Consider the following 110,835-nt stretch of genomic DNA (forward strand, 5'->3'; position numbering starts at 1 on the left):
CTTGACGACCATAGAGCATTGGAACCACCTGATCCCATCCCGAACTCAGTAGTGAAACGATGCATCGCCGATGGTAGTGTGGGGTTTCCCCATGTGAGAGTAGGTCATCGTCAAGATTCATTTCGCAAAACCCCTATCTGCACATGCAGGTAGGGGTTTTGTCTTTCTGGCTCCATGGCAGGCGTTAGTCGTCTCCCACATTTCCAGCTGGGAACACTAGAATAGAGCCGACGTACCTATTCAGAATCCCGAGATGCCCGATCCCGTCGAAACCCAAGCCCTAGAGCAGTTGCCGCTGGACGAACTGGTCGCCTGCCACGAGTGCGACCTGCTGATGCGCAAGCCGGTGCTGCAGCATGACGAAAAAGCCCAATGTCCACGTTGTGGCTACGAGCTGTACGCTCACCGGCACAATGTCGTCAACCGTAGCCTGGCCTTGGTGCTGACAGCCTTGTTGTTGTTCGTGCCGGCCAACTTCCTGCCTATCATGCAGTTGCACCTGCTTGGCCAGACTTCGGACGATACCGTCTGGAGTGGTGTGCTAGGCCTGTACAACTCGGAAATGCGCGGCGTTGCCGTGGTGGTGTTCCTGTGCAGCATGGCCATCCCCTTGCTCAAGCTGCTGTGCCAGTTGGCCGTGCTGTTGAGCATCCGCCTGAATGTGGGGCGTGATTACGGGCTGGTGTTCTACCGCTTCTATCACCACCTGCGTGACTGGGGCATGCTCGAGGTCTACTTCATGGGCGTGCTGGTGGCGATCGTCAAACTTGTGGACCTGGCCGAACTGACCGTTGGCCTGGGCCTGTTCTGTTTCATCAGCCTGTTGCTGGTTCAGGTCTGGCTCGAAGTGGTGATGTCCCCACACCAGATCTGGAGCGCGTTGTCGGGGGAGGATCTCCATGCGGGCGATTGATGCAGGCATCCTGGTCTGCAATGAATGTCATGAACTTAACCGTCAGGATGCCGAGCGCGATTCGCAGACCTGCACGCGCTGCGGCGCCATCGTGCACGCGCGGCGCCCAAACAGCATCATCCGTACCTGGGCGCTGCTGATCACTGCCTCGATTCTGTATATCCCGGCCAACCTGTTGCCCATCATGACTGTCAGCACCTTGGGGCAGGGTAGCGGCGACACCATCATGTCTGGCGTCATTACCTTGCTCAAGCACGGCATGGTGCCGATCGCCGCCGTGGTGTTCATTGCCAGCATCCTGGTGCCTACCTTCAAGCTGGTGGGCATCGGCCTGTTGCTGTATTCGGTCCAGCGCCGCCAGCCACTGTCGGCAAGGCAGCGGATCCTGATGTACCGCTTCATCGAATTCATAGGGCGCTGGTCCATGCTGGACATTTTCGTCATCGCCATTCTGGTGGCAGTGGTGAATTTCGGCCGTATCGCCAGTGTCGAAGCCAACCTGGGCGCTGTCGCCTTTGCAACTGTGGTGATCCTCACGATGCTTGCTGCTTTAACTTTCGATCCCCGACTGATCTGGGATAACACGGAGTCGGATGACGACCATGAGTGACATGCCAACGGCTAAAACCCGCCCTGCCTCGAACTGGTCGGCCATCTGGATCCTGCCGCTGATCGCGCTGATGATCGGCGGCTGGCTGGCTTGGCAGGCCTATCGCGATGCCGGCGTGGAGATCGAAGTGCGTTTCGAGACCGGCGAAGGCATCGTCGCCAACAAGACCGAGGTGATCTACAAAGGCATGTCGGTGGGCAAGGTCACGAAGCTGGTGCTCGACGCAAAGGGTGAGAACCAGGGGGTGATCGCCACCATCGAGATGAACAAGGCTGCCGAGCCGCACCTGACCAAGGGCACGCGCTTCTGGCTGGTCAAGCCCAGTGTAAGCCTGGCCGGCATCTCGGGCCTGGAAACACTGGTATCCGGCAACTACATCGCTGTCAGCCCGGGGGAGGGCGAGCGGACCAAGCGCTTTAACGCGCTGAAGGTCGCGCCACCGCTGTCCGACACCGAGCCGGGTCTGCACCTTACCCTCAAGGCCGAGCGCCTGGGTTCGCTCAATCGGGACAGCCCGGTGTTCTACAAGCAGATCCAGGTCGGCCGGGTGAAAAGCTATCGCCTTTCCGAAGACCAGAGCACGGTCGAGGTCAAGGTATTCATCGAGCCGGCCTACGCCAGCCTGGTGCGCAAGCACACGCGCTTCTGGAATGCCAGTGGCATCAGCATCGATGCTGATCTGTCGGGTGTGAAGGTGCGCAGCGAGTCGCTGTCGAGCATCGTCGCCGGCGGCATCGCCTTCGCCACGCCGGAGTATCGCAAGGACAGCCCTCCAACCGACCCAAGCCTGCCGTTCCGCCTGTATGAAGACTTCGATGCGGCCCAGGCGGGTATCCGCGTCAAAGTGAAACTCACTGACTATGAGGGCCTCCAGGCCGGTCGTACGCCAGTCATGTACAAGGGTATTCAGGTTGGCTCGTTGAAAGCCCTGAAAATGGAAGACAACCTGGCCAGCGCCTCTGCCGAGCTGACGCTGGATCCGTTGACCGAAGACTATCTGGTCGAAGGTACACAGTTCTGGGTGGTCAAACCGTCCATCTCCCTGGCGGGTATTACCGGCCTGGAGGCGTTGGTCAAAGGTAACTACATCGCCATTCGCCCAGGCGAGAAGGGCGCCAAGCCGCAGCGTGAATTCGAGGCCCGGCCCAAGGCGCCGCCGTTGGACCTGAAGGCCCCAGGCCTGCACCTGGTGCTGTTCGCCGATACGCTGGGCTCGCTGGAGGTCGGCAGCCCGGTGATGTATCGCCAGGTCAAGGTCGGTAGCGTGCAGAGCTACCAGTTTGCCCGCAACAGCAACCGTATCCTGATTGGTGTGCACATCGAGAAAGAATACGAAAACCTGGTCAACGGCTCCTCGCGCTTCTGGAACGTCAGCGGTATTACCCTGACCGGGGGCCTGTCGGGTATCAAGATCAAGAGTGAGTCGCTGCAGACCCTGATGGCCGGCGGTATCGCCTTCGACACGCCTAGGCCCAATGTTGCACTCAAGCGCCATATCCCGCGCTTCCGCCTGCTGGAGAGCCAAGAGGCGGTGAACCGCACCGGTACCCTGGTCACTATTCGGGTAGACCGTGCCGACGGCCTCAAGCCTGGTACGCCAATTCGCTTCCGTGGCCTGGATGTGGGTAGCGTTGAGAGCGTCGACCTGACAAAAGACTTGCAGGCGGTACTGCTGCGCGCACGCATTACCGAGGCGGCAGACCGCATTGCCCGGGCAGGTACGCAGTTCTGGGTGGTCAAGCCGGCACTTGGGCTGGTGCGTACGGAGAACCTCGATACCTTGATTGGTGGGCAGTACATCGAAGTGCAGCCGGCGGTGAAGGACAAGGGGCCGCAGCGTGATTTCATTGCGCTGGGCGAAGCGCCTGAAATCGCAGGTGAGGAAGTGGGCCTGCCGTTGACCCTGAGTGCTCCGCGTCGTGGTTCGATCAAGCCGGGCGTGCCTGTTACCTATCGCGAGGTGGCGGTAGGCAAGGTGACCGGTTTCGAGCTTGGCCAGACCGCAGATCGTGTGTTGATCCACATTCTGATCGAGCCACGTTATGCCGCCCTGGTGCGCGGTGGCAGCCGGTTCTGGAACAGCAGTGGTTTTGGCTTCGACTGGGGGCTGTTCAAAGGGGCCACGGTGCGTACCGAGTCACTTGAGACACTGATCGATGGTGGCATTGCCTTTGCCACGCCTGAGGGCGAGCAGATGGGCAATCCGGCGCGGCCGCAGCAGACCTTCGCCTTGTTTGACAAGCCTGAGGATGCCTGGCTGCAGTGGGCCCCGAAGATCCAGATCGCCAAGTAACTAGCCAGCAATGTGGGAGCGGGCAAGCCGCTCCCACAGGGATCGCGCAGGGCCTAAATCGCAGGCATAAAAAAACCGGCCCTGGGGCCGGTTTTTTCGACAAGAACGTCGCTTAGGCAGCTGCAGCTTCTTTCAGTGCCTTGATGTGGCCATTCAGACGGCCTTTGTGGCGAGCAGCTTTGTTCTTGTGGATGATGCCTTTGTCGGCCATACGGTCGATTACAGGCACAGCCAGAACGTAAGCGGCTTGCGCTTTTTCGGCGTCTTTTGCGTCGATGGCTTTAACTACATTCTTGATGTAGGTGCGGACCATGGAACGCAGGCTGGCGTTGTGGCTGCGACGCTTCTCAGCCTGTTTTGCACGTTTCTTGGCGGAAGGTGTGTTGGCCACCGTCGAGCTCCTCGAAAGACTTTAGGTAAATAGCAAACAAAATAGGCCGCGAATCATGCCGATGAGTCGACCGGATGTCAAGGCCACCTGCAGGGTTCCGCCGAGTGGTGCAGCAACAGGCGGGAAATATTCCTTTCTGCCGTGCTACCTGTAAACTCGGGAATTTTTGGCTCCCCTGCGAAGGCGCGGGAGTATCGCACATTCGGACGCTGTCTGGCAGCGCCCTCTGTCCCTGGCGTGAATCTTTTCGATGAATCTGCTCAAATCCCTGGCTGCAGTCAGCTCCATCACCATGATTTCGCGGGTGCTGGGCTTCGTGCGCGACACCATCCTGGCCCGTGTTTTCGGTGCCGGTATCGCCACCGACGCCTTCTTCATCGCCTTCAAGCTGCCCAACCTGCTGCGGCGGATCTTTGCCGAGGGGGCATTTTCCCAGGCGTTCGTGCCGATTCTGGCCGAATACAAGACCCAGCAGGGCGAGGAAGCGACGCGCACCTTCATTGCCTATGTCAGCGGCCTGCTGACCCTGGTGCTGGCCCTGGTCACGGCCGTCGGCATCCTCGCCGCGCCCTGGGTGGTCTGGGCCACCGCCCCGGGCTTTGTCGACAGTGCCGAGAAGTACGCGCTGACCACTGACCTGCTGCGGGTGACGTTCCCTTATATATTGCTGATTTCGCTGTCGTCCCTCGCCGGCGCGATTCTCAATACCTGGAACCGCTTTTCCGTTCCGGCGTTCACCCCGACTCTGCTCAACGTGGCGATGATCATCTTCGCCGTGCTGCTCACGCCGTACTTCAATCCACCGATCATGGCCCTGGCCTGGGGCGTACTGGCCGGTGGCCTGGCGCAGTTGCTGTACCAGCTGCCAGCGCTGAAGAAGATCGGCATGCTCGTGCTGCCGCGCCTCAACCTGCGCGACGCTGGTGTCTGGCGGGTGCTCAAGCAGATGCTGCCGGCGATCCTCGGGGTGTCGGTGAGCCAGATCTCGCTGATCATCAACACCATCTTCGCCTCCTTCCTGGCAGCCGGTTCGGTGTCGTGGATGTACTACGCCGACCGCCTCATGGAACTGCCGTCCGGCGTGCTGGGCGTGGCCCTGGGCACCATCCTGCTGCCGACGCTGGCCAAGACCTACGCCAACAAGGACCGTGAGGAATATTCGCGGATCATGGATTGGGGCTTGCGCCTGTGCTTCCTGCTGGTGCTCCCGTGCACCCTGGCCCTGGCGGTCCTGGCCGAACCGTTGACGGTGGCGTTGTTCCAGTACGGCAAATTCACCGCCACCGACGCGGCGATGACCCAGCGTGCGCTGATCGCCTACTCGATAGGCCTGCTGGCGATCATTCTGGTCAAGGTACTGGCACCGGGCTTCTATGCGCAGCAGAATATCCGCACGCCAGTGAAGATTGCGATCTTCACCCTGGTCTGCACGCAGTTGTTCAACCTGGCGCTGATCGGCCCCTTGCAGCACGCCGGCCTGGCACTGGCGATCAGCCTGGGTGCCTGCCTGAACGCCAGCCTGCTGTTCTGGAAGCTACGCAGCCAGCAGTTGTTCAAGCCGCAACCGGGCTGGACGGTGTTCCTGCTTAAGCTGGTGCTTGCAGTTACCTTGATGACCGCAGTGCTACTGGCGGGCATGCACTACCTGCCGGCCTGGGAGCAGGGCAACATGCTTGAACGGTTGCTGCGCCTTGGCGCGTTGATCGCGGCGGGTGTGGTGACCTATTTCGGTTGTCTGTACCTGTGTGGTTTCCGACCCCGGCATTTCGCCCGCAAGGCCCTGCATTGAGCTGGAAGGCGGGTCAGGCGTCGGTTTTTCGCATTCCACGCCACCCCTTGGCGCTGCTGCCTGTCACCGGCGCCCGGGTGTGGTTATAATCGGCCACTTTATGAGCAAGAAGCGCGTTATGCAGCTGGTTCGAGGTCTTCACAACCTGCGCCCCGAGCACCGGGGCTGTGTCGCCACCATTGGCAACTTCGACGGGGTTCACCGCGGCCACCAGGCAATCCTGGCGCGCCTGCGCGAGCGCGGCCAGGCCTTGGGCCTGCCGACCTGCGTGGTGATCTTCGAGCCGCAGCCGCGCGAGTACTTCGCCCCGGACACCGCACCCGCCCGCCTGGCGCGCCTGCGCGACAAGGTCGAGCTGCTGGCCGCCGAAGGCATCGACCGAGTCCTGTGCCTGGCGTTCAACCAGCGCCTGAGCAAGCTCAGCGCCGATGACTTCGTCAAGGCGATCCTGGTCGATGGCCTGGGCGTGCGCCACCTCGAAGTGGGCGACGACTTCCGCTTTGGCTGCGACCGTGCCGGCGACTTCGCCTTCCTGGTCGCTGCTGGCCAGAAGTACGGGTTTACCGTCGAAGCGGCCAACACGGTGATCCAGGACGGCCTTCGAGTCAGCAGCACCGAGGTGCGCAACGCGCTGTCTGCAGGCAACTTCGAGCTGGCCGAGCATCTGCTGGGCCGCCCATACCGTATTACCGGCCGCGTGTTGCATGGCCAGAAGCTGGCCCGCCAGCTCGGCACGCCGACCGCCAACATCCAGCTCAAGCGCCGCCGAGTGCCGCTGTCCGGGGTCTACCTGGCCAGCATCGAGATCGACGGCAAGGCCTGGCCGGGTGTCGGCAACATCGGCGTGCGCCCGACGGTGGCCGGAGACGGCCGCCCGCACCTCGAGATTCATCTACTGGATTATGCCGGCGATCTGTATGGCCGGCGCCTGACGGTGGAATTCCACCACAAGCTGCGTGAAGAGCAGCGATTCGCCTCCCTGGAGGCGCTGAAGTCGGCGATCGATGCGGATATCGCCGCCGCACGTGCACATTGGCACGCTCAACCGCTAACGAAGAGCCCGAAATGACCGACTACAAAGCCACGCTAAACCTTCCGGACACCGCCTTCCCCATGAAGGCCGGCCTGCCTCAGCGCGAACCGCAGATACTGCAGCGCTGGGACAGCATTGGCCTGTACCAGAAGCTGCGCGAAATTGGCAAGGATCGTCCGAAGTTCGTCCTGCACGACGGCCCGCCCTATGCCAACGGCAAGATTCACATCGGTCATGCGCTGAACAAGATCCTCAAGGACATGATCGTCCGTTCCAAGACCCTGGCCGGCTTCGACGCACCGTACGTACCGGGCTGGGACTGCCACGGCCTGCCGATCGAGCACAAGGTCGAGGTCACCCACGGCAAGCACCTGACTGCCGACCGCACCCGCGAGCTGTGCCGCGAGTATGCCGCCGAGCAGATCGAAGGGCAGAAGACCGAGTTCATCCGCCTGGGTGTGCTGGGTGACTGGGACAACCCGTACAAGACCATGAACTTCGCCAACGAGGCCGGTGAAATCCGCGCCCTGGCCGAAATGGTCAAGCAAGGCTTCGTGTTCAAGGGCCTCAAGCCGGTGAACTGGTGCTTCGATTGCGGTTCGGCCCTGGCTGAAGCCGAAGTCGAATACGCCGACAAGAAGTCCCAGACCATCGACGTGGCCTTCCCGGTCGCCGATGAGGCCAAGCTGGCCGCCGCTTTCGGCCTGGCTTCGCTGGCCAAGCCCGCTGCCATCGTGATCTGGACCACCACCCCGTGGACCATCCCGGCCAACCAGGCGCTGAACATCCACCCGGAGTTCAAGTACGCCCTGGTCGATACCGGCGAGCGCCTGCTGGTGCTGGCTGAAGAGCTGGTCGAGTCGTGCCTCAAGCGTTACAACCTGGAAGGCTCGGTAATCGCCACCGCCCCGGGCTCGGCCTTGGAACTGGTCAACTTCCGTCACCCGTTCTACGACCGTCTGTCGCCGGTTTACCTGGCTGACTATGTCGAGCTGGGCGCCGGTACCGGCGTGGTGCACTCGGCACCTGCCTACGGTGAAGACGACTTCGTCACCTGCAAGCGCTACGGCATGGTCAACGACGACATCCTCACCCCGGTGCAGAGCAACGGCGTGTATGTCGAGTCGCTGCCTTTCTTCGGCGGCCAGTTCATCTGGAAGGCCAACCCGGCCATCGTCGACAAGCTGAGCGAAGTCGGCGCGCTGATGCACACCGAAACCATCAGCCACAGCTACATGCACTGCTGGCGCCACAAGACTCCGCTGATCTACCGCGCCACCGCGCAGTGGTTCGTCGGCATGGACAAGCAGCCGAGCACCGGCGAGCCGCTGCGTGAACGTGCGCTGAAAGCCATCGAAGAAACCAAGTTCGTCCCGGCCTGGGGCCAGGCGCGCCTGCACTCGATGATCGCCAACCGCCCGGACTGGTGCATCTCGCGTCAGCGCAACTGGGGCGTGCCGATTCCGTTCTTCCTGCACAAGCAGACCGGCGAGCTGCACCCGCGCACCGTCGAGCTGATGGAAGCCGTGGCCAAGCGCGTCGAGCAAGAGGGCATCGAAGCCTGGTTCAAGCTGGACGCTGCCGAACTGCTGGGTGACGAAGCCGGCCAGTACGACAAGATCGCCGATACCCTGGACGTCTGGTTCGACTCCGGTACCACCCACTGGCACGTGCTGCGTGGCTCGCACGACATCGGCCACGCTACCGGCCCGCGCGCCGACCTGTACCTGGAAGGTTCCGACCAGCACCGCGGCTGGTTCCACTCGTCGTTGCTGACCGGTTGCGCCATCGACGGCCACGCGCCGTACCGCGAGCTGCTGACCCACGGCTTCACCGTGGACGAAAGCGGCCGCAAGATGTCCAAGTCGCTGGGCAACACCATCGAGCCAGAGAAGGTCAACAACACTCTGGGTGCCGACATCCTGCGCCTGTGGGTTTCCGCGACCGACTACTCGGGCGAGATGGCGGTTTCCGAGCAGATCCTGCAGCGCAGCGCCGATGCCTACCGCCGTATCCGCAACACCGCGCGCTTCCTGCTTTCCAACCTGTCCGGCTTCAACCCGGCCAGCGACCTGCTCAAGCCTGAAGAGATGATCGCCCTGGACCGCTGGGCGGTGGACCGCACCCTGCTGCTGCAGCGCGAGCTGGAAGAGCACTACGGCGAATACCGCTTCTGGAACGTCTACTCGAAGATCCACAACTTCTGCGTGCAGGAGCTGGGTGGCTTCTACCTCGACATCATCAAGGACCGCCAGTACACCACCGGCGCCAACAGTGTCGCCCGCCGTTCCTGCCAGACCGCGCTGTACCACATCAGCGAGGCGCTGGTGCGCTGGATCGCGCCGATCCTGGCGTTCACCGCCGATGAAATCTGGCAGTACCTGCCGGGTGAGCGCAACGAGTCGGTGATGCTCAACGGCTGGTACCAAGGCCTCAGCGAACTGCCGGAAGGCACCGAGCTGGACCGCGCCTACTGGGACCGCGTAATGGCTGTCAAAGCCGCGGTCAACAAGGAACTGGAAAACCAGCGTACCGCCAAGGTCATCGGCGGCAACCTGCAAGCCGAAGTCACCCTGTTCGCCGAAGAAAGCCTGAGCGCCGACCTGAACAAGCTGGGCGATGAACTGCGCTTCGTGCTGATCACCTCGGCCGCCAGCGTGGTGCCGTTCGCCCAGGCGCCGGCCGAAGCCGTGGCCACCGAAGTCGAAGGCCTCAAGCTGCAGGTGGTCAAGTCCGGCCACGTGAAGTGCGGCCGTTGCTGGCACTTCCGCGCCGACGTCGGCAGCCACCCGGAGCACCCGGAAATCTGCGGCCGTTGCGTCGACAACCTGACCGGCGAAGGCGAGGTGCGTCACTATGCCTAACCCTGCGGCGGGGCGCTTCGGGCGCCTTGCATGGCTTTGGCTGAGCTTGCTGGTCCTGGTCCTCGACCAGGCCACCAAGCTGTATTTCAACAACGCGTTGACCATGTACCAGCAGATCGTCGTCATTCCTGACTACTTCAGCTGGACCCTGGCCTACAACACTGGCGCTGCCTTCAGCTTCCTCGCCGATGGCGCCGGCTGGCAGCGCTGGCTGTTCGCCCTGATCGCCGTGGTGGTCAGTGCGGTGCTGGTGGTCTGGCTCAAGCGCCTGGGGCGCGGCGAGACCTGGTTGGCGGTAGCGCTGGCGCTGGTGCTGGGTGGTGCGATCGGCAACCTGTACGACCGCATCGTGCTTGGCCATGTGGTCGACTTCATCCTGGTGCACTGGCAGAACCGTCATTACTTCCCGGCCTTCAACCTGGCCGACAGCGCCATCACCGTTGGTGCGGTGATGCTGGCGCTGGATATGTTCAAGAGCAAGAAGTCCGAGGATCCGGTCCATGACTGACACCCGTATCGGCCAGAACACCGAAGTCACCCTGCACTTCGCGCTGCACCTGGAAAACGGCGACACCGTCGACAGCACCTTCGACAAGGCCCCGGCCACGTTCAAGGTCGGTGACGGCAACCTGCTGCCAGGCTTCGAGAACGCGCTGTTCGGCTTCAAGGCCGGTGACAAGCGCAACGTGGTGGTGGCGCCGGAGAATGCCTTCGGTCAGCCCAACCCACAGAACGTGCAGGTCATGCCACGCTCCAACTTCGAAGGCATGGAGCTGTCCGAAGGGCTGCTGATCATCTTCAACGACGCCGCCAACACCGAGCTGCCGGGTGTGGTCAAAGCGTTCGACGACGACCAGGTGACCATCGACTTCAATCACCCACTGGCTGGCAAGACCCTGACCTTCGAGGTGGAAATCCTCGAGGTGAAGGCCCTGTAAGCCTGGAGCCGAGCATGCAAATCAAACTCGCCAACCCGCGCGGCTTCTGCGCGGGGGTCGACCGGGCGATCGAGATCGTCAACCGTGCGCTGGAAGTCTTCGGCCCGCCGATCTACGTGCGTCACGAAGTGGTGCACAACAAGTTCGTGGTGGAAGACCTGCGCAACCGTGGCGCCATCTTCGTCGAGGAACTGGACCAGGTGCCGGACGATGTCATCGTCATCTTCAGCGCCCATGGCGTTTCCCAGGCCGTGCGCCAGGAAGCGGCAGGCCGCGGCCTGAAGGTATTCGATGCGACCTGCCCGCTGGTGACCAAGGTGCACATCGAAGTGGCCAAGTACAGCCGCGATGGCCGTGAGTGCATTCTCATCGGCCACGAAGGCCACCCGGAAGTCGAAGGCACCATGGGGCAATATGACGCCAGCAACGGCGGCGCCATCTACCTCGTCGAAGACGAAGACGATGTTGCCCAGCTGCAGGTGAACGACCCGGATCACCTGGCCTTCGTCACCCAGACCACGCTGTCGATGGACGACACCAGCCGCGTCATCGATGCCCTGCGCGCACGCTTCCCGAACATCGGCGGCCCGCGCAAGGACGATATCTGCTACGCCACGCAAAACCGCCAGGATGCAGTCAAGCAGCTGGCCGGCGAGAGTGATGTATTGCTGGTGGTCGGCAGCCCTAACAGCTCCAACTCCAACCGCCTGCGCGAGCTGGCCGAGCGCATGGGCACCCCGGCCTATCTGATCGATGGCGCCGAGGACATGCAGCGCGTCTGGTTTGAAAAGGCGCAACGGGTCGGTATCACTGCCGGTGCTTCGGCTCCCGAAGTATTGGTACAGGGCGTGATTGAACAGCTCAAGGCCTGGGGCGCTACCGGCGCCGAAGAGCTGGATGGGCGGCCGGAGAACATCACGTTCTCCATGCCCAAAGAGCTGCGGGTTCGCTCGCTGATCTGAGTCAGCGGCCTGCGCACAGCGAGTCTGCTCCCTTGACTGTGCGCAGGTCGACCCTGCCAGCGCTTGATATCACCACCTGATATTTGTCGCTTGCAGGGGAGTTCTCACAAACCTCCAGCGTTGCGCCGAACTGGCCCACTGGCATTCCCAGAGCACTGAATTTCACCTGTCCCTTGGTGTTTTCGACGATCCTCATCGGGCGCGTTAGCCGGTGTTCGCGCAGCACTTGCTGATTGTGCACTAGCTGCACACGCCAGCCCTTGCCCCAATCGCTTTCCAGAGGCCGCACCAGCACAGGCTGGCTTTGCAGCAAGGCGTGGCTGCGCGCGCTGCGCAGAGCCTGGGCCAGATCCCGGGCCGCCGCCGCTCTGTGCAGGTCATCGCTAAACCTGGCGTAGGCCGGCATGCCGAGTTGTGTCAGCACGGCGGCCATGGCCAGTGCAAACATCATTTGAATCAGTGTTACGCCACGTTGCTTCACCGTGCATTCCTCCCTGGAACTGCTTGGCTATAGCTTCACGGTCGGTGGGCATGAGGTCCAGACGACCAAGTTCAAGTTGATTGCGGGAAAAGTCGCAGGAGGTGCAAGGATGCACAAGAAACAGCGAGGCATGACGCTTCTGGAAGTGCTGTTGGCGGTAGTGGTGGTGGCAGTGGGCATATTCGCCTCGGCCGCCCTGCAGCTTAAGGCATTGCAAGCCACCGACAGTGCGCGGCGGGAAGGGCAGGCAGCGTTGGCGGAGCACAGCGAACACGAACGGAACCGGCCATGAAGCGCATGCAAGTCGGCTTCGGGTTGCTGGAGGTGATGCTGGCGCTGGCGATTGGGCTGATGGTGTTGGTGGCTGCCAGTCAGCTTGTCGTTTCCGCTCATCAAACATGGCGGCTTCAGGGCGCGGCGTTGCGCCTCCAGGATGACGCACGCCTGGCCTTGCTGCGCATGGCCCAAGATATTCGAATGGCTGGCATGTTCGGTTGCCTGCGACTGAGGCCCAGTGACTTCGAGGACCCGCTTGCCCGGCAGGCATTCGCCCAGCCGCTGGCGATTGGGTCGTCCAGCCTGGAGTTGGTGGTCGCTGAGTCATCAGGGTACGCAGGAAAATCGGAATGGACACTGCTGATGGACTGCCGTGAAGAAGCCATCGTGTACAAAGATCCTCCATCTCAAAAGGGCACGGTCATGGCCGTGCGAATAAGCCGTCATCGGTACGAGTTGCGCGATTCAATCCTCTATTTCACTCGGGGCCAGAACTCTCAGCCGCTTGCCAACCATGTGCGTGAGATGCAGGTGACGCGGGTCGATGCGCCCGAAGGGGGAAGGGTAGACCTGCAACTGACGTTGTATGAACCGACATTGCAACTTGAGCAGCGCCATGAGCTAAGCGTGGCGCTGCGCAATCCGGTTTTCAGGCCATGAGCCGCCAACGTGGAATGGTTCTGCTGCTGTCGCTAATACTCAGCCTGCTGTTGGCTTTGCTTGCCGCTTCAGCCTTGCGCGACGCGCTGATCGAAACACGCATGACCGGTGCCATGACTGATGGCCTGCAGGCTTTTGAAGACGCGGAAGTCGTGCTGCTCGCTGGCGTCGAGGAACTTCAGCGCTCGCCGCCTGATCGGTGCAGCGACTGCCAACCACCTCCGCGTCCGCACGACCTGCAAGGTCAATGGCAGAAGGTCAAGGGCGGCTACTTTCACCTGCAGAACCTGGGTGAAACCGACCGAGCTGCACACATGCCCGAGGGCGAGCGGTTCACCTTGTACCGGATAACAGCCGTCAGCCAGCAACTGGCGGCCCGCCAGGTCCTTGAGGCCGTCTACGCCGTACCAACCGCTCAAGCACAGGCACCCCAGCGCATTCTCTGGCGGCAGAGATTGAGAGGAGACTGACATGCAGCAAGGCATGACCCTGATCGAGTTATTGATTGTCGTGGCCGTCACCGGCATTCTGGCAGCCATTGCCTACCCCAGTTACAGCGACCAGCTCAGGCGAGCCGCACGCAGCGAAGTGGTTGGCCTGCTGCATGACGCTGCCCTGCGCCTGGAGCTCCATCGCGTGCGCACCGGCGGTTACGCCGAAGGCGACCCGCAATTGCCCGCCGCCAACCGTCATTATCGCCTGCAGGCCCAACGCGACAGCGACACCTTCACGCTGATCGCCCGGCGGCTGCCCGATGGCCTGATGGCCGATGATCGCTGTGGCGATTTCCAGCTCGACCAGGCCGGCGTGCAGAGCAATCCGGGTGCCGCGCAAGGCAGCGAGCGCTGCTGGGGAAGCTGAAGGTTGAATGATGCCCAGGCATCGCGGAATTACTTCAGGTGTTGGATCGACAGATGAGCAAGCAAGTAGTGGTGGTCGGCGGCGGGGTGATCGGCCTGCTGACCGCGTTCAACCTGGCGGCCAAGGTCGGCCAGGTGGTGGTGTGTGACCAGGGTGAAGTTGGCCGCGAGTCTTCCTGGGCGGGCGGCGGTATCGTCTCGCCATTGTACCCCTGGCGCTACAGCCCGGCGGTGACCGCCTTGGCGCATTGGTCGCAGGATTTTTATCCACAGCTGGGCGAGCGTCTGTTTGCCACGACCGGTGTCGACCCAGAGGTGCACACCACTGGTCTTTACTGGCTTGATCTGGACGACGAGGCCGAGGCGCTGGCTTGGGCCGAGCGCGAGCGTAGACCCCTCAGCGCTGTGGATATCTCGGCCGCCTACGATGCGGTGCCGGTGCTTGGCCCGGGCTTCAAGCACGCGATCTTCATGGCCGGTGTGGCCAACGTGCGCAATCCGCGGCTGGTGAAGTCGCTCAAGGCAGCATTGCAGGCACTGCCCAACGTGACCTTGCGTGAGCACTGCCAGATCAGCGGCTTTGTTCATGAGAACGGGCGCGTGACTGGCGTACAGACGGCTGACGGTGTGCTCACGGCGGATGAAGTGGTGCTCAGCGCTGGCGCCTGGAGTGGTGACCTGCTGCGCACCCTGGGGCTCGAGCTGCCGGTCGAGCCGGTGAAGGGCCAGATGATCCTGTTCAAGTGCGCCGAGGACTTCTTGCCGAGCATGGTGCTGGCCAAGGGGCGCTATGCGATCCCGCGTCGGGACGGGCACATTCTGGTGGGCAGTACGCTGGAGCATGCCGGGTACGACAAGACCCCGACCGAAAACGCGCTGGCCAGCCTCAAGGCGTCCGCCATCGAGCTGCTGCCTGAGCTCAAGGATGCCACGGTGGTGGGGCACTGGGCTGGACTGCGGCCAGGCTCGCCGGAAGGCATTCCCTACATCGGGCCGGTGCCTGGGCATGACGGTTTGTGGCTGAACTGCGGGCATTACCGCAACGGGCTGGTGCTGGCGCCAGCTTCGTGCCAGCTGTTCAGCGACCTGCTGACCGGGGCCGAGCCCATCATCGATCCGGCGCCGTATGCGCCAGCGGGGCGCTTGGGCTGAGATTGCCGGGCCCGCTGTACGGGCCTTTCGCGGCACAAGGCCGCTCCTACAGGGATCGAGGTCTCTTGTAGGAGCGGCCTTGCCGGGGCGCCGGACCGGTCGGAAAGGGCTGCACAGCAGCCCCACTTTCACCAAGCTAACAGATCACTGCGATTGGCCGGGCCCCTGCTGCAAGTGCGCCTGGCTGCAATACCAGTCATTGCCCTGCTGCAGCGCCCGGTCGTCGGGCAGGTGCACGCCGCAGTGGGCGCAACGCACCATCTTCAATGGCGCATCGAGCTTCGGCTCGGAGTGCGACTGCTGGCTGACTTTGAACTTGCGCCACAGCCAGAACGCGGCGGCGATCAGGGCGATCCAGAAAAGTAGGCGAACCATGGTGTCCAGCTTGTTGGTTATGGAAGCCGACAGTCTAGGACGCGGCCATAAAAAAAGGGAGGCCTCAGGCCTCCCTTTCTCATCGCGCTTGGAGTCAGTCGAACAGACCAAAGGTCATGTAGCTGAACCACGAGCGGTCTTTTTCGGCTTCTTTTGGGCCTGCCGGCACGATCGGGTCGCCGTTCTCGTCCTTCGGCAGCAGCTCTTGCGGCATCTCGTCGCGTGCGTCCTGGAACTGCTTGACCACGTCCTGGTTGGCGCGGGTTTCGCCCGGTGGCAGCGGGGTGTCGGTTTCGATCAGCCCCAGGGTGGCCTTGGACAGCCAGCTGCGGCCGTCAGACTCGGTCTGCTTGGGCTGGAACTGGCCATCGACCAGGCTTGGGTGGTCCGGGTAGTTGAGCTTGAGGGTTTCCAGGCTGGTGGCCGCGAGCTCGTCCAGGTGCATTTTCTGGTACGACTCGACCATGATCGCCAGGCCGTCGCCGACCGATGGGGTTTCCTGGAAGTTCTCGACCACGTAGCGGCCACGGTTGGCAGCGGCCACGTAAGCCTGGCGGCCCAGGTAGTAGTCGGCCACGTGGATTTCGTAGGCGGCCAGCAGGTTGCGCAGGTAGATCATGCGCTGCTTGGCGTCCGGCGCGTAGCGGCTGTTGGGGAAGCGGCTGGTCAGCTGGGCGAACTCGTTGTACGAGTCACGGGCGGCGCCCGGGTCACGCTTGGTCATGTCCAGCGGCAGGAAGCGCGCCAGCAGGCCACGGTCCTGGTCGAACGAGGTCAGGCCCTTGAGGTAGTAGGCGTAGTCGACGTTCGGGTGCTGCGGGTGCAGGCGAATGAAGCGCTCGGCGGCCGATTTGGCTGCTTCAGGCTCGGAGTTCTTGTAGTTGGCGTAGATCAGCTCGAGCTGCGCCTGGTCGGCGTAGCGGCCGAACGGGTAGCGTGACTCCAGGGCCTTGAGCTTGTTCACGGCGCTGGTGTAGCTGGAGTTGTCCAGGTCAGCCTGAGCCTGTTGATACAGCTCGGCCTCGCTGAGGTTCTCGTCAATGACTTCCTTATTGGAGGAACAGGCCGCGGTGAGCCCGAGGATGGCGATCAGCAGCAGGTGTTTCACTTGCATGGCGGCTTGCGTCCCTTTGACGGCCGCTGTCTTGGGCGGTGCCGTCCTGTTATGATGAGCGCCCCGGCCAACCCCGGGACAAAAGAAGCCGTATTTAACCACAAGCTCGCAGCCGAAACCAAAGGCTGTGCGCCCGCCGAATCGAGCATGTCCGAGATCATTCAACTTAGCGCAGAGGTCCCGTCCGAACTGGGCGGTCAACGCCTCGACCAAGTCGCCGCCCAATTGTTCGCCGAGTATTCGCGTTCGCGGCTTACTTCGTGGATCAAAGAAGGCCGCCTGACGGTCGATGGCGCGGTCGTGCGCCCTCGGGACCCGGTCCATGGTGGTTCGCAACTCATCCTGGAGGCCGAGCAAGAGGCCCAGGGTGAGTGGATCGCAGAAGATATCGAACTGGATATCGTCTACGAAGACGACCACATCATGGTGATCAACAAGCCTGCCGGGCTGGTTGTTCACCCGGCCGCCGGGCATGCCAGCGGTACGCTGCTCAATGCGCTGCTGCACCACGTGCCGGACATCGTCAACGTGCCGCGCGCCGGTATCGTGCATCGCCTGGACAAGGACACCACCGGTCTGATGGTGGTGGCCAAGACCTTGCAGGCGCAGACCAAGCTGGTCGAGCAGATGCAGGCCCGTAAAGTCAGCCGCATCTACGAATGCATCGTCATCGGCGTGGTCACCGCCGGTGGCAAGATCGATGCGCCGATCGGCCGTCACGGCGGCATGCGCCAGCGCATGGCGGTCACCGACGGCGGCAAGCCGGCGGTCAGCCACTACCGTGTGCTCAAGCGCTTCCGCTCGCACACCCACGTGCGCGTGAAGCTGGAAACCGGCCGTACCCACCAGATTCGTGTGCACATGGCCCATGTCGGTTTCCCGCTGGTCGGCGACCAGACCTATGGCGGGCGCTTCCGCATTCCGCCAGCGGCCAGCCCGACCATGGTCGAGGCGGTCAAGACCTTCCCACGCCAGGCGCTGCATGCGCGTTTCCTTGCGTTGGCTCACCCGATCACCGGTGAAATCATGAAGTGGGAATCGCCGTTGCCGGACGACTTCGTCTGGTTGCTGTCGCTGCTCAACCAGGACCGCGAGAGCTTTATCGGATGAACGGCCTGACGCAGACGCTGCTGTTCCCCGACTGGCCAGCCCCGGCCTCGGTCCGCGCCTGTGTCACTAGCCGCGAGGGCGGCGTCAGCCTGTCGCCCTATGATTCCTTCAATCTCGGTGATCACGTCGGCGATGACCCGGTCGCCGTCGCCGTGAACCGCCGTCGCCTGAGCGACACATTCGCCATCCAGCCCGCCTGGCTCAAGCAGGTGCATGGCCTGGTGGTGGCGGATGCCGACCCAGCCGTGGTGGCCGAGGCCGATGCCAGCTGGACCGACCAGCCGGGCGTTGCCTGCACCGTGATGACTGCCGATTGCCTGCCGGCGTTGTTCTGCGACCGCGCCGGTACGCGCGTGGCCGCAGCGCATGCTGGCTGGCGCGGGCTGGCTGGCGGTGTGCTCGAGGCTACCCTCGATCGCCTGGCGCTGGCGCCTGAAGAGGTGCTGGTGTGGCTCGGGCCGGCGATTGGCCCCAAGGCGTTCGAAGTCGGGCTGGAGGTGCGCGATGCCTTCACCGCCGTGCATCCTGAAGCGGCCAGGGCGTTTGTCGACGGTGAGCGGCCGGGCAAGCTGATGGCCGACATCTACGAGCTGGCACGCATTCGCCTGGCGGCGCGTGGGGTGACGGCTGTTTATGGGGGCGGTTTCTGCACGGTCAGTGACGAGCGGTTCTTCTCCTATCGCCGTACCCCGCAGGGCGGGCGTTTCGCCTCCTTGGTCTGGCTGGCTGCGCGCTAGCCTGTACTGGCTTCTTCGCGGGCAAGCCCGCTCCCACAGGTAACTCACCGGCCTTGAAAGCGGTGCTGTACTTGTGGGAGCGGGTTTACCCGCGATTGCCCCATCGCTAATCCATCAGGTTGACGCCGGTCAACCCCGCTAAGCTTGAATCTTCCAGAATCACCCTTATCTATTAAGGCATCTCAGGCAGGTTTCTTCATAAACAGGCGCTGTCCATCGCTCCGACCTGCCCTTTAAAGGAAGGTACCCCCATGCGAATAGACCGTTTGACCAGCAAGCTGCAGCTTGCGATATCCGATGCCCAATCCCTGGCCGTTGGCATGGACCACCCAGCCATCGAGCCCGTGCACCTGTTGCAGGCACTGCTCGAACAGCAGGGCGGTTCGATCAAGCCGCTGCTGATGCAGGTCGGCTTCGATATCAACAGCCTGCGCCAGGCGTTGGTGAAAGAACTCGACCAGTTACCGAAAATCCAGAACCCCACCGGCGACGTGAACATGTCGCAGGACCTGGCACGCCTGCTCAACCAGGCCGACCGCCTGGCCCAGCAGAAGGGCGACCAGTTCATTTCCAGCGAACTGGTGCTGCTCGCTGCCATGGACGAGAACAGCAAGCTCGGCAAGCTGCTGCTCGGCCAGGGCGTGAGCAAGAAGGCTCTGGAAAACGCCATCAACAACCTGCGCGGCGGCGCGGCGGTGAATGACGCCAACGCCGAAGAGTCGCGCCAGGCCCTGGACAAGTACACCGTCGACCTGACCAAGCGCGCCGAAGAGGGCAAGCTCGACCCGGTGATCGGCCGTGACGACGAAATCCGCCGCACCGTGCAGGTGCTGCAGCGCCGTACCAAGAACAACCCGGTGCTGATTGGTGAGCCTGGCGTGGGCAAGACTGCCATCGCCGAGGGCCTGGCCCAGCGCATCATCAATGGTGAAGTGCCCGATGGCCTGAAAGGCAAGCGCCTGCTGGCGCTGGACATGGGCGCGCTGATCGCCGGTGCCAAGTACCGCGGTGAGTTCGAAGAGCGCCTCAAAGGCCTGCTCAACGAGCTGTCCAAGCAGGAAGGCCAGATCATCCTGTTCATCGACGAACTGCACACCATGGTCGGCGCCGGCAAAGGCGAGGGCGCCATGGACGCGGGCAACATGCTCAAGCCGGCCCTGGCCCGTGGCGAGTTGCACTGCGTTGGCGCCACCACGCTCAACGAATACCGCCAGTTCATCGAGAAGGACGCGGCGCTGGAGCGGCGCTTCCAGAAAGTGCTGGTGGAAGAGCCGAGCGAGGAAGACACCATCGCCATCCTGCGTGGCCTGAAAGAGCGCTATGAAGTGCACCACAAGGTGGCCATCACCGATGGTGCGATCATCGCCGCCGCCAAGCTCAGTCACCGCTACATCACCGACCGCCAGCTGCCGGACAAGGCCATCGACCTGATCGACGAAGCGGCCAGCCGCATCCGCATGGAGATCGACTCCAAACCGGAAGTGCTCGACCGCCTCGACCGTCGCCTGATCCAGCTGAAGGTGGAATCCCAGGCGCTGAAGAAAGAAGAAGACGAGGCAGCCAAGAAGCGCCTCGAGAAGCTCACCGAGGAAATCGAGCGGCTGGAGCGCGAGTATTCCGACCTGGAAGAGATCTGGGCGTCGGAGAAGGCTGAAGTGCAAGGCTCGGCGCAGATCCAGCAAAAGATCGAGCAGGCCCGCCAGGAGCTGGAGACCGCCCGTCGCAAAGGCGACCTGAGCCGCATGGCCGAGCTGCAGTACGGGGTGATCCCGGACCTGGAGCGCAGCCTGCAGATGGTCGACCAGCACGGCAAGACCGAGAACCAGTTGCTGCGCAACAAGGTGACCGAGGAAGAGATTGCCGAAGTGGTGTCCAAGTGGACCGGCATCCCGGTGGCCAAGATGCTCGAAGGCGAGCGCGAGAAGCTGCTGAAGATGGAAGAACTGCTGCACCAGCGGGTGATTGGTCAGGGCGAGGCGGTGACTGCGGTTGCCAACGCCGTGCGCCGTTCGCGTGCCGGGTTGTCCGACCCGAACCGGCCGAGTGGTTCGTTCATGTTCCTCGGCCCGACCGGCGTGGGCAAGACCGAGCTGTGCAAGGCGCTGGCCGAGTTCCTGTTCGACACCGAAGAGGCCATGGTGCGCATCGACATGTCCGAGTTCATGGAGAAACACTCGGTGGCTCGCCTGATCGGTGCCCCGCCAGGGTACGTGGGGTATGAAGAGGGCGGGTACCTGACCGAAGCCGTGCGCCGCAAGCCATACTCGGTGGTGCTGCTGGACGAAGTGGAAAAGGCTCACCCGGATGTGTTCAACGTGCTGCTGCAGGTGCTGGAAGACGGCCGCCTGACTGACAGCCATGGCCGTACCGTGGACTTCCGCAACACGGTGATCGTGATGACCTCCAACCTGGGCTCGGCGCAGATCCAGGAGCTGGTGGGGGATCGCGAGGCGCAGCGTGCGGCGGTGATGGATGCGGTGGGTTCGCACTTCCGTCCGGAGTTCATCAACCGCATCGACGAAGTGGTGGTGTTCGAGCCCCTGGGCCGCGAGCAGATCGCCGGTATCACCGAGATCCAGCTTGGCCGCCTGCGCAGCCGCCTGCTCGAGCGCGAACTGTCGCTGAGCCTGAGCCCGGAGGCCTTGGACAAGCTGATCGCCGTGGGTTACGACCCGGTGTATGGCGCACGGCCACTGAAGCGGGCAATCCAGCGCTGGATCGAAAACCCGCTGGCGCAGCTGATCCTGGCTGGCAAGTTCCTCCCAGGGACGGCGATTACCGCCAAGGTCGAAGGCGACGAAATCGTCTTTGCCTGATCACTGCAGTAACCAAGCCCCGCTTCGGCGGGGCTTTTTTGTGTCTGCCTGTGCCGGCCTCTTCGCGGGCAAGCCCCTTCACACAGGAAATAGTGCCGTCTCCCAGGCCTGCGCAGAACCTGTGGGAGCGGGCTTGCCCGCGAAGAGGCCGGTACAGGCCCAGTAAAATCGGGGCTTTCCGGGCGGGCAGGTTAACTTGCTGAAAATTTTGAAATTTTTGCTTGCATCAAAATTCGAGTGCCCCTAATATACGCCGCGTTGTCAGGCACTAAGCGAATCACCAGCAACATCGGTGACCGCAAAACAACTTACAAATCAGTAAGTTGAATGAAAAAAAGTGGTTGACAAGCAAAACGAAGAATGTAGAATAGCCGGCCTCAGCAGCGACAACGCGAAAGCGGATCGCCAAAGAGACCGAAGCTAACACAAGCTTCGAAGCTGTAAAGATGTACCGAAGTTCAGTTCCGCGATAGCTCAGTCGGTAGAGCAAATGACTGTTAATCATTGGGTCCCTGGTTCGAGTCCAGGTCGCGGAGCCAATCTCGGGGTGTAGCGCAGTCCGGTAGCGCGCCTGCTTTGGGAGCAGGATGTCAGGAGTTCGAATCCCCTCACCCCGACCATTTTCCGGGTCGTTAGCTCAGTTGGTAGAGCAGTTGGCTTTTAACCAATTGGTCGTAGGTTCGAATCCTACACGACCCACCATGTAGAAAAGGGCATCTCCAATGAGATGCCCTTTTTTTTGAAACACTCGGGGTGTAGCGCAGTCCGGTAGCGCGCCTGCTTTGGGAGCAGGATGTCAGGAGTTCGAATCCCCTCACCCCGACCATTTTTGGGTCGTTAGCTCAGTTGGTAGAGCAGTTGGCTTTTAACCAATTGGTCGTAGGTTCGAATCCTACACGACCCACCATGTAAAAAGGGCATCTCGAAAGAGATGCCCTTTTTCTTTGCCTCAAGAAAACCGCCCTTCGCCGCAGGTTGCGCGTATCTGACTGCCAAACAGTCACCTCCCTGTGGGAGCGGGCTTGCCCGCGAAGAAGGCGGCGCGGCGCGGTGCATGGCACGGGCTTCGCCCGTGTTCGCGGCGGTTCGGCGCCCCGACAAGCCCGCGCCCACAGCTGAAGCCCTTTGGGCCTGTCAGTGCAGCTTCAGGCGTGGCTCGGTGCCCCGGCCAATCTTGCTACCCAACATCATCAACGCCGTGCGGAAGAACCCGTACAGCGCCATCTGGTGCATGCGGTACAGCGACACGTAGAACATCCGCGCCAGCCAGCCCTCCAGCTTCACGCTGCCCATCAGGTTACCCATCAGGTTGCCCACCGCCGAGAAGCGCGACAGCGACACCAGCGAGCCGTAGTCCTTGTATTCGTAAGTCGGCAGCGCCTTGTTCTCCAGGCGTGCCTTCAGGCTCTGCGCCAGCATCGAGGCTTGCTGGTGCGCGGCCTGGGCCCGTGGCGGCACGTTGCGGTCGCTACCCGGTTGCGGGCAGGCGGCGCAGTCACCGAAGGCGAAGATGTTGTCGTCGCGGGTGGTCTGCAGGGTAGGGCGCACCACCAGCTGGTTGATGCGGTTGGTTTCCAGGCCGTCGATGTCCTTGAGGAAGCCCGGCGCACGGATACCCGCCGCCCACACTTTGAGGCTGGCCTGGATCACTTCACCGTCTTTGGTTTTCAGGCCATCTTCGGTCACTTCACTGACGGCAGCATTGGTCATCACCTTCACCCCGAGTTTTTCCAGGGTCTTGTGCACCGGCACGCTGATGCGCTCCGGCAGCGCAGGCAGCACGCGCGGGCCTGCCTCGATCAGGGTGATGTGCATGTCCTTCGGCTGGATGCGGTCCAGGCCGTAGGCCGCCAGTTCGTGGGCCGCGTGGTGCAGTTCGGCCGCCAGTTCCACACCGGTGGCACCGGCGCCGACAATGGCCACGCTGATCTGCTCGCTGGCCACGTCACCGGCGTGGGCACGCAGGTAGTGGTTCAGCAGCTGCTGGTGGAAGCGCTCGGCCTGCTTGCGGGTGTCGAGGAACAGGCAGTGCTGCGCCGCGCCCAGGGTGCCGAAGTCGTTGGTGTTGGAGCCGACGGCGATCACCAGGGTGTCGTAGCCCAGGGTGCGCGCAGGCAGCAGCTCGCGCCCCTCTTCATCGAGGGTCGCGGCCAGTTGGATCTGCTTGCCTTCACGGTCCAGGCCACTCATGCGCCCCAGCTGGAAGTTGAAGTTGTTCCACTTGGCCTGGGCCACGTAGTTCAGTTCGTCTTCCGAAGAGTTCAGCGAGCCGGCGGCCACTTCGTGCAGCAGGGGTTTCCAGATGTGCGTGAGGTTGGCGTCGACCAGGGTAATCTCGGCCTGCTTGCGCTTGCCCAGGCTTTTACCCAGGCGGGTCGCCAGTTCCAGGCCGCCGGCGCCGCCGCCGACAATCACGATGCGATGAGTCATGGGGATATCTCATAAGGTTTACGGAATTCGTGGCCCCAGGGGCCGGCCGCAAACTGCGCGAGGGGAGGGCGAGCGCGAAGCAGCTCATAGCACCAGTCCACTCAGCAGGCGGCTGATGAGACCCAACCCGATGGTCACGGCCAGTACCAGCACAAGGAGCAGCCAGGGCCGGAAAGGCCGGCGCTCGACTTGGTGCTGGGGGGCTCGCAGATACTCATCGACACGACGCTGATCTTCCGGGTTCAGGCGGCTGGTCATGGTGGGCCTCGTCAGGTAGACGTTTGTGACTGCAGGAACGCCACAGCGTTCATGCAAGCGCATTCAAACAAATGATAATGCTTTCTATCCCTGGCGCCGAGTCTACGCCATCGCAAAGACTCTCGGCAGTGGATCAAAGACTGATGCCCACGTCGAAGACGATGCTGCGCCCCAGGTTACCGCGCAGAAAGTCCGGCGCATCGGGGTGGGCGAACAGCACCCGGGCGAAGGTCGGCCCCACCAGCGACAGCGAGCGCCAGCCCTGGCGCAGGTATTCGGTGGGCGGCGGGAAATGGGTGTTGAGGTCGAGCACTTCGCGCTTGAGGCTGGCAAAGGCGATGATGTCCAGCTCACTCAGGTCCAGCCCGCGCTCGCGGTAGTTGTGCGCCTTCTTGCGCAGGGTCGGCGCCAGGCGCCCGAGCAGCTCGGCGGCGGCGATGCGCCGCGGGCGGGCTTCGCGGCGCACCAGCTGGGCCAGGGAAAAGGCACTGCGCCGGCGCTGCAGCTCTTCACGCCACTCGTCGTTCAGGCGGCGGCCTTCGTCGAGTACGAAAAACACTTCAAAGGCTGCATCGCGGAACAGCACATCCGGGGGCTCCTGGCCGGCCGGGGTGAAGTCCTCGCTGCGGTAAGGGATGTTCAGCCCTTGCAACAGGCGCTGGCACACCCACCGCTCCCGCTCCCACTTGCGGGCGTTGGAGAGAAAGGCATTGGCTTGTTCGGCCTGGATGGTAAGCAGGCGCAGGTAATCTGAGTCATCCATGGGAACAAGCTTAGTCGGCAATTGTGAACGTAAGGCCCTGTTTGACCGTGGGAATCGGCATCAGGGTGTAGACTCGGGCTATCCGTGCCAGGAGCGATTTGCCAGTGATCAGCGCCCACGTCCTGTCCTCTGCCAGCCTGACCGTCGGTTGGTTGGGCTACATCCCGTTGTTGATCTGGGCTGCATCGCGTACGCGGTGGGTAGAGTTGTGCACCGACCGGCGCCGCCAGCACCTGCTGTTTGGCACGGTGTTCTGCCTGTTTGCCCTGTGGCTGGTCAGGCGCGATTTCGATACCGGCGTGTCCTACCACTTCATCGGCATGACGGCGGTGACCTTGTTGCTGGACTGGCCGCTGGCGATTCTGGGTGGTTTCCTCGCGCAACTCGGCTTGCTGGCGCTGGGCCGGCAGGATCTTGCGGCGCTCGGGGTCAACGGGTTGTTGCTGGTGGGGTTGCCCGTGCTGATCACCGAAGTGTGCGCGATCCTGGTCGAACGGGCGCAGCCGCGAAACCTGTTCGTTTATATCTTCTGTTCGGGTTTTTTCCCTGCGGCGCTGACGGTTCTGATTTGCGTGCCGGTGGCGTTGGGGGTGCTGTGGCTGGATGGGCGCTTTGCGATGCCGGAGTGGCTCAGTGACTTTATCGGCTACCTGTGGCTGATGATGTTCCCGGAGGCGTTCATCAACGGCATGGTGATCAGTGCCCTGGTGGTGTTTTGCCCGGAGTGGCTGGAAACCTTCAATCGCACCCGGTATCTGCAGGCGCCGTGGAAGGATGATGAGCGCTGATAATGGTATCGACTGTGCCGGCCTCTTCGCGGGTAAACCCGCTCCCACAGGGATTTCACCGCTTTCAGATCCTGTGAAGGGCCTGTGGGAGCGGGTTTACCCGCGAAAGGGCCGGCGCAGGCAGCCGAAGAGTCCGCTCAGTGCCGCGGCTCCAGCTCCCCCGAGAACAGCTCATCTTCGGCATCCGGCGCCACCGGAATCTTGTGCTCCTCGGCCGCCCAGGCGCCCAAGTCAATCAGCTTGCAGCGGTCGGAACAGAACGGCCGGAACGCGTTCTTCTCGTTCCATTCCACAGGTGCGCCACAGGTCGGGCAATCGACGGTCAATGGCTGGCTCATGGCTGGCCTCCTCGTAAAGTCAGGTAAAAGTGGTGCAGGCGGTCAATCTGCTTGTGCAGTGCGGCCAGGTCGCCGTCATTGACCAGCACATCGTCGGCATGGCCCAGGCGCTCTTCACGGGCCAGCTGGGCCTTGAGAATGGCCTGCACCTGCTCGGCGCTGGTGTTGTCACGCGCCAGTGTACGCGCCACCTGCAGCTCCTGCGGCACATCGATGACCAGCACCCGCTGGACCTTCTGGTGCTGGCCCGACTCGATCAGCAACGGCGACACGTACACCGCATAGGGGGACTCGGCCTTGGCCAGGTAACTGAAGATCTCCTGCCCGATCAACGGGTGCAGCAGTTGCTCCAGCCACTTGCGCTGAGCCGGGTCGGCGAAGATCAGCTGGCGCAAGGCCGCACGATCAAGCTGGCCATCGTCCAGCAGCACGCCGGGGCCGAAGCGTTCGACGATGCTGGCCAGCGCCGGCCGGCCGGGCTCGACCACCCAGCGCGCCGCCTGGTCGGCATCGACCAGGTGCACGCCAAGTTCGACGAAGCGCTCGGCGGCGGCGCTCTTGCCGCTGCCGATGCCGCCGGTCAGCCCGAGAATCCAGGGGGTGAAGGCCTTGGTGGTCATCACATTCCAAATAGTTGCAGGTAGAAGGCGTACATTTCATCACCCCAGAGCACAGCAATCCACCCCGCAATGGCCAGATAAGGGCCAAAGGGTATGGCAGTGCCGACGGATTGCCTGCGCACACGCAGCAGGCACAGGCCCGCTACCACACCGATCACCGACGACAGCATCAAGGTGAGCGGCAATACCTGCCAGCCACCCCAGGCGCCGATCAGCGCCAGCAGCTTGAAGTCGCCATAGCCCATGCCTTCCTTGCCGGTGATCAGCTTGAACACCCAGTACACCAGCCACAGGCTCAGGTACCCGGCCACCGCGCCCCACAGCGCATCGGGCAGTGGCACCACCGTGTCGAAGGCATTGACGATCAAGCCAAGCCATAGCGTCGGCAGCACCAGCACATCGGGCAATATCTGTTGGTCATGGTCGATCAGGCTCAGTGCCAGCAGGCTCCAGGTCAGCAACATCAGGGCCAAGGCCCCGATGCCAGCACCGGAATGCCAGGCCACCGCCATCGACAACAGTGCACAGACCACCTCGACCAGTGGATAACGCACACTGATCGGTTGCTTGCATGCCGAACAGCGCCCGCGCAATGCCAGGTAGCTCAGCACGGGGATGTTCTCCCAGGCGCGGATCGCGTGGTGGCAATGCGGGCAGTGGGAGGCGGGGAGGGACAGATTGAAGCGCTCGTGCTCGGTGGTCGGCAGGCCCAGCACTTCCTGCGCCTCGCGCTGCCACTGGCGCTCGAGCATGATCGGCAGGCGATGCACCACCACGTTGAGGAAGCTGCCCACCAGCAGGCCGAGCACGGTCGCCAGGGTGATGAAGTACGCCGGCTGTTCGGCCAGCAAAGTCCAGAAAGTCATGTTCAGATCAAGCTACCCAGCTGGAAGATCGGCAGGTACATCGCCACCACCAGGCCACCGACCAGCAGGCCCAGGATCAGTACGATGGCCGGCTCCAGCAGGCTGGTCAATTGGTCCAGTGTCTGGCTGACCTGTTCCTCGTAATGGCTGGCAGACTTCGCCAGCATCTGGTCCAGCGTGCCGCTGGATTCACCAATGGCGGTGAGTTGGACCAATAATGGCGGGAACAGCGGTTCATTGGCCATCGCCTGATTCAGCGCCTGCCCGTTGGCCATGCCCTGGCGCAAGCGCTGCACCGCCTGTTCATGCAGCTCGTTGCCGCAGGCCTTGGCCACGGTGACCAGCGCATCCAGCAGCGGGACCCCGGCAGCATAGGACGTGGCCAGGGTACGGGCAAAGCGCGCCAGGGCCGCCTGGCTCAACAACCTGCCGAATACAGGAAGGCGCAAGGCTTGTGCAGTTATCCACAGGCGCGCTGGCGCATACTTCAGGTACAGCCGGGTAACGGCGAAGCCCAGGCCCAGCGCGGTTATCAACAGTAGCGGCGCATAGCGCCCCAGCCCTGTGGACAAGTTGATCACCCACTGTGTGAAGGCTGGTAACGCCGCATCGAAACCGGCAAACAGGCTTTCGAAGCGCGGAATCACCTCCAGCAACAACACCGCCGAAACTCCCAACCCGGTCAGCAACAGCAGCACCGGATAGAGCATCGCCTTGCGCACCCTTTTAAGTAGCACCTGCCGCTGCTCCAGCATCCCCGCCAATTGCTCCAGCTGCCGATCGAGCGTGCCGGATTGCTCGCCCACGCGAATCAGGTTGCAGTACAACCCATCGAACCACGCCGGATGGCGTTGCAGCGCATCCGCCAGCCCCAGGCCCGAGGCCACATCCCGTTTCAATTTATCCAGCAAGGCTGCCTGCCCCGCACTGCAGCCACTGCGGCCCATCACCTCGAAGGCCTGCAACAGCGGCACCCCGGCCTTGAGCAAGGTCGCCAGCTGCCGGCTGAAACCCGCCGGGTCGGCCTTTTCCCGAGCCTTCGGCAGCCGCCATTCAAACCCGCCGGCCGCCCGCAGGCTGACCACGCGAATGCCCTGGCGCTGCAGGCCGGCCCGTGCATAAGCCGCGCTGCGCCCGCTGACCTGGCCGCTGACAGTAGCGCCACTGGCATCGGTGCCGCGCCACGCATAGAGCTGTGTCGATGAGTTCATGCAAAGGTCCTTTTCTGCCCGTGCGACAAGCCTGGAAACAGCTTGCCGCGTCCCTGAGCGGGCGTGCGTCCGTGATGCTCACTAGAGTAGTTCAGCGAAGATGACGCCCTGGCGGGCAGGGGTGACAAAAGGTGTCTGTTCAGGCCTACTGCGCCGCTGCCAGCTGGGGGCGAGCCTGACCTCCACGAGTACACGTATCAAAAAGGAAATCGTTCATGAAAGGGCAACGCGGTATCACCCTGATCGAACTGATGATCGTCGTCGCGATCATCGGCATTCTGGCGACCATCGCCATCCCGATGTACACCAACCACCAGTCCCGCACCAAGGCTGCCGCGGGGTTGCTGGAGATCAGCGCGCTGAAGACGGCGATGGAGCTGCGGTTGAATGAAGGCAAGGATGTGAACAACGTGGCCGAGCTGGGCGGCCAGCCGGCGACGGCGAACTGTGCGATTGCGGTGAGCAGCAAGGCGGCTGACGGGATTGGCACGATTGCATGCGCCCTGGTTGATGTGCCGGCCAATGTGGTTGGCAAGAGCCTTGCCCTGACGCGCTCGCCAACTGGCTGGACCTGCACGACCGATATCGATGAAGACCTCGCGCCGAAGGGTTGCAAAGCGCCCTGAGGGGAGGGGAATAAGGCCGGGGAAACAGGGGTTTACGCGGCAGGTGCGGCAGTGGTACGTTGCGCTACACGCCGGTGTAGCTCAGTCGGTAGAGCAGCGCACTCGTAACGCGAAGGTCGCAGGTTCGATTCCTGTCTCCGGCACCATTCAAATGACCTGATTGCAATCCCCCGCAATCAGGCTTCAAGCAATACACACCCCGCACTCCCAGAATATCGCAGCCCCCCAGCACTACTCGGTCCCCACTGTGGGAGCTGCGCTTGCCGGCGATGGGCTGCGAAGCAGCCCCAATTCCACAGACTGACAGGCCCCCACACCCTGTCACGCTCAGCTCTGTCCTATTCGACTTATCGATGTGCCCTTTTCAACTTAAGGTTGCGCGGCATTCGAGATAATGCTTTTCTTCGATAAGGCTAGAGCCCAATGATTACGGGCTACTAATCAAAAAATTAGAGATAATCTGACCGCCGCTTAGAGATAATTCCCAGATGCCGCAGTTTTCTCACCACGATCTCCAGCTGTTGAACCCGTCCTTCGACTCGCCCTTGGTCGACGTGCTGAGCGAGCTTGAATTCCTGCGCCGGCTAAGGCTGGAAGGCGATACCCCGGCACCGGTTTTCTTCCAGCTCAAGGATATCTTCCATACCCTGGAGAGCTTGGGGTCTGCCCGAATCGAGGGTAATCACACCACCCTGGCGGACTACATCGACAGCAAGGTCGAAGGCACAGCCGAAAGTACCGATCAGTTGCTGGAGGTTGCCAACATCGAGAAGGCGATGGATTACATCGAACAGGTGATGCAACCCGGTGTGGACCTGACCGAGCACATGATCCGCGAGCTGCACGCCATGACCGTGGTCGGTCTGCGGCGCGAAGGCGACCGCACACCGGGAGCCTACCGTGAAGGGCCGGTGCGAATTTCGCAGTCGGATCACCTTCCGCCCGAGGGGCTGCTGGTGCCCCAGTACATGCAGGAGCTGGTCAGTTTCATCAACCGCGATGATTCGCCTAAGTACGCATTGATGAAGGTTGCCCTGGCGCACCATCGCTTCGGCTGGATTCACCCATTCGGCAATGGCAACGGGCGAGTGGTGAGACTGCTCACGTACGCGCTGTTGATGAAGTACGGCTTCAACGTGAATGTGGGCGGCAGGGTGCTGAACCCCACTGCCGTGTTCTGCAATGACCGCGAGAAGTATTACTCGATGTTGGGGATGGCCGACACCGGCACTGCGGCCGGGCTGGAGGCATGGTGCGTTTATGTGCTCGAGGGCATTCGGGATGAGCTGGAAAAGGTCGATAGGCTCACCCAGTATGGCTACCTGACAAAATCGATCTTGTCCCCTGCCGTGAGCTATGCGCGCAGCCGGGAATGGATCACCGCAGTCGAAGAGCAGATCCTGGACTGTGCGATAAGCATGAAAGTGGTGAAGTCTGGCGACATAGCTCAGGCGGTTCCCAAGCTCACTGCGGGCCAGCGGACCTACCAGATCAAGAACCTGGTAGAGCAGGGGATGCTGGTACCGGTTAGCCCGGGCTCCAGGCAGTATACGATCGGCTTCTCGAACAATTATTTGATACGGGGTGTGATCAAAGCGTTGAGAGGGCAAGGTTTCATTCCAGAGCCACTCGATAAACCTTGAGATGTGCCACCCGCTTCTATCCCCAGGGCAATCAGGTCACCCGCAGAAACATTCTGCCGAAGCGGATGGTTTGACCCTTCAAGGCAAATCTCCGAGGATGAACCCCGAGGACTGCAATTGCGCGTTTTCGGGCATGGCTTGCCAGTAATCGGCCCCCCGAATTTGGCAGCAGTGAAGCTGGCGCTCACTGACATAGGGACAGTCGATAGGCCCCACCATACGGCCGATGATTCGACTGGGTTCTGACCTGATGGATCGTTAATCCGGAAACTAAAGAATCGCTGCGACTACAGCCTCAGTAACATCCGAAGGCGACCCCGAAAAGGTCGCCATTTCTTTTGCCCATTTGATCATGGTTTCGCCGACTGAGTGGCCTCGTGGAGCCGGTTGAGGCGCCCATTTCGCCACCGCGTTACGCGATTCAGTCAATTTCCAGAGGCTGGCCAATGCCGCTGATAGCAACTTCCTTGAACAATTTCTAAAGGCCCGCACGACCTCCGTGGGAGATCACCCAGCCCTTTAGGCTGCGCTGTCGCGTGGAGAACAAAGCCTCAGCAAGCGCCGCTTTACCCTGTAGGAGCGGGCGTGCCCGCGAACACGGGCGCAGCCCGTGCCATCAAACGCATTTTTCAGCCCAAGGGTACTCTCGGTCAGGCAGACGCTGTCGTTGAATAGCACCCTTGTGGCCCGAGTCTTCAAGGTCACGCCGCTCTTGCAGTGGTTCTCTCCCCAAATGGCGATTCGCGTCCGGTAGCTCACCCGGTCACCTCCACGGTGATGGATGCCTACTTCAGATCATGGCCCTTGTGCGCCAGATAGCACCTCTTACTTCGCTGCCCTGCAGCAACCTATCCGCTTGGCCAACTATTGCGCCAACCTGCGCCCGTCTCTTTTTCCAGAAAAGAGACGGGCGCTTCTAGCACTGCTGCAGCGCTCATCGCTGTTGGCTTTGCGGCAACTCCTCTCATGACAATCGGCGTGACAAACGCCGATGTCACCAGCAACAGCGCTGTAGATGATGGTGCCGCAGGCCAAGGAATGGACTGCACTTGACTGACAGTCAGGCATGCCCCGGTCATCGCATCGCAGTGTTCACCCGACTCAAGATCTCCAGGCGCTGGTCTCGTTAGCCAGTGCTGCCTCCACCCGCCCACCGGTAACGGTGCTCAGGAGGCCAGATCATGAGATGCCCTTGCTCCCGGACGTAAGGAGTCGCCAGTCCCGCGTAGAGGACATTCCCCACAGGTCGCAGGGGCCTTGATCCCTGATAACACTCAGCATTCTTGGCGGGATGACGTGGGGCGAGGAGCGGAGAGCGAACGATGAGGTGACCGATATGGCATTGGTGGGTAGACGCAATGGCCGCAATTTCGGCTACGGCAGGCAATTGAGTTACGCAGGACCGCAGGCTCTGAAAGACATGTTCGGCGGTGGCCACTACGGCACGGTTAAGGCGCACAGTGATCGGTGGCAAGCATTCGCGAAGTGGTGCCGCTCCGAAAAAGGGCCAGGTATCAATGATGCGAGGCGGATTGATCGGAAAGTGTTGGCCGACTACGCGGCATATCTGCGCGACGTGGTTGGGCGCGGTGACCTCGCCGTCAGCACTGCACAAAATCGGCTATCCAGCGCTAACAGGACCATGGCAGCGCTTCGCGGTGATCAGTGCGTGAAATTTCTCAGCCCGAGCAAGGCATTGGGTATGCAGCGCACCGGGGTTCGACAATCAGTGCCGCAAGGCCAGGATCGCGAGCAAGTTAAGCAGATCGTTGATGCGCTTTGTAGTCGTGATCAGCTTCGAGCCGCCGCGATTGCTCTGTTGGCACGAGCTACCGGCATGCGCTTACGTGAGGCTATCTTGGCTGATCTGCCAAGGCTAAGTCGTGAGGCTGAAGTCTTCGACAAGATCAATATCCAAGACGGCACGAAAGGTGGCCGCGCCGGCGCCTCAGCACCACGTTGGATTGCGGTGGATGACTATGTGCGTGATGCCCTTATATTGGCGGAGTAGGCGTCGCCGGCCGGTAGCCGCAATCTGATTGCTCCGAACGAAAATTATCTGATCGTTCTGCACGAAGTCGTCCGACCTGCGCGGGACATTCTCCATACCCACAACCTCAAAGGATTTCATGAGCTACGAGCGGCGTTCGCATGTGAACGCTATGAGCAGATCACCCAGCACCGCTCGCCTATCAACAGCGGTGACTGTCGCCAGATGGATTGGTGCCTTGATCGTGAGGCCCGAAGGCAAATCAGCTACGAGCTTGGGCACGGTCGGATCGACGTGGTCGCGGCTTACATTGGAGGACGGACATGAGCAAGCCATTCGATATGGAGTTGTTCTTGGGTGGCGTGCTAACCGGGTCGCATGCCACGCGGCAACGCCATGTGCGGCAGGCGACGCTTATCCAAGCTGAAATTGCAGAGCGCTGGCAGCGAGAGACACCTTGGGCCTGGCAGAGAAAGCATTTGGTTTGGTTTCTTGAGTATCGCCTAGATAGACGCAGCGATATGACGCGGTATTACTATTTTCTAACCGTGCGGCTGCTCGCTCGTCGTTTACAAAAAACATGGGTGTTCAGCCTCTGAGCGAGGATCTGATTTTGATGGTCACGTCTGAAAGCAATCGATGCACAGCTACTATTCGTGGAGGTCAACTAAGGACTCTCCTAACCAGTCCGCAGATGTGCTGAAACACACCTGACCACCTGATCCGAGCTGCCAATGAACCAGATGAGCCAGATGACCAACTTCGTCGCGAGTATCTGACTGGAAGCCTCGTGTGCAGCACGCCATTAACGGCTTCAAATACGAGCCCAGTGATCAGCCCCACGCCGAAGGACCAAGGTCTGTCTAGAGGTAGTCGAGGAAGATTGATCCATCGTGCTCGGTGCGCACAAAGGAAATGTCTTCGGGGTATCCGTCGACGCCCATCAGCTTGATCACACCGTCCTCATGCTCGTGCATGCACACCAGGGTGCACGTAGCGACGTCCGGTGCGACGACAGCCTCATGGAGGGTGTAGCGCTCGATGCGGTAAGTATCACCAATTTGAAGGCAGCGTCGCTCCGTTTCAGTCACCGTTTCTCGTACGCGTGTTCTACGCAGGGTGTTCGCCGTTTTCCTGTCGTAACGATTCCCCTCGTAGTTCACCTCATACACCGGATGACCTGTAGCTGAACCATCGGTAACTGGCGTGCTGACGTACTGAATGTTCGTCAAGGTGCCGGCCAGAATACGGCTGCTTACGTGCGTGTCGTGCAGGTGGATGCGCGCAGGCATTCCACTTATCTGGCGTTCGCCGTCTGGCCAGAGGTGCAGGCGCCATTGTTCATCGTCCGTGCGGTTGAGCAGCATGACGTAGAAACCATGGGGATGCTTGAGGCATCGGGGCTTTTTCACAGTGATCCAGGCTCGCAACGCTTCCTTTATGGACGGTGTCGAGGTGTTGCCGAAGTGCTCCAGGTTCAGGAAGGGCAGCGCATCAAGCATACGGGGAGCTCCCGCCTACCGCGTTTTCGGCTGCCGTGATCACCTCCCCAGGAAGCGTACCGAGTCCGAACATCATCTGCAGCACCTCGGTGTGCGCCGCATTGAGCGGAATCTGAACCTGCGACGCTTCATTGCGGATCAGCCCGAGCTCATGGGCGTAGGCCGCGTAGTCGCGGTGAGAGCGGTGGTACCGGTAGGCGAAGTCTTTCGGATCCTCCCGCGTGATGATCAGCTCCTGGGACGAGCCTTCGATTCGGAAGGTGGACAAGCGCTTGCTCAGGTACAGATGCACATCGAGTAGCAGCGGGTACTCGATGTGCGCGCGTGCGATAGCCAGGATGGTTGCCAGAACTTCTGACTGAACGTATTTGACGTCCCATAGGTGGCTGTCGAACGTGGCGCTTTGCCGAAACCTCGCATATTGCTCACAGAGGGTCGTGTCCCTGAAGTCCAGCAGGATCACATCAAGGCGAATCGGCTGCCGATGCTTTTTAGCCTGATCGAGCAGTCGAGGGAGTGTGTCGGCGCGAAAGTGTCGACCGGTTCGTACGTTGATCTGGTAGTCGGTGGAGTCGGCCACGATCCGCTCCAGGTTCTGCGTAATGTCCTGAGGCAAAACGACAGCAGCTTTCTGCACCTCGTTAGGGTCGACAAAAAACGAGATGTACAGCGTCGAGATGATGGCAAATGCACCACTGGCGACGACCGAGGTTAGAAAGCTGTTGAAGGCAACCAGCGAAGGCGTTTGCTGTGGGATGTTCGCAATCCACAGGATGGCCAGGAAGCACAGCAGCAGCAGGCCACCGGTGGCAAGCAGAAAGCTTCTGCGCTGATAGGCAGAGCTGAAAATCCCTGATAGAGACACGCTTTACTCCTTCCGACATCCAATTTCGACGGCGGATTTTGCGTGGCGTGATAGCGTAATGCAACCACGCGTGGTCAGATGAGCGATCCGTTGGCTTCATCGTGATGAATCCGCAATGCAAATCTGAAGGCTTGAGCTAGGCTCACACCGAAGCAATTTGGGTGAGGAGCGAAGCGGTTTGAAGACCCAATCGGTGCTTGATTCGCTGTTTGTAAAAGCATTCGCAATCGTGTGACATGTCACAAAGCCCTATGGATTTGGATGATTCCGTTATGCCATACTGAATTCAGAGCCAGTTCTTAGCCTGGTCGATCCCGCGAAAAGCGGCTGCGTAGGCAGCGCAGAATCAAGATCGAAATGAATTCGCTAAGGCAGAAGCGTACAGCGTCTGCGACCCGCATCAGTGCAGCAAGGACACCTGGCAGGGCATTAGGGTGTTCGGTTGGATGAACATTTGAACAAGCGTTTTGTCGAAGTGTGAAGGATGCCGTCCGTCGGGCACCTGCGAGGGGTACTGACGTTGATCCTGGTGGATTCGTATAATCCGCCGCCTTCGCGAATCGTCACCGGTAGCGCATGCTTTGGCACCGTGAGCGTCCAAACCAGTAAGACCGCTAGTCAGTAAGACCGCACCAGCTGTGCAGTAAGACCATACCGTACCAGACACGTACCGTAGTAAGACCGCGACCACTAGGAATGTGGGAAAGAGGGAAAGAAAAATGAGCGTTGAGCTTTTGTATGAGAAGGCCAGGAAACACATGGGCGCTACGGAAGAGGAGCGTCTACGAAAGGCGCGAGCCCGTACCTTCGTGATGACCAGGATCCTTGCCAAACAGGCCAAAGCCCAAGCCGTGACTGATGAGATGCTTGCTCGTACCTGCAGCCTCTGATTTTTTTCTGACCTAAAAGCAGCCCTTCGTGGCTGCTTTTTTTTGCGCATAGAACAATGACTCCATACCTCGTTACGGAATTTCAGGCCGAAACGCTGAGCGCCCTGATTCGCGAATGCTTTGGCTACGAATACCTGCAGATCTTTGACAAAGAGCAGGTCAAGTACCTCTACAATTACCTCTGCCACATCGGCGCCAAGTCGATTCTGCTTGAGCCTCGGTACACCGATCGCGACTTCCTAGAAGACTATTCGCGCTACTACCTAAAGCGTTTCCGTAACGATGGTCAGATTTGTGGGCGGCTACATTTCTTCGGCTGCAAGCTCGACCATAAGTCGCTTGATCGCATGATGATCGACAGCGCTCGCCAAGACCTATCCCGTGCTTCGCTGCAAGACAATTACCTTGGCTTTGTCGTGATAAAGCCACTCGAAAAGACCTTCATTGGGAAGACATGCCTACGCATCGCCGGTGATCACGGCACCGGGCCAGGTACCAAGAAGAAAATTGCCAAGCGCTATGACGTCAATCTGTTTGGCATCAAGCTGCATGTGAATTCGATTGCCTTCCAAGAGCAGGACAAGGTAGTCGCCGCCTGCGCGACTACTGCGATCTGGGCTGCTCTGCACGCCCTTCCAGGGCGCGATGTAAAATCTGTCCCATCGTGCAGTGAGATCACCACCGCTGCACTCAATTTTGTGGATGGCTCACACAACGGATTCCCGAACAAGCATCTCACGCACAAACAGATCCAGCGTTCGCTCGACGTTCAGGGGCTTCGTTATCACTCCACCACACTCACGACTGAAAACCAGGGCTGGTTCCACAGCTACGCCTCTTCCCATATCGACAGTGACTTGCCGATCATCCTGGCAGGCGTTGTTTACGGGCCGGAAAGCACCTCCGCTGCAGACAAGGAAATGAAAGAAGCTGAGGCTCTGGAGGTATTGGGAGAATTCGATGAGCTTGACGAAGCTGAGCGCGAAGAACTGAAGCTCGAAATGACGACTTCCACTGGCCAACCGATGTGCCTGAAAGGTGGCCATGCGGTAACGCTGGTGGGATACGACTTCCGAGATGATAAAGAATGGCTCTACGTTCACGACGATCGTCTAGGCCCTTACGCACGGGCGAAAATTGTGCCTGCGCAAGCATTCATCCAAGCTCAAGAAGACATTGGATCTGTAGCCTCCAACGAGGTAAGGGCGCTGCTCCACGACCGCTGGGCTTTGGAGTTTAGTCAGTGGAGTGAAAAAGCCCAAGACTGGCTGCCCCCCCACGAAATCCTTGTGCCCGACCTCGGCATCGTTCCAGCTGACAAGAAAGCCCGCCTCGATTTCAAGTATGCGTACGGGACTGCAGAAACCATTCTGAGCCATCTGGAACGTTGGATGGAGGGCATTTGCAAGAACTCCACGCTCAAGCCTGAAAAGTGCTCGCACTCGATCAAACTCGCGTCCATTTCGCAGATTCGCGATGAGATTACCGGGCGACCCATTGGCTACGTCGAAGGGGATACGCTTGATGCCGGCGCCGAGACCCCTGTTGCAACCCCCGAAGCCATCGAGCGCTGGAACGCTCACAAGTTGAGCGTCCTCACCACCCCAATGGCTCGTCTCCAGTGGAGCATCGACCTGTACTGGGGGGAGCGAAAGGTGTTGAAGGTGTTGCTCGATGCTACGGATACGCCTTTGGGGGATGCTGTATCAGCGATTTATGAACACGACTTGTTGTTCGGTGCTCTGTTCCTCAGATGGTTCAGGGATCAGAAGGCGAACGCTCAGTACGTCGATGTTGAGCACTTCTACAGCTCATTCTTGAAGGTGTTGGCCAAGCAAGACCAAGATTACGCAAATTACTTGAACACGACCTACGGCAAGTTACGTGCTCCGAAGCGGCTTGAAAAAAGCGAAATCACCGCTGAGGGGAAAGGGGCCAACCATACCGCGATCGAGCGATTCGACCCGCTGGCTAAGGAACGAACCTTGGTGCGGGAGTTCTCTCAGGTCGTCAAAAATCCAAAGACGAAAAACCTGATATGGGCGATCGGGAAAGACGGTAGCTTATTCGTTGCTGAGGATCTGAAAGATCCAAAACGCGGTCACCCGAGCATGACGGGATTACAGGCCGCCCGGATTGCCGGGGAGATGTGGTGGCGGCCAAAAGGTAAGAAGAAGGGTTTTTGGGGTGTGAATTACTGCTCGGGCCGCTACAGCTTTGACTACATCAATCCTCAACCTTTCTTGGCCAACGCGATCATCAAGATCGCTTCCTTCTTCCCAGAAGACAGGTTCGTGGAAGAGAAGATTCGCTGAGCGCTCATAGGCGCTCACCAAGGCGCCTCACGAGACCGGCCCAAGCACTCTATTGACATCATCGTCACTTTTGACGATGATGTGTGCATGAGATATCCAGGCGGGAAAGGCAAGTGCTACCAGCGCTTGATCAACCTGATGCCTCCGCATCAGACCTACATCGAGACGCACTTGGGCGCGGGCGCTGTCCTGCGCCACAAGAAACCTGCGACCCGTAATATCGGCGTAGACGTCGATCCAGCCGTTCATGGCGCCTGGGCTGATCACTCAGTAGAAGGCCTTGAGCTCGTTCAGGGTGATGCTACGAGCTACCTGAGCAGTTTCACGTACGACGGCACCGAGCTGATCTATGCTGATCCTCCGTATGTCACAGAGACGCGTCGTCGCGCCAAAATCTACCGTTTCGAATATGACCAGGCCCAGCATGAGCAGCTGCTTTCCACGCTGTGCAGCGTGCCGTGCAAGGTCATGATTTCCGGCTACGACAGTGCTCTGTACAACGAAACGCTCCACGGATGGAGGAAGGTGACGTTTATGGGCAAGACGCACACGGATGTCAGGGAGGAGTGCGTCTGGATGAACTACGCTGCCCCAGAAGAGCTTCACGACAGTCGTTACTTAGGTGACACGTTCCGCGAGCGGCAGACCATTGCCCGACGCCAATCCAGGCTCCGCGACCGTGTTTCTGCGATGGATCCGGTAGAGCGCAGCGATTTCCTGCGCTGGATCACGCAGACCTATGGCTCCGTTCAGGAGGCCCGGTAATGCAAAACGGTGTTGTGTTCGTCGACTCCAAGCTCTACAGCCGCGATTTCCCCGATGCCATGAGTGAAGTGCTGCCTGGCGTTTCCTGGGGATTGATCGAGGCGTTCCCGACTCCGGCATACTGGGCCTATCAGGTCTGGGCAAACGACCAAGAACATGAGCCGATCAACTACAAGCTCGGTGCCACGTTGGCGGAGGAAATCGGCGCGTGCCTGCTGGGCGGTCACGGTATCCCCGCAAACGTCGGCCTGGCGGCATTCGGCCACCTGAAAAACCTCGGTGCATTTGAAGGTGAAGTGCCCAGTGAGGCCCAACTTCAAGAATGGCTTACCATTCCATTGAAAATCGGCAGCCGCTCCGTACGCTACCGCTTTGCCAAACAGAAAGCGCGATACCTGCATGCCGCGCTTGTTGCTCTGAGTGTAGGGGGCTATCCATTGAGCTCCGGGCGAGCGCTTCGGGACTGGCTGCTGGAGCTGCCGGGCATCGGCTATAAGACTGCGTCTTGGATTGCCCGCAACTGGCTTGATGCCGATGATGTCGCGATCCTGGATATCCACATCTTGCGCGCCGGGGCACTGGCGGGTTTTTTCTCGTCCGGCCTCACGGTCGAGCGGCATTACCTGCAGCTGGAAGCGGAGTTCCTTGCCCTGAGCAAAGCTATCGATGTTCGGCCATCCAGGCTCGACGCACTGATGTGGTACCAGATGATGTCTGCGCCATCCGTCGTTCACGGCCTGTTGAGCGAAGCGGGTTTGAAGGCCGCCTAGCCCTTCGGTGCCGGCCCGCCCACCAGGGCAACACCTACGCCCGTGAGTAAATCTGAGGGGGCAACTTGGCCAGCCCAGGGCTCTCCCGTAATTCCCAGGGGGCAGAACGCGTAGTCCAAGGCCTCTGCTATCACCGCCATGATCGCCAGGAGTGCTCCGGCATCTCGCCAGATCAGACTTTCGCCATGCTGGTACTTGGCCGCCGTCTTCCCGGGTTCAGCCACCAACAGTAACCGTGTCGCCTGCTCGCCGGGCAGGCTTTGCTCGCACTGCTCTGCCAATCCTGCGAAGGCCTGCGCTGATCCCGGTAGCTCGACAAGGCCGTGCCGGCGACTGTCGTAGCGGCACCAGTTTGGCGAATCGGGGAGGTAGGCCAGGATGTGAATGGGGTGGATGGCACCGGCTGAGGGTGTGGGCCGCAGTTCCAGATCGAAGCCATAGTCTGATTCTGCGATGGCCTGCGTACGCGTACTGCGCCACAGCAACTGGCCCAGCTGATCAATGCTCAAGGCATTGAACGTGCGCCGGGTGCGCCTATGGTCGAGAAGGGCGAGGATGCCGGTGTCGTCGACATCCTCTATCTCGGGCAGCGCGTGGAAGGTGCCATCCGGCCAGGTGAATGGCTGATAGTGCCCTGGCTCTGCTCTAACCGCTGGGCTACTGAGATTGATCCAGTCCATTTTCGATCTCGTGCCAAACCTCAAAGTACTTGAAGCAGCCTCGGCAGTTACCACAGGGGACGTTGGATTTGTGGCAGCTGTGAGCCCAGGCGAGCATCGAAGAGGGGACATTGGCCTCTTTGACTAACTCAAACGTGCTCAGATGAATCGCAGGCGCTTCCACGGTCATTTCACCTTCCTGGATGACCATCAGCTGATTGATGGCGGAGATGAACTCCGGTGTGCCATCGCGGTGTGATCCATCGGACTTCACGGTACCCAGGTAGAGCTTTTTCACGCCCAGGCTGATGGCCTTCATGGCCGCCAGGGTGACGAGCATCTGGTTGCGATAGGGCCACCAGTCACTGGCCGGTGCGTGTGCGTCAGCCTTGCCACCGGCCATATCGCCGGAGCCGACAGCGCGGCAATCGATCGAGATCACGTGGTGCTCGATACCGAGCTGTTTGCAGAGGGTGGTGGACGCGGAGATCTCCGCCTCGGCAGCCAATTGTCCGTAGTCGAGCGTGATACCAATCTCGGGACGAAGCCACCAGGCGACGGCGAGGGAGTCCATACCCCCTGAAAGAAGAAGAGCGCGCTTCACAGTTCTGCTGCCTTCCAGGCGGTCTGGTAAATGGCCGTGACGAAGTCATCGGTGATGATGCAGCCTGAACCGACCATCATTTTCTGATCTTCTTCAGACTCATTCTCCACGTACATGATGACGGGCTTCTTGAGCGCGCACGCGTAGCCGATCTCATAGATCGTCCCAGCATCCAGGCCGTCACCGATGGCCAGCATCAGATCGCACTCATGGATGGCGTCGAGATCCTTGTGCACGACATCTTCTGCCGACCCATGGCCGACATCGTGCACCGGAGAGAACACATTCAGCCCCATCTCCAGCAGCTGGCCGCGCGCCTCTTCAATCAACCAGAGTTGTGACAGCGAGAAGAACGGGCCCGCCAGGTACACCAGGGGCTCTTTGCCGCTCTTCGACTTTTTCGGGACGCTGGCTGCATCAGGGGTGTACGTGCTGAGCTCTGCCTTGGAAGCAAAGCCCTGGGATTCGCAGTAATAGGCGGTTGCCCGTGAAGCATGCAGGGCCGCTTCCAGTGGCGCCAGGTCGTCCTCAAGCCAGAAGTAGGCAAAGGTGGCCACGAACACATCTCCTGAGCCCACCTTCCAGACTTTGGGGGTCACGAAAGAGGGGATGTGGTGTGTCCGATCTTCGTGGAAGAGGAGCGCACCGGCAGGGCCCATCTTGATGATGACAATTTCGGCATGATGGGATTTGGATAACGCGCGTGCGAGGTCAGCTGTGTTCGCCACGCTGCTGCCATGCAGAGCTTCAGCCTCGCTCCTGTTCAGGATGAGTGCCAACCGCTCAGCCCTGGAGCCATTTTCATGAAAGGGTGCTGGGTAGTAGGAACTCTGTGGGTCGTAAACCGCCTTGTGAGCGTCGACCACGCAATCACCCTCCAGAAAGCCGAAGCGCACGACGTTCCTGGCCGTCACCTGCAGACTGGTTTGGCGCTTGGGGGCCGGGTGAATGGAAGGTTTGGACAATCCATGGCTGTAGCGGAACTGCAGGCTGTGATCGATGGCCTGGGGCTCCAGGGTGAAACCCTCCAGGGCCGCTCGCAGGCGAAGGATCGATTCTGCCGTGCTGTCCGTGTAGGTCGTGAGGTTTACCGACCCGCCCAGGCGCGCGATCGCCGTAGCAGCCCGACCACCCGAGCCGAACAGTTCCTGCCACGTGGGGCACATGCATTGTTCGTAGTAGACGCCGCCAGATACGCTGATCATCAAATCACTCCTGCTTGATCGGAGAGATCTTGAGCGCCACTTGGCCGCCAACTTTGGCCGTCACACGCGCCTCGTAGCTCGTACCGTTCTCGATGCAGGTGATTAACCGGATCGCTTTGGGCGATGCGATGCCTCCTGCAGTCTGGCCGTTCCAGACGGCGAGCGCGGAAAGCTCATTACCGGCATATCCCACGGTCATCTGCAAGGTGTCACCGACATCGAACTGCTCGACCACATCGGCCTTCGGAGAGGCGAGATGAGTCTGCAGGAAAAGCCTGTCACACGCGATCTCTGTCGGAGCTCCCGCTGTGTAGTCCCGGAAAAGCTTGCCATCTGAACCTGACATTACGTTCCCCAATATCCCTATGTGAAACAACGCGGTGCAATCTTGGCGTCAAATCGATGGCTGTTGACAGCGGTTTGACTAATGCTAGAGTGCCAGCACTCTAACCCTGCCGGATCCAATTTGCCAATAGGTAGCCGAGGGCTGTTGGTGTCACGTTCAGGGCTCAAGCATGCCAAATTTAGCGGTTAAAGCTAGCGTGGCTCAGTTCGTGCTAACACAGGGTAGTGTTCGCTGATGTCAAAAATCCTCGATTTTGAGATTAAGAACTACAAAGGCATTGTCAGTACGCGCATTGAGCTCTCAGGCAAGATCGATACGCCGATCGTGATGCTCATAGGCCTTAACGAAAGTGGTAAAACCACTATTCTCGAAGCGATATCGCAATTTGTAAGTAGCGATAAGTCAGTCTCCAGTCTGTACACCTTCAGTACAGAAAATCACAAAGAATTTACGTTCATTCCTGCCAGCCAGAAGGGCTCGTTCAAGGGCGTAGTGTCCGTCGCCGCCACGGTGCAGCTGGACGAAGCAGAAATAATGGCGATCAAAGAGCTGACAGAAGAGTTCGGATATGAGGTAGATGTCGAGGCCTTGGGCAGAAAGTTTCGGATTGCAAAGGAAATAAGCTTTGCAAATGATCCTAACGGTGAAAGTAGCGGCAGCCTCGGCCTGGAGTTGAACGTCAAACGGCCCGGGGAAGAAGACTTTGAGCCCTATGCGCACCCAGATAATCCTGAGGAGGATGTGTGGGGGCCGATTGTAGAGTTGGTGGTAGAAGGCGTCCCCACGATCGCCTATTTCCCCACGTTTCTGATCAACGTGCCCGAGGAAATTGAACTGGCCCCGTTCCAGGGGGAGAGTTACGAGCAGCGTCACTACCGGGAAATCGTGGAGAAGATTATTGCGTATGCCGACCACGATGTAGATGAGCACATCAATAACCGTATCGCGCAGTACCGTGAAAAACATGGCGCTCAGTGGCTCGATACCTTTTATCGAAGCCATGAAAAGAGTCAGATCGACGCGGTATTCAAGAAGGTCTCCCAGGCCCTGACGAGCGAGGTGATTGGTGGCTGGTGGCAGGTATTCTCGCGCGATACAACAGCCAGGCGGGTCGAGTTGCAGTGGTCTGTCACCGGGGCTGATACACCTACGGCCATGGTGTCCTTTGCTGTCAGTAACGGTGACTCGGACTACAAGATCAGTGAGCGCTCCATTGGCTTCAGGTGGTTCTTCACCTTTTTGCTCCTCACGGGCTTCAAGCTGGATGACAGCAAGCGCAAAACCATTTATGTATTCGACGAGCCAGCCGCCAACCTGCACGCTCGCGCTCAGGTTGAGCTGCTGACGTATTTTGAGAAAATGATTGGCGGTGGCGACAAGATCATTTACTCCACACACAGTCATCACATGGTCGATCCCCGGTGGCTCTCAGGCGCCTACATCGTAGAGAACCGCGCTGCCAAGCATGATGATGTTGACGGGTATGACCTTGAGTTTTTGCCGGCTGAAATCGCCGCGATCAAGTACAAGCAATTTCTCGACAGTTACCCGACAAGGAGCCATCACTTCCAGCCGGTAGTAGAAAGGCTGCAGTATGTGGTTCCTGAGATCGTTGGCACGTCGCCCTTCGTCATCGTAGAGGGGATCTCTGACTACTATGCCTTCAAGGCGGCCTCGAACACGTGTGACATCGCGATTAATTTCACGATCGTCCCGGGTGTCGGTTCGAGCTCGTCCGGGAACCTGATCAGTTTGCTCATGGGGCGAGGCGAAAAATTTATTGTCCTCTTGGATGATGACAAGGCCGGTCGAGAGGCACGTGATCGATATCGGAAGAAGTGGCTCTTGCCCGATTCGTCCGTAATGACCTTTGCAGATATCGATGCCGCCTACGGATCCATGGCGCTGGAAGCCCTGGTGGGCCGGGATAGCTTTGCGGTCGCACAGAGGAAGCTGGGTCTGAGTGCATCACCCAGCAAGGATCAATATGGGCTGTTCCTGGCGGAGCACTACCACAAAGCGGATACAGGCGGAGATCTCTTCTCGCCGCAGGGGCTTGAGAATCTCCACGCTGTGCTTCGTTTCCTTGCCCAGCAATTCGCACAGTCCTGAAAGGGAGTGGTGCTCCTGTTCATGATGTACTGGTAGTACCGCACAGGTTTCAATCGTTGGCACCGGGAAGCGTACGATCCCTTTTCTGAAATGGATAAGGTGCCTCAGACGCTCAAGGCAAAAAAGTTCGGTAGTTCTCGCCTCCCGGTGAGAAAGTATTGGTGAAGCTTCGCTCCATCCTAAAATAACAGGCTGAGGTGGCACACCCTCGCTGGGCACGTCAATCAAAAGAGCTAAAAAAGTCCAGGTTCGATTCCACGGAAAGCTATAACTAGCTGATTTATTTGTAGACACCCTATTAGGTATGTCAAAAATTCTACTAAATTCCAGCCCCGCGAAAACCGGGCCCTCACGGCCAACAACCGTCCGTCTGTCTCCGGCACCACATATCAAGGCTTGCAGCGATGCAGGCCTTTTTTGTTTCTCGGTTGATGCGATTTTCCGTGCGACCGCTGAAACAGATTGCCGAAAAACAGGTGGTTTGACCCTACCGGGACGCGGTCAAAATCCAAGCTGTTACTCCGCTTTCTGGAATCTAGAAAAATCCACCTTCCGCAGGATTTTGAGGCTGTACACCCTGGGGCTTATCCCACCAGCTCGGCTTTCGAGTTCGCAGTTTTCCACTTAAAAATTGATAGCTTTTGAGATAACCGATTTCCAGATTTTCAGTTTGGCCCAATGTTTAAGGGGCAATAGCTCAAAATTTTCGAGATAGTGATTTCGTCACCTGAGAGTAATCCTGGCAACCAGCCCCGACGTACTTCTCGCCGACCTCACCGACCTCGTTGAGGCTCACCTGTCCCGCCTGAGGAGCATAAAGACCTGCATTCTTCCTACAAAACGTATGGCCTCAGAACACCCCACGCGCCCTTGCGCAAGCTGGCCCATAGAGATAAATTGCCCCAGTCGCCGAAGCATCGGCGATGCGACCTTGGCCGGTCGGAATCGAAAGGCGCAGCAGCGCCCAATCTTCATCGCAGGCGCTTTTTTTGTGCCCGCGATGTCGCGTTATGGCGGTGGTGCGCGGGACACCTTCGGGTGTGCCGGGCTCCTTTCGTCCCGGTCGGCCAACCCGCGTACTGCTGCCACCTAAACTTGCTTGGCCGCGAGCGGTGGCAGTTCCACAACGAAAGGAACTCATGCATGACCACCAGAAATCCGTTCAGGATCCTCGCATCCGTTCTCCGCCGCCGCCCCGCGCCGGCCCCGAAACCTCACCGCTTCTACCCAATCTGCGACCTGGCTCGCCCCACCTCCCAACCCAGGCAGGTGCCCCATGACTGACCAGGAACGCTTATCCACCATCCAAAGCTACGCCTGGACCCTAGAACTGCTCGGCGAAGCCTTGGTCCAGCACGATGAAGTGCTGGAGTGCGAACACAACCCTCACCTGAGCTTTCGCAACACCGCTGGCATTCACCAGGCGATCCGGATCATCAGCCGGCTGGCCAGTGAGCAATGCGGGAAGATGATCGATCCCAACGAACTTAGTCACCTGGTCGACTAATGAAAGCAACGCTGTCGCCAGCCTACGGCTGGCGCAGCTGCTAATGTCAGAACCTCAGCGAGCAATGACGAGGTTCAAGATGGTTTCGCACAAGGATGTCATCACCAGCAACCGTGACGCCTGGAATGCCTCCGCCGACCACCACCGGCGCAGCGCCGAGTGGGCTCGGCTTACCGACGCCGTGGCGGATAAAGGCTTTTCGTGCCTGGATTCGACCCTGACTGAACAGTTGCAGCAGGTAGGCGTAACAGGCAAGTCGGTTATCCAGTTGGGCTGCAACAATGGCCGCGAAGTGCTTTCGCTGTTTGCCCTTGGCGCACTGGAAGTGGTGGGTGTCGATCAGTCTTCGGCGTTTCTCAAGCAAGCGCAGGAGCTGGCCGAGCGATCCCAGTATTCGCCTGAGTTCGTCGAGGCCGACATTCACGCGCTGCCAGCCACGCTCAACGAGCGCTTCGATGTCGCGTTGATCACCATCGGTGTTGTGAACTGGATGCCCGACCTTGGTCTGTTCTTCAGCCACGTTGCCAGAACGCTGAAACCCGGTGGGACGCTGGTGATTTACGAGACGCACCCGTTTCTGGAAATGCTCGATCCCGAAGCCAGCGACCCGTGGCGCATCAGTGGTTCCTACTTCCAGACCGAGCCGGTGGTCGAAACGGGCGCGATTGTTTACGAGGGCAAGGGCGAGGCGACCGGGCAGCGGTCTTACTGGCATATCCACCGGCTGGGCGATCTGCTCATGGGGGTGTTGGGCGCGGGGTTGAGGCTGCGCGCATTCAACGAATACGCGCATTCCAATCGGGAAGATCTGTACGACGTCTACACCCAGGGCGTGGTGCAGGTACCCATGTGTTATGCCCTGGTAGCAGAAAAACTGTGAGGCAGCAGATGGGCAGCAGGGTGTTCAGGGGCGTTGTGAATCGCCCCTGATTCCTCTTTCAGCCCCATAGCTTTGCAGCTTGCGGCACCCCGCCATAGCCATAAGCCGTAGCGCGCACGTCTATGATGTGGACATTCGAATGAGGGTGCACATTCCCGATGCGTCCCGAGAGCAAATCATAGGCTTCACGCTGATACTGCCGTTTCTGCTCCACAGTTGTCGTTTCGTCGGTGATCGTGACCTCCAGGCGAAAGCTGTTTCGCCGTAAGCTCTCGAGCGATTCGCTGTCGATAAACCACAAGCCAGCATCGACGAACCGAACGATCACCATCGTTTGGGATGGCTGCTTGTCCAGAACGCGTGCAGTCAGTTCAGTCAGCTCGTGGCTGAGGTCGGACGCCAACGCAGCATTCGGCGCGCCGGACAAGGTCAGGGTGATACCAGGCATTTGAGTCATCCTCGTCAGTGAATGTGCCTGTAACTTAGCCTTTGAACATGTTCCTAAAAAGCGGGAAAATCAGTGCTCATCTTCCTGTTTATCCGGAACCTGTATGTACCACCTCGACCTTGCCCAGCTCCACGTCTACTTGGCGGTCTGTGACGCAGGTAGTATCTCTGCAGCCGCTCCGGCCCTGTTTCGCTCAACCTCCGCCATCAGCGAACAGCTGCGCAAGCTGGAAGATGCCATTGGCGTCGAGTTGCTCATTCGAGGCAAGCAAGGCGTTCGCCCCACCCCTGCGGGTGAGCGTCTTGTGCGCCATGCGCGGCAGCTCCTCACCCTGGGTGAGCGGGCGCTGTCGGATGTACGAGGCGAACAATTCGAAGGGGAGATACGACTGGCGATCACCGATTACTTCCGCCCCGACGACATCGCTGGCCTACTGAAAAAACTACGTGAATGGCATCCACGGCTGCGACTTCACGTGGTTATGAAAAAGAGCCTGGAAATTGATCAGGCAAGTGACTACCTGGACATTGGCTTGGCCATGCGTTTTAACGAGCGCGTGTCCACATCCAACACCTTTGAGGTGAGGCAGGAACCACTGCAATGGGTCGCCGCTGCCGGCTGGGTTCCAGAGCCCGGCCAGCCGCTGCCACTGCTCGCGATCAGCGGGTGCGGATTGTCGGAATACAGCTGCCAGGTGTTGGAGCGCGCCGGGGTGGAATACGAGATCGTTTATTCGACTTCAGGTGTGGCGGGGCTGCAATCGGCGTTGCGGGCAGGGCTTGGAATAGCCTGCCTTAACGCGAGTGCCGTACCGCATGGCGTGGAGCCTTACCGGGCTGGCATGCCGGGGTTGGCGCAAGCCAGGTTCTTCTTGCTTGCGCCGCGGAAGGGGGAGTCTGCGCTAGTGGAAAATGTGCGGCGATTGTTGCAGGGTTTTTTGGCATAGGTTATGGATTGCGCAGCCTGCTTTCTCGTCCGACTCTTGCCAGTCTTTCCAGTCGAGGCAGCAGGGGGCTGCTGTGCAGCCCATCGCAGGCAAGCCAGCTCCTACAGGGTCGGCGGCGCTTGCGGATTTTGTTCCCTGATTTCGGGCGAACCGGCTCGCCTTTTTTAAGTCCGGTTCAACCTACGGTAATCGCCGCATTCAGCATCAACACCACGATCAACCCGACCACCGCCACGATGGACTGCACCACCGAGATGGTCTTGGTGGCCTCACCCATGGTCATGCCAAAGGACTCCTTAACCATCCAGAAGCCTGCATGGTTGGCGTAGTTGAAGAACAGCGAACCGCAACCGATGGACAAGGCCAGCAAAGGCAGGTTGAGGCTAGGGTCTGCACCCGCAAGCGGTGCCAGCAACCCGGCAGCCCCTACGATACCCACCGTGGCAGAGCCGGTAGACACCGAGAGCAACATCGCGATCAGCCACCCCAGCAGCAATGGCGGGAAGGCCGACTGCTGGGTGAGGTGCACGATGGCATCGCCCACCTTGGCGCTGGTCAGCATTTCCTGAAAGGCCCCGCCACCGGCGATGATCATGATGATCGAGGCGATAGGCTTGAGGCTTTTGCCCAGCGCATCGCGCAGCTGTTCGGCGTCGCCGCCGCGCGCCAGTACCAGGCTCGCACCGGCGAACAGCACGCCCAGCAGCATTGCGATCAGCGGGTTGCCGAGGAAGCTGGCCAGTTCCAGCATCGCATTGCCCTTGGGCAGTACCATCTCGGCGACGGCGTGCACCAGCATCAGGATCGCCGGCAGCAACGCGGCCAGCATGCCGATCAACACGCCGGGGCGGGGTTGATTGTCGGCTTTTTCAGTCAGGGTGAACTGGTCCAGCAACGCCTGGTCGGGCCGCGTGCTCATGCGCGGCGCAATGAACAGGCCATACAGCGGGCCGCCCAGGATCATGGCCGGGATAGCCGCAAGGAAGCCATAGAGCATGGTGGGCCCGACCGAGGTCTTGAGCACGGCGATGGCGGTCAACGGGCCAGGGTGCGGCGGTACCATGCCGTGCATGGCGGCAAGCGCCGCAATCACCGGCACACCGACATACACGTACGCCGAGCCCTTGAAGCGAGCCTGGCCTTCCAGCTTGCGCGCCACGCTGAAAATCAGCGGCAGCATGATCACCAGGCCTACCTCGAAGAACATCGGAATGCCGATGACAAAGGCAACCAGCATCATGGCCCACGGGATCATGCGGTCCGAGGTGCGCTTGAGGATCACGTCGGCGACCTGCTCGGTGACGCCAGCGTCAGCCAGTATCTTGCCCAGCATCGCGCCAAGCGCGATCACCACCCCGACCGCACCCAACGTCTTGCCGGCGCCAGTGAGCAGGTGAGAAACGATGCTGCCGGGTTCCATGCGGGTGGCAAAGCCCACGCCAATGGACACCACCAGCAAGGCCAGCAGCGGGTGCATCTTGAGGCGGGACACGATGAGCGCTACCAGCACCAGGACACTGACCAGTGCGGTCAGCAACAGCTGTATATCTAAGGGAGTCATTCAGGGAATCTCGATTGGGCTGGCGCGTTAGCGGCACTCAGGCATTGCGGGCATGACAGGGGTTCCGCGGGCAGTAGCGGGGCGTTATCGGTCGCGGGCGGAGGGCCGACTGGATGCGCAAACTTCGAACTTCGGAGGAATGGGGCTGGCGGACGGAGGTGGCGCGCCGGGCAAGCGCGTAGGGCTGGGCAGTGCGGTCATGGAGCGATTCACCTTGTTATTTGGTCATCTATATGAATCTTTACAAAGTATTTCCGCGACGGTGGGATGCTGTCAATAGCATGCGGTCGCATCACATGGTCTTTTCGCCTTGGCAGGCAATACTTCTCTCTATACGCAGGCGTGCTCCTGGTGGCGCGCGCCGCTGGGAGGTGTCAGGTGAACAAGCTATCAATCGTGGGTGCCGGGATCGTGGGCGAGGCGGCGGCGCAGATCATTGCCCGGGAAGAGTACTGCCGTGAGCTGATGTTGCTCGATGTGCAGGGTGAACTGGCCCAGGGCAAGGCGCTGGACATCTGGCAGGCGGCCGTCGAGTCAGGTTCCGATACCAAGGTGCTGGGTGGCGCCAAGGCCGAAATGCTGCAGGAGTCGGAGCTGGTGGTGATTACCGCAGGCGTGCCGCGCAAGCCTGGCCAGTCGCGGCAAGACGTGCTGAGCATCAACCTGCCGATCCTCGACGGCATCATGCACGACATCAATCGTTATGCGCCGACAGCGACGGTGCTGGTGGTGTCGAACCCGGTCGATGTGCTGACCTATCGCGCCTGCTCGCTCAGCAAGCTGGGGCGCAGCAGGGTATTCGGCCAGGCCGGTGTGCTGGATACCGCGCGCATGAAGTGTTTCATTGCCGAGCAGACGGGGTTTTCGGCCCGGGACATCACGGCGCTGGTGCTGGGCGGGCATGGCGACAGCATGGTGCCGCTGATGCGTTACTGCCAGATCGGGTCGGTGCCGCTGTCGCACTTCCTGTCCGATGAGCAGATCGAGCAGATCGTCGAACGCACACGCAAAGGTGGCGGCGAGATTCTGGGCTTGAAGAAGGTCGGCAGTGCTTGCGATGCACCGGGTGTGGCCATTGCGCAGATGGTGGATGCGATCGCCAATGGGCGTAACCGCATTCTGCCGGCGGTTGCGATTCTTGAAGGGGAATACGGGCGCAGCGATATCGCCATGGGGGTTCCCTGCGTGCTGGCAGAGGAGGGGATTGCCCGGGTGATCGAGTTGCCGCTGGATGCCCAGGAGCAGGCGATGTTCGACCAGTCGGCAGATCAGGTGGTGCGGGATATTGCCGAAATGAAAGCGCTTTAGGTGTGGCCAGCCTGTTGTTCGGCCAACGTTGACCGAGGTCCGAAAGGGGCTGGGCGGCCGTTGCGCCCGCCCGGTCCCCAGCCATTAAAAAAAGCGCCACTCAGGCCCGGATTCCATCGTTTTTCAGTCCCCCCGGCATGCCCCTATAGTCCGCTGACAGCCGATGCTCAATCGGCGTATACAACTCAGCCGTGCGGGAACCGTATATGAACAACAACGAAAAAAACCAGGGCCTTGCAGCGGCCGGTGTCGGTACGCGAGTGGTGTGGGGCGGGGAGCAGCTCCAGCACCCGTACAACGCCACCCAGACCCCCATCGTGGTCAGCGCCGCCTACGGTTACAACGACATCGATGCCTGGTATGACGTGGCCCAGGGCAAGTTGCCGGGTTACATCTACAGCCGCATGAGCAACCCGACCGTCGCCACGCTGGAAGCGAAGCTGTGCGAGCTGGAGCAGTCCGAGTCGGCCGTGGCATTCAGCAGCGGCATGGCCGCCATCAGTGCCGTGCTGCACACCTTCCTGTCCAGCGGCAAGCGGGTGGTGTCGACCCGTGACAGTTACGGCGGCACAAACAAGATCTTCGAAGAGTTCCTGCCGCGCATGGGTGTGCAGGTCTGCCTGTGCGACACCCTCGACAGCGAGGCGCTAGAGCGAGAGATTGCTGCAGGCTGCGACCTCCTGTACCTGGAAACCCCTACCAATCCCACCCTGAAGGTACTGGACATTCAACGCCTGAGCGCTGCCGCCCGACAAGCCGGCGCACTTGTGGTAGCCGACAACACGTTCGCTACACCACTGAACCAGAACCCGCTGGCCCTGGGCGTGGATGTGGTGGTGCACAGCGCTACCAAGTTTCTGTCCGGGCATGGCGATGTACTGGGTGGGATGGTGTGCGGGGCCGAGCCGTTGATGGCCAAGGTACGCCACTACCGCGAGATCAACGGTGCAGCCCTGGACCCGTTTTCCGCCTACCTGATCATCCGCGGTATCAAGACTCTGGCCTTGCGCCTGCGTCAGCAACAGGCCAGTGCCCAGGCTCTGGCGCATTACTTGAGCAGCGAACCGCTGGTTGAAACGGTCAACTACCCAGGGTTGCCCCAGCACCCTGGCCATGCAATCGCCAAGGCGCAAATGCGCGGCTTCGGCGCGATTGTCAGCTTTGTGCTCAAAGGCGGCATGCCCACCGTGGCGCGGCTGCTGCCGCGCCTGAAGTATGCCCATCGGGCTGGCAACCTGGGCGCGGTTGAAACCATATACGGCCCGGCGCGTACCACCAGCCATGTCGAGAATACCCTCGAAGAACGGCTGGCCCTGGGGATTTCCGAAGGGCTGGTGCGCATTTCGGTGGGTATCGAAGAGACCGAGGACCTGCTGGCAGATTTGCAGCAGGCCTGCGCATCGGTGCGCCAGGAGTTGGCCGCAATGGAATTGCACGGTGACGCACACGCCTGCCCGGTTCAGGCCTGAGGCCGACGCGTAGCACCCACTACTTGCGTGGGTGCCACTTCATGAAGTCGAACAAAAACAATATGCAAGGCAATCCACTTCGCTCTGCCAAGACGAGGTCGTTGCAACGTCCTTGCCCGCCAACTTTCATGAGAAAACCACAATGTCCCTGCAGACAACGACAACGAGAAATGCTTCAGCGCATAGCTTCAAGCAGGATATGCAAACCCGCCATATCGTCATGCTGGCACTGGGCGGTGTCATCGGTACCGGCTTGTTCCTGACATCAGGCTACACGGTCAACCAGGCGGGCCCCCTGGGGGCCGTCATCGCCTACGTGCTTGGCGCGATCATGGTCTACCTGGTGATGATGTGCCTGGGCGAACTGGCGGTGCACATGCCGGAGGTCGGCTCGTTCAGCAGCTACGCCACGCGTTACATCGGACCGGGAACTGGCTACATGGTGGCCTGGATGTACTGGCTGACCTGGACGGTTGCCATCGGTTCAGAATTCACCGCCGCCGGCATTCTGATGGTGCGCTGGTTCCCCGACACACCTGTGTGGATATGGAGTGCGCTGTTCGGGTTGGCGGTGTTCATCAGCAATATCATCTCGGTGCGGTCGTTTGCCGAGACCGAATTCTGGCTGTCACTGATCAAAGTACTGGCAGTGGTTGCCTTTCTGGTAGTGGGCGGCGGCGCAATCCTGGGCGTGTTCGAAATTACCCAGGCCCACAGTGCCGGGCTGGGTAACTTCACGCGTGAAGGGCTGTTCCCCACAGGCTTCTGGTCGATCGCCATGACCCTGCTGGCGGTGGCGTTCGCCTTCTCGGGTACCGAGCTGATCGGCATTGCCGCCGGCGAAACCCGTGACCCTGAAAAGAACGTGCCTAAGGCGATTCGCACCACCGTGCTGCGTCTGGCGCTGTTCTTTGTCGGCACCATCTTCGTTCTGGCTACCGTGTTGCCGCGTGAGCAAGCCGGTGTGGTGGAAAGCCCGTTCGTGATGGTATTTGAAATGATTGGTATCCCCTATGCGGCGGACATCATGAACTTCGTGATCATCACTGCGCTGCTGTCCGCCGCCAACTCTGGGCTTTATGCAGCCGCGCGCATGCTGTGGACCCTCAGCGACCAAGGCAACATGCCACGCCGGTATGCCTCGCTGTCCCGTCGCGGCACGCCGTTCAATGCCATCGTGCTCAGCATGGCGGGCGGCATGGCTTCGTTGCTCAGCAGCGTGTTTGCACCCGATACCATTTACCTGGCGCTGGTGTCCATTTCCGGGTTGGCGGTGGTGGTGGTGTGGATCAGCATCGCCGTCAGCCAGATGGCCTTCCGTCGCCATTACATCGCCCATGGGGGCAAGCTCGAAGACCTTAAATTTCGCGTGCGCGGTTACCCGTTCGTGCCCTTGGCGGCGATCTTCTGCTGTGTCCTGGCCTGCGTCGGCATCGCCTTCGATCCGGCCCAACGCGTCGCCCTGTATTTCGGCTTGCCCTTCATCGTCTGGTGTTACCTGGCGTACTGGCTGACCCGTAAATACCGTGCGCGTCGCCCGCTGCAATTGGAAACCGTGGTGCCAGGTTCCGAGGTCGCCTGAGCAGGGTGATACTAGATCACCGGAACGTTGCCATGAGAAACCGCGGATGACTCAGAAAACCCTGCCTCCCTTGAACTGGCTCAGAGCCTTCGAAGTGTCGGCGCGTTACTTGAACTTCACCCACGCAGCAGAGGAGCTGCACCTCACCCAGGGGGCCGTAAGTCAGCAGATTCGGCACCTGGAAGGCCAGTTGGGGGTGGCGCTGTTCAAGCGCCTGCCCCGGGGGCTAGGGCTGACCGAAGAAGGTCAGTCCTACTTGCCGGTAGTGCAGGACGCAATCATCCGCCTGGCGGTAGGCACCAATGAAATTTTCGGGCAACGCCAGCGCCGGCCCCTGAAAGTGCGCGGCAGCCTGTCGTTTCTGCACTTCTGGTTGGCGCCCCGGCTGGCCGACTTCAGACGTGCGCATCCGCAGGTCGACATCCGTTACATCAGCAATCTGTGGGTCAAGGAACTGGATGCCGAGGATGACCTTGAAATCCGCTGGGGCAGTGGGCAGTGGCCTGGCGTAGAGGCGCAGCGCCTTACCCGCGACATGCTGGTGCCAGTCTGCTCACCTGCGCTGATTGCCGACTCCGCGCTGCGCGAGCCTGGCGATCTGGCCAAGGTTCCGTTGCTGCATGTGCTGGGTTACGAGGAGGGGTGGGGCTATTGGCTGGAGCGGGTGGGTGCCGATCAGGTCGACTCTTCCAGCGGCCTGCAGTTCGACACCCTGGTGTCGACCTTGCGCATGGCGGAAATGGGCCTCGGGGTGGCGCTGGCACGCTCATCGCTGGTCGATGACCTGCTGCAGGAAGGCCGGCTGGTAGCACCGTTTGCCCAGCGCATCGAGGCGAGCGAGTCCTTTTACCTGGTACGTGGCTTGGGCGAAGCGTTGTCCACCGATGCCCAGGCCTTCAGCCACTGGTTGGTGGCGATGGCCCACCGTTAATCCAATACTTATCCTGGAGCACCGATGCAGTACACATCCACGCGCGGTAATGAGACACGGGTTGATTTCCGCACGGCGCTGCTTTCCGGGCTGGCCGCTGATGGCGGGCTTTATGTGCCGACTGCAGTGCCGACGTTCAGCCAGCAGGAAATTGCCAGCTGGTCCTGGTTGCCGTTCGACGAACTGGCCTGGCGGGTAATGGCACCGTTTGTCGGTGATACCCTCGATGAGCCGACCCTCAGGGCGCTGGTCAGCGACAGTTACCGTGGCTTTCGCCACCGTGGGATTGCACCGCTGCAACAGATCGGCCATAACGAATGGATTCTGCAGCTGTTTCACGGGCCTACCCGGTCTTCCAAGGATTTCGCCGCGCAGTTGCAGGCGCGGCTTATCCGCCATTTCCTGGGGCCCGATTGCGAGCGGGTCATGCTGGTTGGCGCCAGCAACGGCGATACGGCGGTGGCCGCTATCGAAGCCTTGCGGCATTGCCCTACGGCACGCCTGTTGGCGCTGTACCCCAGCGCAGGGACACCGGCCGACCGCGCGGCGGTGATGCGCAATGCCGTTTGCGAAAGCGTGAGCTGCGTGGACGTGGACGGCAGCTTCGATGACTGCCAGTCACTGGTGTCGGCGCTGCTGCGTGAATGGCCGTGCCCCGAGCTGATTCCCGTTAGCTTCAACTCGACCAACTGGATCGGCGTGCTGGCGCAGATCGTGTTTTATTTCCACGCGGCGCTGCAGTTGGGAGGGGGAACACGGCCGGTGGGCTTCAGCATTCCCACAGCCAGTTTTGCCGAGATCTACGCAGGCTTCATTGCCCAGAAGATGGGGCTGCCGATCAATCAGATCATTGTCTCGACCAACCGCAATGATGCCTTGCACCGGTTCATTCACTGCAACCGCTACAGCCGTGGTTCACCCAGTCAGACCTTGTCGCCGGTCATGGACTTCTCGCTGTTCTCCAACCTGGAGCGCTTCGTCTGGGAGCTGTACGACCGCGACAGCGGAGCGACCAGAGCGCTGATGGAGCACTTCGAGGATTGTGGCGAACTGAGCATCGGCAACCGCCAGTGGTTGCATGCACGTATGTTGTTCGACTCGTATGCCGTGGACGATGCGCTGATCCGCGAAGAAGTCGTCACACTGTTTCACGAGACCGGCAGTGCAGTAGACCCACATGCCGCTACCGGGGCCTTCGCCGGTCGCCTGCATCGGCGCAACATTGGCGCGCCCATCGTCACGCTGGGGCAGTTTGCCCCGGAAAAATCCGCCGGGCTGCTGGCGGAGCTGGGCGCCTGGCACGGCGATGTGCCTGCTGACGTGGTTGGCACTGCTGGCGGCGGGCCGCTGCTGGGCCGCGAAGACCTGGCAGGCGTTCACGCGTTATTGGCTCAGTTGCAGGCCAGGCGATGAAGCGCATCCTCGACCCCTTGGACGAGCGGATTCTCGCCGAACTCACCGCCAATGCACGTATCGCCCATGCCGAGCTTGGGCTGAAAGTGAATCTGTCGCGCAATGCGGTACGCCAGCGCATCGAGCGCCTTGAGCGCGATGGGGCCATCCAGGGCTATACGTTGCGCATCGGTGAGGGGCGGCGGCCGACATCGTTGATCAATGCGGTGATCTTCGTCTACCGCTATGACCGCATGCGCGGTGCAGCAGTGCTTGATGCGCTGCGCCAGATACCCGAGGTGATCCAGTGCGAGGTGCTCAGCGGTGAGTTCGACCTGTTGCTGCGCGTCGAGGCCTCCAGCCCCGAGCGAGTGCATCATGTGTGGACGGAAATCGCCGCCATGCCAGGGGTCGAGAACACGGTGACGTCGTTCGTCCTGGCCACCGTGATCTAAGCCGCGCCTGATACATTAAAGCCATCGATACTACGACGCCGCCCGGGCCTTCGCCCGGGCGGCGTCGTGCATTGGAGGCTGTTCAGGCCTCCATCAGGTACTGGTCAGATTGGCCAGCAAATACAGCGAATTGCCATATTCAACTGGCATTGCACGGCTCTTAGGCTTGTCCTCATCGACCAATCGCCTGGAAAGGACAGCAAACCATGACCGAATACAAGATTGCACTCGTTGGCTTTGGCGGCGTGAACCGTGCCCTGGCCCAACTGATCGCCGAACGCAATGCGCGCTGGCAGCAAGAGCTGGGCTTTGGCCTGAAGATTGTTGGCGTCACCGACCTGTTCCTGGGCTCGGTTATCGACCGGGATGGCCTGGACGCCGCCATGCTGGCAGCTCTGCCAGCCAAGAAGGGGGCGCTGGCGCAGATCCCTCAGGGGACGGCCGAGGCGTTCAACGAGGCGGTGATCAAGCAATCGGGTGCCGACATCATTGCTGAGGCCACATTCACCAACCCCAAGGACGGAGAGCCGGCGGCAACCTTCTGCCGCTGGGCGCTGGAAGCGGGCAAGCATGTGGTCACCACCAACAAGGGGCCCGTTGCCTTGCATGCCCAGGCGCTCAAGGCCTTGGCCAAAGCTAACGGGGTGTCGTTCGAATACGAAGGTGCTGTGATGAGCGGTACGCCGGTGTTGCGCATGGCGCGCCAGACGTTGGCCGGCGCGGGCTTGGTGGGGTTCGAGGGTATTCTTAACGGTACGTCGAACTATGTGTTGACGCGTATGGAAGAAGGGCTTGGTTTTGCCGATGCCGTGGCCCAGGCTCAAGCGCTTGGTTACGCCGAGGCAGATCCGAGCGCCGATGTGGAGGGGCATGACGTGCGCCTGAAGGTGGTCATTCTCGCAAACGAGTTGCTCGGCGCTTGCCTGCAGGTAAGCGATGTCACCTGCAGCGGCATCAGCAACCTCGACAGTGTGGCGATCGAGCAAGCACAAGCGGCGGGCCAGCGTTGGAAGCTGATCGGTAGCGCCAGCCGTGAAACCGATGGTTCGGTACGTGCCAGCGTCGAAGCGCGCCTGTTAGCGGGCAATCATCCCTTGGCGGGTATTTCCGGTGCCACAAATGCGGTGGCATTCAACACCGAATTGCTGGGCGCGGTGACCGTGTCTGGCCCAGGTGCGGGGCGTGTCGAAACCGCATTTGCCCTGCTGTCGGATATCGTCGCCATTCACAACGCTGGCCGCTCGGTCTGAGGAGCAAAGTTCATGAGCCTGACTTCCGTTTCGCGGTTAGCGATTGAGCAACCCGCCCTGATCGATGTATTCAGCCCTTTCGACGGCAGCCTGGTCGGCAGCGTCGCCAACCTGCGTGCCGACGCTGTACCAGGCCTGCTGGTCCGTGCCCGCCAAGGAGTGCACGCGTGTGCCGCGTTGCCCCGGCATCGACGCGCCAGCATTCTGGAGCAGGCCGCGCGCTTCATCGAGCGTGACGCTGCAGATTTTGCCGGTTTGATCGTCGATGAAGCCGGCAAGACCCTGCGTCAAGCCGAGAAGGAGGTAAAACGCTGCATCAACACGCTCAAGCTGTCTGCCGAGGAAGCGCGGCGCAACGCAGGCGAAGTGGTGCCTTTCGATGCTTATGAAGGTTCTGAATCGCGCCAGGGCTGGTTCACCCGCGAGCCGTTGGGGTTGATTCTGGCCATCACACCCTACAACGATCCGCTCAACCTGGTGGCGCACAAGCTCGGGCCAGCGATTGCGGGTGGCAATGCGGTCATCCTCAAGCCCTCGGAGCTGGCCCCGCTTTCTGCCTTGAAGCTTGTGCAATATCTGGTCGATGCGGGGCTGCCGGAAACCGTCGTCACCGTCGCCACGGGCGGTGCCGAACTGGGCAAGGCGCTGGTCGCCGTGCGTGAAGTACGGATGATTTCCTTCACAGGCGGCTTCGCCACGGGCGAACAGATAGCTTGCGGCGCTGGCTTGAAAAAGTTGGCCATGGACCTGGGGGGTAACGCCCCGGTGCTGGTACTGAAAGACTGCGACCTCGAAGCCACTGTCGAGTCTTGCGTGTCTGGCGCGTTCTGGGCAGCTGGGCAAAATTGCATTGGCACCCAGCGCATTCTGGTGGACGCTTCGATCTATGAGGCTTTCCGCCAGCGCTTCGTTGCCTTGACCCAGGCGATGGTGGTCGGTGACCCAGGCCTGCGCGAAACCGACATGGGGCCAATGATCACCGAAGGCTCGGCCCGGCACATAGAGGAGCGCGTGAACCAGGCTCTTCAAGGCGGTGCCCGCTTGCTCTGTGGCCATCGACGTCAAGGGGCTGTCTATTCGCCGACAGTGCTGGAAGGCGTTGACCCTGCAAGCCGGCTGTGGCGTGAAGAGGTATTCGCACCCGTCGTGATGCTGGCGCCCTTCGACAATATCGAGCAGGCAATAGCACTGGCCAATGCTCCGGAGTACAGCTTGCATGCCGGGGTATTCACCCGCGACCTGTCGCTGGCGTTGAGCCTGGCCCGGCGAATCGAGGCCGGGGGAGTGATGATCAATGACTCTTCCGACTACCGCTTCGATGCCATGCCTTTCGGTGGCTCCAAGTATGGGAGCCTTGGGCGCGAGGGGGTAAGGTTCGCTTACGAGGACATGACCCAGCCTAAAGTCGTTTGCCTCAACCAGCTGGGTTGACGGAGGACTCTGAATGATTGAACGGTATGGGTCAGGCTCGCGGATGTCGCTGGCTGTCAGCTACAGGGGACTGTTCGAAACGGCCGGCGTGGTTGCCGACGACCTGCAACAGGACGTGCAGGGGCAGCTGCGCCAGGCGCTGAGTACCATCGATGGGTTGATGGCTGAGGCCAGGGTGGCCAAGGACCAGTTGACCCGGGTTCAGTTGTGGATCGCAGACTATCGACATTTCGACCTGGTGAACGAGGTGTATGACAGTTGGTTGCAGGGGTGTGCCAAACCGGCACGGGCCTGCGTGGGGGCCGACCTGGGGCAGGGCTACCTGGTCGAGGTGCAGGTGTTTGCCGTGTGTGCCGACCGCCCGTGACCGGCAGCGGCGGGTGCGGCGGTTCAGCGCACCAGCCGCGGTATGGCACGTACATAGACGAGTTCACCCACCAGCTCTGCCAATGTCTGGGTAAGCACAGCTGCAGCCGCCAACCCGCGCACCTCTTCCGGCAACGCCAGCGCCAGTGGCAGCACCACCAGCGAATTCCGTGTCGCGGCGCTGAAGGTGACCGAGCGTGTCTCGGCCACCGGCAGGCGCAGCAACCGCGCCGATACATACCCGAGCACCGGCGCCAGCAGCATGAAGCTGACATACACCGGAATCACTGGCAACAGGCGATCAAGATCCCGTAGCACCACCGCAATCTGCGAGCCGATTACCGCCACCAGTACCAGGGCCATCGCGGGCACCGGCATCCATGCCCAGGCGTCATTCCAAGCCGCGCCCGCGCGGGAGCGGCGGGCGCCGGCGCTGGTGAGCACGGCGAGGACCATCGGCAGCACGATCAGCAGCACGAAGGCCTCCACGAAAGGGGCGATGCGGATAGTTACGCCGCTGCTGTCGCCTAGCATCAGCGCCAGGTACACCGGCAGCAGCAGCAATTGCACCAGCAACAGCACGGGCGTGGCGGCGAGGGTCAGGCGCGAGTCGCCTTTGCCGATGTGGGTGAACACCACCACGTAGTCGATGCACGGCGTAAGCAGCACCAGCAGGGCGCCGATGAGGATCGCCGGGTGGTCTGCCAGGCCCCGGGTGAGGGCCCATACCAGCAAGGGCACGAGGATGAAGTTGGCGAGCAGCAGCGCGGCCATGAAGCGGCGGTTGCCCAAGCCCTGGCGCAGGTCGAGGAACGGGATCTGCAGGAACATCGCGTACATCAGGATGGCGATGGCGGGGGTGACCAGGGTTTGCAGGTGTTGCGCAGTGTCGCCGGTCAGCAGGCCGAAGGCCAGGGCTGCGAGAACGGCAGCGAAGTAGATGGGGATCTGTTGGGTTTCGAGTTGCTCTCTGGTCAAAGCCGGGCCTGTATTTGTTTGCGCTTGGGGTGGCACAGGTTAATACGTGACGGCCGGGGCTGCATGATCTGAATGAACCTGAAGAGACCCAGGTTCACCCGCGTGCACAGCGTCGCCTGCTTCGCGGGGGAACCCACTCCCAGAAGGATTGAGTCAGTACCCAGGAGGTGAACAAACACATCAGTCAGGCTTGAGCCAATCGACACCGCGCTCTTGAATGATCAGGCTCAGGGTCCCTTGGCGCGCTGCCGGGTAGCACGCCAGGAAGCCGCCTACCGGGTACAGGTTGTGGATCTCCACGGGGTGCCCCTGAGCATTGCTCAGCTGAACTTCTCGCCGGCCATCCTCAAGCTGAGTCAGGTCGAACGCCACACCCGTCTGTGCATCGGTCAGCTTCCACAGGCTTGGGTCTTTTGCCTTGATCGGCTGCACGTTTACCAGGCCATCGCCGGTGGTGAACACCCCTTGGCCCGAATGGGGGCCGCTGCGCAGGTAGATGCGATAACCCGCTTCGGTATGGCGAAAATACAGCAGCAAGGCTGCGGGTTGGGCGGCCTGCTCGAATGTGATCAATCCGATATCCTGGCCGTGACGCCAGTCTGATTCGCTGCCATTGAGCATGCCGAGGGTCGTGGCGCCCTCAACGGCATATCCCGGCGCCTGGTGAGGGCTCACCAGCGATACGGGCCCAGTGGTCATGTCGCCCAGAACATTGACCGGCGCTTCAGCGACTTGCAAGGTGGCGGTGAAGGACAGTGCTACGTGGTCAGCCATGGTTGGCCTCCTGCTCGTTTTCCAAAAGAGGCGGCAGGTTAGGCGGCCGGGTTCGCTCAGCCCATCCGGAAGCGGTTCCGCTGTTGGGTGACAGGCATGAAAAAGCCCGGCACAAGGCCGGGCTTTTTCACATCAGGCTTTCGCCAATCAGTTGCCGTAGACCGGCAGCTTCTTGCAGATGGCCTTGACCTTCTCACGTACGGCGTCGATCACCGCTTCGTTGTTCAGGTCAGCCAGGATGTCGCAGATCCAGCCGGCCAGTTCGCGGCACTCGGTTTCCTTGAAGCCACGGGTGGTGACGGCTGGGGTGCCGAAACGCAGGCCCGAGGTGACGAACGGGGAACGTGGGTCGTTCGGTACCGAGTTCTTGTTGACGGTGATGAAGGCTTTGCCCAGGGCAGCGTCAGCATCTTTACCGGAGATTTCCTGCTTGATCAGCGACAGCAGGAACAGGTGGTTCTGGGTGCCGCCGGAAACGACGTCGAAACCACGCTCGATGAACACTTCGGCCATGGCCTGGGCGTTCTTCACGACCTGCTGCTGGTAAGCCTTGAACTCAGGCTGCAGCGCTTCCTTGAAGCAGATGGCCTTGGCGGCGATGACGTGCTCCAGCGGGCCGCCCTGGGCGCCCGGGAAGACGGCGGAGTTCAGCTTCTTCTCGATCTCTTCGTTCTTGCGAGCGAGGATCAGGCCGCCACGCGGGCCGCGCAGGGTCTTGTGGGTGGTGGTGGTGACCACGTCGGCGAACGGCACCGGGTTCGGATACACGCCAGCGGCAACCAGGCCGGCAACGTGGGCCATGTCGACGAACAGGTAGGCACCGACCTTGTCGGCGATGGCGCGGAAGCGGGCGAAGTCCAGGACCTGCGAGTAGGCCGAGAAGCCGGCAACGATCATCTTCGGCTTGTGCTCGACGGCCAGGCGCTCGACTTCGTCGTAGTCGATCAGGCCGTTGCCGTCGATGCCGTACTGGATGGCGTTGTACAGCTTGCCCGACGAGCTTACCGAAGCACCGTGGGTCAGGTGACCACCGTGGGCCAGGCTCATGCCCAGGATGGTGTCACCGGCCGACAGCAGGGCCAGGTAGACCGCGGCGTTGGCTTGCGAGCCAGCGTGCGGCTGGACGTTGGCGTAGTCGGCGCCGAACAGCTCTTTGGCGCGGTCGATGGCCAGTTGCTCGACCACGTCGACGTACTCGCAGCCGCCGTAGTAGCGCTTGCCTGGGTAGCCTTCGGCGTACTTGTTGGTCAGGACCGAGCCCTGGGCTTCCATGACTGCCGGGCTGGTGTAGTTTTCCGAAGCGATCAGCTCGATATGCTCTTCCTGGCGCAGGGCTTCTTGCTGCATGGCTTCGAAGAGCTCGGCGTCGTACTTGGCAATGGTCAAATCACGGCTGAACATGGCGGTCCTCAAGGATCGGGGTAATTTGGGGGGGCATTCTAACCGATTGATCCGCGCCTGGCATATGAACTGGCATCAAGTCGCGGACCAATGGGCTTCATGTTGCATCCCGCGCCGTGTCTGGGCTGGCTGGGCGCAGGAGTTGACTCTGAGGTCCGATTTTTTGACGCAGATTTCAACCATGACGCGGTCTTTGTGGGAGCGGGTTTACCCGCGAAAAATGCGACGCGTTGGATGGCACCGGCTCCGCCGGTGTTCGCGGGTGAACCCGCTCCCACAGGGAGCGCGTGAGTCCGCTACGGCTCACTGGAACATGAACAGGGTTTGGTTGGCGAACTGCGCCTCGAACTGGTTGGCCGGCATCGGCCGCCCGAACAGGTAGCCCTGAACCTCGTCGCAGCCATGCTCGCGCAGGAACTCCAGCTGTTCGTGGGTTTCCACGCCTTCGGCGATCACCGCCAGGTTGAGGCTGTGGGCCATGGCGATGATCGCCCGGGCGATCTGCGCGTCCTGCTCGCCCTCGGGCAGGCCGTCGACGAAGGTGCGGTCGATCTTCAGCACGTCGATCGGGAACTGCTTGAGGTAGTTCAACGACGAGTAACCGGTGCCGAAGTCGTCGACCGCGATGCTCAGGCCGAGATTCTTCAGGCTGGCGAGAATCTGCAGCGCCTCGTTGACCTCGCGCATCAGGATGCTCTCGGTCAGCTCCAGCTCCAGGCACGCCGGCGGCAGGCCGGTTTCCTCGAGGATGGTGGCGATCCGCGTGCCCAATTGGCCGTCGGAGAACTGCCGCGCCGAGATGTTCACCGACACCTTCGGCACGCGCACCTTGTTCTTGTGCCAGACCTTGAGCTGGCGGCTGGCCTCGCGCAGCACCCAGTCGCCGACATCCACCACCAGGCCCAGCTCTTCGATGACCGGGATGAAGTCACCCGGCGGCACCAGGCCACGGGTCGGGTGGCGCCAGCGCAGCAGCGCTTCGGCACCGGTCAGCCGCTTGCCGTCACCGCTGAACTGCGGCTGGTAGTAGAGGATGAATTCGTTCTGTTCCAGCGCGTGGCGCAGGTCGCTTTCCAGTTCCAGGCGCTCCAGTGCGCTGGCGTTCATTTCGGTCTGGTAGAACTGGAAGTTGTTCTTGCCGCGCTCCTTGGCGTGATACATGGCGGTGTCGGCGTTCTTCATCAGCTGGCTCAGCTCGTTGCCGTCCTGCGGGCTGAGGGCGATGCCGATACTGGCCGTGACGAAGAACTCGCGGCCTTCCAGCACGAACGGCCGCACCAGGCTGCCAAGAATGTTCTCGGCCACGTGGATGGCGCGGTTCAAGGCCATTTCGCGGGTGGCGCGCGGCTGCAGCAGCAAGGTGAATTCGTCACCGCCCATGCGCGCCACGGTGTCGTCGTCATCGACGCAGGCCAGCAGGCGCAGGGCCATGTCCTTGAGCATGCGGTCGCCTGCGGCGTGGCCGAGGGAGTCGTTGATCGGCTTGAAGCGGTCGAGGTCGAGGAACATCAGCACCACCCACGACTTCTGCCGCTCGGCCTGCTGCAGCGCGGTGTGCAGGCGGTCCTGGAACAGCGTGCGGTTGGGCAGGTGGGTCAGGGCGTCGTAGTAGGCCAGGCGGTGGATACGCTGTTCGCTGGCCTTGCGCTCGCTGATGTCGGTGAAGAAGCACACATAGCTGGCCAGGTCGCCTTCGTCGTCGAGTACCGCGGTAATGCCGACCCAGGCCGGGTAATGGTCGCCGTCGCGGCGCTTGAGCCACACTTCGCCTTCCCAGCTGCCGCGCTGGTGCAGTTGCTTGAGCACGTAGCGCAGGTGGCTTTGCTGCTGGTCCTCGACCACCAGCATGGCCGGCAGCTGGTCGAGCACGTCGCTGACCGCGTAGCCACTGACCCGGCTGAACGCTTCGTTGGCCTGCACGATGTAGCCGGCCGGGTCGGTGATGAGGATCGCCGACGTGGAGTGTTCGAACACCGTCGCGGCCATGCGCAGGTCTTTTTCCGCACGGCGTTGCTGGCTGATGTCGCGGCCCACGCCGAGCACGCCCTCGAAGCGTTGCTGGTCGTCCCATACCAGTACCAGGCGCAGTTCGATGGGGATCTTGCGGCCATCGGCGCGCAGGCAGTCGAACAGGAACAGTTGCGTCGGCAGCTGGCTGCGCAGTTGGGCCAGTTGCTCGTTATCGCCCATGGCCTTGCTGACCCGGTCCATCAGGCTATAGATGCCGGTGAGTTGCGAAGGGTTGGCGATGATTGATTGCCAGCCGTTGTCGAAGATCCACTCTGCCTGGTAGCCCAGCACAGCGTGTACCGAAGGGCTGAGGTAGTTGAGTTGCAGGCGGCTGTCGGTGGAGAAGATCACATCGCTAATGCTTTCGGCGAGCATGCGGTAGCGCTGCTCGCTGTCGCGCAGCGACTGGCTGGCCTCGATCTGCACGGTGACATCCTTGCCCACGCCGATGATGCGTGTGACCTGGCCATCCTCGTCGCGGGTCAGCACCTGCTCGCGGATTTCGTAGCAGCGCCAGCCGCCGTCGCGGTGGCGGAAGCGCAGTTGAGTATGCAGCGACTGGCTGTGCGCCATGTCGCGCTGTTGCTGGCGCAAAGCCTGATAGTGCGCGGCGTCCTCGGGGTGCAGCAGCAACTCCCAGAAACGGTCGCCCATCTGTGCAAGCTCGGTGCGATCGTAGCCGAGCGTATGGCCGAGGTGGCGGTTGCTGAAGATCATGCGCTGGCTGAGCACGTCCTGCACGTACAGCTGGTCGGGCACGGTGCGCACCACGTCGGACCAGAAGCTTTCGCGCTCCAGCAGCGACAGCTCCACCTGCTTGCGGCTGGTGATGTCGCTGATGCTGAGAATTACGGCCTGATAGTCACGCCGCTGCTGCGGCAGGCGCGCCATCAGCCACAGGTGCAACTCGCCGCCCAGCGGTGCGGGCAGGCGCACTTCCAGTTCCAGCGATGGGCGCTGTTCGATCAGGGCGTCGATCAGTTGCATGCCGATGCTGTCGCGGCCATCGCCGCTGCCATCGATCAGCCGCTGCCAGGCGCCTTCGTGGCACTCGACGTTGAGCAGCTGGCGCGCCACCTGGTTGATCTCGGTGATCTTCAGTTCCAGCAGCAGCGAGCGGCGCAGGTTGGGGTCCAGCGCCAGGCTCTGCTTGAGCCCGGCCAGGTTGCGCAGGTGGTAGCGGTCGAGCTGGCCGGGCAGGCTCGACAGGTCGAGCACGCACAAGGCCACGCCCGTGCCTTCGAAGATTTCCTGGTAGCGCCGGCGGTCTTCCTGCAGGGCGCGCTGGCGGCGGCGCATGTTGACCAGCGCCAGCACTGGCAGCAGGGCGCAGAACAGCGCCAGCAGGCACTTGCCGACCAGTGCCGGCAGCAGCTTCTGCTGGGCCAGGCCGGCGTCGAACAGGCCACGCAACTGCCAGGCGCTGTTGTCGATGAAGGCGAGCATCACGCTTTGCAGCGGTTCGCCGCTGGTCTGTACCGGGGCGTGGCGTTCCAGTACCTCACCGCTGCGGCTGTTTTCCAGCAGCCAGAGCGGGTGGCCGGGGCCGTCCAGGTGCACGGTGAGCACCTGGTAATAGTCAGGTGACAGGCGCAGCAGCCAGTAGCCGCGATCCTGTTCGGCTGTCTGGCGCAACAGCAGGTAGATGGTGCGGTTGTCCGCCGCGTTGGCGAAGAAGTAGTTGCGGCCCTGGTTCAGCCCGACCAGTTCGTCAATCAGTTGGCGGTCGGGGCTACCGGCCAGGGTGTCGCTGCGCAGTTGCCCGGCAGGGTCCAGCCAGGCCAGGTCGCGCAGGGCGGGCAGGCGTTCGCGCAGGGTCGACAGCAGGCTCGGCATGGCAGCGGGCGTCGGTGCTTTGACGTAGGGCTGGACCACGTTGAGGGCCTGTTGGGCCTTGAGCGCCATGTTCAGGCTCAGGTGGTCGGCGAGTTCGGCACTGGCGTCCAGGTTCTGCTGGCGCTGGTCGGCCTGGGTGTGGCGGAACTGCGAGAACAGCTGCCACAGCAGCAAACCCAGCAGGATCAAGGCCAGCAGGGCCAGCGCGCCTTTGACCGAACCACGCAGCGAAGCGACTGGGGCCGGCGAAGCGGGGCGCAGCAGAGTCGGATGATTGAGATTGGTCAAGCGTCGGTCCTGCGATTGGCCTGGCGATGGCAGGGTGGAAACATGCACGGTGTATGCCGGGATCTGCACAGGCCTGGACCGCGGCCGCGCACTATAAAGCCGGACATCCGAACGGGCTAGCATGCCTGTGATTATGGCAATGTGCCAGTCCGATTGTCCGACGCCAGCGGTCGTGGTGATGCCGGCCTGTTCGGCAAGACCCTGCATCCTGTGCGAGAATGCCGGCCGCTTCAATGACAACGCATCGGAGATGTTCGGTTTTGGTTACTCACTTTTCCACCAATGGCCTCGATTCCGCCTGTGGGCGCAGCAGTCAGACCCTTGTCAGCACTGCCGTGACCGCGGACGTATCCTGCAAATCGTGCCAGCGGTCGCTGGTCAAACCCGACGCGGCAGCGGCGTCGAAAAACAAGACGCCATCGCTGGCTGAACTGCGCAAGACCGCCAAGGCGGCAGTACCGGCGGTAGAAGCAGTGCCGGCAGCCGTTGCCGCCAAGCCTGCTGGCAAGGTCGTGAGCGCGCCTGCCGCAGCCAAGCCTGCCAAGGTAGCCGAGCAACCGGCCCGCAGTGCTGGCTTCAGCGTCAAGGCCGCTTATGCTGCGCGCCTGGCCGAGCAGAGCGACCGTTGCCGCCTGCCACGGGGCAAGGCTGGCAAACAGCGTCACGTCTGAGCCCTCTCGGTGGCTGTGCCGGCCCTTTCGCGGGCAAGCCCGCTCCCACAGGAAACTCCACAGCCTTGAAGGTGGTGCTATTCCTGTGGCTCCCACAGGAAACTCCACAGCCCTGAATGTGGTGCTATCCCTGTGGGAGCGGGCTTGCCCGCGAAGAGGCCGGAACAGGCAACAAATGCCTCCCAGGATCACAACGATCCGCCCCGCCATCCGACCACCCTGTGCAACGCCGCGCGTTGGCGTAGAATGGTCGACTTTGTTCAATACACCCCGTAAACACATCCCCCTGGCCATACCGCCGGGGCGATCGTCGATGTCTTTACCTATCTGATTAGAGGGCTTGGTTTTGGCTCAATACGTCTACACCATGCATCGGCTGAGCAAGGTCGTGCCGCCGAAGCGGGAAATTCTCAAGAATATTTCCCTGTCGTTCTTCCCTGGCGCCAAGATCGGCGTGCTCGGCCTGAACGGCGCCGGTAAATCTACCTTGCTGCGGATCATGGCGGGCGTCGACAAGGAATTCGACGGCGAAGCCCGTCCGATGCCCGACATCAACGTGGGTTACCTGCCGCAGGAACCGCAACTGGACCCGAACAAGACCGTACGTGAAGTGGTCGAGGAAGCGGTCAGCGTGATCAAGGACGCCCAGGCTCGCCTGGACGAGGTCTACGCGGCATACGCCGAGCCGGATGCCGACTTCGACAAGCTGGCCGCCGAGCAGGCCAAGCTCGAAGCCATCCTGCAGGCCGCCGACGGCCACAACCTGGAACGCCAGCTGGACGTCGCCGCCGACGCCCTGCGCCTGCCGGCCTGGGATGCGCGCATCGAACACCTCTCCGGTGGTGAAAAGCGCCGTGTGGCCCTGTGCCGCCTGCTGCTGTCGGCCCCCGACATGCTGCTGCTCGACGAACCGACCAACCACCTGGACGCCGATTCGGTCGCCTGGCTGGAGCGCTTCCTGCACGACTTCCCGGGCACCGTGGTAGCGATCACCCACGACCGTTACTTCCTCGACAACGTCGCTGGCTGGATCCTCGAACTGGACCGCGGCGCTGGCATCCCGTACGAAGGCAACTACTCGGGCTGGCTGGAAGCCAAGTCCGAGCGCCTGGCGCAGGAATCCAAGCAGCAGAGCGCCCATGAGAAGGCCATGAAAGAGGAACTGGAATGGGTGCGCAAAGGCGCCAAGGCCCGCCAGTCCAAGTCCAAGGCCCGTCTGCAGCGGTTCGAAGAAATGCAGTCGCAGGAATTCCAGAAACGCAGCGAAACCAACGAGATCTACATCCCGGCCGGTCCGCGCCTGGGCGACAAGGTCATCGAGTTCAAGAACGTCACCAAGGGCTATGGCGACCGCGTGCTGATCGACAACCTGTCGTTCGCCATGCCCAAGGGTGCCATCGTCGGCGTGATCGGTGGTAACGGTGCCGGTAAGTCGACCCTGTTCCGCATGCTGATGGGCAAGGAACAACCGGACTCGGGCAGCATCGAGATCGGCGAAACCGTGCAGCTGGCCTGCGTGGACCAGAGCCGTGAAGACCTCGACGGCTCCAAGACCGTGTTCCAGCAGATCTCCGACGGTTCCGACCAGATCCGCATCGGTAACTACGAGATCCCGTCGCGTACCTACGTCGGCCGCTTCAACTTCAAGGGCGGCGACCAGCAGAAGTTCGTCAAGGACCTGTCCGGTGGTGAGCGTGGCCGCCTGCACCTGGCCCTGACCCTGAAGGAGGGCGGTAACGTCCTGCTGCTCGACGAACCGTCCAACGACCTCGACGTCGAAACCCTGCGTTCCCTGGAAGAAGCCCTGCTGGACTTCCCGGGCGCCGCCATCGTGATTTCCCACGACCGTTGGTTCCTGGACCGTGTGGCCACTCACATCCTGGCGTACGAAGACGACTCGAACGTGGTGTTCTTCGAAGGCAACTACACCGAGTACGAAGCCGACCGCAAAAAGCGCCTGGGCGACGCAGCTGCCCAGCCGCACCGTGTACGGCACAAGAAGTTGGCCCAGTAAGCCGGTCTTCTGATGCACAAGAATGGGGCCCAATGTGGCCCCATTTTTGTGCCTGGCAGGAAAGGGTTGTCGGTTGCATTCGCGGGCCAGCCCGCTTCCACAGCCGCAAGGTTTTCAGGGGCCCTGTGGGAGCGGGTTTACCTGCGAAGAGGTCAACACAGAAGGATGATTTTGTATACACTTATATAAAACGCACCAAATAATTTCATAAAAACGACATTTCGCCCTATTCCGGTGCGATTGCTTCTTGGTACATTTCAGAAAAAACCAATAAGTCCAATCCTCTTGGTGAGATGTCTACCATGATCGAATCTGTCGACAATTTCCTTGCACGCCTGCAGCAACGCGACCCGGGCCAACCGGAATTCCACCAGGCTGTGGAAGAAGTGCTGCGTACCCTGTGGCCGTTCCTCGAAGCCAACCCTCATTACCTGCAGTCCGGCATCCTCGAGCGCATGGTCGAGCCTGAGCGCGCCGTGCTGTTCCGCGTGTCGTGGGTCGATGACCAGGGCAAGGTTCAGGTCAACCGCGGCTACCGCATCCAGATGAGCAGCGCCATCGGCCCCTACAAGGGCGGCCTGCGCTTCCACCCGTCGGTGAACCTGAGCGTGCTCAAGTTCCTGGCCTTCGAACAGGTATTCAAGAACTCCCTCACCTCGCTGCCCATGGGCGGCGGCAAAGGCGGCTCGGACTTCGACCCGAAAGGCAAGAGCGATGCCGAAGTCATGCGCTTCTGCCAGGCCTTCATGAGCGAGCTGTATCGCCACATCGGTGCTGACTGCGACGTGCCGGCCGGTGACATTGGCGTCGGCGCCCGCGAGATCGGCTTCATGTTCGGCCAGTACAAGCGCCTGGCCAACCAGTTCACCTCGGTGCTCACCGGCAAGGGCATGACCTATGGCGGCAGCTTGATCCGCCCTGAAGCCACCGGCTACGGCTGTGTGTACTTCGCTGAGGAAATGCTCAAGCGCCAGAACCTGCGCATCGATGGCCGCCGGGTGGCGATTTCCGGTTCCGGCAACGTTGCCCAGTACGCTGCGCGCAAGGTCATGGACCTGGGTGGCAAGGTGATTTCGCTGTCCGACTCCGAAGGCACCCTGTACGCCGAAGCCGGCCTGACCGATGCCCAGTGGGACGCGCTGATGGAGCTGAAGAACGTCAAGCGTGGCCGCATCAGCGAGCTGGCTGGCCAGTTCGGCCTGGAATTCCGCAAGGGCCAGACGCCGTGGAGCCTGCCGTGCGACATCGCCCTGCCGTGCGCCACGCAGAACGAGCTGGACATCGAAGACGCCCGCTCCCTGCTGCGCAACGGCTGCATCTGCGTGGCCGAAGGCGCCAACATGCCGACTACCCTGGCGGCGGTTGACCTGTTCATCGAGGTCGGCATCCTGTACGCCCCGGGCAAGGCGTCCAACGCCGGTGGCGTGGCCGTGTCGGGCCTGGAGATGTCGCAGAACGCCATGCGCCTGCTGTGGACCGCTGGTGAAGTGGACAGCAAGCTGCACAACATCATGCAGTCGATTCACCATGCCTGCGTGCACTACGGTGAAGAGGCGGATGGCAAGGTCAACTACGTGAAGGGTGCAAACATTGCCGGCTTCGTGAAAGTCGCCGATGCCATGCTGGCGCAAGGCGTAGTCTGATCTGAGGGCCTGGGGCTGCTTTGCAGCCCATCGCCGGCAAGCGCGGCTCCCACAGTGTCATCACAGGGTTCAAGGGCAGCTTTCACAAGCTCGCACAGGGCTCAAGGGCAGCTTTCACAAGCTCACACAGGGCTCAAGGGCAGCTTTCACAAGCTCACACAGGGCTCAAGGGCAGTGTGATGCACCTGTGGGAGCCGCGCTTGCCGGCGATGGGCCGCGCAGCGGCCCCTAGGCCCCACTGTCAATCTCGACCACCTCAATCATCTGATCCCCTGCCGGCCGCCGCCACTGCACTTCATCCCCAGGCCCGGCCCCAAGCAAGGCCTGCCCCAGCGGCGATCCCCAGTTGATCATCCCGCGCCCGGCATCCGCCTCGTCCTCGCCCACCAGCTGCACCACATGCTCCTGGTCCTGCTCATCGACGAACCGTACCCGGCTACCAATCTGCACCTTGCTGCGCGATGTCGCCGCCGGCACCACCTGGGCACTCTGCACCCGCGCGCTGAAATAGCGCAGGTCCCGCTCGGTATCAGCCAGGCGCTGCTTGTCGCCGCGCTCGCCCTGGGACTGCAACTCGCTGCGCAAGGCATTCAGCTCGCTCACGCGCTGTTGCAGCTGGAGCAGGCCGCTGGCGGTGACGTAATTGGGCTGGTCGCTGACGCGCCGCTCCACCGGTTGATCGGCTTGGGCGGCAGCCTGGTCTTCGTTGACGAATGCTCGGCTCATGGGATGGCCTCCTTGTGCTGGAGACCAGCATGACAGGCCGGTGGTTTCAGTGGATGTCCATTTGCGACGCGGGCACTTGAACAATCAGTTGCGGCGATAGGCACGGGCGGCGCCCTGATCCTTCTCCTGTTGCCACTCGCGATCGCGCTCGTCCCAGAACCGCTCGTGGTACTGGCGCTGCTCCTCACTGTTCTGCATCGCGTGGCACTGGCGGAATCCATCGTCCCAGCCGGTCTCGTACTGGCGATCGTGCAGGTAACGCGGTACATCCTTGTGGAAGTTACCCACCATCAGTCCGGCCGCCTGGCGGCCGCTGCTGCAACCATCCTGGTAGCCGTCGGCGTAGGCGGGGGGATAACCGTGGTTGACCATCTGATCGTGGGTGGTTTCGCAACCCGCCAGCAACAACGCAACGCACAAGCCGAACCAGTACCGCGACATGACCACCTGGACCCTTGGGGAGATACTGGAAAGTCTAGGTGGCGATTTGTCGGGGAGCTGTCAAAACAGTGTCAAAGAGTCGGTTGGTTCACAGTACTGTTGTTGATGCCGACTTGCCCGCGAAAGGCCGCAAAGCGGCCTCAATAGTGATACCACTTCACTTCGAGCATCACTTCGTTCTGCGCCGTCGCCAGGTGGCTGAATTCCCGCGAGGCACTCAACCTCACCCCTAGGTTCTGGCTGATCTCCCACTGCTGGTTCAGGCTCACACTGCGCCGCACCTCGCCATTGGTGAAGTAATCGCCCTTGGCCTCCAGCGTCATGTTGCCCAACCCGTTGCGCCACAGCAGCCCGCCATTGAACCCAGTGGCGGGGGCGATGAACTGGGCGAAGTCGTTGTGGTGCTCGACCCGCACCGTGCCCAGGGCGAAGCCCAGCAAGCCATCGGCCAGTTGCCAGGTGCCACCGGCTCCGCCATTCACATGGCTTACCAGCACCTCGTCGTCATGCTTGCCCGGTACCCGCTCCAGGCCACCGGCCACCTGCCAGGACCACGGCTTGAGCAGCTCGTTGCGCGGTGTCAGCGAGCGGATGGTGGCCAGGTCCAGGCGTTGCACCTGCCAGTCGTTGCCTTCGTACTGGCGTACCTTGAGCTGCAAAATCTCGATCTGCGCCCCCAGCGGGAAGCCATAGGCATTGTCGTTGAGGTCGTGGTAGGCCATGCGCAGGCCGTACTCGGCGTAGGCGCGGTCCTCTCGGGTACCGACGCCCAGTTGCCAGGTCCGCGAGTCATGGCCGTCCTCGGGCAGGCCGGGGCGTTCGATCTGCAAGGGCGGCGGTGGGTTGCTGTTGATCGCCCGCAACAGCTCGAAGCTGCGCTTGGCCTGCCCAGGGTCGCGCTCCTGGCCATTGGCCCGGTAGCGCTCCAGGCGGTAGGCGGCATCCTGCACCAGCGCCTGGCGCTCGCGGGGCAGGGCCTTGAATTCGGGGCTTTGCAATTGCGCGGTATCGGCACTGACGGCCAGCACCTGGCGCTTCTCGTCATGGTCCAGCGGCTCGGCGCGGGCCAGCAGCTCGCGTTCGCGTGACGGGCGGTAGGTTTCGCTGGCGACCAGGCCCGACTGCTTCACCGCCTTCACCGTGTCGGTGGGAATGGCCGTGAGCGGGAACTGCGAGGTCAGGTCCAGGCTCGGCCGGGCCACCTGCAGCAACTCCAGCAGGCGGTAGGAGCAGTTTTCGTCGAAGAAGAAGTAATCGAACTGGATCTGCTTCAGTTCCCAGACGTGCTCGACCATGCGCCCGGTTTCTTCCGGTGTCAGGTCCAGCTGGTACTCCCACAGGTCGCGGTTCTCCAGGCTGCGGTATTCGGAGAGCTTTTCCTGGTAGGGCATCAGCGCGAACAGGCCCGGATAGCCGCCCATCAGGCCCTTCCAGGCATACAGGATGCTGTTGTCGCTGCCTTCGATATAGGCGCCGAAGTTGATCGCGTAGCTCAGCAGTGTGGTGTCGTCGCTACGGGTGTTGGACTGGTCGATGCGCAGCAGAGTATGGCCGAACATCGACGATGGGCTGTTCAGGTAGGCTGCCGGGAAGATCAGCGCCGCGCTGTGCGGGTCGATCGACTGGTACCAGGTCTTGAACTCCTGGCAGTCCGGTTGCGGCAGGCCTTGCAGGTCGAGCTGTTCACGCAGCCAGCGGGTGCGCGCGGGGAATACGCACTGGGCGTGCTTGTCACCCAGGCTGGCGGGGGCGTACAGCGCTTCGACCGTGGCCTTGAGCTCCTGGTCAGGGTGGTGTGCGCCGTCCTCGGCGAGGAAGAAGGCGTCATCGTCCACATAGCTGCGCCAGCCGCCGAGCTTGGCGGTTTCATAGTGGCCCAGGGCAATCCAGTAAGGGGTGTTGGCCAGTTGCTGGATACGGCCTTGGTCCAGCACGGGCATGGCATGAACGGGGGCGCAGGCAAACAGCGCCAGGGCAGCGAAGCGTTTGAGCATATCGGGCAACTACTTCTTGACGATGCCGAAAAAGGCGAAACCCGCCCCGGAGGCCGGGGCGGGAGCAGCTGCACTCAGGCCTCGGTGGCGTATTTGGCCAGGCGTGGGTCGTTCTTCAGAACGGCCAGCGTGTTGCTGTGGACAGTTTCGGCAGTCACGTCGGCGCTGCTGAAGATCTGGTTGAAGTGCTGGTGAGTGACCGAGGCGAAGTAGCCGCGATCTTCCGGTGCGACGCCCAGGACCACGGCATAGGTGGTCAGGGCTTCGCCCTGGCCCATGGCCATGTCTTCGGACAGCTCGTTCATCATGCCATTCATGGCGAACCAGGATTTGCCGCCATAGGTCAGCGAAGCCTTGGTGGAGCAGCCGTTGGTACCGGAGGTCATGCCGAAGGTGGCGTTGCCGGAGGTGCCGTTGGTGGTGGAGGCCAGGAAGTGGGCCGGCGTGCCACGCTGGCCTTCGAACAGCATGTTGCCCCAGCCGCAGTTCGGGCCGCCCGGCGCTTCGGCAAGCGCGTTGAGCGAGACCACGGTGAACAGAGTACCCAGAAGAATCCGTTTCATAGCATTGTTCTCTATTTTGTCTTAACCAAGGGTCAGGGTTGTCTGGCAACGCCGTTGCCAGGTCGGGAAAGCTTTTCACCCACCCGCGCAGCTTGGAGTTTAGGCATGATCTAAAGGTTGCGTTGTTGATTGCGAAAAATTTGCTTGCCCATTACAGCGTCGCAGCTGCGACATAAAGTCCCGTGGAGCCTTGCAAGGCGCGCGCGGGCAGCGCCAGAATGCTGCGTATCTGCCCCGCCGAAGTAAGGAAACCCAATGCCCGATCCTGTCGCTGCGCGCCTGCGTCTCGCGCCTGAAGCCCTGACCCGGCGTTTCTCCCCCGAGCAGTTTGCCTTTACCAATACCGACGATCTGGAGCCGTTTCGCGGAGTCCTGGGCCAGGAGCGTGCTGTCGAGGCCCTGCAGTTCGGCGTGGCCATGCCGCGCCCCGGTTACAACGTGTATGTGATGGGCGAGCCTGGCACCGGCCGCTTCTCGTTCGTCAAGCGCTACCTCAAGGCCGAGGGCAAGCGCCAGCAGACCCCGGCCGACTGGCTCTACGTCAACCATTTCGACGACACCCGTGAGCCACGCGCTCTGGAGTTGCCATCCGGCAGCGCAGCCGAGTTCATCAGCGACATGAGCGGGCTGATCGACAACCTGCTGGCGACCTTCCCTGCGGTGTTCGAGCACCCGTCGTACCAGCAGAAGAAGGGCGCCATCGACCGTGCCTTCAACCAGCGTTATGACCGTGCGCTGGATGTGATCGAGCGCGCCTCGCTGGAAAAGGACGTGGCCTTGTACCGCGATGCCAGCAACGTCGCCTTCACCCCGATGGCCGATGGCAAGGCGCTGGATGAAGCCGAATTCGCCCAGCTGCCCGAAGAGGTCCGCGAGCAGTTCCACGAGGACATCGCCCTGCTCGAGGAGCGCCTCAACGAGGAACTGGCCAGCCTGCCGCAATGGAAGCGCGAATCGAACAACCAGCTGCGCCAGCTCAATGAAGAAACCATCACCCTGGCCCTGCAGCCGTTGCTGGCGCCGCTGTCGGAGAAGTACGCCGAGAACGCGGCCGTTTGTGCCTACCTGCAGTCCGTGCAGCTGAACCTGCTGCGTACCGTGGTCGAGCAATTGGTCGACGACAGCAAGACCGACGCTGCTGCCCGCAAGCTGCTCGAAGAGCAGTACGCGCCGAGCCTGGTGGTCGGCCACCACGCGGACGGTGGCGCGCCGGTGGTGTTCGAGCCGCACCCGACCTACGACAACCTGTTCGGCCGCATTGAATACAGCACCGACCAGGGTGCGCTGTACACCTCTTACCGGCAGTTGCGCCCGGGCGCGTTGCACCGCGCCAACGGCGGCTTCCTGATTCTCGAAGCCGAGAAGATGCTGGGTGAACCGTTCGTCTGGGACGCCCTCAAGCGCGCCTTGCAGTCACGCAAGCTGAAGATGGAATCGCCACTGGGCGAGCTGGGCCGTGTCGCCACGGTCAGCCTGACGCCGCAGATGATCCCGCTGAACATCAAGCTGGTGATCATCGGTTCGCGCCAGCTGTACTACGCGCTGCAGGACCACGACCCGGACTTCCAGGAGATGTTCCGCGTGCTGGTCGACTTCGACGAAGACATGCCGATGGTCGACGAGAACCTCGAGCAGTTCGCCCAGTTGCTGCGCACCCGCACCAACGAGGAAGGCATGGCCCCGCTGACCAGCGATGCGGTGGCGCGCCTGGCCACCTACAGCGCACGCCTGGCGGAAAACCAGTCGCGCCTGTCGGCACGCATCGGCGACCTGTTCCAGCTGGTCAGCGAGGCGGATTTCATCCGCCAGCTGGCCAATGACGAGATGACCGATGCCGGGCACATCGAACGAGCGCTCAAGGCCAAGGCCACCCGCACCGGGCGTGTCTCGCAGCGGGTGCTCGACGACATGCTCGCCGGCATCATCCTGATCGATACCGAAGGCGCGGCCATCGGCAAGTGCAACGGCCTGACCGTGCTGGAGGTCGGCGACTCGGCATTCGGCATGCCGGCGCGCATTTCCGCCACCGTCTACCCGGGCGGCAGCGGCATTGTCGACATCGAGCGTGAGGTCAACCTCGGCCAGCCGATCCACTCCAAGGGGGTGATGATCCTCACCGGGTACCTGGGCAGCCGCTATGCCCAGGAATTCCCCCTGGCGATTTCGGCGAGCATCGCCCTGGAGCAGTCCTACGGTTATGTCGATGGCGACAGCGCTTCGCTGGGCGAAGCGTGCACGCTGATCTCGGCCTTGTCGCGCACGCCGCTCAAGCAGTGCTTCGCCATCACCGGCTCGATCAACCAGTTCGGTGAAGTGCAGGCGGTGGGTGGGGTCAACGAGAAGATCGAAGGCTTCTTCCGCCTCTGCGAGGCACGTGGCCTGACCGGCGAGCAGGGGGTGATCATCCCGCGCGCCAACGTCGCCACGCTGATGCTCGACGAGCGCGTGCTGCAGGCGGTGGAGAACGGCATGTTCCACGTCTATGCCGTGAGCCAGGCTGACGAGGCGCTGAGCCTGCTGGTGGGCCAGGATGCCGGGGAGCTCAACGACGAAGGCGTGTTTACCGAAGGCAGCGTCAATGCCCGCGTGGTCGAGCGTTTGCGCGAGATTGCCGAGATGATCAGCGAGGAAGAGATCGAGAAGGCCGAAAAGGAACGGGTGGAAGAGGTGATTGCCCAGGCTAAACCGGCCTGAGTCAATAAATCGGCGCTGGCGGCCATGTGCTACCGTTCAGCGCCGGTTTTCCATCTTTCTGTGCTGTTCTTCTATGCTGGAACTTAAGGACGGTATCAGGGTTCAGGATGGAAACAGCCTGGCTTGCAGGCTGAACAGGGCTCATTGGAGGGGGACGCGGCCATGCGCAACCTCAGCCTTACTCGCCAGTGCCTGGGCCTGGTGACTCGCATTGAATGCAGCATCCGTCCACTGGCCGGCGACAATGGTATGTGGACCTTGCTGTTCGCCGCCGGCATGGCCGGTGAACAACCCTCGGCGATCAAGGCCCAGGGGCCGTTCCATGGGCCGATGGTGGCCGAATCCGTGCTCAATGCGATCGTCGACAGCTTGACCTTGCACGGGTATCAGGTAGCCCACGATCCCCAGATCTGGTGCCTGCATCTGCAGGCTCAACTGCGACGGATCAACGGCGAACGCTGCCGGAACCTGGGGGATTATCAGTTCCACCCTGAAACCTGAGCACACATACCCAGCGGTGCGGCATCTGGCCGCAGGCTTTTGCTGTCACAGGTGGCTGGCTATACTCGCGGCCGATTTTCCAGTCACCTGACGAGTCCCAACCCCTCATGGAACGTTTTCTCGAAAACGCGATGTATGCCTCGCGCTGGCTGCTCGCTCCCATCTATTTCGGTCTGTCCCTCGGCCTGCTGGCCCTGGCGCTGAAGTTCTTCCAGGAAGTTGTCCACGTCCTGCCCAACGTCTTCGCCCTCAGCGAAGCCGACCTGATCCTGGTCATCCTGTCGCTGATCGACATGTCGCTGGTGGGCGGCCTGCTGGTGATGGTGATGATTTCCGGCTACGAGAACTTCGTGTCGCAACTGGACATCGACGAGAGCAAGGAAAAGCTCAACTGGCTGGGCAAGATGGACTCTTCGTCGCTGAAGATGAAGGTCGCCGCGTCGATCGTGGCGATTTCTTCCATCCACCTGCTGCGGGTGTTCATGGATGCGCAGAACATCTCCACCGACTACCTGATGTGGTACGTAATCATCCACATGACCTTCGTGGTTTCGGCCTTCTGCATGGGCTACCTGGACAAGCTGACCAAGCACTGAGTTCTGCCAGGGCCTTTTCGCGGGTAAACCCGCTCCCACAGTTACTGCGCCGGGTCCCAAGCCATGTGCCGTCCCTGTGGGAGCGGGCTTGCCCGCGAAGCGGCAATCACCGGGCAACTGACGAGTGGTGGCAGTAATGCCTTGTGCAATCACTCGATCCGTACAAAAAATGAGCACTCATGCGTGGTTCCCAAAGCGAGGTGCTCTCATGAACCTGCATCAGCTCAACTCCGAGGCCAGGGCCGGCCATGTCGACGAACTGAACCTGATCGCCATCGAAGGCGGCGACTACCTGATCGAGGCCCGGGTCAAAGGCCATCCCCACCCCTTGTCCGATACCCGTGGTGAGCGCTTGCGCGTGCACTCGGTGGAGGATGCGCGCAAGTTGCTGCGGACCATCCCGATGATGTCGATGAACCTCGTGCACTGGTCGGTGCAGGACGAAATGTGCGGCATGGGCACGCACCCGGAAGAAGACCTGAAGGTGCCGATTTCCCAGCGTTCGGCCTGGTAGCTGCTCGCGGCGCCCCAGTGTGCTAGGCTGCTCGCCCTTTTCATCAAGGGCGCGTCTGCACTGCGCCCTGCAGTGGAGCACGACAATGTCCGAACTCAACCTGTCCACCGACGAAACCCGCGTCAGCTACGGCATCGGCCGTCAGCTGGGCGGCCAGCTGCGCGACAACCCGCCACCAGGCGTGAGCCTGGAAGCCATCCTGGCCGGCCTCACCGACGCCTTCAACGGCGCTGACAGCCGCGTCAGCGAAGCCGACCTGTCGGCCAGCTTCAAGGTCATCCGTGACGTGATGCAGGCCGAAGCTGCAGCCAAGGCTGAAGCCGCCGCTGCCGCTGGCAAGGAATTCCTGGCCGAGAACGCCAAGCGTGACGGCATCACCACCCTGGCTTCGGGCCTGCAGTTCGAAGTGCTGACCGCAGGTGAAGGCGCCAAGCCGACCCGCGAAAGCAACGTGCGCACCCACTACCACGGCACCCTGATCGACGGCACCGTGTTCGACAGCTCCTACGACCGTGGCCAGCCGGCTGAATTCCCGGTTGGTGGCGTGATCGCTGGCTGGACCGAAGCCCTGCAGCTGATGAACGCCGGCAGCAAATGGCGCCTGTACGTGCCGAGCGAGCTGGCCTACGGCGCCCAAGGCGTTGGCAGCATCCCGCCGCACAGCGTACTGGTGTTCGACGTCGAGCTGCTCGACGTTCTGTAATACCGCTGGGGCCGCTTTGCGGCCCATTCGCGGGCAAGCCCGCTCCCACAGGTATCGCACAAGGCCCGAATCCCGTGTGATCCCTGTGGGAGCGGGCTTGCCCGCGAATGGCCGGCGCTGCCGGCTTCAATTCCAGTCTGTTCCCCCTGGGCGCAAGGCCCGTGCATAGCAGAACAGAAACAGGTTGCGCACCAACTCCTTGAGCACCACCGGCTCACTCGAATTCAGCCCGCACAAGTCCAGGTCTCCCTGGTCGCGCAGTTCGTCCAGTGCTTCTTCTTCGAGCACGGCGCACACTTCACCGGTTTCCCGATGAAGGATGCGCAGGTAAGGGTGGGGGCGGTCCAGCCAGGCGTCGATCAGATAAGTCATGGCTATTCTCCTTGGATAACGGTTCCAATGAGAATAATTCTTATTATCAGAATAGCAAGCGCCAATTGCGGATTTTGTAATCAGACCTTGCGCACGAATTCCGACTTCAGCTTCATGGCGCCAATGCCGTCGATCTTGCAGTCGATATCGTGGTCGCCGTCGCACAGGCGGATGTTCTTGACCTTGGTGCCGACCTTGACCACCAGGGACGAGCCCTTGACCTTGAGGTCCTTGATCACGGTAACGGTGTCGCCGTCCTGCAGGACGTTGCCCACCGAATCCTTCTTCACCACGTCATCGCTGGCCGCTTCGGCTTCGCCGCTGGCCGACCACTCGTGGGCGCACTCGGGGCAGATCAGCTGAGTGCCATCCTCGTAGGTGTATTCGGAGTTGCATTTGGGGCAGGGTGGCAGAGTGCTCACTTCGGTTCCTTAAACAGACAGGCGGTTAAAGGCCCATAGTGTAAAAGGTCTTGCGGAGGAAGTGATTTTGTCCGGACAAATGCTTCGCGGGCAAGCCCGCGAAGAAGGCGAATCGGCCTGTCAGTGAGTACGCGCGACGGCAAACTCGCTCAGCTCGACCAGCGCATCCCGGTATTCGCTGGCGGGCAGCACTTCCAGGCAGGCGATGGCGCGCTTGACGTAGTCACGGGCCAGTTCGGCGGTGTACTTCAAGGCGCCCGAAGCCTCGACAGCCTCGCGAATCTGCTCCAGATCTTCCAGGCCACCCTTCTGGATCGCCTTGCGCACCAGTGCAGCCTGTTCCGGCGTGCCTTCGCGCATGGTGTAGATCAGCGGCAGGGTCGGCTTGCCTTCGGCCAGGTCGTCACCGACGTTCTTGCCCAGGGCTTCGGCATCGCCTTCGTAGTCGAGCAGGTCGTCGACCAGCTGGAAGGCCACGCCCAGGTGGTCACCGAAGGTACGCAGGGCTTCGCGCTGTTCTTCGCTGGCTTCGGCCAGCGCCGCGGCGCTGTGGGTCGAGGCTTCGAACAGCATCGCGGTCTTGCCGCGGATGACGTCCATGTAGACCTCTTCGGTGGTGCTGGCATCGCGCACCCGCGACAGCTGCAGCACTTCACCCTCGGCGATCACCCGGGTGGCCTTGGACAGGATCTGCATGACCGGCATCGAGCCCAGTTCGACCATCATCTCGAACGAGCGCGAATAGAGGAAGTCACCCACCAGTACGCTCGGCGCGTTGCCCCACAGGGCATTGGCGGTGGAGCGGCCACGGCGCATGCCGGACATGTCGACCACGTCGTCGTGCAGCAGGGTGGCGGTGTGCAGGAACTCGATGGTCGCGGCCAGCAGGCGAAGGTCGGCGCCCTCGCGGCCCAGGGCCTTGCCGCACAGCAGGACCAGCAGCGGGCGCAGGCGCTTGCCACCGGCGGAGGTGATATAGTCGCCGATCTTCGATACCAGCGGCACGCGCGAGGTCAGCTGCTTCTTGATGATCTCGTCGACGGCGCTGAAATCTTCAGCTACCGCGCGGTAGAAGGTTTGGGGTTGCATCGGCTGCTCCAGTGAGGTTGCGCGGCATGCTAGGTCGCGGGTCCCGGTGTGTCAAGGCGCGGTGCCCGCTGGCCGGGGGCGGGACTTGCAAGCAAAACCGCGGTTGCGTACAATCGCGCACCCTAACTTCCTGGGCAGCACCTGCCTTACGCAATTGCACAGGGCCGTTCCAGCCCCATGCAGCCATGCCAGCCAATACTCATCATATAAAGCGCTGGGTGAGCAGGATTATCGGAGAAATACCATGTCTTACGCAGTAATCGTTACCGGCGGCAAGCAGTACAAAGTCGCTGAAGGTGAATTCCTCAAGATCGAAAAACTGGAAGTCGCCACTGGCGAATCCGTGACCTTCGATCGCGTTCTGCTGGTTGCCAACGGTGAAGAAGTCACCATCGGCGCACCAGTCGTCGCCGGCGCTAAAGTGGTTGCCGAAGTCGTTTCGCAAGGCCGTCACGACAAGGTTCGCATCATCAAGTTCCGTCGTCGTAAGCACCACATGAAGCGTATGGGCCACCGCCAGTGGTTCACCGAGATCAAAATCACCGGTATCCAGGCTTAATCGCCCGGTTCCCCTGAATTTATTTGGAGATTGAACCATGGCTCACAAGAAGGCTGGTGGTAGTACTCGTAACGGTCGCGACTCAGAATCGAAACGCCTTGGCGTGAAGATGTATGGCGGCCAGGTTATCAAGCCAGGCAACATCATCGTCCGTCAGCGCGGCACCGAATTCCACGCTGGCTACGGCGTTGGCATGGGCAAGGATCACACCTTGTTCGCCAAGATCGAAGGCGTGATCAAGTTCGAGAAGAAAGGCGAGTTCATGCGCCGTTACGTGAGCATCGTCGCCGCTTAATCGCGACGTCGCTCCAGAAGCCCCGTCATGCGACGGGGCTTTTTCGTTTGTGGTGAGCCTCTTGCAAAGCTGTTTGTTTGGGCTGCCGGCGTGGGTTTCTACGGTCGTACGGGGCCGCCGCGCTCATTTTTGCAAGAGCCTCAGGTTTTTCAGTATTCGACTCGCCCGCAGGCGAGAGGCGGTTTTCAATGAAGTTTGTTGACGAAGTATCCATTCGGGTCAAGGCCGGTGACGGCGGTAACGGTTGCATGAGCTTCCGCCGCGAGAAGTTCATCGAGAACGGCGGCCCTAACGGTGGCGACGGTGGTGACGGTGGCTCGGTGTACATGGTCGCCGACGAAAACCTCAACACCCTGGTCGACTATCGCTACACCCGTCACCACGAAGCCCAGCGCGGCTCCAACGGCGGCAGCACCGACTGCACCGGCAAGAAGGGCGATGACCTGTTCCTGCGCGTGCCGGTCGGCACCACCGTGATCGACGCCTCGACCCAGGAAGTGATCGGTGACCTGGTGACCCCAGGCCAGAAGCTGATGGTCGCCCAAGGCGGCTGGCACGGCCTGGGCAACACCCGCTTCAAGTCCAGCACCAACCGTGCGCCGCGCCAGACCACGCCAGGTAAACCAGGTGAGCAGCGCGACCTGAAGATGGAGCTGAAGGTGTTGGCCGATGTCGGTCTGCTCGGCCTGCCGAACGCGGGCAAGAGTACCTTCATCCGTTCGGTTTCGGCCGCCAAGCCAAAAGTTGCCGACTACCCGTTCACTACCCTGGTGCCAAACCTGGGCGTGGTCAGTGTCGACCGCTGGAAGAGCTTCGTCATCGCCGACATCCCCGGCCTGATCGAAGGCGCCTCCGACGGTGCCGGCCTGGGTATCCGCTTCCTCAAGCACCTGGCGCGCACCCGCGTGCTGCTGCACCTGGTCGACCTGGCACCGCTGGACGGCAGCAGCCCGGCCGATGCCGCGGAAGTCATCATCAACGAGCTGACCCGCTTCAGCCCGTCGCTGACTGACCGTGAGCGCTGGCTGGTGCTGAACAAGTCGGACATGCTGATGGAAGACGAGCGCGAAGAGCGGGTCAAGGAAGTGGTCGAGCGCCTGCAGTGGGAAGGCCCGGTCTACGTGATCTCGGCCATCTCCAAGCAGGGCACCGAGCAGCTCAGCCACGACCTGATGCGCTACATCGAAGACCGCGCCGACCGCCTGGCCAACGACCCGGCCTACGCCGAGGAGCTGGCCGAGCTGGACCAGCGCATCGAAGACGAAGCCCGCGCACAGCTGCAGGCTCTAGACGATGCTCGTACCCTGCGTCGCACCGGCGTCAAGAGCGTGCACGACATCGGCGACGACGATGCCTGGGACGATGATTTCGAGGACGACGAAGACGGCCCGGAAATCATTTACGTGCGCGACTGATCGGTTGCAGTACACTAAACGCCGCTCTCGGGAGCGGCGTTTTTGTATCCACGGTATCTACAGATTCGACATAGGTTGGAAGAAGATGCGAAGCAAGGTGACGGGCGCCAAGCGCTGGGTCGTGAAGATTGGCAGTGCCCTGCTGACCGCCGATGGCAAGGGCCTTGACCGCGGCGCCATGGCCGTATGGGTCGAGCAGATGGTCGCGCTGCGTGAAGCTGGCGTGGAGTTGGTACTGGTCTCCTCCGGGGCCGTGGCTGCCGGCATGAGCCAGCTGGGCTGGACTTCGCGACCGAGTGCGATGAACGAGCTGCAGGCAGCTGCCTCGATCGGCCAGATGCGCCTGGTGCAGGCCTGGGAAACGAGCTTCGGCGAACACGGCAAGCACACCGCGCAGATCCTCCTGACCCACGATGACCTGTCTGATCGCAAGCGTTACCTGAACGCCCGCAGCACCCTGCGTACCCTGGTCGACCTGGGCGTGGTGCCGGTGATCAACGAGAACGACACCGTGGTCACCGACGAGATCCGCTTCGGCGACAACGACACCCTGGCCGCGCTGGTGGCCAACCTGGTGGAAGCCGACTTGCTGGTGATCCTCACCGACCGCGACGGCATGTTCGATGCCGACCCGCGCAACAACCCCGAAGCCCAGCTGATCTACGAAGCCCGCGCCGATGACCCGTCGCTGGACGCCGTAGCCGGTGGCACCGGCGGTGCCCTGGGTCGTGGCGGCATGCAGACCAAGCTGCGTGCCGCGCGCCTGGCAGCGCGTTCCGGCGCCCACACGATCATCATCGGTGGCCGCATCGAGCGCGTGCTGGACCGCCTGAAGGCCGGTGAGCGCCTGGGCACGCTGCTGTCGCCCGAGCGCGGCATGCTGGCGGCACGCAAGCAGTGGCTGGCTGGCCACCTGCAGACTCGCGGCACGCTGGTGCTCGACGCTGGCGCCGTGCAGGCGCTGCGTGAGGCGAACAAGAGCCTGCTACCGGTCGGCGTGAAGACCGTGCAGGGCAGCTTCCGCCGTGGCGAGATGGTGGTCTGCGTCGGCCCGGATGGTGTCGAGGTGGCGCGTGGGCTGGCCAACTACAGCGCGCTGGAAGCGCAGAAGATCATCGGCCAGCCGTCCGATCAGATCGAGGCGTTGCTGGGCTACATCGCCGAGCCGGAACTGGTGCACCGCGACAACCTGGTGCTGGTATGAGGCTGCTCAAGCGGGCGCTCGCCTTGGCTGTGTTTGCCCTGCCGATGCTGGCCGGGGCCGAAGAGATCGGCCAGGTCTCCACCGTGTTCAAGTTCCTCGGGCCGAACGACCGCATCGTGGTCGAGGCCTTTGACGACCCCAAGGTCGAGGGCGTGACCTGCTACCTGTCGCGGGCCAAGACCGGCGGCGTGAAGGGTGGGTTGGGCTTGGCGGAAGATCGCGCGGAGGCGTCGATTGCCTGCCGTCAGGTCGGGCCGATCAACTTCAAGGGTGAGCTCAAGGATGGCGAGGAGGTGTTCAAGGAGCGCACCTCGCTGGTGTTCAAGACCATGCAGGTGGTGCGCTTCCTCGACAAGAAGCGCAATACCCTGGTGTACCTGGTGTACAGCGACCGCATGATCGAAGGCAGCCCGCAGAATGCGGTGACGGCGATCCCGATCCTGCCTTGGGCTCACTGATAGCTGAGGGGAGGCCTGTGGCCTCCAATCGCGGATAAATCCGCTCCTACAGGCCAGCGCTATGCCTGTAGGAGCGGATTTATCCGCGAAAGGGCCGCAAAGCGGCCCCAATCACCTCAGGCCAACTCTTCGGCCTGATCCTCCCGCACGATCGCCTTCACCTCATCCAGCCGGCTGATGTACTTCCAGTCCGCCTCGTCGATGTAGATGCCATTCGGCCCGCTGCCACCTTCCAGGTCGATCGCCACGCGCGCCGATACCTGCGGCTTCACGCTCGCCAGAATCGGCACGAAGCCCAGCTGCAGGCTGGTCTCCAGCAGTGCTGCCTGGTTGCGTTCGTCGATGTCCGCCGCCTCGTCGAGGTAGTACGGCAGGCGAATGCGCCCGGCCAGGTCACGGTCCATCAGGTGCAGCAACAGGTACATGTTGGTCAGCGCCTTGATGGTCATGGTGGTGCCGTTGGAAGCCGCGCCGTCGATGTCGGCGTGGATGATCGGCTGGCCGTTGACCTTGGTGATCTCGAACGCCAGCTCGAACAGGTCCTTCAGGCCCAGCTGGTTGTGGTTTGCAGCCACCAGCCGCGCCAGGTACTCCTTGGCCTCTTCGTTCTTGTTGTCCTGCTCGGCGCTCTGGGTCAGGTCGAACACCGACAGGGTCTCGCCTTCTTCGTACTGGCCGGCGCTGTGGATGATCTGGTCGATGTGCTTGAGCGCTTCCTTGTTCGGCGCCAGCACCACGCGGAAGCTCTCCAGGTTGGACACCTGGCGCTTGTTGATCTCGCGGTTGAACAGGGCCAGCTGGTGCTCGAGGCTGTCGTAGTCGCTGCGGATGTTACGCAAGGTCCGGGCGATGTCGGTGACCGCGGCGCGGCGTGCCTTGGCCAGGGTCAGGGCTTCGTCGGTGCGGTGTGCGTAGGCGTTCACCAGCAGCTGCAGGCGGCGCTCCATGTCGTCTTCGCTGTCGAACTTGGCCACGCCCTTGAGGCGCACCTGGGCGTACAGCGCCTCGATCTGGTTGTCGACGCGTTGCAGGGCCTGCCAGCTGTCCTGGTAGTCGTTGAGCATCGGCAGCAGGTTGTCCATGGAATCGTCGACCGCTTCCATGTATGGCGTGCCGTAGGGCAGGTCGGCCGGCAGCAGCTGGCGGCGGCGCAGGGCGTCTTCCAGGGTGCGCTGCTTGGACTCAAGGTCGCCGATCTGGCGACCGACCAGTTGCAGCTTGGCCGACAGCTGCTGGACGCGTTCGGTGAAGGCGTCACTGGAGCGCTTGAGCTCGTCCTGGGCGGCTTCGAGCTGCGCCAGTTGCTCCAGCTTCTCGGGCTCTTCCGCGCTCAGGGTTTCGCTGCGGCGGTAGTCTTCCAGGGCCTTCTGGGCGTCCAGCACTTCCTGGTACAGGGCTTCTGTCTGCGCCTTGGAGGCGGTGCGGTCGGCGGCGACCTGCTGCTGGGTCTTGAGCTGCTTGAGCTCCTTTTCCAGGCGCTCCTTCTGGTCGCGCAGGGCCGCGCGGTCGGCCAGGGCCTGCAGGGCCGGCGGGTCGATGTTGGAGATGTCGATGGACAGGCCGGGCGCCTCGAAGCGCTCGCCCTTGAAGCCGTCAAGCACGGCCTCCAGTGATTTCACCCACAGGTCGCTGTCGTCCAGCTCGATGCCGCGGTCGCCCAGCGGCAGGCTGAACAGCGCGCCGTTGAACAGGCGCATCAGGCGGTCGACGTCCTGCTGCGAGAACTCTTCGCGCAGGCGTGCGTAGCTGTTGTTGTCGGCGTGGTCGAGCTGCTGCTTGACCTGCTTCAGGCGTTTTTCCAGGTCGCGCACGCGCTCGTCGAGGTCTTCGGCGGAGAACTGGCGCGACTGCGCCAGGGCCCCGGCCAGTTCGTCGTGGGCGTCCTTGGCGGCCAGCAGGCCCTGTTCCAGGACCTTGACGTCATCGACCAGGGCGAAGCGGTGCTTGAGCACCGACAGTTCGCCGAGCCAGCGCTGGATGCCGGTGATTTCACGCTCCAGGCGCATCAGCTCCTGGGTGCCGCCGCGCTGATCGTTCTGCAGGCGGTCCTGCTCGCCACGGAAGTGCTCGGCCTGGATCACCAGTTCTTCCTTGCGCGCCATGGCGTATTCCTGCCAGGTGCCCAGCAGATTGTCGAGCAGTGGCGAAAGGCGGTGCAGCTTGCCGCGCAGGATGTCGCGCTGGGCCACGCCGCCGGCCAGGGCCTCGACCAAGGGGCCTGCCGCAACCAGGGCGTTGTAGTCCTGCTCCATGCGGCGTACGTCGCGGAAGGCTTCTTCGCAGGCGGCGATGTAGTCGACGCTGCCCGAGCGCAGGCTGTGCTCGAAGGCGTCGAGGAACAGCTGCTTGAGCTTGGCCGCGGTGATCTCGCGCATGTGCAGCAGGTTGATGAACAGGGCGCGGAAGGTTTTCAGGCTCTGCTCGCTGGTCGAACGCAGCGGGATCAGGGTCAGGTCCAGCGGGCACGAAGTGTGGCCGCCGACCAGCAACCTGCGCAGTTCATCAGGCTTGAGCTCATAGGCCTTCAGGCCCAGGCGCTCGAGGTTGGTGAACAGCTCTTTCTGGCGCAGGCAGGTGTCGTTCTTCTGGTAGTGGGCCAGATCCAGCTCGCCCTTGTAGGCGAAGAACTGGTGGCCGAAACCGCCGCCCGGGCCGCGGCCGACCACACCGATCACGTGCGGGCCATGGGGCAGGTTCAGTTCGCAGAGGATGTACGAGGTGTCGCTGGCGAAGTAGAAGCGGCGCGACTGCTCCAGGCTGTACTTGCCGAAGCTCATGTCGGACATGCGTGCCAGGATCGGGAACTGCAGGGCGTTGATCGACGCCGATTTACCCAGGTTGTTGGCACCGTACACCGACAGCGGGTGTTCCAGCGGGAACAGGCCGAGGCTGTAGCCGGCGGTGTTGAGCAGTGCGAAGCGGCGGATGCCGTAGCGTTCCTGGCTCATGCGTCAATCTCCTGTTGCTCTTCGCGGATGGCCCGGGCCAGGGCATCCTCTTCGCTTTCCTCGCCGTCGAACGGGCTGAGGTCGAGCGGGTCGTCGGTGCGGTTGAGTTGTTCCGGGCTTTCTTCTTCCACCAGTACCGGGGTCGGCAGCGGCAGGTCGCTGTGCAGGCTGGCGGCCAGGTCGCGGTCCTGCTGCACCGACAGGCACACGTCGAGGAAACGGTGCATCGGCGGCAGGAAGCGGTAGATGCCGCCTTCTTCGTGGGCGAAACCGAGCTGGGTCATGCGGCGCATGATCTTTTCTTCCAGCTCGTCGACGGTCTGCACTTCGGCCTGCAGGAACAGGTCACGGTACTTGTCCAGCAGCGATGGCAGCTCGTCGCGGCCGATGCTGCCGCCGTCGAGCACAGCCATCGGGTCGCGGCCCTGGTCGGCCAGGTGCTCGACGATGATGAAGGTGAACAGCGACAGGCGCTGGGCGGTCTTGTTGACCTGCGCGGCGGCCTGCTCGGGGACGAAGTAGTAGAACCCGCGGGTGTCGCATACCAGTTCGAAGCCCAGGGCCTTGAACAGGGTGCGGTACTGGTCCTGGAAGTTCGACAGCTGGGCGTACATTTCAGGGTCGCGGCGGCTGACGTGAAAGCCCTTGAACAGCTCGCGGAAGATCGGCGCGAGCTGGGACAGTTCGGAAAGATCAAGATGCATTGGCTGGGCTCGCGTTGGTTTCAGGTTGCGCTTCGCGGCTGGACGTCAGGGCGAACGAGCGCAGGCTGACCAGGTGTTCGTGGGTGGTGTACTCGCGCCGTTCCAGGCGTTCGCGCTTGAAGCGCTTCTCGCGCGACAGGCGCGAGAACCAGTACAACAGTTCGTCGGTGGCGCCTTCGGGCTCCTGGTCCAGCAGCCAGACCATCAGGTCTGGCAGCGGCAGGGCGTCTTCGCAGCGCTCGAGCATCTCTTTGACTGTGCGTGGCGCGCGCGGCAGCGGGCCTTTCTGGGTCTTGTGCGCCTTGGGGAACTTGGCCGGTTTCGGCTCGAAGCGGGCCAGGGCATAGACGTAGGCCTCGACCTGGCTGGCACTGCCGAGGAAAGTGCTTTGCGGGCGGGTGAACAGCGGCATGGCGGCTTGCGGCACGGCGTCGATGCCCTTGCGGCGAATGACCGACAGCGCCAGTGCGGCGCCGCGGGTCACGGCGTTGTGCCGGCGCGCTTCTTCACGCAGCGGCAGCAGCAGTTCGCGGGCGTGGCGCAGGGTCAGCTGGGCGCTGGTCTGCATTTCCAGAATGCGTGCGTGGGTGCGCAGCAGCATGTCGTCGTCGACCAGGTGGCCGAGGCGCGCCTGTTCGCCGAGCAGTTTCAGCAGCACGGTCTCGACCTTGCGCACGCCTTGCTCGAAGGCGCCGTCGGCGTTCACCAGCTGGATCATCGGCTCGACGTATTCGTCCCAGGTCGCCAGCACTTCAGCGTAGCGCTGGCGCAGCGGGATCTGGCGGTTGCTGGTCTTGGCCCGTTCGGCCACGGCGACGAGCGCCTGTTCGTCGTTGTCGAGCTTCTTCAGCACGTCGCGCACGCGCATGTCGAGCAGGCGCAGCTGGCGCGCCAGGTCGTCGCTGTCGCGGTTGTCGAAGGCATCCTGGATGTGCCCGGCCAGGCGCTCCAGGTGGCGCAGGTAGGCCTCGATCTCCAGGCACAGGCCCAGCCGGTGCTCGCGGCGCAGGTAGGCGAGGAAGTCGTGGATCTGGGCGTTGAGCTCGAAACGGTTCGGGCTCTTGGCCACCGGTACCAGGATATCCAGGCGGATCCACACGTCGAGCAGCTGGGTGATGTCCTGCGGCGTGCTTTCTACCTGCTGGCGGCCCAGTTGCTGGCGCAGTTCGACCAGGCTCAGGGTGCCCTGGTCGAAACGCTCGCACAGCGGCTCGATCAGGGCCCAGTGTTCGGCTAGGGCGCGCAGGACGCGCTTGGGTTCGATCATTGGCGTCTACTCGTTGCCAAGTAAAAAGGGGGCGATTGTACTTCATCCGGAGGGGAGGATTTCACCCCTTGGTCTGTAATGAGAGATGTTTGGCTCGAGGTTTGTGCTGGATGTGAGACCGAGCGCCGCCCGCGCGGCGCATCGCGGATAAATCCGCTCCTACATTTGTTGCAACGTGGCCATGCCTGTCAGGCCATGGTTGCCTGCCTTGTTTGCAAGACTCAAGACATGCGCCGAGGCTGGCAACCATGGCGTTACAGGTTCGGCACGTTGCAACAAATGTAGGAGCGGATTTATCCGCGATGCGCCGCGCTGGCGGCGCTCGGTCGGACAGACCCTGCAAAAACCGAGGCGTACACGCTAGAATGTGCGACGTTTCAAACCCCGGACCCCCGACCCGTGCTGACCGAACCCCGCCGCCGCGCCTACCTCTCCGCCATGCAAGTGGTGCATTGGCTGCCGCGCGCCGAACTGCCGTTCGCCGCACCGTCGCGCCCCGAGTTGCTGTTGCCACAGGTACCGGTGGAGGATGTCGACTTCGAGGTCCGGCCAGCCGCACCTGCTGCCAATGACGCCCCGGCCGCGCCCCAGGCCCGCTCCGGCGAGCGCCCGAAAATCGAGATTCCGCGCCCCGGCAGCACGCCCAAGGTCGCCGCCAAGCCAGCCGAAGCCGAGCAAGAGGCCCCCGCACCGCGCCCGGCCCCGGTACCGCCACCGCGTTTCTCGTTGCAACTGCTGCGCGCCGGCAGTTGCCTGTTGCTGGTCGAACTGGCCACTGGGCAGCCATTCCAGAGCCGCGATCCGTCCTATCTGCTGCTCAAGGACATGCTGCGCGCCGCCGGCCTGCCCGATGCGCCGCAGATCATCGGCGAGCCGGTGCGCTGGCCGCTGCTGGTGCGCGGCAACATGGACCAGGGCCCGGATGCCGCGCGTGATTTTGTCCAGGGCTTCATCCAGGCGCGCCTTGAGGAAACCCCCTGCAGCGTGCTGTGGCTGATCGGCCTGCCGGCCATGCGCTATGCCGCCAGCGCCGACGCTGAAGCTTATTACCAAGTACTGAAGGTCGACGGCCTGGGCGATGCCTGGGCGTTGCCGGGCCTTGAACTGTTGATGGACGAGCCGCAGCGCAAGGCGGACGTCTGGCAAGCGATGCGCCAGCTGATGGCGCGCTGGAAGAGCGTTGAATGAGTGACTCGATCAGTTTCCGCCCGATGACCGAGGCGGATCTGGATGCCGTGCTTAAGATCGAATATGCCGCGTTCAGCCATCCCTGGACCCGCGGTATTTTTCAGGATGCGCTCAAGTCATATGAAGTGTGGCTGATGTTCGATGGCGAGCAGCAGGTGGGGCACGGCGTGATCAACGTGATCATCGATGAGGCGCACCTGCTCAACATTACCATCAAGCCGGAGAACCAGGGGCGCGGCCTTGGGCTGCGCTTGCTTGAGCATCTCATGGCGCGGGCTTACCAGCTCAATGGCCGCGAGTGCTTCCTCGAAGTGCGGGCGAGCAATCAGTCGGCCTATCGCTTGTATGAGCGCTATGGCTTCAATGAAATCGGCCGCCGTCGTGATTACTACCCGGTTGCCGGTGGGCGTGAAGATGCTCTGGTAATGGCCTGTACCCTGCTTGAGGACTGAGTAGGCCTGTACTGGCCTCTTCGCGGGACAAGCCCGCTCCTACAGGTAAGGTGCCTGCCTTGAAATCAGCGGCGATCCCGTTGGGAGCGGGCTTGCCCCGCGAAAGGGCCAGCAAGTCGATCACAATTCCCGCGGCACGACCTCGACCGGCTTCTTCAGGTCTCGCAGGCTGCGGGTCATTTCCCCGGTGTTGCACTTCGCCGCCGCCTGTTCAGGCGTGTACTTGCGCACCGTGCGGAAGAACAGCTCACAGGTCTGCTTCTTCTGCGTCACTTGCCATTTGCTTGAGCAGGCTTGCAGGGTCATCTTCGGTTCGGCCTGCGGGTTACGCCCCATCCCCGCCTGCCAGCAAGCCGCCGTCAGGTCCTGCCCCATCATCTTCAACCCCGCCGCATCGGCTGCATCCTGATCGCCGCCATGGCTGTCCTTGTTCGCCGCATACCAGATTGCACTCGGATGGTTGGCGCCCAGCACTGGCACCTGCGCACCCGCCTGCGGGCTGATGCTGACCAGGCCCAGCACATCCACCTGCGGCCCATACTGTTGCTGGATCCAGCTGCGCACCGGGGCACCGAAGGCGACCATCGGCAGGGGCTTGGCGGCGCTTTGCAGGGTCATTTCGCGCACCATGCGCAGCTGGTAATCCTTGAAGTAGCCGTAGGTGCCAGTCAGGGCCTCACCCGCGCTGGCCGGGGCGGCGATCGGGGCGATGTCGATGATGGTCTGGTAGGCCGGGGTCTGGCTGGCGTCGACGCCGTTGAAGGTCAGCAGTTCAGCCCAGCGATCGGTAGTGTTGGAACGCAGGTAATCCTGGGCCTGGGTCAGCGAATAGTCCGGCGGGAAGTGCAGCAGCTCGATGCTGCGGCGGTTCTGCAGGGCCATGCCCAGCGGCAGGAACAGGTACCAGTCGTAGGACCATTTGCCGTCCTTGTTCAGCTGGGTGGCACCGTTGTAGGCCAGCTCGCCACTGTCGAGCAGCTTGCGCAGGGGCTCGGCATAGTGAGCGGGTACGTCGCTGATGGTGGCGCGCAGCCGGTCATGGTCACGGCTGACGTTTACCCGGGCGTTGGCGTAGCCGTCGCGGCGTACGCTCTGGGTCAGGTAGTGCTCCACGGTCTGTTCCAGCGTCCAGTCGCGGTAGCAGATCACGTGGCAGTTGTTGGGGAAGGCGAACAGGCGGGTGACGCGCTGGGCGTCGCCCAGGTCGATGTGGGCATCCGCCATGGCCAGGCCGCTGAAGGCGAGGGCGGCGAGACTCGTTGCGGCAGTCTTGTGCATGCTTAACTCCTTGTCAGTGACCGCCCGGGTTGGCGGCCGCGCTCATACTGGGGCAGGGAGCATGGCGATGAAAAGAGCAAGCAGGCTGCTGCTGGCTGCGGGTGTGCTGTGGAGCACCATGGTGCCGGCCGATGAGCGTGACCTGTGGATGTTCGCGCAGTGGGCTGGTGACCATCAGACCCGGCCGTTTCGCCAGATGCTGGTGGATGCTCGTCTGTATGGTGTGGTGCCGATCCATCAACTGCTGCGTTCGGCTTCGGACTGGAAGCTGTGCCATGCCTCGCCGTTCGCGGTGCCGCCCGCTGGCAACTGGCCAGCAGTGCGCTCGACGTTATCGCTGATCAAGGCCTTCGATGAGCAAGGCATCCTGCGCCAGTTCGAAGTGGTATCGGCCTATCGCGATCCTGATCTCAACCGCTGTGCAGGCGGTGCCGTGGGCAGTGCCCATACCCGCGCCTTCGCAGTCGATATCCTGTTGCCGGCCTGGGCCGATCCCAACCCGCTGTGCCGCTTCTGGCAGCAGCATGGCCAGGCCTGGAACATGGGGCTGGGGCGCTATCCGAGCGGGCGCATTCACATCGACACTGCGGGTTACCGCACTTGGGGTGGTGATGGCAGCGCGGTTTCGTCGTTCTGCAGCAAGCCCAGGTGAGTGAGGCAGGCCTGGCTTTCGCTCGTCACCCATTCGGCAAAGCGCTGGCGCTTGCCGCCGTCGCGCAATGGCTGCGGGCTGAGCAGGTGATAGGCCGAGCCATCGCGCAGGAAGCCGAACGGGGCCTGCAGCTGGCCGCTGTCGAGTTCGTCGCGCACCATCAATGCCGAGGCGATGGCCAGGCCCAGCCCGGCGCTGGCGGCCTGTAGCGACAGGTAGAAGTGTTCGAAGTCGCTGCGTTCGCTGTGCGTGGCCTGCCGCCCGCTCAGGCGCAGCCAGGTGGGCCATGCGCTGGGGCGGGTGCTGCTGTGCAGCAGGCGTTGGCCGTCGAGGTCGTCGCTGCTGGCGCGGCTGACCGGGCCTATCCATTCATCACAGATCTTCATGCTGTGCAGCGTCGGCGGCCAATGGAAGTCGTCGCGGCGCAGTGCCAGGTCGACCCCGCTGCGGGCGAAGTCCACCGGGCCGCCGGCAGCCACCAGGTGCAATTGCAGGTCTGGGTGCGCGGCGTGGAAGCGCGGCAGGCGCGGGATCAGCCAGCGCATGGCGATGGTCGGCTCGCAGGACAGCACCAGTACGTTGTCGCGCTCCTGCTGTTGCAGACGCTGCACGGCGCCTTCGAGCTGTTCGAAGATCGCCTGGGTGGTGCCGTGCAGGGCTCGGCCGGCGGGGGTGAGGAAAATTGCCCGGTTGCGCCGTTCGAACAGTTCGACGCCCAGGCTTTCTTCGAGCAGGCGCACCTGGCGGCTGACGGCGCCGTGGGTGACATGCAGGCGCTCGGCGGCGCGCACGAAGCTGCCGGTTTCGGCCGCGATGTCGAAGTAGCGGAAGGCGGAGAGGGCTGGCAGTTTCATGGGGTCCCTGTTTTACCTGTGCCGGCCTCTTCGCGTCGAACCGCCGCGAAGAGGCCGGTACAGGCTTTAGTTATCTGTCAGGAAAACTATCAGATCTGCTTCAGATTAAATCGTTTTTATCAGTTCAATCCGCTCTCGATAATAGGCGCATCTGTGTTTTTTCATCGTCTATCGAGGCCGTTATCCGTGACCGAACTCATCGCCGTCGCCCTGTTCACCCTCCTGGCCGTCATTAGCCCCGGTGCCGATTTCGCCCTGGTCACCCGCAGCAGCTACGCAATGGGCCGCAAGGCCGGGCTGGCCGCTGCGGTGGGGATTGCCCTGGGCGTGCAGGTGCATGTGCTGTACACGGTGTTGGGGATCGCGGTAGTCATCAGCAAGAGCCCGGCACTGTTCCTTGCCATGAAAGTGCTCGGTGCGGGCTACCTGATCTACCTGGGTTACCAGTCATTGACCAATACCCGTCGGATCAGCCTGGAAGGGGAAGTGGCGCATGCCGGTGTGCTGGCTGCCTTGCGCACCGGCTTCGTGACCAATGCGCTCAACCCCAAGACCATGCTCTTTGTCATCAGCGCCTACACCCAGGTGGTGCGGCCGGGCAGCTCGCTGGCAGTGGACTTCGCCTACGGGGCATTCATGTCTTTCGCTCACTGGGCCTGGTTCAGCCTGGTGGCGTTGTTCTTTTCCAGTGCGCGGTTGCGGGCGCTGATGATCGCAAGGCAACGGCTGGTCGACCGCGTGATCGGTCTTGCGCTGATCGGCCTGGGCCTGGCCGTGGCGGTCGCCGGGGTGCGTTGAAAAGGCAGCGCTTTTCTGCAGGCAAAAGAAAAGGGCTTACCTTGCGGTAAGCCCTTTTCAGGTTTGGTGGCTACACAGGGACTTGAACCCCGGACCCCAGCATTATGAATGCTATGCTCTAACCAACTGAGCTATGTAGCCGATGGGGCGCATTATTCCCTTGTGACGGACCCATGTCAACACTCATTTCAAAAAAAAATTGCACGCTTTCAAAAACTTAGCGGCCCGGCCCGGTTCTGGCGCACGATCAGCCACTGCCCGAGCACGCCATACAGCTGCAAATGCTGCTCGGCGGCCAGGGCTTCCAGGGTTTCGCCTGGGCGGTCGAGGTTGAAGTCGCCGCTCACGCGTCGATAGGCAGTCTGTTCATCCATCAACCAGACCCGGCGGCCTTCATGGCTGGCCAGGCGTTCGATGACCTGGCCCAAGGGCATTTCCTTGGCACGCAGCTGGCCGCTGCGCCAGGCATCCACCGCTTTCACGTCGACGTTCTGCACCGGGTTGATCCGCGCCTCGGTGAAGGTCACTCGCTCACCCGCCGACACCATGCGCTGGTCGCCGCCCTGGACGACCATGGCCTTGCCATCGAGCACCACCAGTTCGTCATGGTCGGCATGCCGTGCCACCACCAGGCGGGTGCCGTAGACCTGGATACGGGCATCGTCGACCTGAACCTCCATGGCACGTCCGTCGAGCACCACCTCCAGGTACACCTGGCCTTGTACCAGGTGCAATTGCCGTGTGCGTCCGCGCAGGTCGACGTTCATCGCGCTGGCGCTGTCCAGGTGCAGCGTCGAACCGTCGGCCAGGCGCACGCTGCGGCGCTCACCCACATCCGTGGCCAGTTCGCTGGCCAAGCGTTGCATCAGCGGCCAGTAAAGGTAGGCACAGGCGCCGAGCAGCAGCAGGAACAGCACGGCGAATACCTTGCCCAGGTAGCTGCGACGGACCTTGAGCAAGCGCGGCCGAGGCCGGGCCGGGGGCACCTGAAGCTGCTGCCAGCACGCTTCCAGTTCGGCATAGGCGTGCGCGTTGCTCGGCTCCTGGCACCAACGGCCGAATGCCTGGCGTTCGCTTTCATCGCAGCCGGGCTGGCGCAGGCGGGAAAACCATGCCAGTGCCTCCTGCTGAGGATCGGCCTGGATCTGCGTGGCGGGCATCGGGCTCATGGGTCGGTGGGCTCGCGTGAGGGCGGTTTCGCCCAACGATTACGGGGAAAGGTAGGGTGAGGATGCTAAATATATTGAGAACCATTTTCAAGTGCGAGGCGCCCACCCAATAAAAAAGGTAGCTATGTATCTATTTGTTTCCTGATAATCGGATCCCAAACCTGCGGACGGAATTCAAGCTCATGGCCATCAGCAGCACCTCCACCACCAGCACCGGGTCGGCGAATCCAGCCAATCCGCTGGTGATGCGCATCATCGCCTTCTGCGCCCTGGCGCACCTGATCAACGACCTTATCCAGTCGGTGCTGCCGGCGATCTACCCGATGCTCAAGGCCAATTACGACCTGAGTTTCGCCCAGATCGGCATGATCACCCTGACGTTCCAGATCACCGCCTCGCTGTTGCAGCCGTGGGTCGGCTTCTTCACCGACCGCAGGCCGACACCCAACCTGCTGCCGCTTGGCACCCTGTGCACCCTGGTGGGGATCGTCATGCTGGCGTTCGTCGGCAGCTTCCCGATGATCCTCCTGGCCTCGGCGCTGGTCGGCATCGGTTCGTCGACCTTCCACCCAGAGACCTCGCGGATCGCGCGGCTGGCCTCGGGCGGCCGTTTCGGCCTGGCGCAGTCGACCTTCCAGGTGGGCGGCAACACCGGTTCTGCGTTCGGCCCATTGTTGGCGGCGGCCATCGTCATTCCATTCGGCCAGACCCACGTGGCCTGGTTCGGCGTGGCGGCACTGTTCTTCTTTGCCGTAACCCTGATGCTACGCCGCTGGTACAAGGAACACCTGAACCAGGCCAAGGCGCGCAAGGCCGTGCAGGCCACCCATGGCATTTCGCGTGGGCGGGTGATCGCGGCGCTGATCGTGCTCGGCCTGCTGGTGTTCTCCAAGTACTTCTACATGGCCAGTTTCACCAGCTACTTCACCTTCTACCTGATCGAAAAGTTCGACCTGTCGGTGGCCAGCTCGCAGCTGCATCTGTTCCTGTTCCTGGGCGCGGTGGCGGCGGGTACTTTCTTTGGCGGGCCGATCGGTGACCGTATCGGGCGCAAGGCGGTGATCTGGTTCTCTATCCTTGGCGTGGCGCCGTTCACCCTGGCGCTGCCCTATGCCGACCTGTTCTGGACCACCGTGCTCAGCGTGGTGATCGGCTTCATCCTGGCCTCGGCGTTTTCGGCGATCGTGGTGTATGCACAGGAGCTGGTGCCGGGCAGCGTGGGCATGATTGCTGGGGTCTTCTTCGGGCTGATGTTCGGTTTTGGCGGGATTGGTGCGGCGCTGCTGGGCTACCTGGCTGATTTGCGCGGGATCGAGTACGTGTACGGGTTGTGCTCGTTCTTGCCGTTGTTCGGTTTGTTGGCGGTGTTTCTGCCAAATACCGGTAAGCGCTGACATTGCCGGGGCTGCTTTGCAGCCCTATCGCCGGCAAGCCAGCTCCCACAGGGAATGTGCATGCCTTGGCTCTTGCACTGTCCCTGTGGCAGCTGGCTCGCCGGCGATAGGGCCTCGCAGAGGCTTACGGGCAATTGACGATAGGGTCAACCTTGGCCTAGAGTGCCGCCTCTCTTTCCAACTCACCTGCGTAGTAGCCACAGCAATGCGCCGTACCCAGTCCCTCCCTCACGCCCGCCAGCCTGCTCTTCAGGCCATGCGTCGTGCGTGGCCGAGCGACACGGTGCTCAAGCGTCGCCGCAGCGTGCTGTTCGCCTTCACCTTCTCGCCACACCAAGCCTGAACTGACCCCCGCGCCCTTGCGTCGCCCGCCTTCCCGGCGTGCGTGTGGGCGCCTGTATCTGCGCGTCTTTTCAGTTTTGCCTGGAGTGGTACATGAACATGCGTTTGCTGGCGGGCCTTCTGTTCGCCGTGTCGGTGGTGGGCTTCAGCCTGGGGGCCAGCCTGCCGTTGGTGTCGTTGCGTTTGCACGAGGCCGGTGCGGGAACACTGGAAATCGGCATCATTTCGGCCATCCCCGCCGCGGGGATGATGCTTTCGGCGTTCATGGTCGATGCCTGCTGCCGGCACCTGACCCGGCGCACCATCTACCTGCTGTGCTTCAGCCTGTGCACCGTGAGCATCGCCTTGCTCGATGCGGCATTCGCTTCGCTGTGGATGCTGGCTTTGCTGCGTCTGGGCCTGGGTATCGGCATGGGCATCGCGATCATCCTCGGCGAGTCCTGGGTCAACGAGCTGTGCCCGGACCACAACCGCGGCAAGATCATGGCCCTGTATGCCACCAGCTTCACTGGCTTCCAGGTGCTCGGCCCGGCACTGATTGCGCTGATTGGCGCCGATAGCCCCTGGATCATCGGCGTGGTCACCATCGGCTATGGCCTGGCACTGCTGTGCATCTTGCTGACCGTGCCCAACGACCATGTCGAGCATGGCGATGAGGGTGAGAAAAGCTTCGGCCTGGCGGGTTTCTTCCGCGTGGCGCCGGCGCTGTGCGTGGCGGTGCTGTTCTTCTCGTTCTTTGATGCCGTGGTGCTGTCGCTGCTGCCGGTGTACGCCAGCAGTCATGGCTTTGCCGTGGCCGTGGCGGCCTTGATGGTGACCGTGGTGTTTGCCGGCGACATGGTGTTCCAGCTGCCCCTGGGCTGGCTGGCCGACCGCGTCGAGCGCACGGGGCTGCACCTGGTGTGCGGGCTGGTGGCAATGGCCATAGGCATCGCCCTGCCATGGCTGCTGCAGGTGACCTGGCTGCTGTGGCCGATGCTGGTGCTGCTGGGCGCGGTGGCGGGCGGTATCTACACCCTGGCGCTGGTGTTGATCGGCCAGCGCTTCAAGGGGCAGGACCTGGTCACGGCAAATGCCAGCGTCGGCCTGCTGTGGGGCGTCGGCAGCCTGGTCGGGCCGCTGGTGAGCGGGGCGGCGATGGATGTGGCTCCGCATGGTTTGCCGATGGCGCTGGCGCTGATGGCGGGGCTCTTCGTGTGCTTTGCCCGGCAGTCGTATCGCCGTGTGGGGAAATTGCGGGCGGTTGCTGACCAATAAGCCCAGGCTGTTGACCCTATCGCCGCCAGAAGGTCCCGGGCAGGATCGGCGACACACCGTGTTGTCTGTCGGGTAGGCGCTAGAGATCGCCAGCGAGGCATACCAGGAATTAGCCGCGCAAGATCCGGCGTTTGCCGGATGAGCTGCTGGGCTAAGCTGGACCTGCCTTGAACCTGCAGGAGCTACGGATGATTCTCGCCGACCTTTCGCCCACCGCCTACCGCGCAGCCACTGACCACCTGGCTGCGCTGGACCCGGACTGGGCGCGGCACATTCAGGCGATCGGGCCTTGCCTGCATCAGGCGACGCCAGGGCGTGAACCTTATGAAGCGTTGGTGCGGGCGATTGCCTATCAGCAGCTGCATGCGCGGGCGGCCGAGGCGATTCTCGGGCGGTTGCTGGCGCTGTTCCCCGATCAGGCGTTTCCGGCGCCCGAACAACTGCTGGCGGTCAGCCCCGAGGTCATGCGCGAGTGCGGTTTTTCGGCGAGCAAGCTGGCGACCATTCACGGCATTGCCCAAGCCAGACTTGAGGGTGTGGTACCAAGCCGGGACGAGGCGTTGGGCCTTGCCGATGATGCCTTGATAGAGCGCCTGGTAGCCTTGCGCGGGGTGGGCCGCTGGACGGTGGAGATGTTGCTGATCTACAGCCTGGAGCGCTCGGATATCCTGCCGGTGGACGATTTTGGCGTGCGCGAGGGGTATCGTCGGTTGAAGGGCCTGGACAAGGCAACGACACCGGCGCAGATGCGCTCGCTCGGTGGTGGCTGGAGCCCCTACAGGACTGTGGCTGCCTGGTACTTGTGGCGGGCCTGATGCTGACTGACTGGCTTTGCTGGCCATTTCGCGGGCAAGCCCGCTCCCACAGTGTCCCTGCTGATTCAATGAGTTATGTGCAGTTCTATGAGAGCGGGCTTGCTGCGAAAAGGCCGGAACAGGCGAAACAGATAGCTGAGGTAAACCGCGATGAAAGCCTTCACAACCGACCCCCAACGCTGGCAAGCCGTCGAGGCCCGTGACACTTCTGCCGCCGGCCACTTCGTCTACGCCGTGCGCACCACTGGTGTTTACTGCAATCCCGGCTGCAAATCGCGCATGGCCAAGCGTGAAAACGTCGAGTTCTTCAACGACCCCGCCAGCGCCGAAGCCGCCGGTTACCGAGCCTGCCGCCGTTGCATGGCGAAACCGGATGATAACCGTCGCGCCGATCTGGTCGCCCGCGCCTGTCGCCTGCTGGAAAGCAGCGATACCCCGCCCAGCCTTGACCAGCTCGGCAGTCAACTGGCTGTCAGCCCCTTCCACCTGCATCGCCTGTTCAAGGCCGAAACCGGTCTCACGCCCAAGGCCTACGCCAGTGCTTTCCGTGCCCGGCGCCTGCGCGAGCGGCTGGGTGATGGGCAACGTTCGGTAACCGATGCCATCTACGATGCCGGCTACAACTCCAACAGTCGCTTCTACGAAAGCGCCGACCAACGCCTGGGCATGCGCCCCCGCGATTTTCGGGCGGGCGGTACGGGGGCGACCATCCACTTCGCCATTGGCCAGTGTTTCTTGGGCGCGATCCTGGTGGCCCAGAGCGAGAAGGGCATCTGCGCGATTCTGCTCGGTGATGAGCCTGAGATGCTGCTCGAACAGTTGCAGGACCAGTTCCCCAAGGCTCGCCTGATCGGCGGCGATGCCGACTATGAGCGCCTGGTCGCCGAGGTTGTCGGCTTTGTCGAGACGCCGGGCCTGGGGCTGGACCTGCCGCTGGATGTCCAGGGCACAGCCTTTCAGGAGCGGGTCTGGCAGGCCTTGCGCGAAGTGCCGGTGGGCAGCCGGGTCAGCTATACCGACATCGCCGAGCGCATCGGCGCCCCCAAGGCGGTGCGTGCCGTGGCCATGGCCTGCGCGGCCAATCACATTGCCGTGGCCATCCCTTGCCACCGTGTGGTGCGCCGTGACGGTGATATCAGCGGCTATCGCTGGGGCGTGGAGCGCAAACGGCAGCTGCTGGCGCGAGAAACGGCACTCTCCTGATTGCCTGAAGCCGCGTAGAATCCCCCGCCAAATCGATGTGTAAAGAGGAACATTCGATGAGGCGTGTGAGCCTTGCCCGATTTTACCTGGGGTTAATCGCCCTGATGCTGTCGCTGGCTACACCGGCCTGGTCTGCACCGGCGACGCCGGTGTCAAGCCTGGCGGCGGCGGAAGTACCGGTACTGGACGAAAATGCCAGCTATGAGCAACTGAGCGATCGGCTCGACCAGATCCGCCAGGGCGTCACCAGCAATGCCAACGACGACCTGCTGTCGCAGTTGCGCCTGTCGGCCGTGCAGGTGCAGCGCCAGGCTGAAGCACTGAGCGCCTTGCGCACCGCCGATGTGGAAAAGCTCGACGACAAGCTCAAGGTGCTGGGCCCGGTGCAGCCGGAAGAAGCCGAAGCGTTGACCCGCCAGCGCCAGCAATTGGCTGACGAGAAGAAGGCCGTGGTGGCCGAGCAGGAGCAGGCTGCCAAGCTGACCCAATCGGCCCGCGACCTGTCCACGCAGATCGTCAACCTGCGCCGCAGCCAGTTCAACTCGCAGATCCTCAGCCGCGCTACAACGCCGCTGAGCCCGGCGTTCTGGCAGAGCCTGATCCGTCCTACTGCGGACGACGTTGCGCGCCTGCGTGATCTGCGCGAGGAGACCACCGACGCTGTCGCCAGTGCCCTCAGTGCCCAACATCGCTGGTTCTTCCTCACCAGCCTGGTGGCGGCCATCCTGGTCTGGACCCTGGTTCGCGGCCTGCTGGAACGCCTGCTGGCCAGTATCATGGTGCATCGCCTGCCTGAAGGTCGCCTGCGGCGCAGTGCCCTGGCCTTGAGCGTGAGCCTGGCCACCCTGGGGACCATCTCTGGCTCCGTTTCGTTGCTGCGCTGGGGGCTGGAAAGCAGCTCCGAGCTGGGTTCCGATGTCGCCAGCCTGACCAATCACTTCCTCACCCTGGTGGTGTTCAGCGCCTTCATCACCGGCCTGGGCCGCGCCATGCTGATGCTGCAACGCCCTTCCTGGCGCCTGCCACCGATTCACGACGAAGTGGCCAGCGCGCTGGGCTGGTTCCCTAAGCTGCTGGCCCTGGCGTTGATGGTCATGCTGACCATGGAACGCATCAACAGCGTAATCGGCACCAGCCTGGCACTGACCGTGGCGACCAATGGCCTGACCGCGCTGGTGGTGGCGGTGATCTTTACGGTGGCACTGCTGCGCTATCGCCGCACCCTGAACAAGCATGGCCTTGAGCGCCCGACCGGTTGGGCCGGGCTGATCCCGTTCGTGAGCGTGGTGTGGGTCGGGCTTATCGTGCTGGCCTTGCTCGCCGGCTACCTGACCCTGGCCTACTTCCTCACGGCCAAGCTGCTGTGGATCAGTGTAGTGGCAGTGTGCGCCTACCTGCTCACGACCTTCCTCAGCGACCTCTGCGAAGCCCTGCTGTCGCCGCGCCAACCGGGCGGCCTGGCACTGGCCTCGACCCTTGGCCTGGCGCCGCGCCACCAGGCCCAGGCCAGCACCATCCTGGTCGGCATCAGCCGCACGCTGTTGCTGTTCCTGGCGATCCTGCTGGCGCTGATGCCGTCGGGCACCAGCCCCGGCGAACTGCTGCTGAGCCTGGGTGACTGGGATGGCACCGGCGGCAAGCTGCTCGGCAACCTCAATATCGTGCCCCAGGACATCCTGCTGGCCGTACTGATCTTCTTCGGCGGCCTGTTCGCCATCCGTGTGGTCAAGCGCTGGCTGAGCGAGCGCCTGTTGCCGGAAACCGACATGGACGCTGGCATGCGGGCCTCGCTGGTGACCCTGGTCGGCTACCTTGGCTTCCTGTTCCTGGCCATGCTGGTGATGTCGACCCTGCGCATCAACCTCACCAGCCTGACCTGGGTAGTCAGTGCGCTGTCGGTCGGTATCGGTTTCGGCTTGCAGCAGATCGTGCAGAACTTCATTTCTGGCCTGATCCTGCTGACCGAACGCCCGGTCAAGGTGGGCGACTGGGTGAGCCTGGCCGGGGTCGAAGGTGATATCCGCCGGATCAACGTGCGCGCCACCGAGATCCAGATGTCCGACCGCTCCACGGTGATCGTGCCCAACTCGCAGTTCATCTCGCAGAACGTGCGCAACGTGACCATGGGCAATGCCTTGGGCGTGGTGGGTATTACCTTGACCCTGCCGTTGGAGACCGATGCCAACCGGGTGCGTGAATTGCTGCTGGCGGCCTATCACGAGCATGAAGCGATACTTGATGCGCCGGCCTGTTCGGTAACCTTCAAGGACCTGACCTCGGCGGGCATGGTCATTGGTGTGAGTGGTTATGTGGCAGGGCCGCGGCAGGTGTCGAGTACCCGCAGCGACTTGCTGTTCACCATTCTGGGGCGCTTGCGCGATGATGGCATTGCCTTGTCATCGCCGCAGAGCATGGTGCTGGTGCAGGAAGCTTCGCGCCCGGCTGACGAATCGGTGTGATGCCAATCGCCGGCAAGCCGGTTCCCACAGGTACAGCGCCGTCTTCAGGCCTTGTGAGATTCCTGTGGCAGCTGGCTTGCCGGCGATCGGGCTGCACGGCAGCCCCCGGCTTCAGTGCTGCTTGGCTTGCCTGATACGCAGCAGTATCACCAGGAGCACCAGCAACACCGGTGGTGCCATCCCCAACAGCGCATCCCGCGCCGTCAACCCCAGCCCCAGTACATTCAGCCCGCCATACAGCAGCTTGAACAGGGCACCAGAGAATGGGGCTTTGGCTGAGGCTGAGGTAGTCACGTCAGGTTCGATGATCGGTAAATCTTCTGTGACAGTTTTGTCCGGCGGCAATCGGCTAGCTGCGCCACCTGCGGGCGTAGAGTGGTCGGCTTTATCGTGCGCTGATAGGGAGTGTCTGATGCAACCCACCTTGATCACAGAAGGCTTGCGGCTGCGCCCGCTCGACTGCAGTGATGCGGCAAAGATCGAACGCCTGCTGCAGGACCGGGAAATCGCCCGGATGACTGCAAACATTCCTCACCCTTACACGCTCGCGATGGCAACCGCCTGGATAGAGCGGCAGCCACGACAATGGCAGGCGCAGGAGGCGGTTGTCTGGGGGATCGAAAGGCAAGCGGATGCAATGCTGATGGGGGTGGTGTCTTTGCGTCAGCTGAAAGGCCCCAGCCCGGTGCTGGGTTACTGGTTGGGCAAGTGCTTCTGGGGGAAAGGTCATGCTTCCCGGGCGGCTTCTCTCGTTTGTCAGTATGCCAGGGGCCGGTTGGGTATCGATTCAGTGGTAGCCAGCCGTCTGCATCGGAATGTGGCGTCCGGCAAGGTTCTGGAGCGGGCAGGTTTCAAGATCGAGGGCTTTGGCTTCGAGCAACTGCCGAACAAGGGGGCTTATGAAGCGGTTGTGTATCACCGATGTCGATTGGGCGACTGGCGTTGAGGCGGGGCGCAGCGAATCTTGGAGCGATGGCTGCGCATCTGGTTTCAGGTTGGGAATACTTTTACATGCGCTTGCAGATGCATGGCTGAAGATTGGGTGAGGGCCACCATGTGCTCGCCGTCAGGGATTCAGCGCCTGTGAGATCGAGCGCCGCCCGCGCGGCGCTCGGTCTCACAGGCGCTGCCAACCTCTCGGCAGGCACCTGGTGGCCCTGACCCTCAGTCCAGGCCAGCTACCATCACCCCAAACACCGGGTCACATGCTTCACCGACTGATAGGCCGACAACCCCCAAGGCCCGAGTTCGCGGCCAATGCCGCTGCCCTTGGTGCCACCCCACGAAGTCTCGACGAACACCGCTTGCACCGAGTTGATCCACACATGCCCGACCTCCAGGGCATCGGCCACGCGTTCGGCGCGCTTCAGGTCGGCGGAGCATACCGTGGCGACCAGCCCGAAGCGGCTGTCGTTGGCCTCGGCAATCGCCTGCTCCTCAGTGGTGAAGCGGCGTGCGCACAGCACCGGGCCAAAGATCTCCTCGGTCCACAGGCGGCTGTCCTTGGGCACATCGGCATACAGCGTCGGGCTCACGAACCAGCCCTCACGCTCCAGCGCCTGCCCGCCGGCCAGGCATTGCAGGCCTTCTTCACGGGCCGTGGCGAAGTAGCTGGCAACCTTCAACCACTGCGCCTGGCTGGTCAGCGGCCCCATGTCGACCTCTTCGGTCAACGGGTTGCCGACTCGCAGCTTTTTCAATGCTGCCTGCAGGCGCGGCAGCAGCACATCGGCAATCCCGTCCTGCACCAGCAGGCGCGAGGTGGCCGAGCACATCTGCCCGGTATTCCAGGTGATGCCGGCGACGATCCATTCCACCGCCTGGTCCGGGTCGCAATCGTCGAACACCACGATCGCCGACTTGCCGCCCAGCTCCAGGGTTACCGGCCGGCACTGCGCCGAAGCGCTGCGCATCACCTGGCTGCCCACGCTGTTGCTACCGGTGAACGACAGTTTGTCGAGGCCGTTGTGGCTGCTCAACGCAGCACCGGTCTCGGCCTTGCCGTTGACGATGTTCAGCACGCCAGCCGGCAGGCCCAGGGTGTCGGCGATCTGGCCGTAGGTCTGCTCGATCAGCGGGGTCACTTCCGAGGGCTTGAGCACCACGGTGCAGCCGGCCGCCAGGGCCGGGGCGAGCTTCCAGGCACTGGTCACCAGCGGGAAGTTCCACGGCACGATCAGGCCGACAACGCCCACCGGTTCCAGGAGGGTGCGGGCGGTGAAGCCCGCTGCAGCCAATGGCACGTCACGGTTCCTGGACGGCAATTGTTCGGCCAGCTCGGCGTAGTAGGCGAACGTGGCGACCGCGTCATCCAGGTCGATTTCGGCCTCGTGGCGCGGTTTGCCGTTGTTGCGCATCTGCAACGTGATCAGTGCTTCACGGCGTTGGCCAAGCTGCTCGGCAAAGCCGCGCAGGAAGGCAGCGCGGGTGCTGGCGCTGACCTTTTTCCAGGTAGGCAGGGCGTCGCGGGCGGCGGCCACGGCCTGGTCGACCTGGGCCACGCTGGCGGCCTTCAGTTCGGCGAAGGGCAGGCCCAGCGCAGGGTCGCTGACGCTGATGCAGTCGCTGCCCTGGCCTTCGACCCAGCGGCCGGCAATGTAGTGGGAGGTAGTCATGGTCGTTATCCAGTCAGGCCATTTCGGCGGTGGTCACCGGCGTGCGCGGGGCGCTTTTGCAGCGCACCCAGCGCGGGCCATTCGGGCCATACACGCCGGCAGGTTCAGGGAACAGGTTGAGCAGCAGCAGATACAGCACACCGGCCAGGCCGAGGGTGACCGGCAGGCTCAGGTCGATGCCGCCGGCCAGGTCGCCCAGCGGGCCGACGAACTGCCCCGGCAGGTTGACGAAGCACAGGCCGACCATCGCGCTGGGGATCCACGCGCCCATGCCGCGCCAGTTCCAACCATGCAGGAACCAGTAGTGGCCGCCACGCTGGCCGCGGGTGAACACCTGCAGGTCGTCGGCGTGGTAGAAGCCGCGGCGGGTGATCAGGCCGAGGATCATGATCACCATCCACGGGCTGGTGCAGGTGATGATCAGCACGGCGAAGGTCGACACGCTCTGCACCAGGTTGAAGGTGAAGCGGCCGATGAAGATGAAGCCGATCGCCAGCACGCCGATCAGCAAGGTTGCACCCGCGCGGCTGAGCAGGCGCGGGAACACGCTGGACATGTCCAGGCCGGTGCCATACAGCGCGGTGGTGCCGGTGGACATGCCACCGATCACGGCAATCAGGCACACCGGCAGGAAGAACCAGCTCGGCGCTACGGCCAGCAGGCCACCCACGTAGTTGTTGGCGGCGATGTAGTCGGGTGCTTGGGTGGCCACCAGGGTGGCGGTGCACAGGCCGAACAGGAACGGGATCAGCGTTGCCACCTGGGCCGCGATCACCGCCAGCATGATGCGCGACTTTGGCGTTTGCCGCGGGATGTAGCGCGACCAGTCACCGAGGAAGGCACCGAACGACACCGGGTTGCTCATGGCCAGGATCGCCGCGCCGACAAATGCCGCCCAGAAGCCCGGCTGGCTGAGGTTGACGCTACCGGCGAAGCCCGCATCGAACGGCCCGGCGAAGGCGAAGATGCCCAGCAGGAACAGCAGGCTGGACGCCCACACGGCGATCTTGTTGACCCACAGCATGAAGCGGAAGCCGAAGATGCACACCACCAGCACCAGCACCGCGAACAGGCCGTAGGCCAGGCCCAGGGTCAGGTCGGTTTCCGGCAGCCCGGCCAGGCGCTTGGCGCCACCGACCAGAGCGTCACCCGAGCTCCACACCGAGAGCGAGAAGAACGCCACGGCAGTGAGCAGCGACAGGAACGAGCCGACAATGCGCCCGTGCACGCCAAAGTGCGCGCCCGACGATACTGCGTTGTTGGTGCCGTTGAGTGCACCGAACAGGCCCATCGGCGCCAGGATCAGCGCGCCCACCCCGACGCCGAGCAGGATCGCCCAGACCCCGGCCTGGAACGACAGCCCGAACAGCACCGGGAAGCTGCCCAGCACGGCAGTGGCGAAGGTATTGGCGCCGCCGAAGATCAGGCGGAACAGGTCCAGCGGGGAGGCGTCGCGTTGATCGTCGGGGATCTGCTCGACGCCATTGGTCTCGATACCGGTCGAATGGCTCATGGTGATGCTCCAGCGCGGTTGTTGTAGGCCCGTCGCGTTGTGCGGGCCCTCTTGTGGGTGCGATGGCAGTGCGGCAAAGCCGCGGAAATTCGGATCAGGCTGCAGTGACGACCGACAGGTGCTCGTGGCACGCCAGCCATTGCTCGCCTTGGCGGCGGAAGACGATGGTCTCGCGCTCGGCCAGCTGGTGTTCTTCACCGGCCACGCGGATGTGCGTGGCCACGTCATGCATGAAGATCGCCACGTCGCCCTGCAGGCTCACCTGCACGTTGCTCGATTCACAGCCGAGCACGGCAAAACCCTCGGCCTGCCATTGGGCCCAGAGGTCTTCATAGGCACGGCGCGACAGCAGCGGTTGCGGCAAGGTGTGGAAGAGGAAGGTGGCGTCTTCGCTGAAGCAGGCGAAGTAACGGGCGGTGTCGTTGCTGGCAAAGGCTTTGATGAGGTCGGCGGCGGCCTGCCGTACCTGGAGGGTCTGGTCCACGGGAGTGGCCTCACGGTTATTGTGATTGTGGTGAGCGATTCTGGTGGGGGCGGACAGGGGAAAAAATCGCTGGCGGGAAATAATTACTTCAGAAATCTGTGAAGTGAATCGCCTGGCACAAGGCCGGCATCCACGGCCTGAAAGGTTCGGCAGGTTGCAACCAACGTAGGCGCGGATTCATCCGCGATGCGCCCGCGCGGGCGGCGTTCGATTTCACAGCAGCAAGTGGCGTGCGAACCGAGGCCGGCGCAGGCAACCGACTGACGGTCCCCTGGCCCCCCCATCCTTGCCTACGCTGAAGCTCCCAACCTTTCGTTGCATGGAGTTCAGTCATGGCCTTCCAATACAAGCGTCTGGACAAGAACAATGCCGCTGTCCTGCTGGTCGACCACCAGACCGGCCTGCTTTCACTGGTCCGCGATATCGACCCCGACCGCTTCAAGAACAACGTGCTGGCCCTTTCTGACCTGGCCAAGTACTTCAAGCTGCCGACCATCCTCACCACCAGCTTCGAAACCGGCCCCAACGGCCCACTGGTCCCCGAACTCAAGGAGCAGTTCCCCGACGCCCCCTATATCGCCCGCCCCGGCAACATCAACGCCTGGGACAACGAAGACTTCGTCAAGGCAGTGAAAGCCACCGGCAAGAAACAGCTGCTGATAGCCGGGGTGGTCACCGAGGTCTGCGTGGCCTTCCCGGCATTGTCGGCGCTGGAGGAAGGGTTCGAGGTGTTCGTGGTCACCGATGCCTCAGGCACCTTCAACGAACTGACCCGTGATTCGGCCTGGCGGCGCATGGAGGCGGCCGGTGCCCAGC

General features: G+C 62.1%; 102 protein-coding genes, 7 tRNA genes, 1 rRNA gene and 1 pseudogene (1 of these 111 only partly in view). 70 read left to right on the forward strand and 41 right to left on the reverse strand.

What is annotated here, in order from left to right; translation table 11 throughout:
- From rrf to ACIPZ5_RS06335, 4 genes are all read left to right on the forward strand, one after another.
- Positions 1 to 116: ribosomal RNA gene (rrf, locus tag ACIPZ5_RS06320) — 5S ribosomal RNA — on the forward strand.
- Between the two features lie 137 nt (positions 117 to 253).
- The gene (locus ACIPZ5_RS06325; protein WP_343595859.1) at positions 254 to 913 is read left to right on the forward strand and encodes a paraquat-inducible protein A; all 660 of its coding nucleotides are present in this window, start codon (positions 254 to 256) and stop codon (positions 911 to 913) included.
- Complete coding sequence (locus ACIPZ5_RS06330) at positions 900 to 1,523, forward strand: paraquat-inducible protein A (protein WP_261942567.1); 624 nt, start codon at positions 900 to 902, stop codon at positions 1,521 to 1,523. The genes ACIPZ5_RS06325 and ACIPZ5_RS06330 overlap by 14 nt, the downstream gene beginning before the upstream one ends.
- The gene (locus ACIPZ5_RS06335) at positions 1,516 to 3,816 is read left to right on the forward strand and encodes a PqiB family protein (protein WP_261942568.1); all 2,301 of its coding nucleotides are present in this window, start codon (positions 1,516 to 1,518) and stop codon (positions 3,814 to 3,816) included. The genes ACIPZ5_RS06330 and ACIPZ5_RS06335 overlap by 8 nt, the downstream gene beginning before the upstream one ends.
- 112 nt (positions 3,817 to 3,928) lie before the next feature.
- Here the strand turns inward: ACIPZ5_RS06335 and rpsT are convergent, their stop codons facing one another.
- Positions 3,929 to 4,207, reverse strand: a complete 279-nt coding sequence (rpsT, locus tag ACIPZ5_RS06340) for a 30S ribosomal protein S20 (RefSeq protein WP_003247625.1) — start codon at positions 4,205 to 4,207, stop codon at positions 3,929 to 3,931.
- Positions 4,208 to 4,457: 250 nt separating this feature from the next.
- Here rpsT and murJ point away from each other — a divergent pair, with 250 nt between their 5' ends.
- From murJ to ispH, 6 genes are all read left to right on the forward strand, one after another.
- Positions 4,458 to 5,996 (forward strand): murein biosynthesis integral membrane protein MurJ, encoded by a 1,539-nt coding sequence (gene murJ, locus ACIPZ5_RS06345; RefSeq protein ID WP_400807330.1) that lies wholly within the window; start codon positions 4,458 to 4,460, stop codon positions 5,994 to 5,996.
- Between the two features lie 118 nt (positions 5,997 to 6,114).
- The gene (gene ribF, locus ACIPZ5_RS06350; protein ID WP_400807333.1) at positions 6,115 to 7,065 is read left to right on the forward strand and encodes a bifunctional riboflavin kinase/FAD synthetase; all 951 of its coding nucleotides are present in this window, start codon (positions 6,115 to 6,117) and stop codon (positions 7,063 to 7,065) included.
- Complete coding sequence (ileS, locus tag ACIPZ5_RS06355; RefSeq protein WP_400807335.1) at positions 7,062 to 9,893, forward strand: isoleucine--tRNA ligase; 2,832 nt, start codon at positions 7,062 to 7,064, stop codon at positions 9,891 to 9,893. The genes ribF and ileS overlap by 4 nt, the downstream gene beginning before the upstream one ends.
- On the forward strand, positions 9,886 to 10,401 hold the full coding sequence (lspA, locus tag ACIPZ5_RS06360) for a signal peptidase II (protein ID WP_054886101.1): 516 nt from the start codon (positions 9,886 to 9,888) through the stop codon (positions 10,399 to 10,401). The genes ileS and lspA overlap by 8 nt, the downstream gene beginning before the upstream one ends.
- Positions 10,394 to 10,831 (forward strand): FKBP-type peptidyl-prolyl cis-trans isomerase, encoded by a 438-nt coding sequence (fkpB, locus tag ACIPZ5_RS06365; RefSeq protein WP_261942572.1) that lies wholly within the window; start codon positions 10,394 to 10,396, stop codon positions 10,829 to 10,831. Before lspA ends, fkpB begins: the two co-directional genes overlap by 8 nt.
- A 14-nt stretch (positions 10,832 to 10,845) precedes the next feature.
- Positions 10,846 to 11,793, forward strand: coding sequence for a 4-hydroxy-3-methylbut-2-enyl diphosphate reductase (ispH, locus tag ACIPZ5_RS06370; protein ID WP_313714122.1), 948 nt, complete (start codon positions 10,846 to 10,848; stop codon positions 11,791 to 11,793).
- A 1-nt stretch (position 11,794) separates the two neighbouring features.
- On the opposite strand, the gene ACIPZ5_RS06375 is transcribed toward ispH, so the two are convergent.
- Complete coding sequence (locus ACIPZ5_RS06375; protein ID WP_400807338.1) at positions 11,795 to 12,274, reverse strand: GspH/FimT family pseudopilin; 480 nt, start codon at positions 12,272 to 12,274, stop codon at positions 11,795 to 11,797.
- A gap of 109 nt (positions 12,275 to 12,383) precedes the next feature.
- Here ACIPZ5_RS06375 and ACIPZ5_RS06380 point away from each other — a divergent pair, with 109 nt between their 5' ends.
- From ACIPZ5_RS06380 to thiO, 5 genes are read left to right on the forward strand one after another with little or no spacing between them, the layout of a single operon-like run.
- Positions 12,384 to 12,566: a prepilin-type N-terminal cleavage/methylation domain-containing protein gene (locus ACIPZ5_RS06380; RefSeq protein WP_343595842.1), complete on the forward strand. Its 183-nt coding sequence runs from the start codon at positions 12,384 to 12,386 to the stop codon at positions 12,564 to 12,566.
- Positions 12,563 to 13,210 carry a pilus assembly protein PilW gene (locus tag ACIPZ5_RS06385; RefSeq protein ID WP_343595840.1) on the forward strand — a complete coding sequence of 216 codons (648 nt, stop codon included), beginning with the start codon at positions 12,563 to 12,565 and terminating at the stop codon, positions 13,208 to 13,210. The genes ACIPZ5_RS06380 and ACIPZ5_RS06385 overlap by 4 nt, the downstream gene beginning before the upstream one ends.
- Positions 13,207 to 13,680, forward strand: a complete 474-nt coding sequence (locus tag ACIPZ5_RS06390; RefSeq protein ID WP_400807340.1) for a hypothetical protein — start codon at positions 13,207 to 13,209, stop codon at positions 13,678 to 13,680. The genes ACIPZ5_RS06385 and ACIPZ5_RS06390 overlap by 4 nt, the downstream gene beginning before the upstream one ends.
- 1 nt (position 13,681) lies before the next feature.
- The gene (locus tag ACIPZ5_RS06395) at positions 13,682 to 14,071 is read left to right on the forward strand and encodes a type IV pilin protein (protein WP_400807341.1); all 390 of its coding nucleotides are present in this window, start codon (positions 13,682 to 13,684) and stop codon (positions 14,069 to 14,071) included.
- A 53-nt stretch (positions 14,072 to 14,124) separates the two neighbouring features.
- Positions 14,125 to 15,222 carry a glycine oxidase ThiO gene (thiO, locus tag ACIPZ5_RS06400; protein ID WP_400807343.1) on the forward strand — a complete coding sequence of 366 codons (1,098 nt, stop codon included), beginning with the start codon at positions 14,125 to 14,127 and terminating at the stop codon, positions 15,220 to 15,222.
- A gap of 144 nt (positions 15,223 to 15,366) precedes the next feature.
- Here thiO and ACIPZ5_RS06405 read toward each other — a convergent pair whose 3' ends face one another.
- Both ACIPZ5_RS06405 and ACIPZ5_RS06410 read right to left on the reverse strand, forming a co-directional pair.
- Positions 15,367 to 15,597 carry a PP0621 family protein gene (locus ACIPZ5_RS06405; protein ID WP_027918226.1) on the reverse strand — a complete coding sequence of 77 codons (231 nt, stop codon included), beginning with the start codon at positions 15,595 to 15,597 and terminating at the stop codon, positions 15,367 to 15,369.
- A 94-nt stretch (positions 15,598 to 15,691) separates the two neighbouring features.
- A complete protein-coding gene (locus tag ACIPZ5_RS06410; protein WP_313714116.1) occupies positions 15,692 to 16,711 on the reverse strand; it encodes an outer membrane protein assembly factor BamD in 1,020 nt (339 codons plus the stop codon).
- A 147-nt stretch (positions 16,712 to 16,858) separates the two neighbouring features.
- Between ACIPZ5_RS06410 and rluD the strand changes: the two genes are divergently transcribed.
- The 8 genes from rluD (at position 16,859) to ACIPZ5_RS06450 (ending at position 22,281) form a co-directional block, all read left to right on the forward strand.
- Positions 16,859 to 17,821: a 23S rRNA pseudouridine(1911/1915/1917) synthase RluD gene (gene rluD / locus ACIPZ5_RS06415; protein WP_027918228.1), complete on the forward strand. Its 963-nt coding sequence runs from the start codon at positions 16,859 to 16,861 to the stop codon at positions 17,819 to 17,821.
- On the forward strand, positions 17,818 to 18,558 hold the full coding sequence (gene pgeF, locus ACIPZ5_RS06420) for a peptidoglycan editing factor PgeF (RefSeq protein WP_400807346.1): 741 nt from the start codon (positions 17,818 to 17,820) through the stop codon (positions 18,556 to 18,558). Before rluD ends, pgeF begins: the two co-directional genes overlap by 4 nt.
- Positions 18,559 to 18,809: 251 nt before the next feature.
- Positions 18,810 to 21,374 (forward strand): ATP-dependent chaperone ClpB, encoded by a 2,565-nt coding sequence (gene clpB, locus ACIPZ5_RS06425; RefSeq protein WP_343595826.1) that lies wholly within the window; start codon positions 18,810 to 18,812, stop codon positions 21,372 to 21,374.
- Positions 21,375 to 21,837: 463 nt separating this feature from the next.
- Positions 21,838 to 21,913, forward strand: a tRNA-Asn gene (locus tag ACIPZ5_RS06430).
- 4 nt (positions 21,914 to 21,917) lie between these two features.
- A tRNA-Pro gene (locus ACIPZ5_RS06435) sits at positions 21,918 to 21,994 on the forward strand.
- A 6-nt stretch (positions 21,995 to 22,000) separates the two neighbouring features.
- Positions 22,001 to 22,076: transfer RNA gene (locus ACIPZ5_RS06440), tRNA-Lys, on the forward strand.
- 47 nt (positions 22,077 to 22,123) lie between these two features.
- Positions 22,124 to 22,200 (forward strand) — tRNA-Pro (locus ACIPZ5_RS06445).
- 5 nt (positions 22,201 to 22,205) lie between these two features.
- Positions 22,206 to 22,281 (forward strand) — tRNA-Lys (locus ACIPZ5_RS06450).
- A 227-nt stretch (positions 22,282 to 22,508) separates the two neighbouring features.
- Here ACIPZ5_RS06450 and ACIPZ5_RS06455 read toward each other — a convergent pair.
- The 3 genes from ACIPZ5_RS06455 to ACIPZ5_RS06465 all read right to left on the reverse strand — a co-directional run bounded on the left by ACIPZ5_RS06455 (position 22,509) and on the right by ACIPZ5_RS06465 (position 24,825).
- Positions 22,509 to 23,804 carry an NAD(P)/FAD-dependent oxidoreductase gene (locus ACIPZ5_RS06455; protein ID WP_400807348.1) on the reverse strand — a complete coding sequence of 432 codons (1,296 nt, stop codon included), beginning with the start codon at positions 23,802 to 23,804 and terminating at the stop codon, positions 22,509 to 22,511.
- 84 nt (positions 23,805 to 23,888) lie between these two features.
- Positions 23,889 to 24,062 (reverse strand): DUF3094 domain-containing protein, encoded by a 174-nt coding sequence (locus tag ACIPZ5_RS06460; protein ID WP_008091951.1) that lies wholly within the window; start codon positions 24,060 to 24,062, stop codon positions 23,889 to 23,891.
- 133 nt (positions 24,063 to 24,195) lie between these two features.
- Entirely contained in the window at positions 24,196 to 24,825 is a 630-nt protein-coding gene (locus ACIPZ5_RS06465) for a DUF1780 domain-containing protein (protein ID WP_027918232.1), read from the reverse strand.
- A 104-nt stretch (positions 24,826 to 24,929) separates the two neighbouring features.
- Here ACIPZ5_RS06465 and ACIPZ5_RS06470 point away from each other — a divergent pair, with 104 nt between their 5' ends.
- Positions 24,930 to 25,613 (forward strand): energy-coupling factor ABC transporter permease, encoded by a 684-nt coding sequence (locus tag ACIPZ5_RS06470; RefSeq protein ID WP_400807351.1) that lies wholly within the window; start codon positions 24,930 to 24,932, stop codon positions 25,611 to 25,613.
- A 137-nt stretch (positions 25,614 to 25,750) separates the two neighbouring features.
- On the opposite strand, the gene yacG is transcribed toward ACIPZ5_RS06470, so the two are convergent.
- From yacG to ACIPZ5_RS06490, 4 genes are read right to left on the reverse strand one after another with little or no spacing between them, the layout of a single operon-like run.
- Positions 25,751 to 25,951: a DNA gyrase inhibitor YacG gene (gene yacG, locus ACIPZ5_RS06475; RefSeq protein ID WP_085674056.1), complete on the reverse strand. Its 201-nt coding sequence runs from the start codon at positions 25,949 to 25,951 to the stop codon at positions 25,751 to 25,753.
- Positions 25,948 to 26,571 carry a dephospho-CoA kinase gene (gene coaE / locus ACIPZ5_RS06480; protein ID WP_343595820.1) on the reverse strand — a complete coding sequence of 208 codons (624 nt, stop codon included), beginning with the start codon at positions 26,569 to 26,571 and terminating at the stop codon, positions 25,948 to 25,950. The genes yacG and coaE overlap by 4 nt, the downstream gene beginning before the upstream one ends.
- Positions 26,571 to 27,437 (reverse strand): prepilin peptidase, encoded by an 867-nt coding sequence (locus ACIPZ5_RS06485; protein ID WP_400807355.1) that lies wholly within the window; start codon positions 27,435 to 27,437, stop codon positions 26,571 to 26,573. The genes coaE and ACIPZ5_RS06485 overlap by 1 nt, the downstream gene beginning before the upstream one ends.
- A gap of 2 nt (positions 27,438 to 27,439) precedes the next feature.
- On the reverse strand, positions 27,440 to 28,648 hold the full coding sequence (locus ACIPZ5_RS06490) for a type II secretion system F family protein (protein ID WP_400807358.1): 1,209 nt from the start codon (positions 28,646 to 28,648) through the stop codon (positions 27,440 to 27,442).
- A 215-nt stretch (positions 28,649 to 28,863) separates the two neighbouring features.
- Here ACIPZ5_RS06490 and ACIPZ5_RS06495 point away from each other — a divergent pair, with 215 nt between their 5' ends.
- The 5 genes and pseudogenes from ACIPZ5_RS06495 to ACIPZ5_RS06515 all read left to right on the forward strand — a co-directional run bounded on the left by ACIPZ5_RS06495 (position 28,864) and on the right by ACIPZ5_RS06515 (position 33,506).
- The gene (locus ACIPZ5_RS06495; protein ID WP_400807361.1) at positions 28,864 to 29,274 is read left to right on the forward strand and encodes a pilin; all 411 of its coding nucleotides are present in this window, start codon (positions 28,864 to 28,866) and stop codon (positions 29,272 to 29,274) included.
- Between the two features lie 70 nt (positions 29,275 to 29,344).
- A tRNA-Thr gene (locus tag ACIPZ5_RS06500) sits at positions 29,345 to 29,420 on the forward strand.
- Between the two features lie 342 nt (positions 29,421 to 29,762).
- Positions 29,763 to 30,917, forward strand: coding sequence for a Fic family protein (locus tag ACIPZ5_RS06505; protein WP_400807363.1), 1,155 nt, complete (start codon positions 29,763 to 29,765; stop codon positions 30,915 to 30,917).
- A 1,336-nt stretch (positions 30,918 to 32,253) separates the two neighbouring features.
- Positions 32,254 to 33,234, forward strand: a pseudogene (locus tag ACIPZ5_RS06510) (integrase domain-containing protein).
- Positions 33,231 to 33,506 (forward strand): hypothetical protein, encoded by a 276-nt coding sequence (locus ACIPZ5_RS06515; RefSeq protein ID WP_400807366.1) that lies wholly within the window; start codon positions 33,231 to 33,233, stop codon positions 33,504 to 33,506. Before ACIPZ5_RS06510 ends, ACIPZ5_RS06515 begins: the two are co-directional and overlap by 4 nt.
- Before the next feature lie 264 nt (positions 33,507 to 33,770).
- Here ACIPZ5_RS06515 and ACIPZ5_RS06520 read toward each other — a convergent pair whose 3' ends face one another.
- Entirely contained in the window at positions 33,771 to 34,409 is a 639-nt protein-coding gene (locus ACIPZ5_RS06520; protein WP_400807368.1) for a hypothetical protein, read from the reverse strand.
- A complete protein-coding gene (locus ACIPZ5_RS06525; protein ID WP_400807370.1) occupies positions 34,402 to 35,274 on the reverse strand; it encodes a hypothetical protein in 873 nt (290 codons plus the stop codon). Before ACIPZ5_RS06525 ends, ACIPZ5_RS06520 begins: the two co-directional genes overlap by 8 nt.
- Positions 35,275 to 36,220: 946 nt before the next feature.
- On the opposite strand from ACIPZ5_RS06525, the gene ACIPZ5_RS06530 reads away from it, so the two are divergent.
- From ACIPZ5_RS06530 to ACIPZ5_RS06540, 3 genes are all read left to right on the forward strand, one after another.
- A complete protein-coding gene (locus tag ACIPZ5_RS06530; RefSeq protein WP_400807372.1) occupies positions 36,221 to 38,479 on the forward strand; it encodes a hypothetical protein in 2,259 nt (752 codons plus the stop codon).
- 126 nt (positions 38,480 to 38,605) lie between these two features.
- Positions 38,606 to 39,244, forward strand: coding sequence for a DNA adenine methylase (locus tag ACIPZ5_RS06535; RefSeq protein WP_400807375.1), 639 nt, complete (start codon positions 38,606 to 38,608; stop codon positions 39,242 to 39,244).
- Positions 39,244 to 40,014, forward strand: a complete 771-nt coding sequence (locus tag ACIPZ5_RS06540; protein ID WP_400807377.1) for an 8-oxoguanine DNA glycosylase — start codon at positions 39,244 to 39,246, stop codon at positions 40,012 to 40,014. Before ACIPZ5_RS06535 ends, ACIPZ5_RS06540 begins: the two co-directional genes overlap by 1 nt.
- Here ACIPZ5_RS06540 and ACIPZ5_RS06545 read toward each other — a convergent pair.
- The 4 genes from ACIPZ5_RS06545 to ACIPZ5_RS06560 are packed head-to-tail and all read right to left on the reverse strand — an operon-like array spanning position 40,011 to position 42,828.
- Positions 40,011 to 40,694, reverse strand: coding sequence for a hypothetical protein (locus ACIPZ5_RS06545; protein ID WP_400807378.1), 684 nt, complete (start codon positions 40,692 to 40,694; stop codon positions 40,011 to 40,013). The genes ACIPZ5_RS06540 and ACIPZ5_RS06545 overlap by 4 nt on opposite strands.
- Positions 40,672 to 41,277, reverse strand: a complete 606-nt coding sequence (locus tag ACIPZ5_RS06550; RefSeq protein ID WP_400807381.1) for a 7-cyano-7-deazaguanine synthase — start codon at positions 41,275 to 41,277, stop codon at positions 40,672 to 40,674. Before ACIPZ5_RS06550 ends, ACIPZ5_RS06545 begins: the two co-directional genes overlap by 23 nt.
- Positions 41,274 to 42,482 (reverse strand): PfkB family carbohydrate kinase, encoded by a 1,209-nt coding sequence (locus tag ACIPZ5_RS06555; RefSeq protein ID WP_400807384.1) that lies wholly within the window; start codon positions 42,480 to 42,482, stop codon positions 41,274 to 41,276. The genes ACIPZ5_RS06550 and ACIPZ5_RS06555 overlap by 4 nt, the downstream gene beginning before the upstream one ends.
- Positions 42,483 to 42,486: 4 nt before the next feature.
- Entirely contained in the window at positions 42,487 to 42,828 is a 342-nt protein-coding gene (locus tag ACIPZ5_RS06560; protein ID WP_400807386.1) for a hypothetical protein, read from the reverse strand.
- Between the two features lie 234 nt (positions 42,829 to 43,062).
- Between ACIPZ5_RS06560 and ACIPZ5_RS06565 the strand changes: the two genes are divergently transcribed.
- The 3 genes from ACIPZ5_RS06565 to ACIPZ5_RS06575 all read left to right on the forward strand — a co-directional run bounded on the left by ACIPZ5_RS06565 (position 43,063) and on the right by ACIPZ5_RS06575 (position 47,327).
- Positions 43,063 to 44,940 carry an ATP-dependent nuclease gene (locus tag ACIPZ5_RS06565; RefSeq protein ID WP_400807388.1) on the forward strand — a complete coding sequence of 626 codons (1,878 nt, stop codon included), beginning with the start codon at positions 43,063 to 43,065 and terminating at the stop codon, positions 44,938 to 44,940.
- 1,276 nt (positions 44,941 to 46,216) lie between these two features.
- The gene (locus tag ACIPZ5_RS06570) at positions 46,217 to 46,447 is read left to right on the forward strand and encodes a hypothetical protein (protein WP_261942597.1); all 231 of its coding nucleotides are present in this window, start codon (positions 46,217 to 46,219) and stop codon (positions 46,445 to 46,447) included.
- 79 nt (positions 46,448 to 46,526) lie between these two features.
- Complete coding sequence (locus ACIPZ5_RS06575; protein WP_400807391.1) at positions 46,527 to 47,327, forward strand: class I SAM-dependent methyltransferase; 801 nt, start codon at positions 46,527 to 46,529, stop codon at positions 47,325 to 47,327.
- A gap of 58 nt (positions 47,328 to 47,385) precedes the next feature.
- Here the strand turns inward: ACIPZ5_RS06575 and ACIPZ5_RS06580 are convergent, their stop codons facing one another.
- Positions 47,386 to 47,775: a 4-oxalocrotonate tautomerase family protein gene (locus ACIPZ5_RS06580; RefSeq protein ID WP_400807394.1), complete on the reverse strand. Its 390-nt coding sequence runs from the start codon at positions 47,773 to 47,775 to the stop codon at positions 47,386 to 47,388.
- A gap of 103 nt (positions 47,776 to 47,878) precedes the next feature.
- Here ACIPZ5_RS06580 and ACIPZ5_RS06585 point away from each other — a divergent pair, with 103 nt between their 5' ends.
- On the forward strand, positions 47,879 to 48,721 hold the full coding sequence (locus tag ACIPZ5_RS06585; protein ID WP_400807396.1) for a LysR family transcriptional regulator: 843 nt from the start codon (positions 47,879 to 47,881) through the stop codon (positions 48,719 to 48,721).
- 175 nt (positions 48,722 to 48,896) lie between these two features.
- Here the strand turns inward: ACIPZ5_RS06585 and ACIPZ5_RS06590 are convergent, their stop codons facing one another.
- Complete coding sequence (locus ACIPZ5_RS06590) at positions 48,897 to 50,282, reverse strand: GntP family permease (RefSeq protein WP_400807398.1); 1,386 nt, start codon at positions 50,280 to 50,282, stop codon at positions 48,897 to 48,899.
- Positions 50,283 to 50,660: 378 nt separating this feature from the next.
- On the opposite strand from ACIPZ5_RS06590, the gene ACIPZ5_RS06595 reads away from it, so the two are divergent.
- The 9 genes from ACIPZ5_RS06595 (at position 50,661) to ACIPZ5_RS06635 (ending at position 60,467) form a co-directional block, all read left to right on the forward strand.
- Entirely contained in the window at positions 50,661 to 51,590 is a 930-nt protein-coding gene (locus ACIPZ5_RS06595) for a malate dehydrogenase (protein ID WP_400807400.1), read from the forward strand.
- A gap of 206 nt (positions 51,591 to 51,796) precedes the next feature.
- A complete protein-coding gene (locus ACIPZ5_RS06600; protein WP_400807402.1) occupies positions 51,797 to 53,059 on the forward strand; it encodes a cystathionine gamma-synthase family protein in 1,263 nt (420 codons plus the stop codon).
- A gap of 142 nt (positions 53,060 to 53,201) precedes the next feature.
- Complete coding sequence (locus tag ACIPZ5_RS06605; RefSeq protein WP_400807404.1) at positions 53,202 to 54,641, forward strand: amino acid permease; 1,440 nt, start codon at positions 53,202 to 53,204, stop codon at positions 54,639 to 54,641.
- A 46-nt stretch (positions 54,642 to 54,687) separates the two neighbouring features.
- Positions 54,688 to 55,572: a LysR substrate-binding domain-containing protein gene (locus ACIPZ5_RS06610; RefSeq protein ID WP_400807406.1), complete on the forward strand. Its 885-nt coding sequence runs from the start codon at positions 54,688 to 54,690 to the stop codon at positions 55,570 to 55,572.
- 24 nt (positions 55,573 to 55,596) lie between these two features.
- Complete coding sequence (locus tag ACIPZ5_RS06615; RefSeq protein WP_400807409.1) at positions 55,597 to 56,985, forward strand: threonine synthase; 1,389 nt, start codon at positions 55,597 to 55,599, stop codon at positions 56,983 to 56,985.
- Positions 56,982 to 57,419: an Lrp/AsnC family transcriptional regulator gene (locus tag ACIPZ5_RS06620; protein WP_152958060.1), complete on the forward strand. Its 438-nt coding sequence runs from the start codon at positions 56,982 to 56,984 to the stop codon at positions 57,417 to 57,419. The genes ACIPZ5_RS06615 and ACIPZ5_RS06620 overlap by 4 nt, the downstream gene beginning before the upstream one ends.
- Positions 57,420 to 57,625: 206 nt before the next feature.
- Complete coding sequence (locus ACIPZ5_RS06625) at positions 57,626 to 58,669, forward strand: homoserine dehydrogenase (RefSeq protein WP_400807413.1); 1,044 nt, start codon at positions 57,626 to 57,628, stop codon at positions 58,667 to 58,669.
- A 12-nt stretch (positions 58,670 to 58,681) separates the two neighbouring features.
- Positions 58,682 to 60,100, forward strand: coding sequence for an aldehyde dehydrogenase family protein (locus tag ACIPZ5_RS06630; protein WP_400807415.1), 1,419 nt, complete (start codon positions 58,682 to 58,684; stop codon positions 60,098 to 60,100).
- 43 nt (positions 60,101 to 60,143) lie between these two features.
- Entirely contained in the window at positions 60,144 to 60,467 is a 324-nt protein-coding gene (locus tag ACIPZ5_RS06635; protein WP_313711456.1) for a RidA family protein, read from the forward strand.
- A 23-nt stretch (positions 60,468 to 60,490) separates the two neighbouring features.
- On the opposite strand, the gene ACIPZ5_RS06640 is transcribed toward ACIPZ5_RS06635, so the two are convergent.
- The 4 genes from ACIPZ5_RS06640 to ACIPZ5_RS06655 all read right to left on the reverse strand — a co-directional run bounded on the left by ACIPZ5_RS06640 (position 60,491) and on the right by ACIPZ5_RS06655 (position 67,753).
- On the reverse strand, positions 60,491 to 61,444 hold the full coding sequence (locus ACIPZ5_RS06640; protein WP_400807417.1) for an arsenic resistance protein: 954 nt from the start codon (positions 61,442 to 61,444) through the stop codon (positions 60,491 to 60,493).
- Positions 61,445 to 61,624: 180 nt separating this feature from the next.
- Positions 61,625 to 62,218, reverse strand: a complete 594-nt coding sequence (locus tag ACIPZ5_RS06645) for a hypothetical protein (protein ID WP_400807420.1) — start codon at positions 62,216 to 62,218, stop codon at positions 61,625 to 61,627.
- A 147-nt stretch (positions 62,219 to 62,365) separates the two neighbouring features.
- A complete protein-coding gene (gene glyA / locus ACIPZ5_RS06650) occupies positions 62,366 to 63,619 on the reverse strand; it encodes a serine hydroxymethyltransferase (RefSeq protein WP_085674008.1) in 1,254 nt (417 codons plus the stop codon).
- 303 nt (positions 63,620 to 63,922) lie between these two features.
- Complete coding sequence (locus tag ACIPZ5_RS06655; protein WP_400807422.1) at positions 63,923 to 67,753, reverse strand: EAL domain-containing protein; 3,831 nt, start codon at positions 67,751 to 67,753, stop codon at positions 63,923 to 63,925.
- Between the two features lie 260 nt (positions 67,754 to 68,013).
- Here ACIPZ5_RS06655 and ACIPZ5_RS06660 point away from each other — a divergent pair, with 260 nt between their 5' ends.
- The 3 genes from ACIPZ5_RS06660 (at position 68,014) to gdhA (ending at position 72,081) form a co-directional block, all read left to right on the forward strand.
- On the forward strand, positions 68,014 to 68,424 hold the full coding sequence (locus ACIPZ5_RS06660) for a hypothetical protein (RefSeq protein ID WP_343595774.1): 411 nt from the start codon (positions 68,014 to 68,016) through the stop codon (positions 68,422 to 68,424).
- Between the two features lie 346 nt (positions 68,425 to 68,770).
- Positions 68,771 to 70,438, forward strand: coding sequence for an energy-dependent translational throttle protein EttA (ettA, locus tag ACIPZ5_RS06665; RefSeq protein WP_261942610.1), 1,668 nt, complete (start codon positions 68,771 to 68,773; stop codon positions 70,436 to 70,438).
- 302 nt (positions 70,439 to 70,740) lie between these two features.
- Complete coding sequence (gdhA, locus tag ACIPZ5_RS06670; protein ID WP_400807425.1) at positions 70,741 to 72,081, forward strand: NADP-specific glutamate dehydrogenase; 1,341 nt, start codon at positions 70,741 to 70,743, stop codon at positions 72,079 to 72,081.
- Positions 72,082 to 72,309: 228 nt separating this feature from the next.
- Here gdhA and ACIPZ5_RS06675 read toward each other — a convergent pair whose 3' ends face one another.
- From ACIPZ5_RS06675 to ACIPZ5_RS06690, 4 genes are all read right to left on the reverse strand, one after another.
- Positions 72,310 to 72,807, reverse strand: coding sequence for a GreA/GreB family elongation factor (locus ACIPZ5_RS06675; protein WP_400807427.1), 498 nt, complete (start codon positions 72,805 to 72,807; stop codon positions 72,310 to 72,312).
- Between the two features lie 84 nt (positions 72,808 to 72,891).
- Positions 72,892 to 73,248, reverse strand: a complete 357-nt coding sequence (locus tag ACIPZ5_RS06680; RefSeq protein ID WP_261942613.1) for a hypothetical protein — start codon at positions 73,246 to 73,248, stop codon at positions 72,892 to 72,894.
- Positions 73,249 to 73,388: 140 nt separating this feature from the next.
- A complete protein-coding gene (locus tag ACIPZ5_RS06685; RefSeq protein WP_400807428.1) occupies positions 73,389 to 75,242 on the reverse strand; it encodes a DUF4105 domain-containing protein in 1,854 nt (617 codons plus the stop codon).
- Between the two features lie 74 nt (positions 75,243 to 75,316).
- Positions 75,317 to 75,805, reverse strand: a complete 489-nt coding sequence (locus ACIPZ5_RS06690) for a DUF3015 domain-containing protein (protein WP_054887210.1) — start codon at positions 75,803 to 75,805, stop codon at positions 75,317 to 75,319.
- A 255-nt stretch (positions 75,806 to 76,060) separates the two neighbouring features.
- Here ACIPZ5_RS06690 and ACIPZ5_RS06695 point away from each other — a divergent pair, with 255 nt between their 5' ends.
- The 5 genes from ACIPZ5_RS06695 to ACIPZ5_RS06715 all read left to right on the forward strand — a co-directional run bounded on the left by ACIPZ5_RS06695 (position 76,061) and on the right by ACIPZ5_RS06715 (position 80,813).
- Positions 76,061 to 78,499: a Lon protease family protein gene (locus tag ACIPZ5_RS06695; RefSeq protein ID WP_261942615.1), complete on the forward strand. Its 2,439-nt coding sequence runs from the start codon at positions 76,061 to 76,063 to the stop codon at positions 78,497 to 78,499.
- A 162-nt stretch (positions 78,500 to 78,661) separates the two neighbouring features.
- A complete protein-coding gene (locus tag ACIPZ5_RS06700; RefSeq protein ID WP_261942616.1) occupies positions 78,662 to 79,000 on the forward strand; it encodes a hypothetical protein in 339 nt (112 codons plus the stop codon).
- A 107-nt stretch (positions 79,001 to 79,107) separates the two neighbouring features.
- On the forward strand, positions 79,108 to 79,596 hold the full coding sequence (locus ACIPZ5_RS06705) for a TIGR00645 family protein (protein WP_151924393.1): 489 nt from the start codon (positions 79,108 to 79,110) through the stop codon (positions 79,594 to 79,596).
- Positions 79,597 to 79,804: 208 nt separating this feature from the next.
- On the forward strand, positions 79,805 to 80,110 hold the full coding sequence (locus tag ACIPZ5_RS06710; RefSeq protein ID WP_400807431.1) for a DUF6482 family protein: 306 nt from the start codon (positions 79,805 to 79,807) through the stop codon (positions 80,108 to 80,110).
- A gap of 85 nt (positions 80,111 to 80,195) precedes the next feature.
- Positions 80,196 to 80,813, forward strand: a complete 618-nt coding sequence (locus ACIPZ5_RS06715) for an FKBP-type peptidyl-prolyl cis-trans isomerase (protein WP_261942618.1) — start codon at positions 80,196 to 80,198, stop codon at positions 80,811 to 80,813.
- A 126-nt stretch (positions 80,814 to 80,939) separates the two neighbouring features.
- Here ACIPZ5_RS06715 and ACIPZ5_RS06720 read toward each other — a convergent pair whose 3' ends face one another.
- The 3 genes from ACIPZ5_RS06720 to ACIPZ5_RS06730 all read right to left on the reverse strand — a co-directional run bounded on the left by ACIPZ5_RS06720 (position 80,940) and on the right by ACIPZ5_RS06730 (position 82,696).
- On the reverse strand, positions 80,940 to 81,185 hold the full coding sequence (locus tag ACIPZ5_RS06720; RefSeq protein ID WP_254483116.1) for a hypothetical protein: 246 nt from the start codon (positions 81,183 to 81,185) through the stop codon (positions 80,940 to 80,942).
- Positions 81,186 to 81,265: 80 nt separating this feature from the next.
- The gene (locus ACIPZ5_RS06725; protein ID WP_023382397.1) at positions 81,266 to 81,607 is read right to left on the reverse strand and encodes a zinc ribbon domain-containing protein YjdM; all 342 of its coding nucleotides are present in this window, start codon (positions 81,605 to 81,607) and stop codon (positions 81,266 to 81,268) included.
- A 120-nt stretch (positions 81,608 to 81,727) separates the two neighbouring features.
- Entirely contained in the window at positions 81,728 to 82,696 is a 969-nt protein-coding gene (locus ACIPZ5_RS06730) for a polyprenyl synthetase family protein (RefSeq protein ID WP_027918268.1), read from the reverse strand.
- Positions 82,697 to 82,940: 244 nt separating this feature from the next.
- On the opposite strand from ACIPZ5_RS06730, the gene rplU reads away from it, so the two are divergent.
- The 5 genes from rplU to ACIPZ5_RS06755 all read left to right on the forward strand — a co-directional run bounded on the left by rplU (position 82,941) and on the right by ACIPZ5_RS06755 (position 86,627).
- Positions 82,941 to 83,255, forward strand: coding sequence for a 50S ribosomal protein L21 (rplU, locus tag ACIPZ5_RS06735; RefSeq protein ID WP_003247466.1), 315 nt, complete (start codon positions 82,941 to 82,943; stop codon positions 83,253 to 83,255).
- Positions 83,256 to 83,292: 37 nt separating this feature from the next.
- Positions 83,293 to 83,550, forward strand: a complete 258-nt coding sequence (rpmA, locus tag ACIPZ5_RS06740; protein ID WP_003247464.1) for a 50S ribosomal protein L27 — start codon at positions 83,293 to 83,295, stop codon at positions 83,548 to 83,550.
- 188 nt (positions 83,551 to 83,738) lie between these two features.
- Entirely contained in the window at positions 83,739 to 84,965 is a 1,227-nt protein-coding gene (gene cgtA, locus ACIPZ5_RS06745) for an Obg family GTPase CgtA (RefSeq protein ID WP_261942621.1), read from the forward strand.
- Positions 84,966 to 85,050: 85 nt separating this feature from the next.
- On the forward strand, positions 85,051 to 86,169 hold the full coding sequence (proB, locus tag ACIPZ5_RS06750; RefSeq protein WP_054887601.1) for a glutamate 5-kinase: 1,119 nt from the start codon (positions 85,051 to 85,053) through the stop codon (positions 86,167 to 86,169).
- Complete coding sequence (locus ACIPZ5_RS06755) at positions 86,166 to 86,627, forward strand: CreA family protein (RefSeq protein ID WP_261942622.1); 462 nt, start codon at positions 86,166 to 86,168, stop codon at positions 86,625 to 86,627. Before proB ends, ACIPZ5_RS06755 begins: the two co-directional genes overlap by 4 nt.
- 116 nt (positions 86,628 to 86,743) lie before the next feature.
- Here ACIPZ5_RS06755 and mksF read toward each other — a convergent pair whose 3' ends face one another.
- Genes mksF through mksB form a run of 3 tightly spaced genes read right to left on the reverse strand, consistent with a single transcriptional unit; the run spans position 86,744 to position 91,546 of the window.
- On the reverse strand, positions 86,744 to 89,575 hold the full coding sequence (mksF, locus tag ACIPZ5_RS06760; RefSeq protein ID WP_343595747.1) for an Mks condensin complex protein MksF: 2,832 nt from the start codon (positions 89,573 to 89,575) through the stop codon (positions 86,744 to 86,746).
- On the reverse strand, positions 89,572 to 90,279 hold the full coding sequence (gene mksE, locus ACIPZ5_RS06765) for an Mks condensin complex protein MksE (protein WP_261942624.1): 708 nt from the start codon (positions 90,277 to 90,279) through the stop codon (positions 89,572 to 89,574). Before mksE ends, mksF begins: the two co-directional genes overlap by 4 nt.
- Positions 90,269 to 91,546, reverse strand: coding sequence for an Mks condensin complex protein MksB (gene mksB, locus ACIPZ5_RS06770; protein ID WP_027918274.1), 1,278 nt, complete (start codon positions 91,544 to 91,546; stop codon positions 90,269 to 90,271). The genes mksE and mksB overlap by 11 nt, the downstream gene beginning before the upstream one ends.
- A gap of 399 nt (positions 91,547 to 91,945) precedes the next feature.
- On the opposite strand from mksB, the gene ACIPZ5_RS06775 reads away from it, so the two are divergent.
- Together ACIPZ5_RS06775 and rimI are read left to right on the forward strand one after the other, a co-directional pair.
- Positions 91,946 to 92,734 carry an energy transducer TonB gene (locus ACIPZ5_RS06775; RefSeq protein WP_400807436.1) on the forward strand — a complete coding sequence of 263 codons (789 nt, stop codon included), beginning with the start codon at positions 91,946 to 91,948 and terminating at the stop codon, positions 92,732 to 92,734.
- Complete coding sequence (gene rimI, locus ACIPZ5_RS06780; RefSeq protein ID WP_261942627.1) at positions 92,731 to 93,186, forward strand: ribosomal protein S18-alanine N-acetyltransferase; 456 nt, start codon at positions 92,731 to 92,733, stop codon at positions 93,184 to 93,186. The genes ACIPZ5_RS06775 and rimI overlap by 4 nt, the downstream gene beginning before the upstream one ends.
- A gap of 120 nt (positions 93,187 to 93,306) precedes the next feature.
- On the opposite strand, the gene ACIPZ5_RS06785 is transcribed toward rimI, so the two are convergent.
- Positions 93,307 to 94,464 carry a hypothetical protein gene (locus tag ACIPZ5_RS06785; RefSeq protein WP_261942628.1) on the reverse strand — a complete coding sequence of 386 codons (1,158 nt, stop codon included), beginning with the start codon at positions 94,462 to 94,464 and terminating at the stop codon, positions 93,307 to 93,309.
- Positions 94,465 to 94,531: 67 nt separating this feature from the next.
- Here ACIPZ5_RS06785 and ACIPZ5_RS06790 point away from each other — a divergent pair, with 67 nt between their 5' ends.
- Positions 94,532 to 95,116 carry a D-Ala-D-Ala carboxypeptidase family metallohydrolase gene (locus tag ACIPZ5_RS06790; protein WP_343595737.1) on the forward strand — a complete coding sequence of 195 codons (585 nt, stop codon included), beginning with the start codon at positions 94,532 to 94,534 and terminating at the stop codon, positions 95,114 to 95,116.
- Here the strand turns inward: ACIPZ5_RS06790 and ACIPZ5_RS06795 are convergent.
- Positions 95,056 to 95,970, reverse strand: a complete 915-nt coding sequence (locus ACIPZ5_RS06795) for a LysR substrate-binding domain-containing protein (RefSeq protein ID WP_400807439.1) — start codon at positions 95,968 to 95,970, stop codon at positions 95,056 to 95,058. The genes ACIPZ5_RS06790 and ACIPZ5_RS06795 overlap by 61 nt on opposite strands.
- Positions 95,971 to 96,156: 186 nt before the next feature.
- On the opposite strand from ACIPZ5_RS06795, the gene ACIPZ5_RS06800 reads away from it, so the two are divergent.
- Complete coding sequence (locus tag ACIPZ5_RS06800; RefSeq protein ID WP_343595733.1) at positions 96,157 to 96,768, forward strand: LysE family transporter; 612 nt, start codon at positions 96,157 to 96,159, stop codon at positions 96,766 to 96,768.
- A gap of 64 nt (positions 96,769 to 96,832) precedes the next feature.
- On the opposite strand, the gene ACIPZ5_RS06805 is transcribed toward ACIPZ5_RS06800, so the two are convergent.
- Together ACIPZ5_RS06805 and ACIPZ5_RS06810 are read right to left on the reverse strand one after the other, a co-directional pair.
- Positions 96,833 to 96,909 (reverse strand) — tRNA-Met (locus ACIPZ5_RS06805).
- Positions 96,910 to 96,977: 68 nt separating this feature from the next.
- The gene (locus ACIPZ5_RS06810) at positions 96,978 to 97,937 is read right to left on the reverse strand and encodes a FecR domain-containing protein (protein WP_343595731.1); all 960 of its coding nucleotides are present in this window, start codon (positions 97,935 to 97,937) and stop codon (positions 96,978 to 96,980) included.
- A gap of 182 nt (positions 97,938 to 98,119) precedes the next feature.
- Between ACIPZ5_RS06810 and ACIPZ5_RS06815 the strand changes: the two genes are divergently transcribed.
- The 6 genes from ACIPZ5_RS06815 to ACIPZ5_RS06840 all read left to right on the forward strand — a co-directional run bounded on the left by ACIPZ5_RS06815 (position 98,120) and on the right by ACIPZ5_RS06840 (position 105,407).
- A complete protein-coding gene (locus tag ACIPZ5_RS06815; protein ID WP_343595729.1) occupies positions 98,120 to 99,331 on the forward strand; it encodes an MFS transporter in 1,212 nt (403 codons plus the stop codon).
- Between the two features lie 205 nt (positions 99,332 to 99,536).
- On the forward strand, positions 99,537 to 99,674 hold the full coding sequence (locus tag ACIPZ5_RS06820; protein ID WP_261942634.1) for a hypothetical protein: 138 nt from the start codon (positions 99,537 to 99,539) through the stop codon (positions 99,672 to 99,674).
- Between the two features lie 92 nt (positions 99,675 to 99,766).
- On the forward strand, positions 99,767 to 100,930 hold the full coding sequence (locus ACIPZ5_RS06825) for an MFS transporter (protein ID WP_400807442.1): 1,164 nt from the start codon (positions 99,767 to 99,769) through the stop codon (positions 100,928 to 100,930).
- Between the two features lie 188 nt (positions 100,931 to 101,118).
- Complete coding sequence (locus ACIPZ5_RS06830; protein WP_400807444.1) at positions 101,119 to 101,745, forward strand: DNA-3-methyladenine glycosylase family protein; 627 nt, start codon at positions 101,119 to 101,121, stop codon at positions 101,743 to 101,745.
- Positions 101,746 to 101,895: 150 nt separating this feature from the next.
- The gene (gene ada / locus ACIPZ5_RS06835; protein WP_400807446.1) at positions 101,896 to 102,948 is read left to right on the forward strand and encodes a bifunctional DNA-binding transcriptional regulator/O6-methylguanine-DNA methyltransferase Ada; all 1,053 of its coding nucleotides are present in this window, start codon (positions 101,896 to 101,898) and stop codon (positions 102,946 to 102,948) included.
- Between the two features lie 56 nt (positions 102,949 to 103,004).
- Positions 103,005 to 105,407 (forward strand): DUF3772 domain-containing protein, encoded by a 2,403-nt coding sequence (locus tag ACIPZ5_RS06840; protein ID WP_400807449.1) that lies wholly within the window; start codon positions 103,005 to 103,007, stop codon positions 105,405 to 105,407.
- 111 nt (positions 105,408 to 105,518) lie between these two features.
- Here ACIPZ5_RS06840 and ACIPZ5_RS06845 read toward each other — a convergent pair whose 3' ends face one another.
- Entirely contained in the window at positions 105,519 to 105,701 is a 183-nt protein-coding gene (locus ACIPZ5_RS06845; RefSeq protein ID WP_400807452.1) for a hypothetical protein, read from the reverse strand.
- A gap of 118 nt (positions 105,702 to 105,819) precedes the next feature.
- On the opposite strand from ACIPZ5_RS06845, the gene ACIPZ5_RS06850 reads away from it, so the two are divergent.
- On the forward strand, positions 105,820 to 106,353 hold the full coding sequence (locus ACIPZ5_RS06850) for a GNAT family N-acetyltransferase (RefSeq protein ID WP_400807455.1): 534 nt from the start codon (positions 105,820 to 105,822) through the stop codon (positions 106,351 to 106,353).
- Positions 106,354 to 106,591: 238 nt separating this feature from the next.
- Here the strand turns inward: ACIPZ5_RS06850 and ACIPZ5_RS06855 are convergent, their stop codons facing one another.
- The 3 genes from ACIPZ5_RS06855 to ACIPZ5_RS06865 all read right to left on the reverse strand — a co-directional run bounded on the left by ACIPZ5_RS06855 (position 106,592) and on the right by ACIPZ5_RS06865 (position 110,019).
- Positions 106,592 to 108,022 (reverse strand): aldehyde dehydrogenase family protein, encoded by a 1,431-nt coding sequence (locus tag ACIPZ5_RS06855; RefSeq protein ID WP_400807457.1) that lies wholly within the window; start codon positions 108,020 to 108,022, stop codon positions 106,592 to 106,594.
- Between the two features lie 13 nt (positions 108,023 to 108,035).
- On the reverse strand, positions 108,036 to 109,535 hold the full coding sequence (locus ACIPZ5_RS06860; protein ID WP_085673948.1) for a cytosine permease: 1,500 nt from the start codon (positions 109,533 to 109,535) through the stop codon (positions 108,036 to 108,038).
- 94 nt (positions 109,536 to 109,629) lie between these two features.
- Positions 109,630 to 110,019, reverse strand: a complete 390-nt coding sequence (locus ACIPZ5_RS06865) for a YybH family protein (RefSeq protein WP_400807460.1) — start codon at positions 110,017 to 110,019, stop codon at positions 109,630 to 109,632.
- Between the two features lie 332 nt (positions 110,020 to 110,351).
- Between ACIPZ5_RS06865 and ycaC the strand changes: the two genes are divergently transcribed.
- On the forward strand, positions 110,352 to 110,835 hold the 5' portion of the coding sequence (gene ycaC, locus ACIPZ5_RS06870) for an isochorismate family cysteine hydrolase YcaC (protein ID WP_343595705.1). Its footprint extends 137 nt past the window's final position; only the first 484 of its 621 coding nucleotides appear in the window; it begins with the start codon at positions 110,352 to 110,354; its stop codon lies off the right edge, out of view.

The organism is Pseudomonas sp. NPDC089428, assembly GCF_044749325.1.
GTDB lineage: Bacteria > Pseudomonadota > Gammaproteobacteria > Pseudomonadales > Pseudomonadaceae > Aquipseudomonas.

What these genes read in the sequence shown, in the direction of transcription:
- ACIPZ5_RS06390 (WP_400807340.1), top strand. Translation starts at nt 13,207, where the DNA reads ATGAGCCGCCAACGTGGAATGGTTCTGCTGCTGTCGCTAATACTCAGC.
- ACIPZ5_RS06825 (WP_400807442.1), top strand. Translation starts at nt 99,767, where the DNA reads ATGAACATGCGTTTGCTGGCGGGCCTTCTGTTCGCCGTGTCGGTGGTG.
- ACIPZ5_RS06860 (WP_085673948.1), bottom strand. Translation starts at nt 109,535, where the DNA reads ATGAGCCATTCGACCGGTATCGAGACCAATGGCGTCGAGCAGATCCCC.
- ACIPZ5_RS06465 (WP_027918232.1), bottom strand. Translation starts at nt 24,825, where the DNA reads ATGGATGACTCAGATTACCTGCGCCTGCTTACCATCCAGGCCGAACAA.
- ACIPZ5_RS06335 (WP_261942568.1), top strand. Translation starts at nt 1,516, where the DNA reads ATGAGTGACATGCCAACGGCTAAAACCCGCCCTGCCTCGAACTGGTCG.
- ACIPZ5_RS06620 (WP_152958060.1), top strand. Translation starts at nt 56,982, where the DNA reads ATGAAGCGCATCCTCGACCCCTTGGACGAGCGGATTCTCGCCGAACTC.
- ACIPZ5_RS06405 (WP_027918226.1), bottom strand. Translation starts at nt 15,597, where the DNA reads ATGGTTCGCCTACTTTTCTGGATCGCCCTGATCGCCGCCGCGTTCTGG.
- ACIPZ5_RS06635 (WP_313711456.1), top strand. Translation starts at nt 60,144, where the DNA reads ATGTCGCTGGCTGTCAGCTACAGGGGACTGTTCGAAACGGCCGGCGTG.
- ACIPZ5_RS06630 (WP_400807415.1), top strand. Translation starts at nt 58,682, where the DNA reads ATGAGCCTGACTTCCGTTTCGCGGTTAGCGATTGAGCAACCCGCCCTG.
- ACIPZ5_RS06690 (WP_054887210.1), bottom strand. Translation starts at nt 75,805, where the DNA reads ATGAAACGGATTCTTCTGGGTACTCTGTTCACCGTGGTCTCGCTCAAC.
- glyA (WP_085674008.1), bottom strand. Translation starts at nt 63,619, where the DNA reads ATGTTCAGCCGTGATTTGACCATTGCCAAGTACGACGCCGAGCTCTTC.
- ACIPZ5_RS06785 (WP_261942628.1), bottom strand. Translation starts at nt 94,464, where the DNA reads ATGCACAAGACTGCCGCAACGAGTCTCGCCGCCCTCGCCTTCAGCGGC.
- ACIPZ5_RS06385 (WP_343595840.1), top strand. Translation starts at nt 12,563, where the DNA reads ATGAAGCGCATGCAAGTCGGCTTCGGGTTGCTGGAGGTGATGCTGGCG.
- ACIPZ5_RS06830 (WP_400807444.1), top strand. Translation starts at nt 101,119, where the DNA reads ATGATTCTCGCCGACCTTTCGCCCACCGCCTACCGCGCAGCCACTGAC.
- fkpB (WP_261942572.1), top strand. Translation starts at nt 10,394, where the DNA reads ATGACTGACACCCGTATCGGCCAGAACACCGAAGTCACCCTGCACTTC.
- ACIPZ5_RS06545 (WP_400807378.1), bottom strand. Translation starts at nt 40,694, where the DNA reads ATGGACTGGATCAATCTCAGTAGCCCAGCGGTTAGAGCAGAGCCAGGG.
- ACIPZ5_RS06710 (WP_400807431.1), top strand. Translation starts at nt 79,805, where the DNA reads ATGAACCTGCATCAGCTCAACTCCGAGGCCAGGGCCGGCCATGTCGAC.
- ACIPZ5_RS06755 (WP_261942622.1), top strand. Translation starts at nt 86,166, where the DNA reads ATGAGGCTGCTCAAGCGGGCGCTCGCCTTGGCTGTGTTTGCCCTGCCG.
- proB (WP_054887601.1), top strand. Translation starts at nt 85,051, where the DNA reads ATGCGAAGCAAGGTGACGGGCGCCAAGCGCTGGGTCGTGAAGATTGGC.
- ACIPZ5_RS06575 (WP_400807391.1), top strand. Translation starts at nt 46,527, where the DNA reads ATGGTTTCGCACAAGGATGTCATCACCAGCAACCGTGACGCCTGGAAT.
- ACIPZ5_RS06610 (WP_400807406.1), top strand. Translation starts at nt 54,688, where the DNA reads ATGACTCAGAAAACCCTGCCTCCCTTGAACTGGCTCAGAGCCTTCGAA.
- ACIPZ5_RS06560 (WP_400807386.1), bottom strand. Translation starts at nt 42,828, where the DNA reads ATGTCAGGTTCAGATGGCAAGCTTTTCCGGGACTACACAGCGGGAGCT.
- ACIPZ5_RS06675 (WP_400807427.1), bottom strand. Translation starts at nt 72,807, where the DNA reads ATGAGCCGAGCATTCGTCAACGAAGACCAGGCTGCCGCCCAAGCCGAT.
- ACIPZ5_RS06680 (WP_261942613.1), bottom strand. Translation starts at nt 73,248, where the DNA reads ATGTCGCGGTACTGGTTCGGCTTGTGCGTTGCGTTGTTGCTGGCGGGT.
- ACIPZ5_RS06455 (WP_400807348.1), bottom strand. Translation starts at nt 23,804, where the DNA reads ATGACTCATCGCATCGTGATTGTCGGCGGCGGCGCCGGCGGCCTGGAA.
- ACIPZ5_RS06855 (WP_400807457.1), bottom strand. Translation starts at nt 108,022, where the DNA reads ATGACTACCTCCCACTACATTGCCGGCCGCTGGGTCGAAGGCCAGGGC.
- rimI (WP_261942627.1), top strand. Translation starts at nt 92,731, where the DNA reads ATGAGTGACTCGATCAGTTTCCGCCCGATGACCGAGGCGGATCTGGAT.
- mksE (WP_261942624.1), bottom strand. Translation starts at nt 90,279, where the DNA reads ATGCATCTTGATCTTTCCGAACTGTCCCAGCTCGCGCCGATCTTCCGC.
- ACIPZ5_RS06570 (WP_261942597.1), top strand. Translation starts at nt 46,217, where the DNA reads ATGACTGACCAGGAACGCTTATCCACCATCCAAAGCTACGCCTGGACC.
- ACIPZ5_RS06810 (WP_343595731.1), bottom strand. Translation starts at nt 97,937, where the DNA reads ATGAGCCCGATGCCCGCCACGCAGATCCAGGCCGATCCTCAGCAGGAG.
- murJ (WP_400807330.1), top strand. Translation starts at nt 4,458, where the DNA reads ATGAATCTGCTCAAATCCCTGGCTGCAGTCAGCTCCATCACCATGATT.
- ileS (WP_400807335.1), top strand. Translation starts at nt 7,062, where the DNA reads ATGACCGACTACAAAGCCACGCTAAACCTTCCGGACACCGCCTTCCCC.
- rplU (WP_003247466.1), top strand. Translation starts at nt 82,941, where the DNA reads ATGTCTTACGCAGTAATCGTTACCGGCGGCAAGCAGTACAAAGTCGCT.
- ispH (WP_313714122.1), top strand. Translation starts at nt 10,846, where the DNA reads ATGCAAATCAAACTCGCCAACCCGCGCGGCTTCTGCGCGGGGGTCGAC.
- ACIPZ5_RS06605 (WP_400807404.1), top strand. Translation starts at nt 53,202, where the DNA reads ATGTCCCTGCAGACAACGACAACGAGAAATGCTTCAGCGCATAGCTTC.
- cgtA (WP_261942621.1), top strand. Translation starts at nt 83,739, where the DNA reads ATGAAGTTTGTTGACGAAGTATCCATTCGGGTCAAGGCCGGTGACGGC.
- ACIPZ5_RS06380 (WP_343595842.1), top strand. Translation starts at nt 12,384, where the DNA reads ATGCACAAGAAACAGCGAGGCATGACGCTTCTGGAAGTGCTGTTGGCG.
- ACIPZ5_RS06850 (WP_400807455.1), top strand. Translation starts at nt 105,820, where the DNA reads ATGCAACCCACCTTGATCACAGAAGGCTTGCGGCTGCGCCCGCTCGAC.
- ACIPZ5_RS06505 (WP_400807363.1), top strand. Translation starts at nt 29,763, where the DNA reads ATGCCGCAGTTTTCTCACCACGATCTCCAGCTGTTGAACCCGTCCTTC.
- rluD (WP_027918228.1), top strand. Translation starts at nt 16,859, where the DNA reads ATGTCCGAGATCATTCAACTTAGCGCAGAGGTCCCGTCCGAACTGGGC.
- ACIPZ5_RS06555 (WP_400807384.1), bottom strand. Translation starts at nt 42,482, where the DNA reads ATGATCAGCGTATCTGGCGGCGTCTACTACGAACAATGCATGTGCCCC.
- ACIPZ5_RS06795 (WP_400807439.1), bottom strand. Translation starts at nt 95,970, where the DNA reads ATGAAACTGCCAGCCCTCTCCGCCTTCCGCTACTTCGACATCGCGGCC.
- ACIPZ5_RS06565 (WP_400807388.1), top strand. Translation starts at nt 43,063, where the DNA reads ATGTCAAAAATCCTCGATTTTGAGATTAAGAACTACAAAGGCATTGTC.
- rpmA (WP_003247464.1), top strand. Translation starts at nt 83,293, where the DNA reads ATGGCTCACAAGAAGGCTGGTGGTAGTACTCGTAACGGTCGCGACTCA.
- clpB (WP_343595826.1), top strand. Translation starts at nt 18,810, where the DNA reads ATGCGAATAGACCGTTTGACCAGCAAGCTGCAGCTTGCGATATCCGAT.
- yacG (WP_085674056.1), bottom strand. Translation starts at nt 25,951, where the DNA reads ATGAGCCAGCCATTGACCGTCGATTGCCCGACCTGTGGCGCACCTGTG.
- ACIPZ5_RS06790 (WP_343595737.1), top strand. Translation starts at nt 94,532, where the DNA reads ATGAAAAGAGCAAGCAGGCTGCTGCTGGCTGCGGGTGTGCTGTGGAGC.
- ACIPZ5_RS06330 (WP_261942567.1), top strand. Translation starts at nt 900, where the DNA reads ATGCGGGCGATTGATGCAGGCATCCTGGTCTGCAATGAATGTCATGAA.
- gdhA (WP_400807425.1), top strand. Translation starts at nt 70,741, where the DNA reads ATGATCGAATCTGTCGACAATTTCCTTGCACGCCTGCAGCAACGCGAC.
- ACIPZ5_RS06715 (WP_261942618.1), top strand. Translation starts at nt 80,196, where the DNA reads ATGTCCGAACTCAACCTGTCCACCGACGAAACCCGCGTCAGCTACGGC.
- ACIPZ5_RS06685 (WP_400807428.1), bottom strand. Translation starts at nt 75,242, where the DNA reads ATGCTCAAACGCTTCGCTGCCCTGGCGCTGTTTGCCTGCGCCCCCGTT.
- ACIPZ5_RS06700 (WP_261942616.1), top strand. Translation starts at nt 78,662, where the DNA reads ATGCGCAACCTCAGCCTTACTCGCCAGTGCCTGGGCCTGGTGACTCGC.
- ACIPZ5_RS06325 (WP_343595859.1), top strand. Translation starts at nt 254, where the DNA reads ATGCCCGATCCCGTCGAAACCCAAGCCCTAGAGCAGTTGCCGCTGGAC.
- ACIPZ5_RS06410 (WP_313714116.1), bottom strand. Translation starts at nt 16,711, where the DNA reads ATGCAAGTGAAACACCTGCTGCTGATCGCCATCCTCGGGCTCACCGCG.
- coaE (WP_343595820.1), bottom strand. Translation starts at nt 26,571, where the DNA reads ATGACCACCAAGGCCTTCACCCCCTGGATTCTCGGGCTGACCGGCGGC.
- pgeF (WP_400807346.1), top strand. Translation starts at nt 17,818, where the DNA reads ATGAACGGCCTGACGCAGACGCTGCTGTTCCCCGACTGGCCAGCCCCG.
- mksF (WP_343595747.1), bottom strand. Translation starts at nt 89,575, where the DNA reads ATGAGCCAGGAACGCTACGGCATCCGCCGCTTCGCACTGCTCAACACC.
- ACIPZ5_RS06840 (WP_400807449.1), top strand. Translation starts at nt 103,005, where the DNA reads ATGAGGCGTGTGAGCCTTGCCCGATTTTACCTGGGGTTAATCGCCCTG.
- ACIPZ5_RS06705 (WP_151924393.1), top strand. Translation starts at nt 79,108, where the DNA reads ATGGAACGTTTTCTCGAAAACGCGATGTATGCCTCGCGCTGGCTGCTC.
- ACIPZ5_RS06485 (WP_400807355.1), bottom strand. Translation starts at nt 27,437, where the DNA reads ATGACTTTCTGGACTTTGCTGGCCGAACAGCCGGCGTACTTCATCACC.
- ACIPZ5_RS06615 (WP_400807409.1), top strand. Translation starts at nt 55,597, where the DNA reads ATGCAGTACACATCCACGCGCGGTAATGAGACACGGGTTGATTTCCGC.
- ACIPZ5_RS06490 (WP_400807358.1), bottom strand. Translation starts at nt 28,648, where the DNA reads ATGAACTCATCGACACAGCTCTATGCGTGGCGCGGCACCGATGCCAGT.
- ACIPZ5_RS06495 (WP_400807361.1), top strand. Translation starts at nt 28,864, where the DNA reads ATGAAAGGGCAACGCGGTATCACCCTGATCGAACTGATGATCGTCGTC.
- ACIPZ5_RS06590 (WP_400807398.1), bottom strand. Translation starts at nt 50,282, where the DNA reads ATGACTCCCTTAGATATACAGCTGTTGCTGACCGCACTGGTCAGTGTC.
- thiO (WP_400807343.1), top strand. Translation starts at nt 14,125, where the DNA reads ATGAGCAAGCAAGTAGTGGTGGTCGGCGGCGGGGTGATCGGCCTGCTG.
- lspA (WP_054886101.1), top strand. Translation starts at nt 9,886, where the DNA reads ATGCCTAACCCTGCGGCGGGGCGCTTCGGGCGCCTTGCATGGCTTTGG.
- ACIPZ5_RS06580 (WP_400807394.1), bottom strand. Translation starts at nt 47,775, where the DNA reads ATGCCTGGTATCACCCTGACCTTGTCCGGCGCGCCGAATGCTGCGTTG.
- ACIPZ5_RS06460 (WP_008091951.1), bottom strand. Translation starts at nt 24,062, where the DNA reads ATGACCAGCCGCCTGAACCCGGAAGATCAGCGTCGTGTCGATGAGTAT.
- ACIPZ5_RS06515 (WP_400807366.1), top strand. Translation starts at nt 33,231, where the DNA reads ATGAGCAAGCCATTCGATATGGAGTTGTTCTTGGGTGGCGTGCTAACC.
- ada (WP_400807446.1), top strand. Translation starts at nt 101,896, where the DNA reads ATGAAAGCCTTCACAACCGACCCCCAACGCTGGCAAGCCGTCGAGGCC.
- ACIPZ5_RS06815 (WP_343595729.1), top strand. Translation starts at nt 98,120, where the DNA reads ATGGCCATCAGCAGCACCTCCACCACCAGCACCGGGTCGGCGAATCCA.
- ACIPZ5_RS06720 (WP_254483116.1), bottom strand. Translation starts at nt 81,185, where the DNA reads ATGACTTATCTGATCGACGCCTGGCTGGACCGCCCCCACCCTTACCTG.
- mksB (WP_027918274.1), bottom strand. Translation starts at nt 91,546, where the DNA reads ATGATCGAACCCAAGCGCGTCCTGCGCGCCCTAGCCGAACACTGGGCC.
- ACIPZ5_RS06585 (WP_400807396.1), top strand. Translation starts at nt 47,879, where the DNA reads ATGTACCACCTCGACCTTGCCCAGCTCCACGTCTACTTGGCGGTCTGT.
- ACIPZ5_RS06600 (WP_400807402.1), top strand. Translation starts at nt 51,797, where the DNA reads ATGAACAACAACGAAAAAAACCAGGGCCTTGCAGCGGCCGGTGTCGGT.
- ribF (WP_400807333.1), top strand. Translation starts at nt 6,115, where the DNA reads ATGCAGCTGGTTCGAGGTCTTCACAACCTGCGCCCCGAGCACCGGGGC.
- ACIPZ5_RS06520 (WP_400807368.1), bottom strand. Translation starts at nt 34,409, where the DNA reads ATGCTTGATGCGCTGCCCTTCCTGAACCTGGAGCACTTCGGCAACACC.
- ACIPZ5_RS06395 (WP_400807341.1), top strand. Translation starts at nt 13,682, where the DNA reads ATGCAGCAAGGCATGACCCTGATCGAGTTATTGATTGTCGTGGCCGTC.
- ACIPZ5_RS06730 (WP_027918268.1), bottom strand. Translation starts at nt 82,696, where the DNA reads ATGCAACCCCAAACCTTCTACCGCGCGGTAGCTGAAGATTTCAGCGCC.
- ACIPZ5_RS06540 (WP_400807377.1), top strand. Translation starts at nt 39,244, where the DNA reads ATGCAAAACGGTGTTGTGTTCGTCGACTCCAAGCTCTACAGCCGCGAT.
- ACIPZ5_RS06645 (WP_400807420.1), bottom strand. Translation starts at nt 62,218, where the DNA reads ATGGCTGACCACGTAGCACTGTCCTTCACCGCCACCTTGCAAGTCGCT.
- ACIPZ5_RS06530 (WP_400807372.1), top strand. Translation starts at nt 36,221, where the DNA reads ATGACTCCATACCTCGTTACGGAATTTCAGGCCGAAACGCTGAGCGCC.
- ACIPZ5_RS06625 (WP_400807413.1), top strand. Translation starts at nt 57,626, where the DNA reads ATGACCGAATACAAGATTGCACTCGTTGGCTTTGGCGGCGTGAACCGT.
- ACIPZ5_RS06695 (WP_261942615.1), top strand. Translation starts at nt 76,061, where the DNA reads ATGCCCGATCCTGTCGCTGCGCGCCTGCGTCTCGCGCCTGAAGCCCTG.
- ACIPZ5_RS06820 (WP_261942634.1), top strand. Translation starts at nt 99,537, where the DNA reads ATGCGCCGTACCCAGTCCCTCCCTCACGCCCGCCAGCCTGCTCTTCAG.